This window comes from Cupriavidus sp. IK-TO18, from assembly GCF_015549295.1.
GTDB classification, from domain to species: domain Bacteria; phylum Pseudomonadota; class Gammaproteobacteria; order Burkholderiales; family Burkholderiaceae; genus Cupriavidus; species Cupriavidus oxalaticus_A.
The window spans coordinates 1-103840 of record NZ_JADGMP010000031.1; the positions used below are offsets into that span (position 1 = coordinate 1).

Sequence of the window (103840 nt, forward strand, 5' to 3'; positions counted from 1 at the left end):
AAGCCGAAAGCGCTCACCGAAACTGCCGCCCCGGAAGCTGCGCCGGAAGAGACGCGGGCTCGGAAGCGCGGTCGGAAGCCGAAAGCGCTCACCGAAACCGCCGCTCCGAAAGCTGCGCGGGAAGAGACGCGGGCCCCGAAGCGCGGTCGGAAGCCGAAAGCGCTCGCCGAAACTGCCGCTGCGGAAGCTGCGCCGGAAGAGACGCGGGCCCCGAAGCGCGGTCGGAAGCCGAACGCGCTCACCAAAACTGCCGCTGCGGAAGCTGCGCCGGAAGAGACGCGGGCCCCGAGGCGCGGTCGGAAGCCGAACGCGCTCACCGAAACTGCCGCTGCGGAAGCAGCGCCGGAAGAGACGCGGGCCCCGAAGCGCGGTCGGAAGCCGAAAATCCTAGCTGAAGTTGCCGCTCCGGAAGTCACGACTCAAGAGACCCCAACCCGGAAGCGCGGGCCGAAGCAGATAACACTGCCTGGAGTGGAGGCTGCCCCGGAAGCACCGACTCAGAAGACGCAAACCCGGAAGCCGCGACAGGAGCAAAAAGCGCCTACCGCAACCCAAAGCCCGTCCCAATCCTCACTGCTCGCCCAACTGGCATCTGTCAATGCGCAACTTGAGCAGTTGCGAGCCACGGAAGTGCCAATGGTCGTGGAGGAGATTCAGCAGTTGATGCAAGAGTACGACCTCAGCATTGAGGACATTGCGGGCAAGCCCGGTGTTGAGCCCGCTGCCCGCGCTGTTCGGACCAAGACGAAGGCCGCGCCGCCTCCGAGGTACCGCAACCCCAAGACGGGCCAGACCTGGTCAGGGCGCGGTCGGGCTCCCGCGTGGATTGGCAAGAAGCCCGAGCGTTTCCTAATCGATCTCTTGTACTGAACGACAGGTTGGCGGGCGCGGCCGGTCCGCCCCTATTCTGACTAGCAAACTCACCAGGCCGGAAGTTCGGCGGCCATTGCGTAGGAAGCCCAAGGGGAAGAGCCGGGCAACGAGCCGGGGGCGGCGGCGCTGCCTAACAATCAGGACGAAGGCAACGACAGCAGTGACGGCAGCGATGACAGCAAAAACTGAGCGGGCGGACGCGATCCGCTGGATCCAGACGCAGATGGACGACTACGGGCTGACCATGGAGGAACTGGAGGCGACCGGGTGCTTCGATCCGCCGCCTCCTCCGCCACCAGCACCCGCGCCACCGCCAGTGGTCTACTACCGCAACGCCGCAGGGCAGAGTTGGGACGGGCAGGGCGACATGCCCGACTGGCTGCGGCGGGCGGTCAATGCGGGGCAGTCGGTGGAGTTTTTCCGGGTTGGATAGCACCGTAGACTATCTGGCTTCAATAGGGGGCATCGTCCTTTTCATGAAAAAAATGGCGGTACCAGGCCGCAGACCAGCCCGGAGCAAGGCTTTGCGGCGCAATGCATCACGCGCTGCCGGAGTATTATTAACCTATTGATTGATAAGCTCTTTCCGCTGCATACCGCCAGAAAATGCACGGAAAGTACGATGACCCCAGCAAGCGCTCTGCATGGCCGCTCCCTGCAATAATCTGTAATGTCAATGAACTCCGATAGCCTTGAGCCGTCTGACGATCCATCGCGGAGTCCCGCAGTTCAGACTATGCAACTGCCTCAGTACCGAGACTCGGCTTTCGCGATGGAGCTATTTCTTGATGCCATTCACGATCAGGATCAACCGCTTCAGCGTTCGACCAATGTACCTGGCTCAGTGAAATGGGCAGACGGTTCTGAGATCGCTGCTGAGAAACTTTCTTACTTCCAAGACCAAAAAGGGCAACTCGAGCACGAGTTCTTGGTCGAGCTGAGCGATCGCATCGGCGAGGCAAAGGCCTTCGAGTTTTGCCACACAGTCGCTGTCGACTGGTTCTCTGGCGCAAAGGGCCGACGCGGTCCCCGAGTGAGTGGACTAAAGGCTGCGGTCCGCGAATACGTTGTGGCACTAATCAAACCATCCGAACTCAAGGACGTCGTGATCCTCGACCAGCAGGACCTACCTGCAGCGATGCTCAGCGCGCTAGACGTTGCTCGGATTCTCCAACTAAATCACGAGTTGCTTTACAAACATCTCGAGGCCTGGAAGGCTGTGCATCCGAATGCAGACTGCCTTTCTTCGGATGACATCTTTCTTCGCCGTGGACTCGGCCTCGACCAAGCGTTCGAGGAACATGACGTTTATCGTGAATTGGACTTCATCAACTCTTACTCATTAGCGTTTTCATCGCCAGAGAAGTTTGCGCAGATGCAGAAGAACAAGGTCGCAGCGATTGTCAATGGTGATCTGGCGCTGTTCGACCACCGCGTGCTCTTCTTTTCTCCGTTCGTTCCCGGCATGATGGTGGGGCAACTTGAATTAGGCATCATCCCTGCTTTAAAGGCGCTTCCGTTGAAGAGCCAAGGCGAGCATGCCGGTATTCAGGAGTACCTGCTCGATCCGAGACCCTTCGATCATTGGGAGGCTGCTGGGGGCTTGGATTTCGAGTGATTGCAATTGTGGCTTCTGGTTGTAAGTGTCAACTTTCGGTCCGTGAAAGCCTACCGTCGACCTTAACGCCCCGGCCGAGCTGGACGAACCGCAAGACGACAAGCAGGGCGCGCCAGCCGCAGGCCTTGAACCCGGAAGACGGCAGCGACAGCAGTGACGACAGCAACGACAGCACCAATGACAGAAATCAATGAGCGGGCGGCGGATCCGCTGGATCCAGGCGGAGATGGCCGACTACGGGCTGACCATGGAGGAACTGGCCGCGGCGGGGTGCTTCGATCCGCCACCGCCGCCACCGGCTCCGGCTCCGGCTCCGGCGCCAGTGGTGTGCTACCGCAACGCCGCGGGGCAGAGTTGGGACGGGCAGGGCGAGATGCCGGACTGGCTGCGGCGGGCGGTCAATGCGGGGCAGTCGGTTGAGTTTTTCCGGGTCGGATAGACGAAGCTCGGTGGTTGCTGCAAGCGTGAAATTTTCCTTTTAATCATAGGCTTGCGGCGGATATGGCGGATTTTTTGGGAATCCCGGGCGTCCCTCAATTCTGGGCTGTTCGGTTCAAATAGCCAGCACTAATGCACATGGATCCTTTAGTAACGTCGATTGCTTCGCGGGCTGTCGGACCTGTCAAGGCTGCGGTCCTGTACTTTTGGCGGCAGTGGTTTCCTCGGCGTCTCGGGTATCAGATGGCCCCCAAAAATATCCTTGAACTTATTGGGCCATATGTTCACCGGCGCAAAGTGATCGAGTTATTGGGGCACCCACATGAATATGAGAGCGGCCGGGCGGCATATCGTTTTGCAAACGCTCTTCTTCAGATCAACTACGATGGTGCTTCTGTAGCGAATGTTGTCTTGGTGTCGCTACGCATGGCATGGCCGAATCGCTTCGAGATTTTCCCGTTCGATTTTCGTCTGGGGGCATCGACTTTCTCGGATGTGTGCGAGTTGCAACCAAACGGGAATCTCGAAATGAAGGTGGACTCAAGCACAAAGTTTTACACGCTGTGGAAAGAGGAGTATTTCGGCCATTCTGGTCGCTATCACTCGTACTACTTTGCGCTCCTATCTGCCGCCGTTTTCCCGGGCGTAGAGATGCCGCCTGCTGATTACGATAGGTGCGACACAGAACCCTGGGATCAGGCAATCCTTCGCAATCCCGGTCGAGCGAAGTTCAATGCTGTGATGATTTCGAAAGACAATGATGAACTCTTCGCCTTCGATTTCACGATGTTCAACTAGAGTGCGCCTGCATCGTTGCGCGTTCCACAACAGGCGCGGCGGCAGACGCGCCCAACACCAGGGGTGCCGGCCGGCGCAAGTTGAGGCAGCGCAGCAGCCGTGTTGCGGTGGCATATCTCAGGATTCAACAACGGAGGCGAAAGTGTTCGGCATTTCTCAGGAGGTTTGGTTTCCGGTCCTTACGCTCATTCTCGGCGCGCTGCTAAAGGGGGCGGGGGATTGGGCAACGGACAGTCGCAAGGACAAGCGCGAAGCCGGCGCACGGAACGCTGAGCGCCGTATCAAGCGAAACGAATTGCAGCGCGCCACGTTGCTGGAACTGCAGGAGATGGCAGCCAGGCTGGGACGTTTTGCAGGCAGAGCACACCACGAGGACGCGATGGCCGTAAGGCGGGGCGGTACGTGGGGGAAGAGCCTGCTCGGGAACGAGGTTAGCGAGGGCCTTCGCAGCGCTAGCGCAGACGTGATAAAGCTTTCCGTGCGCGTGCGTGATGGCGATATACGGGAGCTAGCGTCACGGTTTGTCGGGCAGTGCGCCGCTGCTTCGATGGCTAAGTCCGAATCTGAGTCCGAGCGTAAGCTGAATGAAGCCATCGACACAGACAATGTGCTGAACGAACGCATCGGTAAAGTACTGCGCGCGTTAGACGATGACGAGACGTGACACGCATTGCGTATAGCTTCAATCCGCCACCGCCTCCCCCCCCAGTTGTCTGCTACCGCAACGCCGCGGGGCAGAGTTGCAGGCTTTCAACGATGTCACCTCTGAGTCTTCCTCTAATCTGGGGTGAGAAGGAAAAATATTTCAATAACTCAACGACTTACGCGTGCCACGCGTGTTGTTTCTTCCTGTGCCGTAAGTCATTGATGGCATTGAAACTTCCGGATCTCAGCGTATCATTCTGCGCCCAAAGCACGATCACCCCAGGAGGCCTGGATGCCAAGGAACTCTCGCACGGCCGTGTAGTGTCGGAACAAGGTCGGCGACACCTTTCTACTTCAGGAGCACCAGCAGACCAAGTCGCGATTCTTGTCCGCGTGTGGACCGGGGTCGCCCAGTCCAACTCGTCCGCGCTTGGTGTGTAGCAGGCCCGCAATTCCTTGAGGGAAAAGACCTTTGGGAAACGCGGGTAGGCGGTACGCTCGACGGTGGCCATACAGGATCTCGACAATCGCTGAAAGGCCGGCCAGCCTAGCTGGGGAGGTGACAGTTCCGTGCTTATTTCCACAAGTAATCAACGTTTCCATCTATATAACCAGAGGGCTTATGATAGCGGTTTGGGCGTATCTTGGTCAGGGGCGCTCCCCGGAAGTCCATGATCTATGCTTCCGCGTTCGTTTGCCTACCCAGTTAGCGGTCGATGAACCAGCTACAGTCGGCTATGATCCCGAACCCATGGAATTGTTAGCGTTGAACTCCCCGGAGTAACTGCATGCCTACCCAAGTCACGCTGCATGATCGCATTGCCGCCGAAAATGTATTGCAATGGCCAGACGCGGGCGAAACTCCCCTTAGCCTTGTAATAGGCAAAACCGCGGAATTCGAAGCTGGCGCGGAAGGGTTGGCCTTGGGGTACCTCAGTGCGGCCATCAAGAGATGCTCTTCGTTACACATTCATTGCGAATTCGCTTTTCCTCGGGATGACAACGACTTCTGTGGAACGCTCCTGTCCACGATGTTCGGCTATGCACTCTTACGAGCATGTGCGACCGCAGTGTTTCGCGACAGCCCTGAGATCGGCGCGACTGAGCTTCGGAAGTTTGCAGGCCGCAGCTACGATGCGAAGCGCGGCGTAATTGGACTTGGAGACCGCGTCGGGATCTTGGCATTTGATCCCAAACGCTCTATTCCTCGCGTATTTGATACCCACTCGAACGTCATTGCTACCGACTTACCTTTGCCTTCGCAGTTCGCTTCCGGATTGCACAGAATCTTGTCAGGCATGGGCTTGGGGCGCATTGCTAGCCAAAGCACTCTTCCAACACTGACGGATTTCATATACGAGACCTTTGCGAACACGCTACAGCACGGACGCCCACACGACGCTCGTGTGGCAAGGCATAGCACACGAGGCATCTCGGTTACCAAGATTGTCTTTAACGCTGCCCAGTTAGGCAGACGAGACATTTCTGTAGAGATGCGGGAATTTCTAACACGCATCGCGGAGATGGAAAAGACCGACAAAGACCGACTGTTGGCTTGCATATCCGTTATGGACATGGGAGAAGGCATTCAGAACACACTCCCTGCCGAGTCCGCTGAGGAGCGTCCTGAAGATCGGTTGCGCAGGGCGTTTCAGTTGAGGCAGACCCGCAAGAGCGTGAGTTCCGTCGAGAAAGGGATGGGCTTGCTTAAGGTCGTGGAAGCGGCTTTTCGCCTACGGACGCGCCTTCAGGTTACTTCTGCTGGCTATCGGCTTGTCAAAGACTTTTCGCTCGGAGAAGACAAGATGCCGACAATGGATGGCGCCGTTCTCTCCACGCTACCTCAGCAATTCATAGCAGGAACTTGTGTAGACTTGTTTGTTCCTGTGCTCTTTACCGACGTCGATCAGCGCGTACTCGCTCTTTAAGGCGGCCATGACAGATACCCGCTGGACGTTTATTCGCGGCGAAGTTGAGTCCATCGCCGATATCGACGCTGCTCTTTCTTCCACTACGCTTGATCATGCAAGGACAGGGGCATACGTCGCTCGTGTTGCCTTGCCTCTGTTCCGAAATTTGCTGACGGCGATTGGGACCTTCAATCAAGCGGTTATTGCCGAGACAGTAGAGACTGACTCCGACCGGCTGAAACACGCTTTGGCGGATGTTTCGAAGCGCTTGAAAGGTGGACGCTTGGCGATCCTGCCCCGCTTGCCTCAGTTGAACGAGATCGTCGCGGATGCGTCTCCTGAAGACATGCTAAAGACTCCATTGATAGTGACCGTCGACGGAAACGGTGGCCCGGCCCTCGCTGTGATGATGCCGGAGGAGCTTACCGATATCCGCAGCCAGGAACTGGCAGACATCGTAAATGTGCATCGAAGCCGAGCAGTGCTGGCGGTAGACGGCGGCCATTTTGAACTGCCATCAAGGGCGCACACGTCTCATTTCTTCCGCCTTGCCGAGTGCCTTGCAAGTACTGACGATCTGGACAAGCTCGTATATTGGGTCGCTCGAGACATCTGCGGACAGCACGCCATTGGTACCACGTCAAACCAGACTTTTGGCTTAGTTGTGCTCGTTGACAATCCCAGCACACTTGTTCTTGCGCTTCGTCTTAGTCACGTCTTCCCAAAACTGGCGATGACTTATGACTGCGTGCGCGCATACCCCGAGAATCCAGACAGTTCGGCAGATCTTCGTCATTGGTTGCAGCCACGCCTTACGGCCGACTCTCGGATTCACTTCATTGTCAGCGTGTCATCTACCGGCGGGCTCATCGAGACGTTGCGGAAAGTCGCCGAGTCGCTCGATGTGCCTGTAGGCACCTCAGTGCTGTACGCAACCACACCAGACCCAGCGCCCAAAGCATTTTGCGCATTACAGATCGATGACTATTGGCACAAGAGCTCGTCTGAAAATTGCGAGGCTTGCCAGCAGGGCAACAGTCCTGTATTCCGCATCGATCGCGCTCGATACTTCCTTGCGGCGAGAAATGTCGACACGCGAGCATTGCCTCCCCCACTTTTCGAGGCGCAGCGTACCTTCATCGAGTCTTACGGCCATATTGACGGGGTTTTGCGTACACACGTCAATGATACGAGCTGGCAAAGCGGGAAACATCGCGCATTTAGCATCAACGTGGAGAAATTGCTCGAGATTCCTGAGTTTCGTGAGGAACTCCTCGGTAAGATCCGAGGTATGGACCCCGCCCCTGACCTCATTATCACCCCTATGCATCCAGGCGCGGCAGCAATCGGACGACTGCTCGCACTCGAACTGCCGATTCCCGTAATCTCTCACGGGTCGTTGCGCCTCAATCTTGCCATCGAGACGGATCGCAGTCTTGCGGACGCAATTTCGCGGTCCCAATCCATATTGATAGTCGATGACATGGCGTATGGCCCCGAAAGGATGCAAACATACGTCAAAGCCATTCGTGGATCGAACGACCACTTCGTGGCGCCGAGGCTAATCACTCTCATGCCACTGCTTGTTCTTCCGGCCAAAGAAAGCGAGATGGACACAGCTATTCGAGGTATCGCCTCTGATCACGATGAGAGGGCATTCCGTGTTGATTGGCTTTATCGATTTGCACTCCCCGACTCCGGCGAGCGCGCTTGCCCGTGGTGCCGAGAAGCCCGCAACATTTCTCAGCTTCCCTTGGAGTTTGACGAGGAAGAGCAAGGTGGGACGGACGAGCGAGGCGCGCTTTTGGGGCAGATGGAGATTGGCCTAGTCCGCACGGAATGGGTATGTCTCGATCAAGGCCAGTCCGCCCCCATTTTTGGAAATGACTCGCCCTTGCTGGTCGCCGGCGCCGCGCCTATCCAATTGCTCTTCCATTGTGCGAGTGCCGTGCAACAAGCACGAACGCGGAAACCTCCTTACATAAATCCCGATGGATTCCCAAAGTCTCTTGTGCTGGGTGCAAGGGTAATTCGAGACTTCCAAAATGAAACTCTTTTTGTGATCTGCCTGTTAAGGTGTCTCACCAGTTCCGAGATAGATGATGAAACAAAGACCTACGTTCGAAAGTTGATTGAAGACATAGGCAATGCCGGTGCTGATTCACCCGACCTATGGGCGTTGAGGGAACTGTTGCTCGCTCAGATGCGAGGCTTGGCGCGCCGCATAGCGGATGAAGCTGCGCGAAGCAGCATCTATCACCGCGCGGGTTTCGCGGCTTTCCTGGTAGGCTGAGGTCTTGTATTAAGTCATGTGGGGGGGTAGGGCATCAAGCATTGGATTCCCGATTGGATGGGAACGTCAAGGCCGGTAGCCGACTGGTCCCGACCCGAACTTGCGGCGGAATCCGCCAGTTGGAGCGGACGACGTGCCCATGGCGTCATGTCGAGGCTGCATCACAGCCAAGAAGGCGAAGTCCATGGCAATCGTTACCGTCGGAATTGATCGTCTTGCCATTCAGGGCGTCGACGAGGTCGGCAAGACTGTGCTAATGGGGCGGTTGTTGCTTTGCCTGATCCGCATGTAAACACTGGACGCTGGTGTTTCGCCAGCACGGAGACACCGACAAGCTTAATGTCGCCAAAATTGATTGCGGCATTACGGGATGTTCAGAACCTAGCTAGACTAGGGCGCCAGGTAGAGCTAGCTGCGCCCCAGCTTGGGGCCATCCTGAGCGCCGTAGTCTATCCTGCCTGGGCTAGTGCTAGGTCCTGGAAAGCAAAAGATCTTGCCGCCGGACTGGGCACTATCCGAAGACTACCGAAAGCATAATCTTTTTGTCCGTAAGGAACTCATCGCAAGAATATTTGCGCTCTTAGTTACATAACGGACATCTCGTCAATGGCCCCTTCGCTTGGACCATATCGTTCCTTGTACGCGGCTATCAATGCCGAGGTCACGCAAGAATTCACGTGCGTGACAAACGTTCGCACATCATCAATTGTCGCCGTAACGAGCGCCGTGGGCAGGCCCACCTCCGCCCCGTCCTTGTCCTTCCCATTTCGATGAACAATGTCATGCCGAGTCAGCACTGCCTTCATAAGGCGTTTCCGAAGTTCTGGATCGGGAAGTATTTCGACACCGTTGAGGACGACCTTGTACAAGTTTCCGATCTTAGCGAGGTTGTGATAGATCAGCGAAGCCAGATGCGTCTGGGTCCGTTGCATCACCACAAAAGGGTTTCCACTGATTTCGCTAAGTGAAACGCTAATCTTACTCAATTCGTTGTCGCCCTTGAGTAAGCGATCCAGAAAGACATTGTCCTTTCTGACAGTATTTACAAGGGTGTCGCTCAAGAACGCTTCCATCGCACCAATGGCGCTCGCATATACCATGCGATTTATAACGTCCGCAGAATGCGGAAGCGTGCCGCGACCTCCGACCCCATACTCGGCAATGATGTCACCTAAACGACGGAAAGCATCCTCAAACACATTGAAGGGATTTTGCGGAACGTCATCGTTGAGCCAATACTCATCCTCAGGTGAGGAGGCTGGCCAAGGGGCGTCATCTGCCTCCACTTCAACGTCAGGATGCTTAGTCAGCTGCACAGCGCAATGCGATGGAGAATTCTGAACGTGCGCCTCGAATGTTGCTTTGCAATGCACACACTCGAGCTCAATGTAGTCCTCTGATAAAGAGTCGCTCAGCCTATCATAGGAATAGTCAACCGCCGGTACTTCAGCGTCGACACTTACGGGTGCGCTGCATTCTGGACATTGGAACCGGATATTTGTTGTGACCTCGTGGCTCATTTTCACTACTATTTGGTTTGCCGAGTTGATGACTTTACCAGAATGAAGAGCGCGAGCGCGCGAATTAAACTGGCCTGCGATCAAGATACGCCCTTATGCGCTGTAGAGCATAAGGGCGTATCTTGGTCAGGGCCGATTACGGCTGGCGCAGCGTGAGCGGGACGGCGGCCCGGCGCCTTCAGCAAGCGACACATCACGCGAACCGCCAGCCGAAGAACATGGGGCGAGCGCCCCGAGCCCGGAAGATGGCAGCGACACCAGCGACAGCCACGATGACAGCAAACACTGAGCGGGCGGCGGCAATCCGCTGGATCCCGGCCGAGATGGCCGACTACTGGCTGACCATGGAGGAGCTGGAAGCGGCGGGGTGCTTCGATCCGCCGCGCTCTCCGCCACCGCCGCCACTCGCACCAGCGCCCTTGGTCTGCTATCGCAACGCCGCGGGGCAGAGTTGGGACGGGTAGGGGCGACATGCGGAATCTCCAATCGTGGCTTGGCACATACTTCAGCAGCCTGCTAGTCGATGCAGCACTTCTTATACTTCTCACCACTGCCACAGGGGCAAGGGTCATTACGACCGACTTTTGCCACCCGTTTGCGGCCAGACATGACAGCAGAGATCGCCTGGTCGATCGGCAACGGTGCGAGCATGTCTTTCGTGTCTTCCGCCATATCGGGATCATCGGCCCAAGGATAGGTCAGCGAGACTCCGAATCTCACATCAGGCCCGTTTGACGCCATACAAAGGCCGAACCATCTTTCGGCATGTTGCTTAAACTTACGACGCCGGCAGTAGAAATCCAAACGCGGTCCGGCGATGTGCGCCGGCTCATCGGTGCAGTGAAATGTAATTCCGGCGCCGTCCGTGTATGCGAAGGTAACATCGTGCGTCTTTCCGTCGGCGCGAGTGCGCGCAGCCAGTCTGTCCACAACCCGACTCATTTGGGTTACGGCCTTCTCGCTCATTGCGAGCAAGAAAAAACCAAGATCGATCGTCGCTGCTTCTGGCCGGGCTTCGATCTCTCGGACAATCTTTCCGAAAATTGTCTTTTGAAAGCGTGTTAGAACCCCATCGGGTGTCGCCGCTCCCGTGACACCCGCCCGTCGGACCGCCATTGCTACATCGAGTCCAGCAGAAAAATCATCCCCAAGGTGCATGAGACCCACGTCAGCATCTACCCACAAATTCTTCGTTAAATGATAACTGAGAATCGTTAGCTCCTGCGATGCCATAACTTGCTCGGCGTAGTTCGCTCTGCGATTAATATAGCTGAGGAACTGCAACGGGGACTGCAGCATCTCTGTCATCGCATCCAAGGCAAACACGTCCAACACTAGGGGCGCCTGCACTCGGTCGATGACTTCGGTTTTCAGGAACTGCCGAGCTTGAAAGCTGAGAGCTTGGTAATGGTCGCTAACTACACAGAGTAGATAGACCTCCTTGATATCGCGGGGCAACTCGACATCACGCCCATCTGCCATAACAAATCTGTATCTCTTGTCAAAGAGGCATCTAGCACAAGTAGCACCTTGCTCATACGCGGCCTGCACTGCTTTCTTGAAATCGTCGCGAATAACCTGATCGTTTCCCTTTCTTGCTTCCAAAGTGAGCCGCTTGGATTTCGCTTGTACAATGATGGCTCGATCTCCCCAAACGACTAGCACATCAACATCCGACACTCGGGTCGACTTTTTCGCGAAAATATCGACATTCGAGTAGACATGCTCCGGCCCGAAAACTAGGCCCAGGCGCTCGGCGACGAAGTTTTCCGTGAAATCACCTCGGTTCTTTGTCAACGTCGGCAAGTAGGCTTTGTCTTGCGCCATCCAGTAGAAGGGGGCGTCATAGATGGCTTCGGCTAATGTGTATGCCTGGAGCGACAGATATTCCCCCGTCGGCATGCGCAATAGCGGTGTGGCTGCAAGAATATTAAAATCGTGCAGTTCATTGAACCCGGGGTTGCGCTCCAAAGGTGACGCAGTGAAAGCATCCAGGACTCGCTCTACTAGATCAAACTCAAGGTTGGTCTTTGCCGCCACTTCCTCGACAGTGCACGCGAAGACAGGAAGCATGGTCCACTCGTCAGGGCGTTGCTTCTTAAGTCGCTCCCGTATGGCATACATTCGGTCGGCATGGACTGCTTCCATTGCTTTCGATATACGCGCAGCCTGTTCCATTGTGAACCCGCGATTTTCTAACAGCCATTTCGCGTCCGGTGCGTACTTTCTGGTCGCCAAGTCGAGGTACTGGAAGTTATAGGCCGCCTCGCCGCTGTAGAAGATCGGCTCTCGTAAGACGGCTCCTCGATCAAATGGATCGAACGAGCCGCTTTGCAACGTCTCGGGCGTAATTCCTGAGAAGAACTCGCGAGTCAGGCAATCGTGCAACTCGCTCAACAGGCGTTCACTCTCTTCTACGTATGATTGCAGCGTCGCTGGCTTTGGCAGAGTCCAAGTGATTTCTGCTTTGATCATCAAGCCAAGCAGTGTGTTGATCTCGGGGCGGATCAGTCGCGTGGGCGAGTACATGGTCTTCAAATCGTCCGCCTTCATCTCCCCCGAGTAGAAGATGACATTGTCCCGGAAGCATAGGTGTGCCACAGCATAGATATAGCCTGGACGTTGGCAAAGTGCAGTCAAGTCTGCGAAGACTTCTGCCTCGGTACGCAAGGATTTATTCATGGTTATTCTAATAGCGCATTCGCTCGAACTTTAGTCTGTGATCAGCTTAGTGAAGCGCTGCCCGTCGATCAGCTCATAGCCGAGCGCAACGGCCGCTTCTACTGCACCAGGCGTAAAGCTGCTAGTGGTGATGAGGATACCTTTCGCGGTGGTACTCGATCCATTGCCGGTGAGTTGGATGGCGCCAGCAAGTTCGCGCACCACGTCCGGCCCGACCTTGCGATGCGCCGCCCAGCACTTACACTGCACCACGCAGGGACTGCCATCGGCATCCACCGCGTAAAGGTCCACGCCGCCGTCACCGTCGCGGTTGGCCGCCTGATGAATGACCTTCATGCCGCGCTTCTCGAGCGCCACCAGGCAGTCTTTCTCGAAGTCGAACCACGCAGGCCGGCTGCCTGACGGGGCGGCTGCAATCTCGGTGAAGATCATCCGCGATGCCGAACGGCTACGGTAGATGTGCACACGCGCGGCATCCGCGACACCACCGCGATCATGACCGCGCACGAACGTAAAGCCCTCGGGTACGTTGATGCCATATCGCTTGGCAAGGAACAGTTGCTCAGTGGTCGGGTTGTCCGACTTGCGAAAGTGCGCCACCACGTGATGCTTCACCCGGCCCTTTGCCTGGCCTTCGCCAGTAATCTGCGCAAATCCCTCGGTGGTCAGCCGATCGTAGCGAACGCGCGGGAGGTAGATGAGAGTCCGAACGTCGCGTCCTCGAATTCGCTTGCGGAAGTTGCGCGCCGAGAATACCGCTGTGCGATCCTCGACCACCACGAAATCCCGAACCACCGCCGCGGCGATCAGCTTCAGGGTCATTTCCGCGTGTTCGTTCGTAAGAGGATCGCCTGCGCCCAGCATGCTGAACACCTGTTTAGTGTTGATGGTCGGCTCGCTCCCTGTAAGCCCGATCGAGGTCAGATAGTAGCGGTCCTCCGGATCCAGAAAGTGACAGGCGAACTCGCCGTCTTTCTCGAAGATTCGCATGGCTACGAAGGGTCCAAAGGAGATTTCGACCCGGGCGCCCCACGGAATCGACCACTGGCGGGCCGCCTGGGCTTCAACCAGTAAGCGGGAGATGGTGGCTTCGGCTTCGTCAACCGTTCCGTCGAGCTTTACCGTTTGGAGTGCCTCGCAAATACCTCGGAGAGGGGCGGGAAAATCATGCGGCGCGAGCCGGGGACCGGAGTCGAGCAACTCCCCAATGTCAAGTCCGCTTCGCCAATACTCGCGGATGTCATCCAGGGGCGCGGTCAGCTCGATAGGCTCGCTACGCAGGCGGAGTCCGTGTCCGACGTTCTCGAGCCATGGACGGCGCGCGCCCCAGTCAGTCACGCGCTCGTCGAGCAGCACCGCTTCTATCGTGTGCGATGCGGCGTAGACGAGCTGGTAGTCTTCGGATTCATTCAGGAGGAAAATGAGCCGAGACACGACGAGGTACATTGCCGGCGCGTCGTTCAATATCTCGTAGCACGCATCGTATGCCGCCTTCGCGCACGGGTTCGGCCCAGCCATGGCGGTGAGCCAGCGGCGCACTGCCGGTGCGCTTTCGAGAATTCCCGTGATCTCCGCTTTATGGAGTTTGGGCAACCAGGTGCCATCTGCGCCAATAACCGGCGCAATGCCATCCAGAGTCTGACGTTCAAAGATGGTCTGGATCATGCCGGCCGCGCGTCCACGGATGTGGTGGTGCTGGTGGGCCCACGCTCCCCGTGCGCGGTCTCTCGCCTGCAGGCAGTTATCCCAAGGACGCCTGCCATAGGCGAGTTCGACCCAGGCGTCAGAAGGTGCTGGCCATAAAGGGATAGGCTCAGTGCCTTCGGGATAGCGATCGCGTCGCAGGATGTCGAAGCGTTCGCCAAGCTTCGAGCATGGAATGCCCGGCACTTCAAACGTCCAAAGGTAGTCCCAGGCTGTCGTGTCCGGCTTCTGGTGGTCGGATCCAGAGTAGAGATGAGCCTCCATCCAGCCGGAGTGAGACCCATCCAGGCTGGCTACGGTAAGGTAGAAACGCCCCTCGCGGCGCAGGGCGGCGACAACGGGCGACGTGGCATTGTCAATCCAACGGCCGTAGGGGCGTTCATGTCCCTTGGCCACAACGGTCATCATCAAGGCTGCCGCGGGCGTCCCGTTCCAGCGCCACGCCGCCAAGGTACATTCGCGCTCGCGACGAATCTGCGCCGGCAGGGCACGGTCATGAGCTACGAGCACTATGCACGCGACGCCGAGGTCGTTGACCCATGACGGTCCGAAAGTGCGTTCGCCAACTGACGCGGCCTTGAATTCCTTGAGGCGACTCAGAAGGATTTCCTCCGAAACAGGGGCGACGACCATGGGGGTGCCGTGAGCCATGGGCGTGGCGGAGGATTTCCTTTCCCGTGACGGTGCGGCTAGGGTGAATTGCTGAGTGTTCACGGCGCGCTCGTTGTTGGTATAGGACCCGGCGATTCTGCCAGACAGATCGATTCACGCAAGGGTTTGACGGCCCACCTCGCCGATCGGGCTCGACGCCAGCGCGCTCTAGGGCTTGTTCGGGCTGGCAGCGGGGGAGGGCATGGCCGTCGCTATCCCGGCGGGCGACAGCAAAGCCAGCGCGTTACGAGGCACACCCTCCGCATGGATATCTTTAAGTCTATCTCACCAACTCGAACCTGATTTGCCATGCCCGCGGCGGGCAGGCGAACAAGCATGTCCAACCCAATATTGAACATAACGCCCGATCTAGCTCTCTTCGCTGCCCCAGACGGACTTCGGCTGTCCCTTCCTCACGCCGCCATGACGGATTGCCAAAGCACCATGGCGCCAACGTTCACGCTGACCGTGCCCCAGAACACCTGAAACGCCCGTTTCCGGTTCTTGTGTCGGAGCAGGTGCTGGGCGGCAAGCGCGCCCGGCCAGCCGCCGCAGAGCGCGAGGAGGTGCAGGGTGGTCTCAGGCGTGCGCCACGTATTTCGGCTGGCCCGCGTCTTGTCGTCGGCATAAGCGAAGAACGTGGTGAGGCTGACAATGCCGGCCTGGCGCGGGAAATAACCCACCAGGGCGCCGCCGGCGATGAGCCCCAAGGCCGCCAGACCGGCGATCACCGGCCAAGAGCTCGCGTCGGACCGCCCGTAGCTACGCCTTTTTGCAGTGTTGTATGAACGCACTTGGCTACCCGCCTCAAAGAACTCCTTGGTACATTAAGCGCGCATTTTAAAACATGAATAAGAAGGGAGAATCATGACGGGTATGTTGAAGTATCAACGAATCGGCGCGGCAGTTTCGGTGGCACTTGCGTTGACGGCCATGCCAGCAGCTCATGCTCAGGTCGCCGCGGCAGTGGGAGGCCTTACAACGAGCGCCACCATTTCGCAGATTTTCAGTGGGCTGGATGATCTCATCGTTTCCGCTCAGGACGCCGGCGACTACCTATCCATGCGCGCCGCCATTGAAGCGAAGGGTGTCATTGAAACCTGGAAGGAGGCGAACAAAGAGCTGTTGGACAAGGCATTCTCGGACCTTAGCGAGACCCAGAGGCAGACCTTCAATAATGCCCGACAACTGACGGAGCGGGCCAACCAAGACATCGCGAACCGCCTGGAAGCGACCCAGTTGCTGGTCAATCAGGCTAACCAACTGGTCGAGAGCATTCCGTTCAGCACCAGTACGTATGTCACTCGATATTCCCCGCGTGTAAAGCCGGCGCAAATCAAAAATGCAGTGACCTTGCGAGTCAACGGCGTTAACCTGGACAAGGGAGACCCGGTTCTGACGCTTAATCAGGGGCCCGCAGCCCGCATGGTGGTGGGGCCGATGGAGGTTCTGTACACCGTTCCTGTCACTGCGTTGCAGGGGGAAGCGGACAAGCTGGCTATTGTGCCACTGAAACTTACCTATTCCGCGCCCAAGGAAGGATTCTGGAATCAACTCTCCGGCACGCGAGAGACAGTCGAGCGAGAGCTGCCAATCGTCACCTTACCCTCCAATTTGGGGCACTTCTCCTATGTGGTGGAAACCGAGGGCCAACAGAAGGTGGTCGAGGAATGGACTTCTCAAAAGCAGAAATTTAAAGGTAAGAACAAGGACGTCAAGAAAGTCGTCAAGCCCAAGGCTGGCTGGCGCTGGGATTGGGAGCAGGGTGTCAATGCGTTCAAACAGGCTGGCGCAGGCGGTGAGGCTGGCAAATGCAATGGGATTAGCGAGAGCGAGTCCACTGCGGATGGAATTGTTCACTCAGCCCACCTCGACGAAATCAAACAGGGTAATCCGCTGAATATCAAGTATGGCCCGGGTTGGCAAAACTGCGTCGTAAAGGGGCCGATCTATCAGATGGTAACCGTCAAGGCTAAGCTGCCTGCGCAGGCCGGCGCGCTAAACTGGACGGAAGACCTGCGATTGCCCATTCCTCAGAACTTCAAGTCGGTCCAGTTGGAGGTCACGACTTTCGACGGCCGCAAGCGCATCTTCACTGACTCAGGCGCCGACAAGTTCTTTGATGTCATCCGCGGCGGCAGCGAGCTTATCATCCGCCCACGGCAGCCTGCGGACCTGTAAGTAGCAAGGAGGGGCGAATTCCCTCCTTGGGGTGAACTGTTCGAGTTCCTGTGCAGTTCGCGTCTGTGTGGTGGCGGCCCGCTGTCCGGCAACGGCACTCTCCACCCGGGCACTGGCACCGCAGTGCGAGTATGGCGTTGAGCCGGAAGTAACCCAGCCGGGAGTTGCTCATGCTTTGTGGCTCACTAGCTAGGACCTACTAGGTCACCGGCGCTGCCCAGAATGGCCGGCTTGTCGCCTGCGCATGCGAAGTTGCGCCGCAGAAATGGATGATTGTCGGGAAAGTGTCGGCTGTGTACGAGGTGCGGTCGTTCGCGAGCTGTGGCGAGCGCCAGAAGGTGACCGACGGCTACTGCTGCGCTCTCTCAGACTCGAAAGCGCGTGGACAGGATTACCGGCGTTGCCAGGACATAGCAATAAGGTACGATAACGCGCAGTTATCTGCGGAGGCGCCGCTGGAATCCAAGGGGAGGGGATGAAGGCGAGTGACAGCGGTGAATGAAAGTCTCCATAAATAGTTTCACGATCTCGAAATAACACCTGCTGTCTCTAGACGACCCATCTTCGTGGCATGTTCTGAAGCAATCGCTAATCCTTGAGGGGACGCCATAGGGTGAGCGAGCAATACCTGAGCGTTTTGCGGCCAAGGTACGGTTTCCTCCACTCTCCTTGAAAACCTCCTTTATCTTGGCAACGGTCATACCTGAAAGCGTGGTGTCAGGCGCCTTTGGAGTGTCGGCTGGTTGGCCGTTGGGATCGTGACCACAATCGAGAAGCGCCGCAAGCTGCCTTGCCGGCAGGGCAGCACCTCTTTCGAGGCAGGCCAGAGCAATTCAGCAGTCTTCAGTGTGTTGCATCGACCAATTGAATCCGCAGCCGGCTACCGCCATTGCGCTTACGCTATCTCTCTGACGAGTGACAAGTCGCGGCGCGCAGGCGGGGGATGCACCCAGAGGCGATGGCATCGCCGGGATGGAGGAGAAAAGGACGATAACGTTGTGCTTATCGCGGGGTGCTGGCTGCGCTGCACGAACGTCTACAGCACCGGCAAAGATCGGCTGAGGAGAACGTGTGGCCACGTCCCCATTGCCAGGGTCCTGATTTCGACAAGGCTCTCTCAGCTTCCGCAGGGCGGCCTCGGCTGCTGGCGTGGCAGGCGGCAGCAGCTTTCCAAGTACGTCGCGGAGTTTCACTTGAGGACAGTCCCGCAGTAACTATCTACTAGTATCGCTTGTCGTTGGTCAATGCAATGTGCGAGTCAAACCTAGACAGCAAAGCTCGCGGTCACGACCGCTGCCGCAAGGACACGGCACATAAAACCTTTCGCTTTGCAGCAGGGAGGTGGAGACCGGACTGGCCAGCGCTTTTCGATACGGCTCGAAATAGCGGTAGATCAGCGGGACGGAATGGATCATTAGTCCTAGCAGCTCTTCGCGCTTTTCCGGAGGAATGCGTGGAGGTCGCATCCCTGGATCCGGGTCGTGTTCATAATGGAGGATCATGATCGCGGCAATCAGGCCGCAGTGATCCTCGTCATTAAACAGGCGATTCCAGCTTTCCAGGGATATTTGTACGCCCTGAATGAACCCATGTGCCCAGTCATTGCCACGCGCCCCACCGTGATCACGATCGAGCAGTATTGGCAGATACGCGTTGGGAGAATTAAGCCCGCTTTGTAAACGCATTGCGATCGCATTCCAGTGACGCATCAGTAGCCTGAGGATGGCCGTGGCCAACTCGTCGGTGTAAGCCGAATACTTGTTCCCCCACACTTCCGGCAAGTAATCGCTCGGCGTCACCTTGTCCGGGCCGCAGATCAACGCGGTGAAGTAGCCGTCGAGCATTTCCAGATTCATGGCGCCTATGGCATCGAGACCTGTGGCAAGCTGGGAAAGTTCTTCAAGCGTGGGCGGTTGGCTGAATATCTGGCTCATCGAATCGGACTTTACGGTATCGTGCGATCCCTGGATGCGGACGCTACTGGAGCGGATGATGCCAAGGGATGACGTTGTTATTCATTCGGATCAATGCTGTCAAGGTAGCAAGCGTGACGCCGAAGGATTCATAGACGGCCTCTTCAAGTAGATACTGGTAGTGGAAACCATAAGCTGCGGCGAGCCGATTGTTGACTTTCGGCAGCTGGGGAAGGTCGACAAGAAACTTGGAAAGGCGGCTTGACCGGACCGTATCTCGCATGCACTCCCCTTCGGCAAACAGCTGACGTGACAGCTCGCTTGTGGACAGGTGAAGCAGCGCTGCACACTCATGCCTCGTCCAGTTCCGACCTGGCTGGAGGAAGACGCAACGGGCAAGCGCGTGAGTCATTGGTTTCCTTGCCTGGCGCGAGAAATTTTCCATGTCCTCGGGCTGAACCTGGACCTGTACGCTGGCGTTTGCCGAGAGATGCAAGTCGAATCGGGTGAGCGATGGTATGGTCGTACGTCGGCCAGGCCGCAGTGTCCTTGAGGCCGAGCGGTCGTTGCACCACGCTGTTTGCCGCTCCAGGTCGACTGAGACCGCATAGGGAAAGGAAAGCTGGCGCAAGACGACTTCCCGATGCGTGTAGGCAGAGATCACCAGGTAGTGATTGGGGACGCCGGCGGCCATGCTGCTCACCGCATCATCCTGGCGACTGCAGGCATTGCCTGGCAGACCCAAGCCCGCATGATCAAGCCAGTTCATGGCTTCAGCCGGTGTTGTCGCACAAGTTCGCGCGCTTGGCCAGCAAGGCGTTGCCGACACGCGATGCCCCTTGCCGTCCCAATGCCCCCGATATGAATGCTCCCGCGTCTACGACATCGTCGAGGTTGACGCCGGTTTCGATACCCAGACCGTGCAAGAGAAAGAGCAAGTCCTCGGTGGCGACGTTGCCTGTGGCGCCGGCGGCATACGGGCAGCCACCAAGCCCAGCGACGGAGGAATGGAACGTACTGACGCCGACCTCCAGACTGGCGAGAATGTTTGCCAGTGCCTGGCCATAAGTGTCATGGAAATGGCCCGCGAGGCCATCCAACCGGAATGCGCTGGCAGCGGCGTCCATGACTTCCTGGACTCGCCCCGCCGTACCCACGCCGATGGTGTCGGCAATGTCAATTTCATCACAGCCCAGATCCGCGAAGCGAGCCACAACGTCCCGGACGGCGTCGATGCTAACCTCGCCCTGGTATGGGCAACCCAATGCGCAAGAGACACTCGCACGCAGTCGTAGGCCGGCTGCCTTCGCCGCGCTGGCCACAGGCTCAAAGCGCTGGGTGGACTCCGCAATCGAACAGTTGATGTTCCGGTGCGAAAAGGCCTCACTGGCAGCGCCAAAAATGACGACTTCATCGGCCCCGGCGCGCATCGCGGCTTCGAAGCCCTTCATGTTTGGCGTGAGCGCGGAGTAAGTTGTGCCGCGTACGCGATTGATGCTCTGCATGACCTCGTGCCCGTCTGCCATTTGGGGAACCCATTTTGGCGAGACGAAGGACGCGCTTTCAATCGCGGTCAGTCCGCTACGTCCAAGGCGGTTGATGAGATCAACCTTGATGCTGGCCGGTACATACTGACGTTCATTCTGCAGGCCATCCCGCGGACCGACCTCGACGACTTTGACGCGCGTGGGAAGGCCTTCTGGGAGGCGTGGGGAAGGGGGGCGTTGCATGGATACGCTCCGTGGTTGAGGCAGTGGTCCGCCAGACGGCGGTTGCGCTTGCCGATCCGGGCAATGATTCAGGCGAGTGCAAGCCAGGATGGTTTGCGCTTTTCGAGGAAGGCGCGCACACCTTCGCGTCCCTCTGGGCTGGAGCGGACCGTGGCGATCATGTCCGCGGTTTCGTTGATGAGATTGAGGCTAACCGGGCGGCCCGAGATGTTCTGGACCAGACGCTTGCTTTCGCGCACCGCGGCGGGGCTGTTAGTAGCCAGCATCGTGGCGATCTCGGCAACCTTCGCTTCCAGCGCATCAGGTGCGACGACTTCGTGCACGAAACCGAGCCGCAGCGCATGCAGCGCATCGAACCGTTCGGCGGTGACGAAGTAGCGGCGCGCCGCCTGCTCGCCCATGGCACGGACCACGTACGGCCCGATGGTGGCGGGTATCAGGCCGATGCGCGCTTCAGATAGGCAGAAGTTTGCGTGATTCGCCGCAACAGCGATGTCGCAGGCGGCGACCAGCCCCATGCCGCCCGCGTACGTGTCACCTTGGACCGCGGCGATCACCGGCTTCTGGCAACTCCAGATGGCATGGAGCATTCGCGCAAGCTGCCTGGCATCGTCGAAGTTCTCTTCGCGCGAGTAGCTTGCCATCTGCTTCATCCAGTTCAGGTCGGCGCCCGCGCAGAACGCGGTGCCATTGGCTGCCAGGACAACGACGCGAATGTCCTCGGCTTCCGACAGGGCGTTGAACGCGCTGGTCAGCTCGGCGATCAGGATATCGTTGAAGGCGTTGCGGACATCGGGACGATTCAAGGTGACGCGTGCGAGATGGCCTTCGCGGGCGAGGGAGAGTGTCGTATAGCTCATCGTAATTTCGAGGGCACGGCGGAGCGTCAGGGCTGAGTTCCGTGACAGGCAAAACTCAGCCATCGATCGCTCTAGGCAGGACTAGGGGTCAGTGCAATGGCTGGTCCGCTCAATTCGCGCGGATCTTGGCCTGCTCCACCAGCTTGCCGAAGCGCACGTATTCGCTGCGCATCTGCTGCATGGTGGCATCGCCGTCCAGATAGCTGGCTTGCACCCCCAGATTGGCGAACTGGCGCTTGACTTCCGGATCATTCATCAACTTGCGCAACGCGTTGCTCAGCACGGTGCGCGCGGCTGGCGGCGTGGCGGCCGGCGCGAACAGGCCCACCCAGGCAGTCACGTCGGCCGACGGATAGCCCGCTTCAGTGATACCGGGCACCTGCGGCAGGTCGGGCAGGCGGCTTGACGACGTGACAGCTAGCGCGCGCACCTGGCCCGACTTCACGCGCTGCACCGAGCCAATGGCGGTGTCGAAGGCAAACGTCACTTCGCCGGACAGCAGCGCCTGCACGCACTGTGCACCGCTCTTGTAGGGCACTTCGACGATGTCAGTGCCGGAGGCGACCTTGATCGCCTCGCCGGACAGCTGTGCGGTGCTGCCGACGCCGAACGATGCGTAGCTGATCTTGCTGGGCGACTTGCGCGCGGCCTGCACCACATCGGCCACCGTCTTGTACGGCGACTGCGGGGCGACGAGGATCAGGTTCGGAAACGACGCCAGCGTTCCGATTGCGGCGAAGCTGCGCAGCGGGTCGTACTGCACGTTTGACATCACCTGCGGGCTGATGGTGAAAGCCGCATTGGAGCCGAGGAACAGGGTATAGCCGTCAGGCTCAGCCCGCGCCACGGAGGCGGCGCCGATGGTGGTGCCGCCGCCGGGACGGTTTTCCACCACCACCGGCTGGCCCAGTGCGGCGTGCAGCTTCGGTCCAAGCATGCGCGCCATCAGGTCGATGGTGCCGCCAGCGGCGTAGGGCACTACCAGCCGGATCGGCCGGCTCGGGTAGTCCGCGGCAAGGGCTGAGCCGGCGGCGCCGGCGAAAGTGGCTGCAACAAGGGCAGTGGCGAGCGTCTTTATGGGTTGCATGATTGTCTCCTTTCAATGTTCCGTACGGTCAGAACTGTTCACCGCGTGCTGCCTTGTCTTTCAGCAGTTGCGGGGGTGCGAAGCGCTCGCCATAGTGTTCAGCCAGGTACGTGGCGCGTGCCACGGCCTTGTCCAGGCCGTACTGGTTGAGGAACTGGAACACGCCTCCAGTCCAGCGCGGAAAGCCGATGCCAAGCACTGAGCCGATGTCGCCGTCGCCCGCGCTGTCGAGCACGCCTTCCTCCAGGATGCGCACCGATTCCAGCGCCATGGAGAACAGCAGCCGGTCCTGCTTGTCCTGCTGCGGGAACTGCTCGTCGGGGCGCAAGAAATGGTGCTCCAGTCCGCTCCAGAACACCTTGCCGCCCTCTGCCGGGTAGTCGTAGAAGCCCCCGCCGGCGGCGCGGCCCTTTCGGCCGAATTCGTCGAGCATGCGCGCCATCACGGCGTCTGCCGGATGCGCAGAAAGAGGGCGGCCCTCGGCGGCATACGCAGCGAGCGTCTCAAGGCGGTTGTTGTAGGAGAGACTCAGACTGACTTCGTCCAGCACCGCGAGCGGTCCCACGGGAAACCCGGCAAACGCAGCCGCCGCCTCGATCGCGGCGGGATCCTGGCCTTCGCCCAGCATCGCCACGCCCTCGCGTGTGAAGGTGCTGAACACGCGGCTGGTGAAGAAGCCCCGGCTGTCGTTGACGACGATCGGGGTCTTGCCCAGCTGCATGACGAAGTCCAGCGCTTGGGCCAGCGTCTCCTTTGACGTGCGCTCGCCCTTGATCACCTCCACCAGCTGCATGCGGTGCACCGGCGAGAAGAAGTGCATGCCGATGAAGCGGTCGGCGCGCCCGGACGCCTCGGCCAGGCCCGTGATCGGCAGCGTGGACGTGTTCGACGCCCAGAATGCCCGGTCGGCCAGCAGCGGCTCCGCAGACCGCGTGATCTCGGCCTTCAGCGCAGGGTTCTCGGGCACGGCTTCGATCACCAGATCGACGTGGGACAGGTCTTCATAGCGCTCCACCGGGCGGATGCGCTCCACGATCTCGCGGCGGCGGGCGGCATCGATCTCGCCCTTCTCTTCGCGCTTGGCGAGTAGCTTGTCGGCGGCATCGCGCGCGCCGGCGGCTTGCGCCACGGTCGCGTCCTTGACCCACACGTCGATGCCGCGTGTTGCGGCTACGTAGGCAATGCCCTTGCCCATCATGCCCGCGCCTAGCACGGCCAGCGTGCCGACCTTGCCCTTGGGGACGCCCTGCGGGCGTTGCGCGCCCGACTTGATCTCGTTGGCACGGAACCAGAAGGTGCGCAGGATGTTCTTGGATACCTTGCCGGTAACGAGCTGCACGAAGTAGCGCGATTCGATGCGGCTGGCGGTGTCGAAGTCCACCTGCATGCCTTCGACCGAGGCGCACAGGATTGCTTCCGGCGCCGGGTAACAGCCCTTGGTCCTGGCGCGTACCGCGGCAGCGGCGGTGGAGATCCAGCGCTTGGGGCCGTCCGCATCGTTCCAGCCGCCCGGCGGCACGTAGCCCTTGACGTCCCAGGGCTGGGTGCTCGCGGGGTGGCCGATGATCCAGGCGCACGCGGCGTCAAGCAGCGCCTGCTTCGACTCGGCCAGCGCGTGAACCAGCCCGCTCTTGACGGCCTCGGCAGGGGACATCAGCTTGCTGTCCTGCAGATACGGCTGGCTAGCAGCCAGGCCGACCAGGCGGGTCATGCGTACCACGCCCCCGGCGCCGGGCATCAGGCCCAGCGTGGCTTCGGGCAGGCCGAACTGGACCTTGGGCTTGTCCAGCGCGATGCGATGGTGGCAGGCCAGCGCGATCTCGAAGCCACCGCCCAGCGCGGTACCATTGAGCGCGGCCACCACTGGCTTGCCCAGCGTTTCGAGCCGGCGCAGGGTGTTCTTGCCGAGCTCGGTGGCGTCGAACAGCCGCTGCGCATCGGCGGGCTGCATCTTGTAGAGGCGGTTCAGGTCGCCGCCGGCGAAGAAGGTTTCCTTGGCGGACGTCAGGATGATGCCGGCGATGTCGGTTTTCTCGGCTTCGAGGCGGGTCACCATGTCGGCAAAGCACTGCCGCATGGCATCGGACATGGTGTTGACGCTTTGTTCCGGCGCATCGAAGGTGAGGGTGACGATACCGTCGGCGGACTTGTGGTACTGAATCGGGGCTTGCATCTCGGGGTCTCCGGCAGGGCGGGCTGATAGGCTGCGTGCGTGGTTCTGGATGTCTCGGGGCTCAGAGGCGTTCGATGACCGTGGCCACGCCCATGCCACCGGCCACGCACAGTGTGGCCACGCCGTAGCGCTGCTGCCGGCGTTCCAGTTCATCGAGCAGGGTGCCGACGATGATCGCGCCCGTGGCGCCGATCGGATGGCCCATCGCAATGGAGCCGCCATTGACGTTGACCTTCTGCAGCGGCACTTCGAGCGTCTTGGCAAAATGCAGCGGCACCGCGGCAAAGGCTTCGTTGACTTCGAACAGGTCGATCTGGTCGGCACGCAGGCCGGCCTTGGCCAGCGCCTTCTGCGTGGCTGGCACCGGGCCAGTGAGCATCAGCGTGGCTTCCACCGACGCCAGGCCCGTGCCCAGGATGCGCGCACGCGGACGCAGGCCAAGCTCCTGCCCGATGCGCTCGCTGCCGATCAGCACCAGGCCGGCCCCATCGACGATCCCTGAGGAGTTGCCGGCGGTGTGCACGGCATCAATGCGATCGAGTTCCGGATAGCGCTGGCGGGCTACCACGGCGTTGGCCGCGCCAGGCGCGCCGCCAAAGGCCGGCTTGAGCGACGCCAGCGACGCCGCGGTGGTTTCTTCGCGAATGTATTCGTCATGGTCCAGCATCACCAGCCCGCTGGCATCGCGCACCGGCACCAGCGAGCGCGCAAAATGCCCCTCGCGCCGGGCCGCGGCGGCGAGCGCCTGCGAGCGCAGCGCGTACTCGTCGAGCTGTTCGCGGCAAAAGCCATGCAGCGCGGCGACCATGTCGGCGCTGAACCCCTGCGGCACATAAGCGATCTTCAGGCTGGTGGCCGGGTCATAGATCCAGGCCCCGCCGGAGGCGCCGAGGCCCAGGCGCGACATCGACTCCACGCCGCCGGCGGCGATCAGGTCGTGCCAGCCAGAGCGGACTTTCTCCGCGGCGATATTGAGCGCTTCCAGGCCGGCGCCGCAGAAACGCTGCAGTGCCATACCGGGCACCTGCGTCCAGCCGCCCGGCGCGCACAGAGCAGCGATGCGGGGCAGGCAGGAGCCCTGATCGCCGACCGCGGAGCTGATGCCCATGATGAGATCATCCACGCGCGCTGGATCCAGGTCGTGGCGCTGGCGCAGCGCCTCCAGCAATGTGACGACAAGATCAATCGGCTTAACCTCATACAGCGCGCCGGCGCCGGGCTTGCCCTTGCCGCGCGGGGTGCGTACAGCGTCATAGATGAATGCTTCAGTCATCGCGTCTCCTCCAAAAGTGAGATTAGTGTCTCGAAAATAGTTGCGCAAGTCAAATCATGTGTCCATAATTTGTGAAACGGAGATACAAAATGAAACGTGAATCTCAAATTCAAGAGCTTCCATCCGAGTTGCAAGCCGAAAGTGGCGCAACTGCCGCAGGCAGTGCGCTGGCGCGCGGCATCCAGATCCTCCAGGCCTTCACCACCGCGACGCCGGAGTTGAACGCCCGGGACCTGATGGCCGCTACCGGCCTGCCGAGGCCGACGCTGTTCCGCCTGGCCTCGACGCTGTGCGAGGCCGGCCTGCTGCGCTACGACGAACTGACCGGCCGTTTTCAGCCGGCACCCGGGCTGGCGCGCCTGGCTTCGCCGCTGCTGGCGCGGGTGCGTATCCGCCAGCTGGCTTTCGGCCCAATGCAGGCCCTGGCCGATCGCGTGCGGGGCCAGGTTTCGCTGGGACTGGGCGCGGGCCTGGACCTGGTCTTTATCGAACTGGCCCAGGCCAAGGAATGCGAGACCGTGCGGCCGGCGATGGGCAGCCATATCTCGCTGTCGCGCACGGCAAAGGGACGGGCCTACCTTGCGGCACTGCCCCCCGAACAACGGGAGCGCTATGTCGAGGCGATGCGCGCAAGCGATCCCGAGCACGGCGCCTGGCTGGCCGATCGCATGTCGGAAGCGCGTAAGAACCTGGCCGAACGCGGCTTTTGCATCAGCCACGGTGACCTGCATCACCAACTCGATGCCGTCGCCGTGCCGGTGCGGTCCAACGTGCCGGACGAGATTTACGTGTTCGCCTGCACCGTGCCGAGCTTCGAATTGCGGCCGGGCCAGTTGGAGGAGGACGTGGGTCCGCGCCTGGCCACGATGGTGCGCAGCATTGAGGCCGCGCTGGGCATTCCCCCAGCCAGCTATGGCTGATCTGGCTGTGACGGGTTGACGTAACGGAGATCCGGGTCCGCGCAAACGAGCAGGGCCGGACCAGAGGAGAGAGGAGACAATGGAGACACTACAGACCGTGGACCGGCTTGCCCATTGGGCGCAGGTTCAACCCGACAAAGCCGCCGTACGGCTGACCGATGGGCAGGCGACATTGAACCTGACCTACGGTGAACTCGATGCGCACGCCAACCTGGTCGCGCAATGGCTGATCGGTGCTGGCTTGAAGGAGGGCGAGGGGATCGCGCTGCTGATGGAAAACCACCCGGCCATGTTCGCCCTGGCCTGGGGCGCACGGCGTGCGGGACTCTACTACACGCCTGTAAGCGTGCACCTGAATCCTTCGGAAGTGGAATATATCTTGCGCGATTGCGGTGCCAGGCTGCTGGTCGCGACGCGCAAGACGGCGGAACTGGCTGCAGGACTGGCGACGGCAGCCGCCGCAGGCTGGACCGGCGACAAATACCTGCTCGACGGGGAAGCGCCCGGCTTCCTGTCCTTTGCGCAAGCCCTTGCGGACTATGACACCGGCGCGCCCCTGCCCGAGCGGGCGGTGGGACGCGACTTCCTTTACTCCTCCGGCACCACCGGCAAGCCCAAGGGCATCCGGCGCCCGCTGGTGCCGTTCGCCGACCGCTTCCGCGACGCCTATGACGCCGTGGTTTGGCGCGAGTTCTTCCAGTTTGGCCGCGACACCGTCTACCTGACCATGGCACCGCTATATCACGCGGCGCCCATGCGCAGCGTGATGCGCAATATCGACTGGGGTGGCGAGAATATCGTGTCAAGCCGCTTCGACGCCGAACAGGCCTTGCAGCTGATCGCGCAATACCGCGTCACGCACAGCCAGTGGGTGCCGACCATGATGATCCGCCTGCTGGCGCTGCCCGACGCAGTGCGTGCGCAGGCCGACCTGTCGAGCATGCGGGTGGCGATCCATGCCGCCGCACCGTGCCCGCCCGACGTCAAGCAGCGCATGATCGACTGGTGGGGCAAGGTCTGGTACGAGTACTACGGCGGCTCCGAGGGCATTGGCCTGACCGGCGTCGACAGCGAGCAGTGGCTGCGCAGGCCAGGTACGGTCGGGCCCGCGCTGCTGGGCAAGATCCACATCAAGGACGAGGCGGGCCAGCAGGTGCCGGTGGGGCAGCAGGGCCGCATCTGGTTCTCGGGCGCGCCGCGCTTTGCCTACCACAACGATCCGCAGAAAACCGCCGACGCCTACGATGCACAGGGCTGCGCGACCTTTGGCGATATCGGCCACGTCGATGAAGACGGCTATCTCTATCTGTCCGGGCGCCGCACTGACCTGATCCTGTCCGGTGGCGTCAACATCTACCCGCAGGAAATCGAAAACCTGCTTGCGACCTACCCCGGCGTGGCGGATGTCGCGGTCATCGGCGTGCCGCATCCGGAGTTCGGCGAAGCCGTCAAGGCGGTGGTCGAACTGCAGTCAGCACAGCAGCCCACGCCGGAGCTGGCCGCGGCGATCCTGGACTTCTGCCGCCAGCACATCTCGCACGTGAAATGCCCGCGCAGCGTGGATTTCGTCACGGCGCTGCCGCGACTCGAGAACGGAAAGCTCTACAAGCGGCTGCTCATCAACCAGTACGCGGCCGCTGCCGCAGCGGCGGCCGAAAGCCCGGCGGCGGCCAGCTGAGCCGCCCGCCTGCCAACCCAGACAAGCACCATCCAAAGGAGACATCCCCATGCGAACAGCCCTCCGTGAAGATCACGAACAGTTCCGCGACCAGGTTCGCAAATTCGTCCAGCGCGAAATCGCACCCTACCACCACGAATGGGAAAAGGTCGGCTGCGTGCCGCGCGAAACCTGGCTCAAGGCTGGCCGCGAAGGCCTGCTGCTGTGCGCCATCCCCGAGCAGTACGGTGGCGGTGGCGGCGACTTCGGGCATTCCATTGTCGTGATCGAAGAACTGATGCGCGTGCTGGCCACCGGCCCGGGCTTTCCGCTGCACTCTGACATTGTGGCGCCGTACATCCTCGCTTACGGCACCGAGGCGCAGAAGGAGCGCTGGCTGCCGCCGATGGCGCGCGGCGAGAAGATCGGCGCCATCGCCATGACCGAGCCGGGCATCGGCAGCGACCTGAAGTCGCTGCGCACGACCGCGCGGCGCGACGGCGACAGCTACGTCATCAACGGACAGAAGACCTTTATCACCAACGGCGCCAATTCGGATCTGGTGATCGTGGCGTGCAAGACCGATCCCGCCGCCGGCACGCGCGGCATCAGCCTGATCGTGGTGGAAGCCGGCACGGCCGGCTTCACCAAGGGCCCGCTGCTGGAGAAGATCGGCCTCAAGGCACAGGACACGTCCGAGCTCTTCTTTGACGAGGTCCGCGTGCCTGCCGCGAACCTGCTGGGCGAAGAGGGCAAAGGTTTCGGCTACCTGATGCACCAACTGGCGCAGGAGCGACTGATGGTCTCGGTGCGCAGCCCGGTGGTCATGGAAACCATGCTGGAAGACACCATTGCCTACACCAAGAGTCGCAAGGCCTTCGGCCAGCCGGTGTTCGACCTGCAGAACACGCGCTTCAAGCTGGCAGAGATCAAGGCGAAGACTGTCGCCTGCCGTGTCTTCATCGATCACTGCATCGCGCTGCATTTCGAGCAGAAGCTCACCAGCGAAATGGCGGCCATGGCCAAGCTCTATGCCACGGAAGCGCAGGGGCAGGCAGTCGACGAACTGCTGCAGCTGCATGGCGGCTACGGTTTCATGCGCGAGTATGGCATCGCACGGGCATTCGTGGACAGCCGCGTGCAGCGGATCTATGGCGGCACGTCGGAGATCATGAAGGAGATCATCGGCCGCAGCCTGTGAGCCGGGAGAACCGGTCGCCGGTCAAAGGAATCAGCGGCGTCCGGCTCGGCTAATGGCAAAGGGCGGACCGCGCCGGGGCTTGTTGGGGAGGAGAAGGAATGCTGTCGGGATTGAGAATTGTGGAGATCAGCGGGATCGGGCCAGGGCCGTTCTGTGCCATGCACCTTGCCGATCTGGGCGCAGATGTCATTGCGGTGGAGCGTCCGGCGCCGGGCCAAACGGCAGCTGATCGCCAGCTGTTGAACCGGGGCAAGCGCTCGATCGTTGCAGACCTGAAGTCCCCGGAGGGCCGCGAACTGGTCTTGCGCCTGATCGAGGACGCCGATGTGCTGATCGAGGGCATGCGGCCTGGCGTCATGGAGCGTCTGGGCCTGGGCCCGGATGTGTGCATGGCGCGCAATCCGCGCCTGGTCTTCGGCCGCATGACCGGCTGGGGTCAGACCGGGCCCCTGGCCCAGGCTGCGGGGCATGACAACAACTACATTTCGCTGTCCGGGGCGCTGTATTACGCCGGCAGCGCAGCAGAGCCGCCGTCGTCGCCTTTCACCGTCATTGGCGATGTCGGAGGCGGCGCGCTCTATCTCGCGGTGGGGATTCTGTCGGGCGTGTTGAATGCACGCAGCACTGGCAAGGGCACCGTAGTTGACGCGGCCATCGTCGACGGTTCCGCCCATATGCTCCAGTTGCTATTGGGCGCGAGGCGCAAGGGTTTCATCGGCGGTGAGCGTGGCGCCAGCATGCATGACAGCTCGCACTTTTATTCAACCTATCGTTGCGCTGACGGTGGACATATCACAGTTGGCGCGCTCGAACCCCAGTTTTATGCATTGCTGCTTGAGCATCTCGGCCTCGCCGCCGATCCGCGCTACAGCTCCCAATGGGAGCGTCAGCAATGGCCTGAATTGCGTAAGCACCTTACCGAGATCTTCGCCAGCAAGAGCCGCGCCGAATGGTGTGCGTTGCTGGAAGGTACCGATGTCTGCTTCGCTCCTGTGCTCAGCCCGGATGAAGCGGCCAGACATCCGCACAACGTCGCACGCGGCATTTACGTTGAGGAGGATGGCGAGCTGCAGGCAAGGCCAGCCCCGCGTTTCGATGGAAAAGCTGCGGCACCAGGTCCGATTCCAACGCGCGGGCAGCATACCGTGGAGATAGAGCGTGCACTCGATGACCGGGCACAAGGTCGACTCTGGCGCTCCTGAAACTGGCCCATTTTACATTCCGGCACCCGAACCAGCGGTGCAGCCATCCTGATCGAATCCCAGGGGCGTGCACAGCGTCGTTCACGATCTCAAACCTCAATCTGAGCAAGGATCAGAAATGAATTTCCAATTTTCCGAAGAGCAAAAGTCCATCGTCGAGGCAGTCCAGGCGGTCTGCTCGCAGTTCGACATGGAGTACTGGGACCGGCTCGACAAGTCCGGCACCTATCCGCATGAGTTCTACAAGGCACTGTGCGAAGGCGGGTGGCTGGGCGTGGCGATGCCGGAAGCGTTTGGCGGCGCCGGCCTGGGCATTCTGGAGGCCGCGCTGGTGACGCAGACCATCTCGCAGTCGGGCGCCGGGATGACTGGTGCCTCGGCTGTGCACATGAACGTGTTTGGTCTGAATCCCGTGGTGGTGTTCGCGACCGACGAACAAAAACGTCGTTATCTGCCGCCTCTGATCGCCGGCCAGGAAAAAGCTTGTTTTGGCGTGACTGAACCCGACGCCGGACTCGATACGAGCAAGCTCAAGACTTTTGCCAGGAAGGTGCCGGGCGGCTATTCGGTGAGCGGCCGAAAAATCTGGATCTCCACCGCACAGGTGGCCGACCGCATGCTGCTGCTGGCGCGCACGCAGACCCTGGAATCGGTGAAGAAGCCCACCGACGGGCTGTCGCTGTTCTACACCAGGATTGACCGCAGCAAGATCGAGATCCGCGAGATCGACAAGATGGGCCGCGCCGCTGTCGACACCAACATGCTGTTCATCGACGACCTGTTCATTCCCGAGGAAGACCGCATCGGGGAAGAAGGGCGCGGCTTCGAGTACATCCTGCACGGGCTTAACCCGGAGCGCATCCTGATCGCTTCCGAGGCCGTCGGCCTGGGCCGCGCGGCGCTGGCCATCGCCACGCAATATGCCAAGGAGCGCGTCGTGTTCGGCCGTCCGATCGGCATGAACCAGGGGGTGCAGCATCCGCTGGCGCAGGCATGGATGCAGCTCGAGGCGGCCAACCTCATGATGCTCAAGGCTGCCGCGCTGTACGACGCCGGCGAGCCTTGCGGCGCCGAGGCCAACACCGCCAAATACCTTGCTGCGGAAGCAGGGCACAACGCTTGCCAGACCGCCATCCTGACGCTGGGCGGCATGGGCTACTCACGCGAGTACCGGGTCGAGCGATTGCTGCGCGAGTCGTATATCCCGCGTATCGCGCCGGTCAGCCCGCAGCTGATCATGTGCTTTATCGCCGAGCGCGTGCTGGGGCTGCCGAAATCGTACTGAATCGACGCGCAAACGCCGACCGCTGGCCGCCGCTGCTGGCGTCCGCTACGCGCGCCTGGGCGCATGACGAACGCCGCAATCGTTGCGCGGCGTTGACCCGGATCGCGAAAGTCGATCCAGGGTGAATGACACCAAGAAGGATAGGAGAACCAAGATGAAGCTGGAAAACATGTCTGCCGTGGTTACCGGGGGCGCCTCTGGCCTGGGACTGGCCACCGCCCGCCGCTTGCTCGAACGAGGCGTCGCCGTGGTCATCGCCGACCTGTCGGCAGAGCGGGGTGCCGCCGCCATGCAGGTACTTGGCGACAAGGCGCGATTCGTGCAGGCGGATGTCTGCGATACGGAGCAGATGGGCCGCGTCTACGACACGGCCGAATCGCTTGGCCCGTTGCGCGCGCTGGTCCACTGCGCGGGACTGGGCGGCACCGTGCGGCTGGTCGAGAAGGACGGAACACCGGGATCGATCGAAAAATACGAATCGATTGTACGGATCAACCTGATCGGCACCTTCAACTCGCTGCGGCTGGCGGCGGCACGCATGGCAAAGAACGAGCCCGTCGACGGTGAGCGCGGTGCCTGCGTGCTCACCGCCTCGGTGGCTGCCTACGAGGGGCAGATTGGCCAGATTCCCTACGCTTCCGCCAAGGCCGGCGTGGTTGGCATGACGCTGGTGGCCGCGCGCGACCTGGCCCAGCGCCTGATCCGCGTCAGCACCATCGCGCCGGGCGTGTTCGATACCCCCATCCTGGACCGCTTGCCGGAGACTGTGCGAGCCGCGCTCAGCGCTTCCGTTCCGCATCCGGCACGCCTGGGCAAGCCGGACGAGTTTGCTTCGACGGCGCTGCACATCCTTGAAAATCCGATGATCAATGGGGAAACCATTCGCCTTGACGGTGCCATCCGGATGGCCGCGCGCTAAAGACCGCGCTCGGCGCACACAGTCGCGCAGTGAGGCTGCAAGAGCCGGAATGATCCGGCCGGCCCACTGACGGCAATACCACTACGTGGAGGAGAACAAATATGCGTTTCAAGCTATTGATCAAGGCGGCGCTTGGGTTGGCGCTGGTGGCGACGTTCTCGGCCGCCGTCACGACGCCGGCGGCCGCAGCCTGGCCGGAGCGGCCGATCACCATCATCGTTCCGGGCGCGCCAGGGGGCACTATCGACATTCCGGCCCGCGTCATGGCACAGAAGCTCGCGGGCCTGCTGGGCCAGCCTGTCATCATCGACAATCGCCCCGGAAGCGGCGGCATTATCGGCGTGCAGGCACTGCTTCGGGCGCCGGCAGACGGTTACACCCTGGTGGCGGGTAATACCGGTTCCCACGCCATCAACTACAGCGCCTACAAGCAACTGCCCTATCGCCCCGCGGATTTTATCCCGCTCACCGATCTGATCGTGTTCCCAAACGTACTGGTGGTCAACGCGCAGTCCTCGATCAGGACGGTCGCGGACCTGGTCGAGGAGCTGAAGAGGCGGCCGGGCCAGCTTAGCTTCCCCTCCGCCGGCATCGGGCAGACCACGCACCTGAGCGGTGAGATGTTTGGGATGCGCACCGGCACTAAGGCCATTCATGTGCCTTACCGCGGTTCGGTTCCGGCGACCACCTCGCTGGTGTCCGGTGAAACCACCTTCATGTTCGACAACCTCACGCAAGCGCTGCCGCAGATACGCGCAGGGAAACTGCGTGCCCTGGCAGTCACCAGCGCCGAACGCGTCGCCAGCCTGCCGGAGGTGCCAACCATGGCGCAAGCAGGCGTCAATGATTTCGTGGTGACGGGCTGGGCCGGATTCTTCGTCTCGGCCAAGACCTCGCCGGCCATTGTCGCCAAGCTGCAGGACAGCCTGATCAAGGCCATGCACGATCCGGAAGTCGTGGCCAAGATCAGGGAGATGGGAAGCCTCCCGGGGGGACAGCCGCAGGCAAAGTTCGCAGCCTTCGTCGACAGCGAGCAGCGGCTTTGGGGCCAGATCGTCCGCCACTCAAATCTGAGTCTTGACTAGGGGCTGGAGTAGGTACTGTCCCGTGCCACGAGCCGATATTGTCCGGATGCGGCAGCCGCTCCAACGTTAGCCATATTGGGCGGTTGGCCTGCAGCATCTCTGCGGGCGTTGCACAACGTCAACCCGGCCGGCTTGTGGCACTCGCGCAGAGGCGAGATACCGGCCTACGTATGGTCGCAAGGTGCCGCGCGCAGCTTCGCGGATTCTCGATGCTTTGGATGACACCATGACCGAATGTGAGATCACTACCACCGACGCCCCGAGCAAAAAAACGGCGGGGACGGATGCTGGCGTGCCGGAAGGCTTTGTAGCCTTGGACAAGCTCGGCGGGTACATGGCCAACTTTGGACGACTCTACATTCACGCCGAGCGCCGCACGCTGGCGGTGCGCATCGGCGAATGCCACCTGAATAACCTCGGCATTCCCCATGGCGGCATGCTCGCAACGCTCGCGGATATGGCGATCGGCAAGATGATGTCCCTGGAAACTGGGCAATCGAAGCAAGCCGTCACAGTGAACCTGAGCCTGGATTATCTGGATTCAGGCCGCCTTGGCGACTGGCTGGAAGCGCGGGTTGATTTCGAAAAGCTCGGCTCGCGTCTGCGCTATGGCACGTGTCGGGTGTTCAGCGGCGAACGTTGTCTGCTGCGGGCCACCGCGATTTTTGCCGTGCTGGCGCCGCGGACATAGTCAGTGACGATGGAGCGAAGCAATTCTGTCAATTTAGGCAGAAAGAGGTGGCTGCGCCTTGAAGCTGTTCCGAGATTGGAGCCCAAGGGGTTCAAAAATGGCGTTGCTGCATCAAGTGAGCGCACCGACCTGACGTTTACGCACAACGGTGATGAGACACAGCCTCTGGCGGCTTTTTCAGGTTAGTTGCGTCGGGACGGATGGCGGCGCCCGCCATCCGCACGCGCGTAACCGAAACCGGCTACGTCCTCACCGGTGGCACGCCCACTACATTCGCCAGCACCGTGAGGACCAACGCAAAGTTCTGGAGGGATGTCATTTCGGCGTCGAATATCCATCTGGACTGACGCTTTATCGCCAACACTGCGCCAGTACAGCAGTACTAGGCAGTACGTACTCCTAAGCAATATTCAGGCAGAAACAGCATGTTCTACCAATTGCATGAGTTCCAGCGCTCGATCCTGCACCCGCTCACCGCATGGGCGCAGGCGACCGCCAAGACATTCACCAATCCCCTCAGCCCAATGTCACTGGTGCCCGGCGCTCCCCGCCTGGCTGCCGGCTATGAGCTGCTGTACCGGCTCGGCAAGGAATACGAAAAACCCTCGTTCGACATCAGGTCGGTGCGCTCCAACGGGCGCGACATCCCCATCGTCGAGCAGTCCGTGCTGGAAAAGCCGTTCTGCAAGCTGCTGCGCTTCAAGCGCTATGCGGACGATCCGGAAACCATCAAGCTGCTGAAGGACGAGCCGGTGGTACTGGTGTGCGCGCCGCTGTCGGGCCACCATGCCACGCTGCTGCGCGACACCGTGCGCACGCTGCTGCAGGACCACAAGGTCTACGTGACCGACTGGATCGACGCGCGCATGGTGCCGATCGAAGACGGCGCCTTCCACCTTTCGGACTACATCTACTACATCCAGGAGTTCATCCGCCATATCGGCGCCGAGAACCTGCATGTGGTTTCGGTCTGCCAGCCGACCGTGCCGGTGCTGGCCGCGATCTCGCTGATGGCCTCGGCCGGCGAGACCACGCCGCGCACCATGACCATGATGGGTGGCCCGATCGATGCCCGCAAGAGCCCGACCGCCGTCAATTCGCTGGCCACCAACAAGTCGTTCGAGTGGTTCGAGAACAACGTGATCTACACCGTGCCGGCTAACTACCCCGGCCACGGCCGCCGCGTGTACCCGGGCTTCCTGCAGCATGCCGGCTTCATGGCGATGAACCCGGACCGGCACCTGTCCTCGCACTATGACTATTACCTGAGCCTGGTCGAGGGCGACGCCGACGACGCCGAGGCGCATGTGCGCTTCTACGACGAGTACAACGCGGTGCTGGACATGGCCGCCGAATATTATCTCGATACCATCCGCGAAGTGTTCCAGGAATTCCGCCTGGCCAACGGCACGTGGGCCATCGATGGCAAGCCGGTGTGGCCGCAGGATATCAAGAGCACCGCGCTGATGACGGTCGAAGGCGAACTGGACGATATCTCGGGCGCGGGCCAGACCGCCGCCGCGCACGACCTGTGCAGCGGCATCCCGGAAAACCGCAAGCAGCACATCACCGCGCCGCGTTGCGGCCACTACGGGATTTTCTCGGGCCGGCGCTGGCGCGAGGACATCTATCCGGACCTGCGCGATTTCATCCGCAAGTACCACCAGCTTTCAGCCAAATAGCACAAGCATTGGCATAGGCGGCAGCCACCTGGCCACTGACTGCGTTTCATTTCCGCGAACACGAAGGCTTCTTCTATGTGTATGACTTCAACGCGTGGTGACGCCACGAGATACGGGTGGAGCGGCGTACGCTGCGGCGACGTCCTGGGCGGCTGCGACGTTGCGTGGCGGGTTGTGGGCCTTGTCCGCCAAAGGACATGGGCGGGATCGCGAGGTATCTGGAGGCCCAGGGACTCACGCTGTGAGTATGAGTTCCTCGATCGGCTCGAGTCGTTGCGCGAGGGGCAGATCGTGCTGGAAGACTTACGCGAATGAGGTCGGCGGTCGGCTAACTTGGCTGGATCGTCGCTTTGACCGGCAGATCGTCAATGATTGGTTGCGACAACTGCAAGCGTAGACTGGTCGCCGAAAGTGTTCACGGGAGGAGGGCGGCCATGTAGATCACTTGGTCAGGGGCCAGGATCGGCCAGCGACCGCCGTTGCGCTTCCGTCATCTCTGGCACCTCGTGGTTTGACCACAACGGGCCGGGTACACGTAAGGAGTTGGCGTTGCTGGGTGCGGCGAAAGGCACGATAACGTTGCGCTTATAGCATCGTCAGCGAAGCCGCGGTCTTTCGTTGAGCGATGATATCGCTCCATCGCCGGAGAAGAAGACCACCGCATTGTCGCCTAGTTAGCCCCGGTTTAACGCGGTCGGCGCCGCGCAATGTCCAGTCGCAGGCGGGCCCCCTGCTCGGGGAGCTTTTGGCGGATTCCGGCCCGCCTCCATGACGGCGTATCGGGTGCTTCGCCTGGTTATTTTCCAGATGCCACAGGCTGTCGGTACCACTGCGGATAATGCTTCAAGACCATCGGGCCATCCTCTCTCCACGCATGGCATCCGCCGATCTTCAGCGGGCGAGCGCTCGGCAGCGTATCGCCTTCGGCGACAATCTTACCCTGCAGCATCGACTGCACGGCAAGGGTAGGCAGTAACGAGGCCAGCTCCGACAGATGTGAGCAGCGGTCATGCGCGGGTATGCGCTTGGAGATTTCCTGGCGAAATCCCTTGAGCAGGTTTGCACCAACCAGTCGCTCGAGGCGTACCTGTGCCTCCGGGCAGATCGAAGGGAATGGCATCCGCTGCATGCTGCCTTCGGCCGCCAGGACATCCAGGGCATCATTGACCGTGACCCGCATGACCATCAGGTGAATGGGCACCCCGCACGCAAAATGCGTTGTCTGCGTCGTAAACTCTTCAGGCTTTACGTCCTCGATCAACGCCTCCAGATCCCACAGGCCATCCTGACGCTCGTAGGCCTGAAGTTGAATCGTGCGCGAGTGACTCGCCTTCCTGACGCAAGCAGGTCGAGAAAGAAAGTGTGAAGGCGCTACCATGTACAGTCTCCGGGAATCAACGGGTTGTTCTGGCCACGGCCCATCCGGTGCGCCGGTGATCATGGGCGTGCATGGCCGATGTATCGGTAGAGAAGGGCGAGGGCCTTCTCGCGGTGGTTAGCAGGTTGCACCGGCTGCCGCCAGTGCCGCGATTTCGCTATCCGACATGCCTGCCGCAGCAAGCACTTCGCGACTGTGCTCGCCCAGGCGGGGAGCAAGTCGGCGCACTTCGCTAGGCGTCTTAGCGAAGTTGACCGGAGGCCTGACTTGCGTTAGCACACCTTCGCTCGGATGGGTCTTCTGGAAAAACATGCCGACAGCTGCCAGATGCGGATCGCTGAACAAGTCCTCAAGACTGTTTACCGGCGCTACCGGAATGCTGAGCGGCCGCAACTGGCTAAGCCACTCTCCCGACGTACGCTCCGCCATGATGTCACCCAGCACCTTGTACAGGGTTTCATAGTTCCGGCTGCGGTTATTTGCCGTGGAGTAACGCGGATCGGCCGCGAGATCTGCGCGGTCGGCCAGCGTAAAGAAGTCTTGCCAGTTCTTGTCGGTGTAAGGCAGCACGCACAGATAGCCGTCCTTTGTACGGTGCGGCTTGCGGAGTTGACTGAGGACGCGCGGGTAGCCCACCGAACCATGCTCCGGGTCAAAGGCGCGCTCCCACAGGTGCTCGATCAGCATGAACGAGGCGAGAGACTCGAACATGGGAACTTCAATACTTTGCCCTTCGCCGCTGCGCACCTTGTGGAACAATGCACCCAGGATGCTATATGCAATAGTCAAGCCGGCCACCTTGTCGCCAATGATCGTTGGCGTGAAGCGTGGCTCGCCTGCCAGGTGCGCGTTCAGGGCGCACAGGCCGGACACGCCCTGGATCATGTCGTCGTAGGCGGGATCTTCGGCATACGGGCCACCCTTCCCAAAACCATAGGCGCCGCAGTAGACGATGCCAGGATTGACCTCCTTGATCTGCGGATAATCCAACCCAAGCCGTTCGATAGCCGCCGGCCGCATGGCGTGGACAAAGACATCGGCATCCGTAAGCACGCGCAGGAGCGCCTCCCGAGCTGCAGGCATTCGCAGGTCAAGCATTAGGCTTCTTTTGTTCCGGTTCACGGACAGGTGAATCGGCCCCATGGTCTCGCTGCGGCCTACGCCCATATGTCGCATGATGTCGCCTTCCGGACTTTCCACCTTGATGACATCCGCACCCATGTCTCCGAAGATCTGGGTGGCATATGGCCCCATCACCACCGATGTTAAGTCGACAATCTTGATTCCAGACAGCGGACCTGGCATGACATTCCTATAGGTTGCTTGATTCAGTTGATCATCCGGCACATGTGTGCGGCTATGGCGCTAGTACCTTTGCGACGCGCGGCAGGGCCATCTGTCGGCCCGCGCTGCAGAACTGAGCGAAGGTGTGGTCGCCAATAACCTCTTCAAAGCAGCTTCCATGCCATTTCAAGGCGGCTGCTCCTTCCTTGTATATGCGGTTGGCACAAACTGCCTTGTTAATGCCATAAGGCGGCGCACGACGTGGCGTCGGGGCCATGACGAAGTTTGGAGCGAAGCCCCCATCGGCCACGCTGTCGCCAGGGAATACACCGCTCGCAACCAACATGCTCTTGCGGAGAACATCCCACGGCGTTAGTCAGCGTTTCCAGCGCGCTTGGTCTCCATGCCACTCTGCCGCTGCGATGCTGCAGGAAGGCCGGCCAGGCAAGGCTGACTTTTCTCGTATGCACGATGACAAGCTGAACAGGAGCCAGCGTTGGGCATTGGCTCCAGCGGAACCGTTGTCCCACCGGCACCTGTCTGCGAAGCATTCGCACTCATAGCCCGGTCCGCGTGCCCCAGGGGCGGCCAACTATCAGTACGAGCTCGCGGTTCAGCGCACCGGCTTCTGTCATGCGGGGTTGCGAACTCGCTTGAGCCAACTTGCGCGCGTGCATCACTGCACGTCGGTCCCGCAATTGCGGGACCAGGAGGTCGCCTCGCGTGGCCTGATGGTCGATCCTCAGGCTCATCAAGGAAGCCGAGCAAGCGAACTTGGCACCGCGTCAGCTTCGTGGAGGGGGCTGGCGAAAGCTCGGCTCACGAAAGATCCGCTGGTTCATCAAGAGACCCTCCTCCGTCCAAGCACCGTTGACGCACAGTGTGGATGTGTCTTTCCCGGATGCGACGCTGTTTGTGACAAAGACAGACTTCAGCCCATTTCGCCTGAAAATCCGGCCTGAGGATGGTCTTTGCCTGATCTGGCGCACTGGCATCTCATTTGCTTTAGTGACCCGGCCTTTTCAATTTCTGAAGCAATCATCAAGGAGCCACACCATGTCAGCCAGCTACCAGGAGGACGCATGAGCAGCGAACCAACAGTCTTGCTCGAAAAGGAAAATGGCGTGGCGGTTCTGACGTTGAACCGTCCTGACAAGCTGAATGCCATGTCGGGGGCCATGCGCGCCGAGCTTGGCATCCATTTGCAGAGCATTGCCACTGACCCGGCTATCCGGATCGTGCTGCTCCAGGGGCTTGGCCGCTCCTTCTGCGGTGGCGCCGACACCGACGACTTTCCCGAAACGCCGCTGGCCTGGCGCGACCGCATCCTGACTGCGCAGCTTCATCACATTGCTCTTATCAAGATGAGCAAGATCGTGATCGCTTCGGTTCAGGGTGCCGCGGCGGGGGGTGGCGCGTCGCTGGCAATGGCGGCCGACATTCTCATCATGGCGGACGACGCGACGCTGCGCTTCCCGTTTGTCCGCCTTGGGTTGATCCCCGATGGCGGCTGCTCGTTCCTGCTGCAGTCCAAGCTCGGGGTCCCTGCCGCACTCGACCTGATGCTGACCGCCGGAACCATGGATGCCGAAGAGGCCCGCCGTCTTGGCCTGACGCGCCGTGTCGTGCCGCGCGCGTCCCTGGAGGAAGCGAGCCGCACATTGGTGGCGGAACTGCTGGCGCTGCCCCACGAGTCGCTGATGCTGACCAAATCGGTCAGCCGCCAGACCTGGACACAAACGATGGAAGCTGCGCTGGGTCACGAGGCCGACGCCTTCGCGCTGGCGACTGCCATGCCCGGGCATCAACGTGCGCTCGCGGCGCGACGCAAAGACAAGGGGGAAAACTGATGTATGCATTGAATACACTCGCCGGCCGCGTGGCGTTTATCACCGGCGGCGCGACTGGAATCGGGCTGGAGATCGCGACGCAGTACACCAGGCTCGGCGCCTCCGTCGTGCTGGCCAGCCGCAATCAGGAGAAGCTGGATGCTGCAGTGGAAATGTTGTCGAAAGCAGGTGGGAAAGCCGCGGCATACCGGATGGACGTGCGCGATCCGGATGAAGTGGCAGCCGCGATTGCATTCACCACTGAGCGGTTTGGCTCGCTGGACATCCTCGTCAACAACGCAGCCGGCAACTTCCCGTGCGCGACAGCCACGCTGTCTCCCAATGGCTGGCGTACGGTGATCGATATCGATCTGAACGGCACGTTCTATTGCTGCCGCGCTGCCTACGAGGCGCTCAAGGCCTCTAGGTTCGGTGGCTCCATCATCAGCATCATCACCATGAATGGCGTCACGGGTTGGCCGAATGCGGCCCATGCCGGGGCGGCAAAGGCGGGCATTCTCTCGCTGAGCCGCGCCCTCGCGGTGGAGTGGGGTGGAGATGGCATCCGCGTCAACACCATTTCGCCCGGTCCCATTGGCGATACCGAAGGCGTGCAGCGCATGTACCAGGACACAGGCAAGGCCGAGCTTGAACGCAAGCGCGTTGCCCTCGGCCGCTTCGGGCAGCGTGCCGACATTGCCAACGCCGCGATCTTCCTGGGTTCCGACCTCAGCAACTATGTCACCGGCGACAACCTCATCGTTGATGGGGGCCGCTGGCTTAAGTACGTTGCAGCCTGACCTGTTATCAACCTCATGCAACGAGGGAATACATGAAGCAAGTGATCGTAAAAACCGAACGCCTCGGCGCGGTTCTGAGCATACGGCTCGCGAATTCCGCGAGCCGAAATTCGCTGACTGATGACCTGCGCGACCAGCTCGGCGACGCTATTGCACAGGCATCGGCGGATCGCGGTGTGCGCGCGGTGCTGCTCAGCGCCGAAGGGCCGACCTTCTGCTCCGGTGGTGACCTGGGCATGCTCAAGGATGCCTGTGATCCCTGGCCCGTGCTGCGACGGTTCCGTCGACTGAACCAATGGCTGTTGCCCCTGCTTACGCTGGAAAAGCCGGTCGTGGTCGCCATCAACGGCGCCGCCGTTGGCGGCGGGATGGCGATTGCCCTGGCCGGCGATGTGGCCATTGCGGGAGAAAGCGCAAAGCTGATGGCGGGCTTTTTCCGGCTTGGTGTGGTGCCGGATCTGGGGATGATGCACTTGTTGCCGCGCCTGATCGGTATGGCGCAGGCCAAGAATTTTCTCTTCAGCGGCGGCACATATACCGCGCAACAGGCGCAGCAGCTTGGGCTGGTATCGCGAGTGGTACCGGATGACCGGATCTATGAGGAGGGGCTGGCAGAGGCGCAGCGGCTGGCAGCTGGCCCCGCCGAGGTGATGGGGCTGGCCAAGTCACTGATGGCGCGCACGTTCGAGACGAGCATGCACGATATGTTTGCCTTTGAAGGCTTCGGGCAGGCGCTGGCGATGTCCAACCCCGAATTCCGGGAGGGGCTGTCCGCAATGCTGGAGAAGCGTCCGGCGGACTTTGCGGGCGCGGCACTGCACGCACAGGAGGCGGGAAAATGAGTAAAGCTCCGCTTCCGGCCCCGATTGTCAACGCCGATTCCGCGCCGTACTGGAATGCGGCCAGGGAGGGCAAGCTTGTCCTCCCCCGCTGTCGCAACTGTGGTCACACCTTCTTCATGCCGCGTCATCAATGCCCGGCCTGCTGGTCCGATGATCTGGCCTGGGAGGAGGCAAGCGGGCGCGGCAAGGTGCACAGCTTCAGTATTGTGCGGCGCGCTTCCCTGGCAGCGTTCGCCGCGCGCACGCCCTATGTGTTGGCCCTGATCGACCTGGAAGAGGGGCCGCGCATGATGTCCAACATCTTGGGTGAGGACGCCTTGGAAACCCGCGTCGGTGACGCCGTCGAAGTCTGCTTCGAAGAATGCGAAGGCGGCGCCAAGCTCCCCCAGTTTCAACGCAAGGCCTGACACGACATGAACTTTGAGCCCACTACTGAACAGAAGATCCTGCGCGAGTCCGTTGCGCGCTTTGTCGCCAAGAATTGCCCGCTGAGCGACGTGCGGCGCTGGGATCGGGACGGCGAGTTGCCGGAATCCGTGCATCGGGCGATGGCCGAGGCTGGCTATCCCGCCATGATGGTCCCGGAAGCCTATGGCGGTCTGGGCAGCCCCATGTCGGACTGCGCCATCGTCTATGAAGAGCTGGCACGGCCGAGCGTCGATTTTGCGACGCGACTTGCATTGATCTCCTGGGGCAGCATGATCCTAGCGGATTTCGCCAGTGAAGAACTGAAGCAAGAGATCTTGCCGCGCGTGGTCTCTGGCGACGTGAAGTTGTCCTTCAGCCTGACCGAGCCCAGCTCGGGCTCGGACGCGGCTTCGCTGCAGACGCGCGCCAGGAAGGATGGCGATGACTGGGTGCTGACCGGTCAGAAACTGTTCTCCAGCGGTTCAGACGCGAAAGACAACATGATTATCGTCGCGACGCGCACGGATCCTTCCGCCCCCAAGCATCGGGGCATTTCACTGTTCCTCGTGCCGAACGATGCACCGAACCTCACGATCCGTCGTCTCGACACGGTGGGCCGGAAGATTGTCGGGTTGAACGAGATCTTCTTCGATGAAGTGCGCGTGCCGCAGCGCTATCTCATTGGCGAAGTCAACCAGGGATGGAAGTACGTCACGCGCCATCTGGAGCGGGAGCGGATCACCCTCGCCGCGAACTATCTGGGCAGCGCCACCAGCGCAGTGAACGACGCCGTGGCCTATGCGCGCGAACGAGAGCAGTTTGGGCAACCGATCGGCAGCTTCCAGTCGATCGCGCACATGCTGGCCGATATGGCGACCGAGCTGGAGGCCGCGCGGTGGATGACTGCCATGGCAGCCTGGCGCTATGACCAGAAACTGCCCTGTGCCAAGGAAGCCAGCATGGCCAAGCTGTTCGTTTCGGAGATGCTGGGACGTGTCACGACGATGGGCATGCAGATTCTTGGCGGCCATGCCTATACCACCGACCACGACATGCAGCGCCATTGGCGCGATGCGCGCAACGCGACCGTTGGCGGTGGCACGTCGCAGGTCCAGCGTTCACTGATTGCACGGGAGATCGGGCTATGACGGGAACCCTCCGCAACAAGGTTGCGATTGTCGGTGTGGGCGAGTCTGAGATCGGCAAGGTGCCGCACATGACCGGGCTCGGTCTCAATGCCCAGGCGGCACGGCGTGCGCTGGATGATGCCGGCCTGAGAGTCTCGGACATCGACGGCCTGCTGACCGCGTATTCCTTCACGGAGCCCTACTTCATGCTGGGCTCGGTGCTGACTGAGTATCTCGGCCTGAAGCCACGCTACTGCGCGTCGCTGATCACCGGTGGTGCTTCGCCTGCCGTGATGCTGAAGCACGCGGCCGAGGCAATTGCCGCGGGCCAGTGCAACACGGTGCTGGTCTGCGCGGGTGAGAACCGCGCCACAGGTCAGTCGCGGGATAGCGCGGTAGCCGCCCTGACGGCGGTCGGACATCCGTACTTTGAGGTTCCGTACGGCGCCTCCATCCCGGCCATGTACGCGATGATTGCGCGGCGCCATATGGCGGAGTACGGCACGACACGCGAGCAGATGGCAATGGTGCCCGTCACCAGCCGCAGGCATGCATTGCTGCATCCGAACGCGCATATGAAGGCGCCGCTCACGATGGCCGATGTGCTGGAGTCCAAGGCGATCGCGGATCCGCTCAACATGCTCGATTGCTGCCTGATCTCGGACGCCGGCGGCGCGTTCATTGTCACCTCGGCGGAGCATGCCAAGGACCTCAGGAGCAAGCCCGCATACCTTGCCGGGATCGGGGAATTCCATACGCATGAACACCTGATCTGCGCCGACAGCCTCACGGAATTCGGCGCAAAGCGCAGCGGTGAAACGGCCTATCAGATGGCCGGCATGACCCCGGCTGATATCGACGTGGCTGAGCTGTACGACTGCTTCTCGATTGTGCCGATCCTGGAACTCGAAGAACTCGGCTTCTGCGGGCGTGGCGAAGGTGGGGCGTTCTATGCCGATGGGCACGCGGCGCTCGGTGGCCGGCTGCCGGTGAACACCCACGGCGGAATGCTGTCGCACGCCCACGCCGGGGCCGCCGGCGGACTGTTCGGCATTGTTGAGGCCGTACGCCAGCTCCGCGGCGGGCTTGGTCCCAGGCAGGTGGAAGGCGCGGAAGTGGCGCTGGTCCACAGCGAGGGCGGGATCCTGTCTTCACATTGCACGGCAATCCTGACCAAAGACCTTACCTAACCCAAGAATCCGGGAGAGTGCTAGACATGCAAAACACTAACGAACAGCCCAGCGTACGGGGCCGCTATTTCGATGACTTCGAGGTCGGGCAGGAATTCCGTACCGGCGCCCGCACGGTCACCAGTACGGATATTGTCAACTTCGCTTGCCTGTCCGGCGATTTCAACGAAGTCCATACCAATTTCGAGTACTGCAAGACTACCCCTTTCGGAGAGCCGGTCGCGCACGGGCCCCTGATCTACTCGATCATGGGCGGGCTGCAGTACGCCAGCGGTATCAATGACGGCACCCTGCTTGCACTGCTGGAGATCAATGCCTGGAGGATGCTGGGTCCGGTCAAACATGGGGACACCATTCATATGGTATCCAAGGTGATCAAGAAGACGCCATCGAGCAAGGCAGACCGCGGGGTCATTTCCTTCGAGCGCCGTTGCGTGAAGCAGGATGGGACAGTCGTGCAGCAGATGGAGGCGACGTTGCTGTACCGGAGGCGCGCGGTATGAGCCTGCCGAACGACTATCAACTGACGGAAGCGCAGCGCCTCATACGCGACAGCGTCCTGGAGTTGCTGGCGAGCGTTCTGCCACGCGAGAAGATCCAGGCGCTCGACGAGGCCAGTGAGTTCCCGTTGGAGGCATATGAAGCGCTCGCACGCGCCGGCTGGATGGGGTTGCTTTACGATACCCGGTTTGGCGGCGCCGGAGGCTCCTTCAAGGACCTCGCGATCTTCGTGGAGGCCGTGGCTTACCACAATGCGCAGATGGCGTCTGCCTATCTCGCCACCGTGGTGTACGGCGGGATGCAGATCAGTCACGGCGCGTCGGATGCCGTCAAGGAGGAGATCCTTCCCGCGATCATCAGCGGCAAGACGCGCATGGCGCTATGCCTCACCGAGCCTGAAGCTGGATCGGATGTGAGTGCCATCCGGACCTCTGCCATTGCGGACGGCGATGACTACATCATCAACGGCCAGAAAGTCTTCATTACGTGCGCGCATGTTGCCCACCAGCTGGTGGTGGCAACCAAGACAGACCGGGATGCGGGTCGGCATGGCATCTCCCTGTTCGTCGTGGATGCACGCTCCGCCGGCTTGACGATTCGCCCGCTCAAGGCCTTGGGTCGCCGCATGATCCACACGAACGAAGTGTTCTTCGACAACGTCCGGGTGTCTGCATCGCGCATGCTGGGCGCCAGGAACGGTGGCTGGAACAGCCTGATGCGTGGGCTGAACCTGGAGCGACTTTGCCTGTCTGCGGCCGCCAGCGGGAATATCCAGAAGATCATCGACTACGCCAAGGACTACGCCAGCGAGCGTCGGCAGTTTGGCCGCCCGATTACCGATTACCAGGCCATCTCCCAGAAGTTTGCGGACCTGCAGATCATGGCGGAGACAACGCGAGTGCTGACGTATCGCGTTGCGGACATGCTTGATGCGGGATTGCAGCCGACTGCCGAGACCGCCATTGCCAAAGTGGTTGCCACGGAGAACAACTGCAAGTGCGCGGACATGGGCATCCAGATCATGGGCGGTGCCGGCTACATGATGGAACACGAGATGCAGATGTACTTCCGCGATGCCCGCGTCGGGCCGATCGGCGGCGGTACGAGCGAGATCATGCGCACCATCATCGCCAAGCAGATGGGTCTGTAGCCTGCAGGAGCAACATGCTGGAGTCAGCCAAAACATAGATGGGTGAGAGGAGCATTACAATGAAAAAAGATGTTTTTCATGCACTGGGCTTGATGGCTGGGGTGGTTGCGTGCACCGCCGGTGTGGCGCACGCCGAGACCTATCCGTCGAAGCCGATCCGCGTGATCGTGCCGTTTTCGGCGGGCGGGCCGACAGATGCCATGGCGCGCGATCTGGCCTTGCGCATGTCGAAGGTACTTGGCCAGCCTGTGGTGGTCGAGAACCGGGCCGGGGCGGGGGGTAATATTGGCGCGGAGATTGCTGCGAAATCGGCGCCGGATGGGTACACGCTGCTATTCGCGACGAACGGGCCGCTGGCGGGCAACTCGAGCTTGTACAAGAAGCTTGCGTATGACCCTGTAAAGAGCTTCGCGCCGATCACCAACTACGCAATCTTCGCGAATATCCTAGCCGTCAACCCGAACTTCCCGGCGCACAGCTTTCCGGAGTTGATGAAGCTGCTCAAGGCGAATCCCGGAAAGTACAGCTTTGCATCAGGCGGCAGCGGAACCACCCAGCACCTGTCGGGGGAGCTTCTCAAGGTGATGGCTGGCATTCAGATGACGCACGTTCCCTATAAGGGAGAGGGTCCTGCCGTGCTCGACACAATCGGCAACCAGGTGCCCATTGTGTTCTGCAATCCTTTGTCATGCCTGTCGCAGGTTCAGTCAGGCAAGCTGGTTGCGCTGGCGGTTACGTCGCCGAAGCGAAATCCGGCGTTGCCGAATGCTCCCGCCATTGCCGAGACGCTACCCGGCTTCGACCTGCGGGCGTGGTCCGGGCTGGTTGCACCGGCGAACACACCTGCCCCCATCATCCATCGCCTGAATGAGGTCGTGGTCAAGATCATCAATTCGCCGGAGACAATGGCGAAGATTCGCGACTATGGCGGCGAGCCGCGCCCGAGTTCTCCGGAGGAATATGGCCAGTTTATCCGCTCGGAAGTGCAGAAGTGGGAGGATCTGGTCAAGGCGAGCGGCGCAACCGTCGATTGATGTCCGGTCGGCCAGGTCACTGGCCGTTCAGGTCATCGGACGCCCCCCTGTGGGGGCGAAGGCAGCAGGCTCCAGATGAGTCGTTGATGCATGTCTTGCGCAGGTCGGGCAGAAAACCACCTTGTCCGCCTGCGTTGTCCCCGCCCGGGGGCGCCCAGGCGGGCATCCCCGGCGAATCCCGACGGGTCAGTCGAGACGAATGTTCGCGGTCTTGATGACCTTATCCCACTTTTCGTACTGATTGCGGATGTAGTCGCCGAACTGGGCCGGAGTCGAAGGGAAGGCGACTGCCCCCTGTTTGCTAAGTCTCTCGCGGAAGGCAGGATCCTTCAGGGCTGCGGCGAGTTCCGTGTTCAGGCGGTCGATCACGTGCTTCGGCGTGGCGGCCGGCGCGGCAATGCCGAACCAGGCGGTCAACTCATAGCCACGAATGGTTGTCGCAACCGTCGGCACATTGGGAAGCTGGTCGGAGCGGAACTCGGTCGTGACAGCGAGCGCACGAGCGCGGCCATCGCGCACCATAGGCAGCGCGGTGGGGATGCTGTCAAATATCATGGTCAGGCGCCCGCCAAGCAGGTCGGTCATTGCGGGGGCGCTTCCCTTGTAGGGCACATGCGTGATTTCGATGCCGGCCATATGCGCCAGCAGTTCGCCGGCGAGGTGGGCCGACGAGCCATTGCCGAACGACCCGTAGGTGAGACGCGCGGGCGATTTTTTGGCCAGCGCAACCAGTTCCGCGACGTTGTTGGCCGGCACCCCGGGGTGTACCAGCAGCACGTTGGGCAGATAGGCTACGCCGCCCACCGGAGTCAGATCTTTCAGCGGGTCGTAGCCAGGCTTGTCATAGAGGCTCTTATTCACGGCCAGTGTACCGAAGGTGCCGAACAACAGGGTGTAGCCATCTGCCGGCGCGCGTGCCACTGCGGCCGCGCCAATATTGCCGCCCGCCCCGGGCCGGTTATCCACTACCACTGTCTGGCGAAGCCGGGTCCCCAGCGCGTTGCCGATATCGCGCGCCAGTTGGTCGGTAATGCCACCAGGTGTAAACGGCACCACCAGGCGAATGGGCTTGTCCGGATAGTCCGATCCTGCAGCGGCTTTGCCAGCGGCACTCATGCCAAGCACAAGCATTGCAGCCCATGCCATTCCCCGAAGTCGGTGTTTCATTTGCCATCTCCTGTTAGGTCATACGGTGCCCCTGATATGCAATCGCTATGCCATGCCGGCATGCGGTCCTCATGGTGCGCGACAGAGCGCTGCGATCCGGCGACTATGCGGGGCTCTCCCGCCTGGTGTCCCCATGTCGGCGCCGCCACCGGCCGGCAGCGTGCCACCTGATGGGCACGGGCAGTGGCGTTGCTGCGCACACAGCCGTGTCATCGCGACAGACAATCCGTGCCCCTGCGGCAGTCGTGGGTTCCTGGTCCAGAGCAACGGAATCCCAGGGAGGCAGAGCTTCCTCGACGTGATGGATTACCAAATGGGCAGGCGCGTTCCCGATTACGCACCTGCCTCCGGCGGCCGGCATTGGGGCCGTGTTGAATGGCATGCAGGTTGCTTGTTGCAGAGGGAGCGCGTGCGCGTGTGCCGCGCCTATGGCACTGCGCCACGGCCCGGTCCCGAAGTGCGCGGCTCACTGCACGATGGCCCTGTTCAGGAATAAAAGGAGTGGAAGGTGGCAGCCGTAAGACAATCCGTACGGTCGATGCGGTCCGAGATGGGGGTTGCAGAGATGCTCCATTACATCCGGGCTGCAGGACGCGGTCTTCGGTCGCAAGCCAGGCGGCACAGTCCGGGCGATCCCAATGCGGTGATACGGCGCCTTAGCCGTCTGCTGGCACTGGCTATCCAGCAGGAGTCGCCCCTCGATATCGCCGTGATCCTCGGTAGCGCGGCAGAACTCCTCTACTTCCCCGACGACGTGGCTTTCGAGCGCTGTACGCGGACGGTCCAGCGGCACGGTGACAAGGCAATGCGTGCCGTGGTCTGGGCCGTGCGGCATCGCTGCGCCCGTGCTGGCGCCGGGACCCAGCGCTTCGTCGTCAAGGGCTTCGGAGGCGCAGCACAACTTCTTCCAGACCCGAAGGACAGCAAGTCGCCCGCATGATCTCTGCGCCGCCGCAGGGCGTATGAACCCGGGCGTTTCACAGCATGTTGAACTGACGTTGCCGGGGCACCGATGGCTGCATCGAGCCCTGGCATGTACAGGCGTCTGGCGTCTTGTGCCGCGATTCCGGGGCGCTCATGGGCTGGCACCCTTCTTGCGGATTGCAAGGGCGACGCCGGGCGCGATCAGCCAGGCAGTCGGCGACGACAAGCCATGAACGGAGACATTCAATGAACACTATGTTGCGGCGCGCGTGCGCGCTTGCTTGCCTGGCCACGCTCTCCCAACCCGCCCCCGCGGCTGAGGAGCCCTTCCGTATTGGCACGCTGGTAGACATGACCGGCGTGTACTCTGGCGTCGGCGGGCCCGGCGGAGTCGCGGCAGTCAGGATGGCGGTACAGGACTTCGGCGGGAAGCTTCTGGGCAGGCCCATCGAGGTGCTTGCCGCCGACTACCAGAACAAGGTAGATGTAGCCGCGACGCGGGCGCGTGAGTGGTATGACCGCAGCAATGTAGAGATGATCATCGAGTCTACTGACTCGGCGTCCGCGCTGGCACTGCAGAAACTCGGGGCCAGCAAGAAGAAGATCACCATCTTCGCGGGCTCCGCCACGACTGAGCTCACTGGAAAGCAGTGCTCTCCCTACGGTGTTCATTACGTCTACAACACGTATGCGCTGGCAAACGGTACGGCTCGCGCCATCGTCGAGGAAGGCAAGAAGGACTGGTTCTTCATCACGGCTGACTATGCCTTTGGCCACTCACTGGAAGCGAACGCGGCCACCGTTGTCGAGCAAGGGGGCGGAAAGGTGAGCGGGAAAGTCCGGCACCCGCTGTCCGCAGCGGATTTCGCTTCATTCCTGCTGCAGGCCCAGGCGTCGAAGGCTCAGGTCATTGCGCTTGCCAATGCCGGCCGGGATACCCAGAACGCAGTGCGCCAGGCCTCGGAGTTCGGTCTCGGGTCCGAGAAGCAGGTCGTTGCCCCCCTGCTGATTTTCGATAGCGACCTGAAAGGGATGGGCCTGAAGGCCGCCCAAGGCCTGCAGTTCACCACGGCCTTCTACTGGGATTACAACAACGAGACGCGGGCATTCGGCCGGAAGTACTTTGCCCAGACCAAGTCGATGCCGACCATGGTACAGGCTGGCATGTACTCCGCTGTCATGCATTACCTGAAGGCTGTACAGGCCGTCGGCAGCGCGGATCCAGACAAGGTCATGGCGCAGATGCGCGAGACACCGGTCAATGACTTCTTTGCGAAGGGCGGCCGAATCCTGACCAATGGGCAGATGGTGCACGACATGTATCTCGCGGAGGCAAAAGGGCCCGCGGAGTCGAAAGGCGAATGGGACTTGATGAAAATCCGGAAGGTGATCCCGAAGAACAAGGCCTTCGAGCCCTTGGCGCAAAGCGCCTGCCCGCTGAAGGACTGAGGCGCCCGTATGCCCCGGCGCCCGATGGCGGGCGCCAGTGGCTGGCGCCACCGCATGACCGGGATATCGCCGCCGGGCGCGGCGTTGCGATGCCGCCCAACCGCGCGTACCCCGCTTCGCCGCGCCCGGCAGACTGCTCAGCCTGGCCAGGGCAGGCGTCACGCGCCGTCGGACAGCAGCGACAGGCCCAGGCCGGCACGGCGCCACAGCCACGGGCTCGGGCGGTAGCGCATGTCGCCGGTCAGGGCTTCCATGTTGCGCAGCGTCTCCAGCACCAGCTGCGGGCCGACCGCGTCGCCCAGCGCCAGCGGGCCCTTCGGGTAGCCGAGGCCGAGGTTCACGGCGAGGTCGATGTCTGCCGGCGAGGCGATGCGCTGCTGCGCGATATCGCTGGCGATGTTGATGATGCAGCAAAGGATGCGCTGGGCGACGAAGCCGGCCGAGTCGCGGATCACCGTGACCGGCACGCCGTCGCTGGCAAAGAGGCCATGCGCGGCATCACGCGCGGCGGCAGTGGTGGCCGGCGTGGTCATCAGCGTGCGGCGCTTGGTGGCCTCGAACGGCAGCAGCGTGTCGATGGCGACGGTGCGGGCCGGGTCCAGGCCCTGTTGCAGCGCGCTGGTGGTGGCGTCCAGGCCCAGCGGCGTGACGATGATCAGCGCATCGGCCGAGGGCTTGTTGCCGCCTTCCGGGGTCACGCCCAGTGCGCCCAGCAGCCTGGTCACCATGGCGTGGCCGCGCTCGCTGTCATGGCTGACCCACACGCTCGACGGGCGTGCGTCCGGCACCGCGGCGGCGGCCGGCACCTGCTTCTGGCCATCGGCGTAGCGGTAGAAACCGGCGCCGGCCTTGCGGCCGATCAGCCCGCCGACCGCGCGGATCGCCGTGATCGGCGACGGACGGTAGCGCGGCTCCTGGTAGAACTGGTTGTAGATCGACTCCATCACCGGGTGCGACACATCCAGCCCGGTCAGGTCCATCAGCTCGAACGGGCCCATGCGGAAACCGGCCTGCTCGCGCATGATGTTGTCGATGTCGGCGAACTCGGCCACGCCTTCCTGCACGGCCTTCAGGCCTTCGATGTTCATGCCGCGGCCGGCATGGTTGACGATAAAGCCCGGCATGTCCTTGCAGCGCACCGGGGTATGGCCCATGCGGCGCGACAGCGCCATGAGCGCGTCGCCCACCGCGGGGTTGCCCGACAGGCCGTCGATGACCTCGACCACCTTCATCAGCGGCACCGGGTTGAAGAAGTGGTAGCCGGCGATGCGGCCCGGGTGCTTGGCCCCGACGGCGATCGCGGTGATCGACAGCGAGGAAGTGTTCGAGGCGATGATAGCGTCCTTGCGCAGGATCGCTTCCAGTTTTGCGACCAGGTCGCGCTTGACTTCCAGCTTCTCGACGATGGCTTCAACAACCATGTCGCTGTTGGCCAGGTCCTCCAGCGCAGCGCACGGCTTGACGCGGGCCAGCGTGGCTTCGGCGTCGGCGGCGCTGATCTTGCCCTTGTCGGCGAGCTTGGCCAGCGTGTCTTGCAGGTACTGGCGGGCGGCGGCCACAGCTTGCGGGTTGGCGTCGTACAGGTTGACGGTCAGGCCAGCCTGGGCGGCAATCTGCGCGATGCCGCGACCCATGGCGCCGGTGCCGACGATGCCGACGATGCCGACGATGCCGAGATTATCTTGTGCCATGTCTGGAATGGAGGTGGAGTTCACGGGGTAGGCTTGCTTCAGGTAAGTTGGGGCCTTGCCGGGTTCATTCCCGCGGCAAGGCGTGCAGGCGGGTTGGCGACAACGATGGCTTTCACTTCCGGCCCGTCCTATGGCCTGAGCAGGGCGCGGTCAGCGCCGAGGGCGGGCGAAGCGAGTTCCTGGCTGGTGCTGCGGAACACCGGGGCGATGGGAACTGGTAGTGCCGGCATGGTCGTGCCGGCTGCAGTGCGGACCGTTCTGTCAAACAGATGCCGTGCCGCAAAGTGCGGATCGGCGGCAGCGTCTTCCAGGCTGACGACGCGGCTGGTGCATACGTCGTGACCGGCGAAGCGGTCCATCCAGTAGTCAGCCGTGTGCATTGCCACGGCGGTGGCCACTGCTGCGGTCGCGTCAGCCGGCGAGAGCCGGGCGAGTGCCGCAGCGTCCAGTCCGATCAGCGTCGTAAAGTTGGCCCAGAACTTGTCTTCGATCGGTGCGGCGGCGAGGAAAGCACCGTCTGCGGTCCGGTAGACCTGATATCGGGGCGAACCCCCGGTCACCAGGTCTGAGGCCGGGCGGGGCCACTGGCCCCGGGAGCCGGCGCCGAGCCCCCAGTACTGGAAGGCAAACAGGTTGTCGGCCATGGCGATGTCGAGATGGACGCCGGTGCCGCTCTGCTCGCGCTGCCGCAGGGCCAACAGGATATTGATCATGGCCGGATACGCGCCGCCGGCAATATCCGCAATCAGCGCCGGCGGGAGGCCGGGCTTGCCGTCAGTGCCGGCGGTCAGCGCTAGCATGCCGGCAGCGGCTACATAGTTCAGGTCATGCGCGGCCTGATTCGCCTTCGGGCCATGTTGGCCAAAGCCCGTGATCGAGCAATACACCAGGCGCGGATTGATCTTGGCAACATTGGCATAGCCAAGCCCCAGTCGGTCCATCACGCCCGGCCGGAATTGCTCGAGCAGGACGTCGGCCTCCTCGATCAGCGGCACAAGGCTGTCGATCGCGGCCGGCGATTTCAGGTCGATGGCGACAGATTTCTTGCCGCGATTGAGCAGCACAAAGTTGGTACTGTCCACATCGGCCCTAGGCTCGTAGGACCGCATCTCGTCGCCGTGGCTGGGCCGCTCGAACTTGACGACATCGGCCCCCGCCTCGGCCAGCAACAGGGAGCACAATGGCCCGGGCAGCAGGGTGCTGAAATCCAGCACCTTCACCCCAGTCAGCGGTTGTGTCATGATATTTCCTGCCAACTGCGCTCGGCGGCTACGAGGGCCCGGCGTGCTGGGGCATAGGGCTCCTGGCCCAGCGCCTCGTAAAGTGCTTGCGTGACGGCGTAGTGCTTTGCCAGACCGGTGCGTTCCAGCAGCGAGATCGGGCCTTCCGGATAACCGAGGCCCAGGCACAGGGTCTTGTCCAGGTCCGCGGCGCTGGCGAGCTTCTCGTCCAGACGTCGTAGTGCCGCATTGAAGTAAGGGCGGATCAGCCGGTCGACGATGCGTCCCGGAAAATCGTTGCAGACTGCCACCACCAGGCCACTGGCCTGGAATGCCGCCTTGGCAGCCTCAATGGCAGCTGGGTCCGTTGCCGGTTGCCGCACCAGTTCGACCAGCGGGCTGGGGTCGGCATCGCCCAGGCGGAAGCGGGCAAAGCCTACGACATTCGAACCTTCCAGGCCGCGGCTCTCGCCGGTATGGACGCCCAGGCACTCCGTATCGAGCTCAATGGCCACGAAGGCCCGGGCCTCGTGGCCATTGCCCCTGGCGAAGGCTGCGTCGGCCTGGGCGCCGAGGTAGACCAGGCCCGCGCCGTCCGCGGTGGCTTGCTCCAGGAACGGGTGCGGGGCAGGGAAGGAGCGGCTCTCGCCGGCACGTACGATCTCGTATTGCATATCAGGCTCCGAACATCTTGGTATCGCCATAAACATGAAAACCCCTGCCAGTCTTCTTCCCCAGGTGGTTGGCTGCAATCATTCGCCGTACCAGGGGCGGACAGGCGGCGCGTGGCTCGTGGGTCAGGCCATGCATGGCCTCGCAAAGCAGCTTCTGCGTATCCATGCCCACCAGGTCCAGCAATTCGAGCGGTCCCATGGGATAGCCGAGCGCCGTCTTGATGGCGAGATCGATGTCTGCCGGTTCTGCTACGCCTTGCTCAACCAGCCTGATGGCATCGTTGTTGAACGGGATGAGGAAGTAGTTAAGGATGAATCCGGGGGTATCCTGCGTGGTCACAGGTTTCTGCCCCATCGCCTCGGCGAACGCCCATGCGCGCTGGAACGTCTCCTCTGACGTGGCGAGGCCCGGCGACATCTCGATCAGCTTCATCAGCTGTGCCGGCAGGCAGAAGTGCATCCCGACAAAGCGATCCGGCCGTCCCGAGCCTCCGGCAATCTCGGTGATGGAGATGGTGGATGTATTCGATGCGAAGACGGTAGCTGCCGGGCAGACCTTGTCAAGGGCCTGAAACAGCTGATGCTTGACCGTGAGGTCTTCGAACACGGCCTCGATGATGATGTCGCACTGCGCCAGGCCGGCGAGCTCGGTCGTGCCTTGCCACCGGTCGAGTGCGGCGGCAGCGGCGCCGGGCGGCAGCTTGCCGCGCTCTTCGGATTTCTTCAGGAAGGCCTCGGTCTGGCCCCTGGCACGGTCAAGGGATTCTTGCCTGGTATCGAACACAATGGTCCGGAACCCTGCGCGGGCCGCCACGATGGCAATTCCCGCACCCATGGTGCCAGCGCCGGCCACGCCAACGGTTTGAATGGTTGTCACGTCTGCTCTCCTACTTCTTCAAGAAACTGCGCCCGATCAGCTGGCGATGTACCTGGTTGGTTCCTTCCCAGATCTGCGTGATCTTGGCGTCGCGCATCAGCCGTTCGACGCGATAGTCATTGCAGTACCCGTAGCCACCCAGAAGCTGAACGGCATCCGTCGTGATCCGCATGGCCGCATCCGATGCGCGCTGCTTCAGCATCGAGGCTTCCACGCCGAAGTCCTGCTCGCCAGCGTCGACCATCTCGCCGACGCGCCACAGCCAGGATTCGCACAACGCCAGCTCAGAGGCGAGGTCGGCCAGCATGAACTGGATGCCCTGGAATTCCAGGATCCGCTTTCCCGATTGCCGCCGTTCGTTGATATACGCGACGGCGTCCTCGAAGGCGGCGCGGGCGATGCCAAGCGCATGCGCGGCGACGCTGGGCCGGGAGCGGTTCAGCGAGCCGAACAGGATGCGCAGGCCATCCCCGGGATTGCCGATGAGGTTGGCGCGCGGCACGCGGCAGCCATCGAATGCCAGGGTGGCGGTGCTGGAGGCGCGGGTGCCCATCTTGTGCTCCGTGCCCAGCACGCGCAGCCCCTCGGTGCCTTTCTCCAGGATCAGCACCGAAATCGCCGCCTTCGGATCGCTGATCTCCGACCATTTGCCGAACAGCAGGTACTGGTCGGCGACGTCGCCATTGGTAATAAAGGTCTTGCCCCCGTCGATGACGATCTCATTGCCATCAGGGGTAAAGCCAGTGCGCATGCCGGTCGCGTCCGAACCCGCGGACGGCTCGGTGATCGCCAGCGAAGCGAGACCGCCCTCGGCAATCCGCGGAAGCAGGCGGGCCTTCTGTTCCTCGCTGCCGAACTCGATCAGCGGCTTGATGGCATGAAAATTCGTCGCCCAGATGATGCCGGTCGATGCGCAAGCCTTTGAGATCTCGCGCACGCAAGCGAGATAGCAGAGATAGGAGAGTTGGGCACCGCCATAGGCGTCGGGGATGAACATCGCGTTCAGTCCCAGCGCGTTGATCGCCTGTATGTTCTCCCACGGGAAGGCGCCGGTGCCGTCGCATTCGGCAGCGCGCGGCGCGATCTGCGTTTCACAGAGATCCTTGACGCTGTCGAGGATCATCCGCTCTTCGTCGGAGAGGGTCAGGCGGGCATCCAGTCGTTCCAGAATATTCATGAGTACATCCTTGATCAAAGGGCCATGCCCTGGCCACCGTCGACATAGAGCGTTTCGCCGGTCAGGAAGCGGCCAGGGAGCTGGAACAACATGGAGACGAGCTTGCCAATTTCGGCGGCTTGCCCCGGACCGCCTGCCGGAATGCGCCTTTTCAGGAATGTTTTCAGCGCCTCGCCATTCAACTCCTCGCGATTCAGGTCCGTCTCGATATAGCCCGGCGCAATATTGAGCACGCGGATGCCGTTGCGGGCCCATTCGACGGCAAGGCAGCGCGAGATTGCGCCTACTGCGGCTTTGGATGCGCAGTAGGCAACGTTCCCCTTGACCCCCAGCTTGTCGTAGAACGAGCCGATATTGACGATGAGGGACGAACCGCTGTCGCACAGGTAGGGGTAGGCGGCCTGGCTGGCGAGCAGCACCGAGGTGGTATTAGTCGCCATCACCCGCTCGAAGTCCGCAACCGGGAACGTCGCAGACGCGCCCTGCAAATGGATGCCCGCGTTGTTGACCAGCCCTACCACCGGCCGCCCGAACGTCCCGGGCACCGCAGCGAACGCAGCCTGGATCGAGTCCGGATCCGTGATATCGCAGCGCATGGCGCGCACCCGGGCTTGCGCAGTTTCGTCCAGTCCCTGCAGGTCGGGAAGCTCGCCGGAGCGGGACAGGCACGCCACGTGCAAGCCGACGCCGGCAAGTGCGATGGAAATGGATGCACCGATACCGCGGCTGCCGCCCGTCACGATGACCGTACCGTTGATCTCAGGCATCTTTGAACTCCGGAGTGCGCTTTTGCAGGAATGCGCGCATACCTTCCGCGGCATCCTCAGTCTGGTAGGCGAGAGTCGAAAGGTCTGCCTCGATGTCCAGGCCTTCGCTGACGGTGGTGGCCATCCCGCGCGACACGGCTTCTCGGGCGAACAGGGATGCGCACCGGCTGTAGCCGACAAACTCGGACATGAAGGTCGTGCCGAGCTCGACCGGATCGCCTTCCGCCACGATGCGATTGACCAGGCCCCAGCGCTCGGCCTCGGTGGCGTCGACTGTCCGGCCCGACATCACCATCTCGGTCGCGCGCGCCTCGCCTACCAGGCGCGGCAGTCGCTGGGTGCCACCGTAGCCCGGAATCAGGCCAAGCTTGATCTCCGGCAGGCCCATGCGCGCCTTGGCAGTGGCGATGCGGAAGGTGCAGGCCATGGCCAGCTCGAGCCCGCCGCCGAAGGCGTAACCGTGCAGAACGGCAACGGAAGGAATGCGCAGCTTGGCCAGCTTCTCAAACGTGCGCTGGCCAAGCTGAGCGCCAAGGCGTTGCTGCATCAGGCTGCGCTTCATCAGTTCCGTGATATCGGCACCGGCGCAGAACGCCTTGGGACCGGCTCCGGTGACGATCAGCGCACGGGCATCAGATGCCGCCACCTGATCCAGGGTGTACGACATCGCCTCGATCATGGTGAACTGCAGCGCATTCAGGGCTTCTGGCCGGTTCAGGGTCAGGATGGCATAGGGGCCGGAGTATCTGATATCAATAGCCATAAGTCATGCTCCCGCGGTGGTCTGCGCCCGATAACGGACGGCTGTCGGTGCCAGCTGTCCGCGCTGGGTCATCTCGACCAGTTCGCGTTTGAGGATCTTCCCGCTTGCGGTCATCGGAAAGCTGTCTAGTCCGAGGAAGTACTCCGGCATGTCGTACTTGGACAGGCCCGAGCTCGCAAGGTGTTCCAGGATGTCGTCCGGGAGGAGTTCCTGGCCGGCACGGACGATGATTGCCAGGCAGACCTTCTCGCCGAGGCGTTCGTCCCGGACCGGGTAGGCCGCAGCGCGTTCTACCTTGGGATGGCGCATGGCGAGTTCCTCGATCCGCGCCGGGTGGATGTTGTGGCCGCCGCGGATGATCAGGTCCTTCTTGCGGCCCACGATCATCAGGCAACCGTCTTCGTTAATGACGCCGAGGTCGCCGCTCATGAACCAGCCGTGGGTGTTGAACGACCCTTCGGTAGCGACTTGGTTGCCGAAGTACCCCAGCATCAGCAAGCCGCCGCGCCCGCCGATCTCACCCACTTCGCCAGCCTTGGCTTCTTCGTCGATGCTGTCCTGCTTCCAGAGTCGCACCTCATAGCCACGGCAGGCACGCCCGCAGGTGGACACGATGGTCTCCTGGGAGTCGGCCGGAACGGTGTAATTGTGCGAACCGTTCTCGGTCATGCCATATACGTTCTGTGGGGTGACGCCCAGGATAGTGAAGTTCTGCGCGACCTCCCGAGGGATGGCGGCACCGGCCATATAGAAAACGCGGACCTTGCCCAGCGACGTCATGTCACGGTCGCGCACGGCCTGGAGGATATCCATGGCATGGGTGGGCACGCCCATCACGTAGGTCGCACCGGTCTCAAGGATCCAGTCGAGCGCGTGCTTGCCGGCGCGGTTGGTCATCACCAGCTCCAGCCCGGTCACCAGCATCTGCTCCATGGCGACCGTCGCAATGTGATGGCTCATGGGACTAAGGGTCAGCAGCGTGGTGCCGGCCGTGTGCCCCCAGTCCTCAACCATGGCACGTCCGTTCGCCAGCAGGGTGTTGTCGCTGTGCATGACACCCTTGGGCAGGCCGGTGGTGCCCGAGGTGAAGGCCAGGTAGACAATCTTGTCCGGGTTCAGGTCCGGGGCAGACTGGGCCGGCGGCGCCTGCCTGTCGGGGAACGGTAGGGCGCCTTCAGGCAGCGCGGCATCGCCCGATGCCGGATTTGGCAGGGCGAAGACGCACGCCAGCGGCGGAATATCCGCGGTCCGGGCGAAAATGGAGTTACGGTCGGCATCTGCGCCATGGCCCGGCATCGCGAACAACGCGCGGCATTGTATGCGGTCCAGCAGCGTGCAGATCTCGTCGACGGTGTAGTTCTGGTGCAGCGACGGGCAACAGACGTAGCCATTGCGCGAGCACGCGAGGAAGATGATGGTCGCCTGCACGACGTTGGGCAGCCAGATGCCGACGCGGTCGCCAGGCTTCATGCCCTGGCGATGGAGCGCTTCGGCGACGCTGTCGACCCAGTCGACCACCTCGCGCCAGGTCAGCCTGACGTCGGCATCGCGCAGTGCGCAAGATGTGGGACGCTCGCGGGCATGGCGCCGGGCCAGCGTGTACAACGTCTCCTGCTGCCAGATGCCAGAGAGGTAGTAGTCCCTTGCATGCTGCGGGTTGTGAAGGGTCAGGATGTTCTGCATGATGGTGACCCGTACTTCAATGTCCGAACTTCGAGGCGTCGGGCTTGCGGCGTTCGGCGAAGGCGGCCGCCAGTTCGTCGTGCTCGGAAGTGTCGAGGTAACCGCGCAGCAGCAGGTCATGTGCCATCCGCGACAGGCCGCTCACGCCGCCATGGCGCGCATTGAAGGCGCTCTTCAGGGAAGCCAGTGCGAACGCACCACGCTCGGCGACCTCCAGTGCATACTCGCGCGTTGCCGCCTGCAACTGATCGTCAGGCACGACGCGGTTGATCAGGCCGATCTCGAGCGCTTCCCGTGCGCTCATCTTTGGATTGCGATACCAGATGTCCTTGGCGCGCTTCTTGCCGACCAGATCCTCCAGGTACCATGTGCCATAGCCGGCGTCGAAGCTGCCCACCATGGGGCCGACCTGGCGAAAGACGGCAGACTCCTTGGCGATGGTGAGATCGCAGACGACCTGGAGCACATTGCCGCCGCCGACGGCGAACCCATTGACCGAGGCAATGACAGGTTTCTGCAATCTGTCGATGCTTTCGTACATTTCAAGCGTAGGCAGCACGCCGGCATAGAGCGTGGTGTCCTGCATGCCGTCCTTGCGGCCGCCAGTGCAGAAGAACTTGTCGCCAGCACCGGTGATCACGATCACGCGCGTACGCGTCTCGCGTCGGATCGCGTTGATGCAGTCTCGGATCTCGTGGCACATGGTCTCGGTGAACATGTTGCCGTCATGCGGCCGGTTCAGCGTGATCGTGCCGATGGGGCCATCTTCTTCGTAGAGGATTTCCGAATAGTTCATTTGTGTCTCCTGATTAGACGATTTCTGCATCGACAAGGCCCGCAATGCACGTCGCGGACATGGAAAGGCGTTCAGCAAGGATGCGCTCGGTGTCCTGTCCCAGGGACGGCGGCGGACTCCGATACACTGCACTTTCGCCGTCGAAATGAATGCCAAGGCCCACCTGCGGCACCAGTCCTGCGCTGCCCTGGCCCGCAAAGAACATTCCTTCATTGAGCAATGGCGCGTCGCTGACCAACTGGTCGATGGTGTTGATCGGGCCGGCGGGGATGCGGTGCTGCGCGAATAGCGCGAGCCAGTGGTCGCGAGGCTTGCCGGCGAGCAGGCCGGCAATCGCCTGCACGATCTCTGCGCGCGATTCGCGTCGCTTTGCATTGGTTGCGAAGCACGCCTGCTTGCCATGGCTTGGGTTCCCGACTGCCTCCCAGAAGCGATGCCAGATGGCGTCGTTGCCGAGACCGAGCGTGATGGGGAAGTCTGCTGTCTCGAATACCTGGTAGATGGCAATGACTGAATCTGTTCCGCCGGAGCGGATCGGCGAATCGCCGGATCCCAGATAGGGAACGATTCGTGGCGCCATGAATCTCGCTGATGTGGCCACCATGGAGACGTCGATCTGCTTTCCGGTACCGGTCCGTTGCTGTTCGAACAATGCGGCGAGGGTTGCCATGGCGACATCCTGGCCGGCAAGCAAATCGGCCGCAGGTGTGCCCACCTTCTGTGGGGGGCGGTCGGCTTCGCCGGTGAGATGCATGACGCCCGAGTAGCCTTCGGCGATCAGGTCATAGCACGGGAGATCGGCGCGCTCGCCTTGCAGCCCGAATCCGGTCACTGACACGTGGATCAGTTTGGGCTGGATCAGCTTGAGCGTGGCATAGCCCAGCCCCAGCTTTTGCTGGATCCGCTGGGTGGTATTGAGCACCACCACGTCGGCCTGGCGGACCAGATCGTGCGCAATGCGCCGTCCCTCCTCACGGGTCAGATCGAGCGTCATGCTCATCTTGTTCCGGTTCATGCTCAGGAACCAGAGCGACTCGCCGTCGAGAAAGGGAGGGCCCCAACTGCGCGTGTCATCGCCGCCGTGGCGCTTTTCGATCTTGATGACCTCTGCGCCAAGATCGGCCAGCAGCAATGTGCCATAGGGGCCAGCTACGGAGGTGGTGAAGTCCAGCACGCGAACGCCGTCGAGGCATCGCATGCCGGGGCTTGGGGCCAGTAGCGGGAGGGTATGAAGGGCGTCCATTTCAGGTCCGGTGAACAAAGTCGCACCTGAAACTGCAAAGGGCGTGCCAGTACCTTGGTAAGTGGCTTGCCGGGGCCTTGTGAATCTCCGGAGCCTAGTTCCCGCTTGGCCTGGAAGACAGAAGCAGACCGCAGGTTTGCATCAGTCCTGCGGACTGGACTGTATTCGCGCCGCACTCGCCGCCGTATGGGAAGTCAATGTGTCGTTGCCAAAGACACTAATCGTGGGGCAGACTTAAGCCACTGAAAATGGGAATCAGAGCAAGTCGACATTCGCACGCTGGCTTGGCCGTGGACCACCTGTGTCGGATTGAGAAAGCGCCCGCCGTCCGCCGTCACGGGCCGAGGCAACCGTCTCCGGCAGTTGAATTCCCTGAAGACGGCAGAACCCGGGCTCGGGGTCTCGTGCTGGTCTCCCAACCGGGTTTTCGGGAATTTCCGAAGAGCGGCCCTAGACTTGGCAATCGCGCAGCCCGCCGCTGGCTTCGGCGGGCTTATTCACCAGGATCGGATAACTGGAAGGGGCGAATCGCGCCACCTGGGACGGGGCGGCAGGCCGCCAAGATAGGGTTCGCTGCGCGTGACCCGGCCGGGACGCGTGGCTCAGCCTTCGCGGTTGCGCGACGGGCATTGGCGCCTTATCAGGTTCAGGAATGAGGGGCGATATCGGGTTGCCGGCCTGACGCCGGCTCACGCCAAATGGCAATGATGCGTTGGTGGGCTACTGGCCCTGAGCCCGTTGCTTCAACTCCGCATCGGCCTCATAGAGGCACATCAACTCGTAGCGGGTGAGAGAGCCCAGAAGCAGGCCGTCCCGCTGGCTGTCGCACCGAAGCACTTCCTGATGCAATGCCAAAGACAGGCGGACCGGATCATAGCCCTCCACGAGGATGACCCAATCGGCATAGTGATTCGGCATTCCTCTTCGTACAATGTCGGAATTGGACGATGACGTGATCTCGGCATCAGACTCACATAGGGACATGGTAACCATGCCTCCGGAGCGGACGAGGCTCTCGGCAAGCTTACCCTTTATAAAGTTGCGCGCAATTTCCTCCTTGCCCTCTATAGCCTTGCACTGAACCACGATCATGCAACCGCCGATTGCGTTGCTGCTGCGCCAGGTCTCGCGGCAGGTGGCGCGTACCACGTTCTGGAATCGCATAAGGATATTCTTGGTCCGAGGCGTCGGATTCTCGAGCACGTGGCGGTACGCAGGCGACAAAAAACCCATGATGGAATCACAGCGGTAGATCACCATGTAGGTCGGTTGACCCCCGACTGCACGATAGCGTCGCACCGACTGGAACCCAGGCAACGCGAGACGCTCGGCAAAGTGTTCGTCCGGGTACCAGCGGTTGAACTCCTCGTCGATTTCAGCGGGAACGTCATGCATCAAAAGCAGCATGCCCGGCGGCGTATCAAGGTCAATGTTCATCGATGAGTCTCTATCCATTTTGCGGCTGTTTGCACGAGGGGTTGTCAAGTGCCTTGCCGCAAGATTCGTTCCAAGCGTTTCAGGCGCTTGGGAGGCAGCCAAAACCCGTTCGCGCAGGCACATGGTGTACTGGCCACATCCAATACTGCTTGCGCCGCGGACGATGCATTTGCAACAAGTCCAAAACTTGGCGTTGCGTTGCAGTCACCTACGCTGCGTGAAGGGACGAGCGAAAACGAACTTCAGCACCAGCAGCCGGACCCGATCCCCATTTTTTCGCAGGGACTGGCAAGTACATCGGCATGAAGTTGTCTACGTTGCAGTCAAGTGATATTGTCTGCGGTGCATACAATTCTAGTTCGATATGGGGAGTTTGTGCTGATTTGGCCTTCCGGGAGCACTAAAAAGTAATGGCACGCACCTTGCTGTCTACAGAACAGCCGTTCACCGTTACTTGGAGTTGGCCGCCATCCTCGCGGATCAAGTTTGGTGATTTGAGAATGTATTTGACGTTGACAGAGAAGCAGGCGCTGGCGATCTAACATGAATTCAAACGATACACATGGCTTCGGCGTTCTTCTGGTGGACGGGAGCGATGCCGTTGTTTTTGCTTCCGGCGCTGCAGCCCATCCCGAAATGCAGGCGAGGCTGCTGGCGGATTTGGGAGAAGTGCGAGGGCAGGGAGCCGGCATGTTTGCCATAGAGGCGGAGGTTTCCGCCGTTGCCACCTATCGCGTATTAGGCGAGACGGTTCTCTTCCTGCTCCAACGCTCGGATGCCCGGTCCCCACTTCTTGAGTTTGTCGCAAGTGTTGATTTTGCCGACGCCATCTTCAACCAGTTGCTGGAGAACCCTTACACAGCGATGATTGTCGTCGACCGGGACGGGATCATCCGATTCCTGCCTGAGGCCCACGAGCAAACCTTGGGGGTGGGCATCGGGGGAGCCGTCGGCCGTTACGCCGCCGAGGTGATTCCGAACTCTCGGCTGCACGAGGTCGCCCGTAGTGGAAAGGCGGAGGTGGGTAAGCTCTGGGAGTTCAACGGCACCACGCGCGTCGTGTCCCGCATCCCCATCAGGAAGGGGAATGTCACAGTCGGCGCCATAAGCCAGATCATGTTCAAAGAGCCGGAAACCGTGCATGATCTCTCGCGCGAGGTAGCGCGGCTGCGCACGGAGGTGGAGTTCTATCGGAAAGAACTCTCTGCTGAGGATGACGGTAGGCGTGAATTCGAGCAGATGGTAGGAACCAGCGACGCCATGCGTCAGCTGAAATCCGACCTGCTGAAAGTTGCGCCACTCGAGGTCCCGGTGTTGATCGTCGGCGAGAGCGGGACCGGTAAAGAATTGGCCGCTCAGGCTATTCATGCGCTCAGTCCGCGGCGGGAGAACCGGATGGTGGTCGTGAACGCGGCGGCGATTCCGGGAAGCCTGGTTGAAGCGGAGTTGTTTGGCTATGAATCGGGATCCTTTACTGGCGCAGAAAAGGGCGGTCGCCGGGGGAAATTTGAGCTGGCTCGCGACAGTAGCCTGTTTTTCGATGAAATGGGCGACATGCCGTCCGAGATCCAGGTCAAGTTGCTGCGCGTTCTTCAGGACGGCATGTTTGAGCGAGTCGGAGGGCAACGTATCTGTCATTCCGATTTCCGGCTGATCTGTGCAAGCAACCGCAATTTTCAGGAGATGATTGCCAACGGCCAGTTCCGGCTGGATTTGTATTACCGCATCAGCGGCGTGACGATTCGCATGCCAAGCCTGCGAGAGCGGCTGGAGGATATCCCTTTGCTCGTTGAGCGCTTCTTGATCGCATTTGCCAAGCGGCACCGCACTGCCGTAAAGAGCGTGGGTCCGGGAGTCTACGATTTCCTGCGGGAGCATTCCTGGCCGGGAAACGTACGGCAGCTGGCTCATGAGGTTGAAAAGGCTGCGATCTTCTGCGATGGCCCGGAGATTACGATTGACAGCTTCCGCCTGATGGCGGAAATGCCAGCGGCATACGCGGGTTACAGACCCACTGAGGATCGGCAAGGCGACGCGGCGCCTGCAGGGCCTGGAATCCGGCATGGCGGCGCGGGGACGCCGCAGGAGATTGTGTCATCCGTGTCTGCTGGGGGTCCGCGCAAGATACAAGAGGCTGTGGAGGTACTGGAGAAATCAATGATTCACGACGCGATGACTCGCCATCGCGGCAACAAGTCGAAGGTCGCCGAGGAACTCGGAATCTCGCGCGCATACCTCTACAAGAAGCTTCCGGCCGAGTGATTCGGCCAGTTCCGTACAGGCAAGACGGTCCTCTTTACGACTGGATGTTCATGCCGTGAATGCCCGTCGTGCGAGCGCACGGCAGCGCTCCTTTTCAGCTGGTGCCTTCCTAGCAGCGAGCCCGGAACAAGCTCATGTGAGCAGGCGACGGCTTTTTTCGTCGAAAAGGTGGTCGAGCACATTTCAACATAACGCCCGATCTAGCTCACTTCGCTGTAGCGGCAAAGTTGTAATGTCCGGTTCTAGCAAAGTTGAAATGTCCGCCTGAGGCGCCTGTCCGTGGTATTCAGCCTGCCCGGTTGAATGCATAAAAGGACGCCCGGCGATGGCTGGAACCGAGGTCATTACAGTAAGCATGCGTGAGTTAGACAGGCTCAAGACCGTCCAGGCAGTCGTGGACGGCCAATTGCGGCCCGGGGTAGCTGCCGAACGGTTGGAGATCACGGATAGGCAATTCCGGCGTCTGCTGGAGCGCTACAGGCAGGAAGGGCCATCCGGACTTATTTCTCGCCGACGCGGTCGACCCAGCAACAACCGCATGCCGGCGGACCGCGAAGCCGTAGCGCTCGGCCTGATTCGGGAACACTACAGCGACTTTGGCCCAACGCTGGCGGCCGAGAAGCTGCGCGAGCGCCATGGGCTGACGCTGTCCAAAGAATCGATCCGCCGACTGATGACAGCAGCCGGCCTGTGGGTGCCGCGCAAACAACGGCCGCCGAAGGTCAACCAGCCTCGTAACCGGCGCGCCTGCTATGGCGAACTGATTCAGATCGACGGTTGCGATCACCGCTGGTTCGAGGAGCGTGCGCCGGCGTGCACGCTGCTGGTCTACGTGGATGACGCGACCAGCCGGATCATGGAGCTGCGCTTTACCCACACGGAGTCTACGTTCAGCTATTTCGCCGCGACGCGGACCTATCTGGAGCGCCACGGCAAGCCGGTGGCGTTCTACAGCGACAAGGCCAGCGTCTTCCGCGTCAACCATCCCAACGCCACCAGTGGCGACGGCCACACCCAGTTTGGCCGGGCCTTATTTGAACTCAACATTGAAAGCATCTGCGCCAACAGCAGCCAGGCCAAAGGCCGCGTTGAGCGGGCGCACCTGACGCTGCAAGACCGGCTGGTAAAGGAGCTACGTCTGCGAGGCATCAGCACCATGGAGGCTGCCAACGCGTTTGCGCATGAATTCATCGCCGATTACAACGCGCGCTTTGCCAAAGTGCCGCGCAACAGCCACAACGCTCATCGGCCGCTGCGATCGGATGAGAACCTGGATCTGATCTTTGCGTGCCGCGCACCCCGTCGGGTGTCCAAGAGCCTGACGATCCAGTTCGACAGAATGCTCTATCTGTTGGCGGACACGCCGGAACATCGCAAGCTTGCTGGTCGCTACATTGAGGTCTATCACTTCCCGGATGGGCGGATAGAACCGCGGGCGAACGGCATTTCGCTAACCTTCACCACCTATGACAAGGTGTCGGAGGTGAACCAGGGCGCGATCGTCGATAACAAGCGCCTCGGACATGTGCTGCAGTTGGCCCAATATGTTCAGGAAAAGCGCGACAACACACGATCTCACTCTTTGCATACCATTGAAGGACCTCCCCGCAAGCGTGGACGGCCACCTGGCAAAAAGTCCCAGCGCTCGCTGGATCAGACCGATATGTTGGAAGGGCTAGAGCGTTTGCAGAAGCAATCGTGGCCGCTTAACGGAACGGAGAACTGACTCACTACTACTGAATCCGCTGGCATGATAGAGCTCACCCTGAGCTGGACTCATGCGTGTCAGGCCAGCACCACCGCCCTACAGCAGACCCCAAAAACTGACCAAGCAAGCTGAAGACTCACCGGACATTTTAACTTTGCCGCCGACCGGACATTTCAACTTTGCCTGGACATTCGCTGCCGCGGACTTCGGCTGTCCCTTCCTCACGCCGCCATGACGGATTGCCAAAGCACCATGGCGCCAATGTTCACGCTGACGGTGCCCCAGAACGTCACCTGAAACGTCGGCTTCCGGTTCTTGTGTCGCAGCAACTGCTGGGCGGCAAGCGCCCCCGGCCAACCGCCGCAGAGCGCGAGTAGGTGTAGGGTGGTCTCCGGCGTGCGCCACGTATTCCGGCTGGCCCGCGTCTTGTCGTCGGCATAAGCGAAGAACGTGATGAGGCTGGCCAAGAGGCTGACCAAGCCGGCCTGGCGCGGGAAATAACCCGCCAGGGCGCCGCCGGCGATGAGCCCCAAGGCCGCGAGACCCGCGAATAGCGGCCAGGGCCTTGCGTCGGACCGCGCCTTCGGCGCCCCGACGATGGCGACGTTCAGGGCTTGCATCCGGCCGTCCCGGCCTTTACCGAGCTCGAAGCTCACGCGGTCGCCAGGCGTTGGCGTCACGGCCCGTGTCTGTAGCGCGGTGATGTGAAAGAACACATCTTTCGTATCCGCGTGGACATCGATAAAGCCAAAGCCCTTGTCTGCATGCCACGTCTTGACCCGACCGGCTTTTTTCATGGTTTTCGTCTGTGTCGCGAAGGATCCAGTTTAAGGGATGCCGTCAAGCGAAACTATGGTGGAATCGGTAAAGTCATCAGTCAGCGGCTCTGCCACCCGTAGTCGGTGGGGTGTTGGCTTGTTGCAACCCGCCGTGTATATCAGATCGTGTAGATTTGCCGATGGCGGGATGCCGCTGCATGAGATGAAGAACAACAACAGGTAGAGAAATGGGTCGCAGGAGAAAGGAGCCCTCGCTTAGCGAGGTGTTGATGGATGCGCCGTGGTGGGTATCCGCCGCGCTGGCCGTGGGTGCCTACATTGTGTTTCGCGCGGTCGTGCCAGCGATATTCGCGTCGAGTCCATTGTTGACGGGCATTTCCGTGTTAAGCCAGTCGTTAGCCTGGGTTCCCGCCGCCATGTTCGGCTTCCTGGGCGTGCTGTCATACATCCGTGCGCGAGGTAGAGCAGGGACCAGCAAGCAAGAAGTCCCGATCAAGGCTCGGCGCTTCCGCACGAGCCGACCGTCCTCGCCGCCCAAGTCACCCCGGTCCTCCAGTGAATCCGCCAAGTCAAAGGAGGCCGTTGGCCCGCCAGCGCGGACAGTACCCGTACCGGAGAAGCCAGAAATTAATAGCTGGACGTTGGATGCCCTCAAGCAGTTAGAGTGGAAGCGATTTGAGCTGCTTTGTGTTGGGTATTACGAGGCGATGGGGTTCACGGTCAAGACCGTCCCCCATGGGCCCGATGGCGGCATCGATGCTACTTTGTACAAGGCTGGCCTGGATGTTCCCGTGGCGGTGGTCCAATGCAAAGCATGGAGTAAGCCGGTGAAGGTGGAACAGGTCCGCGCACTTGCCGGCGTCATGCACGAACACAAGGTGCGTCGAGGCGTTTTTTGGTCGTTGTCTGGCTATGTCGGGCGGCCGGTGCAGGAGTCTGCAGAGCGGGCCGGCATTCAATTACTTGATGGTGCCGGAATCGTCGAACGAATTCGCGCACTCGATCAGTATAAGCAATCGACGTTACTAAAGCAGGCGTTTCGGGGCGACTACCTGACGCCGACATGCGCTGCCTGCGGAATCAAGATGGTGGAGAGGAAAGGGCCCGCCGGGCCATTCTGGGGTTGCCAAAACTATCCCGGTTGCAAGGTTAGACTGGCCCGCAACGTCTAGGAACCGGCTCGATCAATCATCGCCGCCACGCTCTCAGGCAACAAGGCCTTTCGGGTCGGGAAGAGCCGACCGGATAGGGGCGGCAGGTCTTTGCCGGCGTCCACGCTGCTCTGCCTCTCCAGTGATGCAGAGTAGGTTTGGCGATGCCGCAGACCGTTCATGAGGCATACCTGGCAACCTAGTATCAAGGCAGAAAATCGGCGCTCGAGCCTGCCGAAGAACCAGCCTTTCCCGAGAGTAACTGAAGCGAAGTGGGCGTGTGCTCCCTATAGTCACCTATAGTCCTGCCGGTAAAAACTTGGCAATGGCGCTCTGAATAACCTTGATGATGTGGGTCTGCCGCTGACGCTGCATGCGCGCCAGCGGCGCAGCCACGCTGACGGCTGCCAGAGGCACCCCGCCCACCGCCGGAATTGCGAACCCGACGCCGAGCGTGTCCGTCGCTACGTGGTTACCGATAACGGACCATCCGCGCTCTCGCGTGGCTTTCAACAAGAGGTGCATGCGATCAGGTGTCATCCCGCCATAACTGCCCAGCGTAGAAGCGTTCGCATCAACGATTGCTGCGGCCTCGTGTTTGGGCAGCGCAGCGAGGAGCGCTAATCCGGCGGCGCCCACGCCCAGAGGCTGACGGCGGCCAACCTGCACGATCAGCACCTGAACGGGAAACGTGCCGATCTGCCGAGCGATGCAGAGAGATTGCGGGCCTTCGCGCACCACAGCAAATGCCGAGTCTTCGGTAATATCGCTGATGTGCCGCAGCACCGGTTGCAGCCGCATCGCGAGATCGTCCACTGGCGTCGCCCCGCTGGATGCTTCTTGCAAGCGCGGCCCCGGCACGTACCAGTATCTGTCTCGCCTTGTCACGTAGCCAGCGTTGATCAGCGTGCTTAACAGCCTATATACGGTTGCCCGTTCGAGCGCGCAAATCCGCATGATCTCCATGACGCGGATGCCCTGGTGAGCATGTTGCCTCACGCAGTCGAGCAGGTCTAATCCCCGTTGGAGCGATCGGTTGCCCTCATCGTTGGGCGCTTTCGTCACTTTCCTTCACCTTTTCGTTTGTCCGGCTGGCGGACATTTTAGCCTTCTCAGCGAGGCAAATAAGCGGAAAACTTCATGGCAGCCGAGCCCGCAGTGGTCACCCGACCAGCAGAGCCCGCCGGCACATAACCAGATTGGAGACGAGCATGACCATGGGAATGTCGCGCCTACGGCGCAGGCAAACACTAGGCGCCTTGATGCTGGCGACGACGCTGGCGCTGGGTCCCACCTTCGCTACGGCGCAGGGCACCGCGGCGGGTAATTATCCAAACCGCCCGGTGACGATCATCGTCCCGTTCGCTGCCGGCGGCGGCACCGACATCGTGGCCCGCATGCTTGGCAATGAACTGAGCAAGCGCTGGAAGACCAGCGTCGTCATGGAAAACAAGCCCGGCGCGAGTGGCCAGATCGGCAATGCGATGGTGGCGCGTGCGAAACCGGACGGCTACACGCTTCTGGTGTCGACGACTGCGATCATCCAGGAACCGAGCTTGTACAAGCATGTGCCTTACGCGGTGTTCAAGGATTTCACGCCGCTTGCGCGGATTGCGACATCGACCAGCTACCTCGTCGTTCCCGCCTCCACGCCGGTGCAAAACGTGGACGAGTTCGTCGCCTACGCGAAATCCCAAAAGGGGCATATCAGCTACGGGTCAAATGGAAATGGCGGTTCCGCGCATCTGCAAGGCTCGCTGTTCAATGTGAGCAACCAGCTTGATATGGTCCACGTGCCCTATGCCGGGTCGGCCCCGCTGATCACGGCACTGCTGGGCAAGCAGGTGGATGCCGCAATTGTCGATATCTCCTCCCTGCGCGCGCACCTGCAGAGCGACAAGCTGAAGATCCTCGCCGGTACCGGCCAGAAGCGCAACCCCCTGCTGCCGCAAGTGCCCACTCTGAAGGAAAAGGGGTTCTCCGGGTTCGAACCCATCGGCTGGTACGCCATATTGGGTCCGGCGGGGCTGCCCGAGCCGCTCAAGCAAACCATCTCGGATGCCCTGCAGGAGGCACTGAAGCAACCCGCGGTCATCAAGCGGATCGAGGAACTTGGCCTGACGCCGGCCCCGCTTCCGGCGGATGCCTTCGCCCAGCAGATGAAGGCCGACAGCCCGCAGTGGGAACGGATGATCAAGGCCGGCAACGTCACCATTGAATAGGAACGTACATGTCTCACGAAGCCCAACAGGGGTCCACCGTAGCGGACCTCATCATCACCGCGATCGAACGCTTCCCGGATCGCATTGCCTTCCGGAACGACGAGGCCACCGTCAGCTACCGGGCACTGGGCGAGAAGATCAGCCAGATCGCACAGTACTTCGATAGCATCGGGCTGCAACCTGGCGACACGGTCGCGCAGCTCGCCGTCAATCGGTTCGAAGTCTTCGCGATCATCGCCGCCGTATATATGCGCGGCTTGCGCTCAGTCACGCTTCACGCCATGGGCAGCGAGGCCGACCACGAGTATGTGCTCGATGATTGCGGAGCCAGCGTGCTGATAGTGGATGCCTATCACAAGGCGCGCGGCATGGCGCTGCGCGAACGCTGCGGCAAGGTGCGGACTTGGCTGTCGCTGGGTGAGATTCCAGGCTTCGATGACCTGGGAGATGCCATCAAGGGCTATCAGCCGGCGCCGCTCATCGCCTATGGCGATTCAGAGGTCATCGTTCGCCTGGCCTATACCGGGGGAACGACTGGCCGCCCCAAGGGGGTGATGCTGTCCAACCGCGCGCTCGCGACCAATGTGGTAATCGATCTGGCTGTCAAGGAATGGCCGGAGGAGATCAAATACCTGTGCGTGGCGCCAATCTCGCACGGGGCCGGATCGCTGGTGGTTCCCACGCTGATGCGCGGTGGCTGCGTAACGCTCATGCGTAGCTTCTCCGCCGGCGGCGTGATTGACACGATCAACAGGTACGGCTGCAACGTGACCTGGTTGGTGCCGACCATGCTGTACGCGCTGCTGGATAGCGAGCGCGTGTATGAGGTCGATTGGTCCAAGTTCCATTCGCTGATCTACAGTGCAGCGCCCACCTCGCCTTCGCGCATCCGGCAGGCGCTGAATCTTCTGGGCCCGATCCTGATCCAAAGCTACGGGCAGACGGAGTCGCCCAACTCGATTCTGATCATGGGCAAACAGGATCATTCGGGTCTGAGCGACGCTCAACTTGCGTCTGCGGGGCGCCCGTCGCCTCTGATGCGCGTTTGCCTGCTTGATGCAGAGGGCGTCGAGGTGCCGGCTGGCGAGCGTGGCGAGGTGTGCGTGCGCGGACCGCTGCTGATGTCTGGGTATCTCAACAATCCGACGGAAACGGCATCGGCATTGAAGGGCGGCTGGCTTCACACTGGCGATATTGCCTACAAGGACGTTGACGGTCTCTACTACATCGTCGACCGCAAGAAGGACATGATCATTTCAGGCGGGTTCAACGTGTATCCGAAGGAAATCGAGGACGCGATCTGCGCGCATCCATCGGTGGCTTCGGCAGCCGTGATAGGCGTTCCCGATGAAAAGTGGGGCGAGCTGGTCATGGCCTATGTGCAACTGAAGGATGGCTGCCAGTTGTCGGAAGAAGAGATTGCCGCAACGGTGCGCGAGGCCAAGGGTGCCGTGGCTACCCCCAAGCGCGTGCAATTCATTGACGCGTTGCCGCTTACAGCTCTCGGCAAGATCGACAAGAAGGCGTTGCGGTCGCTCCACTGGAACGCAGGCCAGCGTTCTGTCCATTGAAGAGTCTTGCCATGAACGAAACCCAAGCCTATATCTGTGGCGCCTACGAGCATCCGACTCGGCACGCGCCGGACAAGTCCGTCGCCCAGCTCCACGCCGAATGCGCCAAGGGTGCCCTCGCCGACGCGGGGCTCACGCTTGCCGATGTCGACGGCTATTTCTGCGCGGGCGATGTGCCGGGCGGCACTCCATTGCTGATGGCCGACTACCTGAACCTACGGTTGCGCTGGCTCGACAGCACGGAGCTTGGCGGATGCTCTTACATCTCGCTGGTGTCGCACGCCGCCGCCGCCATCGCGGCGGGAAAATGTTCGGTAGCACTGATCACCATGGCGGGGCGCCCTCGCAGCACCGGCCAGTCGGTAGGCATCAAGCCACGCCCATTGAGCCCGGACCGGCCTGAAGCTGTCTGGGACAGCGGGAGCCAATGGACGATCGCTACGATTTATGGGATGGCAGCGCAGCGCCATATGCACGAGTTCGGCACTACGGCGGAGCAGATGGCGTGGGTCAAGGTGGCCGCATCGACCCATGCGCAGCACAACCCCCAGGCCTTCCTGCCGAAGCTTGTGACGGTAGAAGACGTATTGGCGTCAGGCATCATAGCCGATCCGCTACATAAGATGGATTGCTGCGTGGTCACCGACGGCGGCGGGGCACTCGTAGTCACGAGCGCGGCGGTGGCGCGTTCGCTGAAGCGGCCCCTGGTCAAGGTACTCGGCACCGGGGAAACGGTGAACACCAATCAGGGGGGCATGGTAGACCTGACCGTCACTGGCGCCACGAAGGCCGGCAAGGAAGCCTTTGCGCAGGCAGGCGTCCAGCCGAAGGACATCCAGTATGCGTCGATTTACGACAATTTCACCATCATGGTGATCATGCAACTGGAAGACCTCGGCTTCTGCAAGAAAGGGCAGGGCGGTGCGTTCGTGGCCGACGGCAATCTGATTTCCGGCAAGGGTGCACTGCCTTGGAACACCGATGGCGGCGGTCTGTGCAATAACCATCCGCAGAATCGCGGCGGCGTCACCAAAGTCATTGAGGCCGTCAGGCAATTGCGAGGTGAAGCCCATCCGAAGGTCCAGGTACCGGACTGCTCCATCGCGATGGCAAGTGGGCCTGGCCTCGTGCTCGGCGGTGGGCATGCGTACTCCGCGTTGATCCTCGAAAGGGAGTGACATGATGACACTGAAATCGTTTCAAGAAGATCCGTACGTTACCGCTAACCCTGAGAGCCTGCCATTCTGGCGCGCAGCCGAGGAGGGCGTCTTGCTGGGAAAATCCTGTGGTGATTGCGGCAAGGTGCATTGGTACCCACGTGAGATCTGCCCGTTCTGCGGCAGCGATCATACAGAGTGGAAGCCGCTCAGCGGGCGCGGTACCGTCTACGCGTTCTCCACCTTGAGGCGCGCCGCTCAGCCCTATACGGTGGCGTACGTTCAACTGGAGGAAGGCCCCACGATGCTGACCAACCTAGTCGAGATCGATGATAACGACATGCGGATCGGCATGCCGGTCCGAGTGGCCTTCCGGCGCACCGACGAAGGTCGTAACGCCCCAACCTTTACTGCGGAGACCGCACGATGAATCAACCGTTCCTGAATACTTCTGCGCTCATCACAGGCGGTGCATCGGGCCTGGGCCTGGCTACGGCCTCCGCATTGGTCAAGGGCGGCGCGAATGTCGTTATCCTGGACCTGCCGTCATCGCGCGGCGCCGAGGTGTGCGAGCACCTCGGGCCAACGGCCTCCTTTGTCCCAGGGAATGTCCTGGAAGAAGACGACGTGCGCCGCGCTCTAGCGCAAGCGAGCGAAGCCGCGCCGTTTCGCTGGCTGGTGCATTGTGCCGGACGTGGCGCACCGGTCCGTCTGGTTGAGAAGGATGGCTCGCCAGGCTCCCTGTCCAGCTTTGCCGAAGTGATCCAGCTTAACGTCATTGGTACGTTCAATGTCTTGCGCCTGGCTGCTGCTGAGATTGCCAAGACCGCACCGCACAAGGAGAGCGGCGAACGCGGTGCTTGCGTGCTGACAGCCTCCGTTGCGGCCTTCGAAGGCCAGATTGGCCAGATCCCGTACAGCGCCGGTAAGGCCGCCATCGTGGGCATGACGCTTGTGGCGGCGCGCGATCTTGCGCAGCGCGGCATTCGCGTCAATACGATTGCGCCGGGGCTCTTCGACACGCCGCTGCTCGCAAGGGTGCCGGAGAAGGTGAAGGCGGGTCTCGCTGCCTCCGTGCCGTTTCCTGCGAGGCTGGGGCAGCCCGAGGAGTTTGCAAAGCTGGTGGTCCAGTTGCTCGAGAACGAAATGCTGAACGGTGAAACCATCCGGTTGGATGGGGCGATCCGCATGCAGCCTCGTTAAGTGAGGGGGAAAGTCATGGAAACAGATCTTGCGATGCCGCTGCGCCTCGATGGTCGGCATGTGTTCGTTGCAGGTGGCGGTTCGGCCGGACCCGGTTGGAGCATCGGACGCGCCGCGTCGGTGTTGTATGCCCGCCTGGGCGCGAGCGTATCGGTTGTTGACCTCGACGAAGCCTCTGCCCGCGAGACATTGCGGCTGATCGAAGCGGAGGGCGGCCGTGCGATTGCCCTTTTCGGAGACGTGGCGCTTGAGCAGGATGTCGTGCGACTCTTTGGCGAGGCGCGCGATGCATTTGGCGCTGTGGATGTGCTGCACTACAACGTTGGCATCGGCAAGGTAGGTGGCGCGATGGAAACAAGCGCGGCCGACATGGCGCGTATCAATGGAATCAACGTTGGCGGCCTGCTGCTGTGCGCGCAAGCGGTGCTGCCAGACATGAAAGAACGGCGTCGCGGGGCCATCGTCGCCATCTCATCCATCGCAGGGCATCGTTATCTCGGGTATCCGCACCTGGCGTATGGCGTGACGAAGGCGGCCACGGAGCAATACATCCGACTGGTAGCCCACGAATACGCGGCCGACGGTATCCGTGCCAACACGGTAGCTCCCGGATTGATCGACACCCCGCGGATTGCCAGCACAGTGGCAAAGATGTACGACGCGGAGGATTTCGATCGAGCCAGGCAGGAGCGCGCCCGACAGGTACCAGTGGGTCGCATGGGCACCGCATGGGACGTGGCTCATGCGTGCGCCTTCCTCGTATCGGACGCCGCTGCCTACATCACCGGTACCGAGTTGATGGTCGACGGTGGGATCACCGGAAAGTTCATCTGACTATGGCAAATCGACACCAAGAGGGTTCGGTGCTGGTCACTGGCGGCTCGAACGGCATCGGGCGAGCTACCATCGAGCGGCTCCTTGAGGATGACTATGATGTCATCAACCTGGACATCGCGCGCCCCACCCAAGTGCTGCCAGGCGAGGCCTATGTGGAGGCGGATCTCGCAAATCCGGATTCACTTCGCGAGGCGCTTCTCAAGGCGACTTCCGGCCGGCACATTACGCGTCTGGTGAACAACGCGGGAATCGTTCGCCCTGCCGCCATTGATGTGGTCACCGCCTCTGACCTTCAGGCGGTGGTGGCAGTAAATCTAACCGCGGTTATCACCTGCGTGCAGGCGGTGCTGCCTGCCATGCGCGAGGCGAAATTTGGCCGCATCGTCAACATATCGAGCCGCGCTGCGCTGGGGAAGAGCGAACGCATTGCCTATTCGGCCACGAAGGCCGGCTTGCACGGACTGACGAGGACGCTGGCGCTCGAACTTGCTGCAGACGGCGTCACGGTGAACGCTATTGGGCCAGGGCCGATCGCTACCGAGTTGTTTCAGCGCGTCAATCCCCCGGGCGCGCCCGCGACGACGCGCATCGTCGACGCGATTCCCGTGCGCCGCATGGGTGAGCCGGCAGAGGTAGCGCATATGGTCAGCGGACTGCTTGATGCGCGCGCCGGCTTCACGACCGGTCAGGTGATTTACGTATGCGGTGGAATGACCGTAGGACTGGCCACATGACGACGGAATCGCTCGACGGTGAGGTGGCGTTGATCACCGGTTCCGGTCATGGCGTGGGGTAAGCGGTGGCGCTCTAGCTCGCCAGCGAAGTGGCGAGGCTGGCTAACAACGACCTGGGCGCCGAACCTGCACGCGAACGGTGGCAGTGATAGAAGCTTGGCGACCACGCCGTCGTTTGCGTGGGTAGTGTCACGGCGCCAGACTTCGCTGAACTGAACGACGATGTAATCGTGGAATGGCTTAGAGGGCAATGATTAAAAGCGCGGGCGAGCTTGACCCTCTCTCGCCCGTTTGGTTCAGTTGAGGCGCAACCTACGGAGAAACTCTGATGTATTCGAATGACACTCTGAAGGGCCGCACTGCCCTTATCACCGGCGGCGGTACCGGCATCGGACTGGAAATCGCCACGACGTATGCGCGGCTGGGTGCGAACGTAATGCTGGTCGGCCGCAACCAGGAGCGCGTCGAGGCCGCCGCGAAGGCTATCGTTGATGAAGGCGGAAAAGCCGCAGCGTTCAAGGTGGACGTGCGCAGCTACGAAGAGGTCAAGGCAGCCGTCGAGACCACCGTGGAGAGGTTCGGGACGCTGGATATCCTGGTGAACAATGCGGCGGGCAATTTTGTCTGCCCGACGGCGGAACTCTCGCCCAACGGATGGCGCACGGTGATCGATATCGATCTGAACGGGACTTTTCACGGCTGTCATGCCGCCTACGCGTATCTGAAGGCGTCACCGCACGGCGGCTCCATCATCAGCATCATCACGATGCTGGGCGTCACGGGTTGGCCGGGTTCAGCCCATGCCTCCGCAGCAAAGGGCGGCATCCTCTCGCTGTCCCGCACGCTCGCGGTGGAATGGGGTGGCGACAACATCCGCGTCAACACAATCTCTCCCGGCCCCATCGGCGATACGGAGGGTGTGCAGCGGATGTATATCGACGCAGGCAATGGCGACCTCGAAGCCAGGAAGACTGCGTTGGGCCGCTTCGGCCGCAAGCAGGACATCGCCAACGCCGCAGTCTTCCTCGCTTCCGATCTGGGCGGATACGTCACCGGTGAGAACCTCATCGTGGATGGCGGGCGCTGGCTCAAATATGTGGCCGCCTGATCCGAACGGGACATTTTGAACCATAACGATCAAAAAAAGGACTGACAGAATTGAGAGATGTCGACCCTTTCATCTTGGTTTGCAAGATCAATCAGGCGCTTGCCACCGCGTCTTAGAGGATCCAGTCTCGCGGGGCGCTATCCATATGATCGACAGGCTCTGCCATAAACGGCGTCGCCGTAGGGCATAGGCTCCTACATTTTGACTCTGGCGGATAGGGAGTCCCCACTCCTTGCGTCGCGAGGCTCTAAGTAGCAATAAAGACGTACGGGGGGTGCTCTCTTAGTCGTCGCCGCCGCGTCACTTCTAAACTTATGTCACAGTTCTGCCGCGCATGCAACGGCAAGACTACTTCACGTATGGGAGACAAGATGAAAGCCGTATTGTGCAAAGCCTGGGGCCCCCCCGATTCCCTCTCGCTGGAGACATTGCCCGACCTGGTGCCGGGCGAAGGTGAAGTCGTCATCGACGTTAAGGCCGCCGGCGTGAATTTCCCCGACGTGCTCGTAATCCAGAACAAGTACCAGGTCAAGCCAGAACTGCCGTTCTCGCCGGGCTCCGAGCTGGCCGGCGTGGTCAACGCCGTGGGCGCCGGTGTCACACATGTGAAAGCGGGCGACAAGGTCATCGCCTACCTGAGCAATGGCGCATTCGCGACGCAAGCCAAGGCGCCTGCCAAGGGCGTGGTGCCGATGCCACCCGGCATCGACTTCGACGTGGCTGCCGCCTTCACACTGACCTACGGTACCTCCCACCATGCGGTGGTGGACCGCGGCGAGCTCACGGCCGGCGAAACCATGCTGGTGCTTGGCGCGGCCGGCGGTGTGGGGTTGGCAGCTATAGAAATCGGCAAGGCGATCGGCGCGCGCGTGATTGCCGCGGCATCCACCGATGAAAAGCTCGCGGTGTGCAAGGAACACGGTGCGGACGCCGTGATTAACTACACCACCGAAGACCTGCGCGAGCGTATCAAGGCCCTGACCAACGGCAAGGGTCCGGACGTGATCTACGACCCGGTGGGCGGCGTCTATGCCGAACCGGCATTCCGGTCCATCGCCTGGCGCGGCCGCTACCTTGTGGTAGGTTTTGCCAATGGCGAGATTCCGAAGATGCCGCTGAATCTGGCGTTGCTCAAGGGGGCGTCCCTGGTGGGCGTGTTCTATGGCGAGTTCGCGCGCCGCGAGCCGAAGACCAACCAGGGCAGTATGGCGCAGATGTTGGGCTGGATGGAGGAAGGCAAGATCCGCCCGCATATCTCGATGCGTTATCCACTGGAACAGGCACCGCAGGCGTTGAAGGATATGGAAGCGCGCAAGGTGACGGGGAAGATCGTCATCACGCCGTGATGCCACTGTGCTCCCTGTTCCCGCGACGAGGGGAGGGGGAGACACCCTCGCCGGGAAATGACGGCGTCTGTGTGTCGCCGGACGTCGTCAGCCACTTCTCGCGGTCACATCGAGCAGCGCCGTCAGCACGACGATGCTGGCGAACATCGTGTAGATATCGAACGTGTCCTCTGCTTGCAGTACGAGGTAGCCGATGCCCCGCGCCGAACCCGGTTACGTGCTCACCCCCCCGTCCACCATCGCGCATATGGTCGTCGCGTACGGAGTTTCTATTTGGTTCGTACGGCTAATGCCACGTCCCAAGGCGGGTGTGAATGGCGCCTTATCGCAATGGTCCGGTGTCGAAGCCACTGCGGCCACTCGCCTAGGTGGGTGCGAAACCTCCGTCAGCCGCTCGGGCCCTTGCCGACCGGACCAAGGCGCCGCGATAAGGTGCGATAACGCGCCTTGTCGTCCGTGATCGTTTTAGGTGGCCAGGGAATTCGAAACCACGCTGACCGGCGAGTTGACGCAAGCCTTCGCGCACAACGTCATGTTGCAGTTCGTCGGAGCAATTCGAAAAAAGCTGGATTGTCAGCGAAGGCTCACCCGTGCTACAAGATTGAAGCCGCACATTTGGCGCAGGCCGGTGTCGTCATCGACAACTAGTCTTCCTTGGAACATTCAGAACATGGCAACAGGTACCGTCAAGTGGTTTAACGATGCGAAGGGTTTTGGGTTCATCACGCCGGACGACGGCGGCGATGACCTGTTCGCGCACTTCTCCGAGGTTCAGGGAAACGGCTTCAAATCACTTCAGGAGGGCCAGAAGGTCAGTTTTGAAGTCAAGCAAGGTCCCAAGGGGAAACAGGCGGCGAACATCAAACCGCTGTAAGTTTTCCGCACCGCAAACGCGTCCTGTCAGGGCAGGGGCCAATGCGTGATCGCTGTGGGTCTGGAGCAGGGCGTGGAAAGGGGGCGCGTTCTCCTCGCCTTTGCTCACTGCTCAAGAAAGGGCCTCAACTTGTCAGCGCGACTGGGATGCATCAGTTTGCGCATCGCCTTGATCTCAATCTGACGAATCCGCTCGCGGGTCACGTCGAACTGCTTGCTGACCTCTTCAAGCGTCCGATCAGAGGTCGTATCGAGCCCGAATCGCATCCGCAGGACCTTGGCCTCGCGCGGCGATAACCCGTCGAGCGCTTCATCGATCGCGGCGCGCATGTTCGCGTGAATCGCGGCCTCAGCCGGTGAACTCGCAGAGACATCCTCAATCATGTCACCGAGCGTCGCGTCGGCGTCGTCGCCCACAGGGGTCTCGAGCGAGACAGGTTGCCTTGCGCTCCTGAGGATATTGCGCACTTTTTCCTCGGACATCTCCATGCGCTCGGCGAGGACGGAAGGATGCGCTTCCTGTCCCGTCTGTTGCAGGAATTCGCGCGAAATCCGATTCAGCTTGTTGATCATCTCGATCATGTGGACCGGCACACGAATGGTCCGCGCCTGATCGGCAAGCGCACGCGAGACAGCCTGCCGGACCCACCAAGTGGCGTACGTCGAAAACTTCCAGCCGCGCCGGTATTCGAACTTGTCCACCGCCTTCATCAGGCCGATATTGCCTTCCTGGATTAGATCCAGGAACTGCATGCCGCGGTTCATGTATTTCTTGGCAATGGAAATGACAAGACGAAGATTCGCTTCGATCAGCTCTCGCTTGGCCTGCCGCATTTTTAACTCTGCGGCACTCATCTGGCGGTTGATCCGCTTGAGCTGCTGGAGCGACAGCGAGACCCTGGCCTCGATGTCGATGAGTTTCTGCTGGCCGGCCCGAATGGCCGGCAGATGTCGCTCGAGCGCCGCGCCAAACTGCCGCGAAGTCGCCGCCATGTGGCTGGCCCATTCAAGGTCGGTCTCGTGGCCCGGGAACGACTCGACAAACGCCTCGCGCGGCATGCCGCAACGGTCGACGGCGATCTCCAGGATGCTGCGCTCGATCGCACGAACCTCGGTAACCTGTTCGTGCACAGTGGCACACAGGCGGTCGATAGTCTTGGCCGTAAAGCGGATCAGTCCTAGTTCGCGCTGGATCTCCGAGCGCAGTTGCGCAACGGCTGCGAAACGGGCTTTCCCAGTAACGGGTGCATCCGGCAACTGCTCGAACAGTACACGCACGCGCGCGAAAATCGCAAGACTGTCGATTGTGAGTTGTTCGAGGCGGGCTGCGTTCGCTTTCTCCGGATCCACGGTGTCCGTTTCAGCGTCATCACCGTCCGGGTCATCGTCGGGGGCGTCTGCTTCCACTTGAACGTCATCGGACTTTAGCGCCATTTCGCTTTCGTTCACGGCGTCGCTGATGCCATCGACCAGTTCGTCGATACGCAGTTCGCCGGCAACGATGCGGTCCACATCGGCAAGAATCGTGGCCACGACTGACGGACACGCGGCGATCGCCTGAATCATGTCCTGCAGGCCGCCTTCGATGCGTTTTGCGATCTCGATTTCGCCGGCGCGAGTCAGCAGTTCACTGGCGCCCATTTCGCGCATGTACATCCGAACCGGATCAGTAGTGCGGCCGAATTCGGAATCGACGGTCGACAGTGCAGCTTCCGCTTCCTCGTCCGCCTGATCGTCGGATGCCGCGGCAGGCGCGGCGTCGCTTAACAGGAGCGTCTCCGCGTCCGGCGTCTGCTCGTACACGGCCACCCCCATGTCGCTGAACGTGCTGACGATCGTCTCCATCGCCGCAGTTTGCGTAAAGTTGTCGGGCAGGTGGTCGTTGATGTCCGAGTGGGTGAGATAGCCGCGCTCACGGCCAAGCGCGATCAGCGCGCGCATCTGGCGTTGACGCTCCTCATCCTGGCGCGCCATGGACGCGATGTCCAGCGGTGTTGCGACCGCCTGGATCTTTCCTTTTGGAGAGCGGCGGCCGGTCTTTGACGTGACCGCGATTGTGCGGGATGCTGAATCGTCGCGAACTGGATTAGCCAATACACTCTCCTCGACAAGTTGGCCGACGATCGTCGCGGGCATGACGGCTGGTCAAGCCTGTCGGGGTGCGAACGAAATCGTGGAATGACGCACGGACAGTCGAGGCCTGAATGCCTCTCGCGAAATCCGGTGTGCGCACAATGGGGGGATGCTAGATAATACCAGCCGACGTTGTGCAGCGCAACATGCGGTGGCTACGGCGTCGCTGGTACTTCTTTCTGCACTTTTCATCTGGAATTTGATAACTATTATCAAGGGCGGTACACTTCATGACACCGGTGTACGCCCTGCGCCGGCCCCGTCTGAAGAGGACCAATATGATCAGTGCCGACCTTGGACAGCAACTTGAGCGCTACGTGACTGAACTTGTCGCCTCGGGCCGCTATGGCTCTAAGAGCGAAGTACTTCGCGAAGGCGTACGTCTGATTCAGGACCGTGAAGCGCAACTGATGGCGCTGGACGCGGCGCTCGCGCAAAGCCTGGCTGAGGCGGACGCGGGCCGCGGCACCGACGCAGCCACCGTGTTCGACCGCCTCGAAGCCAAGTATCGCGCCGCGGCAGGCAGAACACCCGGGCACGGCGCATGATCGTCGTTCGCCTGACGCCGCTGGCCGAGGCCGAACTCGAAGCCATCGCCGACTACATTGCCCGCGACAACCCGCGCCGCGCGCTCTCCTTCGTACAGGAGTTGCGCGACCGGTGCCTGTCGCTCGCAGACATGCCGCTTGCCTTCCCGCTGGTCCCTCGCTATGAGGACCGAGGCGTCCGGCACCGAGTACACGGCAACTACCAGATCTTCTACCGCGTGGTGGGCGATCCGCCTGAGCGAATCGACGTGCTGCACGTGCTGCACAGCGCCCGCAACTATGCCGCGCTGCTGTTCAACTAAGGCGGCCCGCCAGAGTACGGCGGTAGACATTCGAGGTCGCGTCGCTTTGGCAGCCCGACGACTTAGGTATCAAAGTGGAGGGCGGTGCGCCTGATTGATTCTGCCTCGATCACGAAGCGCTCCGCGTGAACGCAGCCAAATTTGAACGTGACGCCCATACTGAGGAATTTTGCCGGTAGCAGGGCGGTTATGTGGAAGGGGGGAGGGTGAGACGTCGGTCGGCGCCACCGGCATCTCAGTCGGCCGTCGAAGCGCAGACGCTCGAAACGGCAGCAAAGTCGAAATGCGCGGCGGGCCCCTTACGGCCGGACATTGCGGCATGTCTATGCCGCGCTATGACTCCAGAATCTCCAGGCCGCTTTCGACACACCATTGCCTCAGCGCTCTTTCGGTCGAGTCGGCTTCAAACGAATACCAGAGCTCGAGAATGCCATTGCGCTCCAGCAAGTCCTTGAAGCGCGCGTAAGCGCCTTGTCGTCGGAAGAATTCTTCCACCTGCTCGCAACACTCAGGTAACTCCTGTGCAACAAATTGGAGGACGAGACTTCGCCCAAGACCGAGCTCGTTCTTATGCGGTATCGCAAGGTAGCGGTCCGAGGTTTCAAGGTCGTCAGGAACCTCCTCGTCGAAGGTGTCGTTGAACTCAGAAGTCCAATAGACTTTGCCCGTATCGAGTGAGACATACGCGTTGTGCTCCATCGGCGCCGCGTAGCTCACGAAGTCGAACGCCATGGAAAGATCGTCGTATTTGACTGCGACCATGCCTGTACTCCCATGGGTTGCGAGTTGAACGGCCCAGCGATATTCGGTGACAGCCGGACATCGGTCTTCGTCAAGGGCCGATGCATGATGATGGTACCGCAGCGCTCATCGCGGCCCGAAGACCCAGCTCCATGGTCATCCACCGACCGTTGACGACTGCTTCCATGCGAGATGGAATCGGCGTTTAGCGGGACGTCCCCTTTACCGGTCGAGTACTGGCGCGCTTTCTTGTTGCAGCCTCTTTCGGGGTTGCAGGCGATGTCGCCAAGTTTGCTTTACCGGCAACAACGGTGCCTGATGCTGATCTACGTGGCCCAGCAGATGCCTTGACTGATGACTTCCTTGTTTCCGATTGATTGTCCTCCGCAATCTTCGCGTTCGCAGGTGGCTTGCGCGTTGTCGAGACGGCCGACTTGACCGACTTGGTCGCCTTCTTCGCTGTCACCTTAGCTGCCGGTGGCTTGTCACGTCCGACAGCAGGCTTCGGCGGTGGGCTAGCGTCGGCCATCTCGAGGCCAAACACATCGGCCACCAGGGCGTCGTCGAGTACCCTGCTGGTGGCGGGTCGCTTTGTGGATTTGGGCAGGCCAGCGCCTGCCTGCCTGACGAGATCATTGGCATCGACGCGGCGCAGGGCGAAGAGCAATTCCGGCTGTTGGTCGAGCCGCGCGCCGATACCGTAGAGTACGGCAGAAATGTGCTTGCACATTGACGCCCAGTCCGGACAACTGCAACTGAACCTGATTTCTTCCGGTACCGGGAAAAGACCGCTGCGAGGTTTGCAGATGCGCTCCATCACGGCTGACGAGAGCTTGCCCTGCAAGAGTTCCACGATCGAATCGATCGACCCCGCGCAATCGGCGCCGATCGCTCGCCATTGCTTTGCAGGACACGCCGTCACGGACACAGCGACCGTGTACAGACTCGAACCCATTACCTGCGCGCGGACTTCGCCTGCCGTAATCTGAAGGTCGATTACTGAACCGTTGCGCACATAGGTACGGCCGCGCGGCAGGCGGTTGGCATAGTCGCTGTAGCTTTCCAGGTTGTCGCACCAGGCCTTGCCCCAGAAGGTCTTGGCGATGGCACCGCGGTATGACGCGATTGGCGACAGCACCGAACCAGCCTTCTTCGCCTTCTCGGCGGCCCGTTCAGCCTTTTTCCTGCGCTCGGCGACTGAGACATAGGGCTTCCATCCCCCGTAACCGTAACCCATTCCGATCCCTCTTGACGATCAGTTTTCTTGCGCGGCATGAACGTCGAGCTTCACGAGATCGAGCAATTCACGGTCGCTCATCTCGGTAAGCAGGAGTTCTGCGCCACCTTCCAACACATCCTTCACCAATTGCTGCTTCGCTTCAATCAACTGATCGATACGGTCCTCGATCGTGCCACGGCAGATAAACTTATGCACCAGGACGTTCCGCCGCTGGCCGATACGAAATGCACGATCAGTCGCCTGGTTTTCCACGGCCGGGTTCCACCAGCGGTCGTAATGGATTACATGCGACGCGGCGGTAAGGTTCAGACCTGCCCCACCGGCCTTGAGCGAGAGCACGAAGAACGGTGTCAGCTCATCTTCCTGGAATCGCTTGACCAGTTCGCGGCGCTTGGCTACCGGGGTGCCGCCATGAAGCACCAGCCCTTCGCGGCCAAAGACCGAACCCAGAAATGCCGCCAGCGGCTCAGTGGTCTCGCGGAACTGGGTGAATACCAGCACCTTTTCCTGCTTCGCGGCAATGACTTCGGCCAGTTGGCGCAGGCGGGCGAACTTGCCGCTGTCTTCCGCCTTCCAGGCGGCGTCGCCCAACCATTGCGACGGATGGTTGCAGATCTGTTTGAAGCGCATCAGGAAGCTCAGCACTACCCCCTTGCGACCGATGCCTTCGGCATCTTCAAGCGCAACAGCCAGATCCTTCACCGCACGCTGATACAGTGCCGCCTGGCTCGGGCTCAGGTGGCACCAGGCCTTGAGCTCGGTCTTGTCCGGAAGGTCGTCGATTATCCGCTTGTCGGTCTTCAGGCGGCGCAGGATGTAGGGCCGCACGAGCGTTCGCAGCGGACCGAAGTGCTCGGCCTTCGCCAGCCGCCTGGTAAAGTTGGCAAAGACCTTGTCTGAGCCCAGCAAACCGGGGTGGGTGAAATCGAAGATGGACCACAGATCGGACAGGCGGTTTTCCACAGGAGTTCCGGTCAGCGCGATGCGCGATTGCGCCTGCAGCTGCTTGACCTGTCGCGTTTGCTTGGCGCCCGGATTCTTGATCGCCTGTGCTTCGTCGACAATGGCAACGCGCCATCGGAAGGCCCCCAGGATCGGCTGGCGAAGAAGCGAGCCAAAGCTGGTGATGACGAGATCGATGTCCGCAAGTCGCGCGGGGTCCAGCGCACGCAATTCGGCCGCCGGCATGACCGACGGATGGGCGATCAGTAGGCGCAAGCCGGGGGCAAAGCGCTCGGCCTCGGCCGCCCAGTTGGCCAGCAGCGATGCTGGGGCGACCAGCAGGCTGGGCCGCGCCTCGGCACTTTCGCGCTTCAGCACGAGCAGAAGCGAGAGCACCTGCATGGTCTTGCCCAGGCCCATGTCGTCCGCCAGGCAAGCGCCCAGGCCGAGCCGGGTGAGCAGGTACAACCACCGCACGCCGGCCTGTTGGTAGGGCCGCAGGGTGGCCTTGAGTTCCGGTCCCGGGCTGATCTGCGCCAACCCCTCCGGCTGACGCAACTCCTGCAGGATGTCGGCCAGCCACGGCCCTGCAACAAGCTGCGACCAGTCGCGGTCAGCGGGGTCGGCGCTATCGTCAAGCGAAACACCCGCCAGAAGGCGTAAGGCCTCATTGAAAGGCAGGCCGCTTTGCGCCGCCTTTTCCATGGCCTCGAATCGCTTCATGAGGCGACTGAGCTTTTTCTTATCCACCTCGACCCAGCGACCACGGATGAGTTGCAAGCCGTCGGCGCCTTTGAGCAGGTCCCTGACCTCGGAGGCGCTGAGACGCTCGCCGTCGAGGGAGACCTCCATGCTAAAGTCCAGCAGCGCGTCTTTGCCCAAGAGCGAGGGCGGGCGTGCTCCGACGCTAGCTTTCACAACGGGACGAGCAGGGCGGCCCGCCTGCCAGACGCCCGGCATGCGTACGACAATCCCGGCGGCTTCGAGTTTGGACAGGTCCGAGAGAAGGCGATGGGCATCGAGCGGCGTCCAGCGCAGCGGATGGTATATCTCGCCGGTATCCACCATTTCGCGAAGCCAATCGCAATGTTCCGCGGCGCGCTGCACCGGCAGCAGTAATGACAGGAGCTGCGCCTTGCTCCTGACTCCGGAGAATTCCGCCAGGGCCTGTGACAGTGGCTGATGTTGCGCTTTACCATGGGCCGACAGACGCGAGGTGTAAGTCGCAAGGAAGGCGAACGGTGACTCCGGGTCCTTGCGGTTCTCAGCAAGGTTGAAATGCACGCGGCCGACGAGATTCCAGGCCGGGTGACGCAGCTTGAGGAAATCCTGAAGCGAGACGTTTGCAGTTGCCAGTTCCTGGTGCAAGGCAGTATCGATCTCGCCCCACAACGTGCCCAGCACCTCTGGCGTCAGATACTCGCCGCCCGTCATCGGCGGTGCATCGCCAATCATGGCATCGAAATCCTTGGCAGCAGGCGTTGCGACCGCGATCTCGCCGCCTTCGGGCGTGGCGCACAAGGCGGTGACATAGCGCGCCGCAAAATCACGCCACCAGGCCCATGCAGGGGGCAAAATGCGACCGATTTCGGCCGTTCCCAGGTGCAGCAGGCCATGCCCCGCGCCAAGCGCAAACGAACTCCCAAGCCGCTGTCGCGTTTCATCTGCCAAGATTGGCGCGGCGTCCTCCGGTACTGCAAGTAGGTGCCCGCCGGGCGTCAGGTGTGGCACGAGAATGTCGGGAGCAGTCACAGGCGCCCGTTCCAATCGCACTGTTGCAGCCAGCGCTGAAGCTGCAGGTTGTCAAGGGAAGCGGCTGAGAAATCAATCAGCAGGCCCTCCGGCCTAGGTTGAACAGGGCGAATCTTCGATTGCCTCTGGACCGACCGAATCCTCGGCTCGACCAACCGTCCGGGGTAGGCCTGTCCGCTGCGTTGCACATGTCTTGTGAACTGTCTTTTCATCTGACTGTAGGACAACCTGATTAAATTCGCTCCCGGCTTCGCTGCCAGCTGACCAACCTTCAACTTTGTGACGGTCTCCCGCGAACTGCCGAATTTTGCCAAGAGAAATATGACTTTCCGTGAAAGGGTACCAAAACCTCAGTCCCACGAGGTGGGATGTCGATGGCGACCGCGCGGCGAAAATCAGCTGGCGCGCTTGTCACAAAAGACGAAATAGTGAGGGTGTCCCGAATGGCCGAATCGCTTCGAAGGCGACTGACGGGGCGAATGGCAACCGCCTCAGCGGAGCCGACCGTTCGAGCGTCTGGAGATGGGCAGCGGCTGCCGTTGAACGCGGCGGAGTAGGGCAACTCGGCTGCCCTTGGCTGCGCCGGCCGAGTCCGTCGCAAGGCAATGAAGAGATAGGCCTCTATTAGGCAGGCACACGTACGGTTATACTCCGCGCTTCACAACCAACGGGTAATCCATAATGGTCGCTGCAACGAAAACAACGAAGGTCAGTGCAGTCTCGAAGAACAAGTCTGCCGCCAAGAAGGTGGCCGTGCCAACGAAAAAGGCCAGCGTGCTCGCGCGTGAGGCTCTGGCAGCGAAAAAGCGCCTGCTGAAGCTGCGCGCCGACACCAAGAAGGCCATTGAGGCAGCAAAGCGCGAAGTTGCGCAGGCAGTGGAAGCCGCAAGGTCCGCGCTTCGCTTCGAGAAGCAAGCCGCAAAGGACAAGCTGGCGGCGAAGAAGGCAAAGACTGCGGGCGCCAAGAAGGCCACTGGCAAAGCAGCCGCCACGAAGGCGGCCCCGAAAAAGGCTGTGACCGGTAGCAAAGCCTCTGCAAAAGCTGCGCCGAAAAAGGCCGCAGTGAAAGCCGTGACGAAGAAGCGGACTCCCGCAAAGAAAGTGGATCCGACCGTAGCGACACCCGAAGTTTCGGCGTGATCTTGGCCTCGGCCGGTACGGCACGTCGCCGACCGGTCGATGACCGAAGCTGGACGCACAGCTTGCGCCCAGCCTGCTCGGCTGAACCGTGCATCGAGCCCTGAGCTCAGCCAATCGCAGCCGACATCGATCGATCAACCGTTTTTTTCCGCCTGGGTCATAGTGGATGAGGCATGGAATATTGCTTCCTTGACCTGTGCGACGAGGTTTATGCACCACACCGACGACTCCCTTTTGGAGCACGAAGCCTCTGCAATCCACGAGCCCCGACTTTGGCGAGACAAGGGCTGGACTGCCCGGGTTATCAAGAACGAGGATGGCGACGGCTGGGCCGTCGAGATGATCCGGGATGGCAGCGCCGAGCCGGCGCTTGTTAGTCCCTGGACCATGGGTCGAAACAAGGTCGATCCGAAGCCGCTCGATGCCACGGCCCACCAGACGCTGGTCAAGACTGCCGCGGAAGTCATCCGGCGGCATGAGCAGCAACTGCACGCTCAACTCAACAAGCAGTGCAATCTCGAGACCGATTCTGGGACCGTGACCGTCAAGCTCGTCGTCACGCCAGATGAATTCGAGCCCTTCGGTACGCTCACGGCCGCGGATCCCTTCGGTGAAGTGATTGCAAGCGTCAAAGTACCGCCCGACTTTCGCCTGACGCGCGACAGCGTCGCCCGGTGGGCGGCTGCTGGATTTGACAAGATCCGCTGATTCCGCACAAGGCAGAGGCAACTGCCTATCCCCGCAGTTTGCTATCGTAGCGAGGGTGCCTGCATCGATCAACGACAGGTGCGGTTTGAATCTGGCACACAATTCTGTTTCGATGCCTATCCGGCCGAAGCCGCCGCACGGGTTCCTTTGATTGCTCTGCATTTGAACGTAATGCACGTTCACTGCCAACACGCGAGAAGCGGCAATGGCACGTTGTGCGAACATCAGGGTAGAATCTCGCGCGTCGTTACAGGGCCGGACGCCGTGTTGGTTGCAGGCAGCGGACTCATAATCCGCCGGACATATCCCACCGTGGGTTCGAATCCCACCCGGCCCACCAGGTTTGCGCGTACGGTTACTGCTCATTGAGGATGAACTGAGCAGCCGATGCATGTGCCGGGCTGGCTCTGGACAAGCGCCAGCCTCTAGAGCTCGCTGCTTACCTGTCGTCTCATATCATATCGAAAATCCTGGGGAAGACTTCAGTACGCCAGGCAGGTCCACGGAACAAGTCGTAGTGAGTACAGTCGTCAATCGTGACGAGCCGCTTGTCGCGCGAAGATAGGCCTCGGCACAGGTCATGTGCGGCATGAGTCTGCCCGCGGCCGGATATGTCGTCGAGCTCGCCTTCGAAGGGGTGTGCCGAAGTGCGCGTTGCCACATCAGAAAGGTAGGTTAGAATGCGAGGCGTGGAACGATGTCCGCGCAATGGGGCCGAAGCGAAGGCAAACGCCAGCCGCCCCTGTTGTTGAAAGGTCTAAAAGCCCGACGTCAGGCAATATCGTTTCTTCCCAGCCGACGTGGTGAAATTGGTAGACACGCTATCTTGAGGGGGTAGTGGCGAAAGCTGTGCGAGTTCGAGTTTCGCCGTCGGCACCAAAAAACTTAGAAGCAAGATGCAGACGGTTGCGGTTCTGGATTTTGAAACGACGGGATTGTCGCCAAGTCTTGGTGACCGTGCCACGGAAATTGCTGTCATCCTGCTGTGCGACGGCCAGATCGTCGATCGTTATCAAAGCTTGATGAATGCTGGAAGGCATATCCCCTCCCAGGTCGTAAGCCTGACCGGAATAACCAATGACATGATTGCTGATGCGCCTGCTGCATCAACGGTCATGCGTGAAGCGGCCCGGTTTGTCGGCCGACATCCGGTGGTAGCCCACAATGCTGGTTTTGACCGAAGGTTTTGGCAAGCCGAGCTTGGCCTTCTGGACATCGCAGCCAATCAGCACTTCGCGTGTACGATGCTCACTTCCAGGCGTATCTACCCACACGCTCAAAATCACAGGTTGTCGACACTCGTCGATATGCTGGAATTGCCCAAGCCGGGGCGTGCGCACCGAGCGATGGCCGACGCTGAAATGACCTGTCATCTGTGGCATCGACTACAACACGATATCGCTCAAACGTACGGAGTGCGCCAAGTCGATTACGCCCTCATCGCCCGTGTTCAGGCCACCAGCCGCGCTAAGGTTCCAGCGTTTCTTCGTTCGCTAGGCGAGTAGGGCGCCGCGTAGCTGATCCAGACGTAAGCAGACCTGAGTCTGAGCTACCTCTAATAACTGGGTGCCTGCCTAATAGCGACCAAGCGTACCCATTTCTGCGTAGTGAACCAATATAGGAGTCAAGGATGGCAACGTATGAAGAACTGCTGGCGCAGAAGCAAGCATTGGAGGCTCAGATTGAAGAGGCGCGCGCCAATGAGGTCCCGAGCGTCATTGGAAAGATTAGGGAACTGATGCTTCGATATGAGCTCTCTCCGGAAGACATTGCCCCACGGCGCCATCGGGACCGTCCGGCCGGAAGTTCGGATGCTGCTGTGGAAAAGGCACCCCTGCTGCCGAAGTACAGGGATCCCAAGAGCGGAAAAACCTGGTCGGGTCGCGGGCGGATGCCGGCGTGGCTGGGCAAGCGGCCCGAGCGTTTCCTGATCCAGTAGGCTTAAGCGATACACGCGCCTGAGCCGTTGACGGACTAGGGCTCGTCCGTCACGAAGCCTGCACATGTCTGGCCGGTCTTTGGCGGCCGCGTCGACTTAGCTCCACGGCGCTAATATCGCTCGACCAATGCTCCCCGGTAATTGGCGCGAAAAAAGAAAAACCCTCGGCCATTGGTCGAGGGCTATGAGTGTTGACGGGTTGTTCGCAGACCTGTCACGGACATCATCACATTTACGCTCCATGCTGGCCTCCCCCTATTGGTGGGTGACCGAAACCTGCGCATAACGACACCGCAGCATCCTTTCGTCCCGGCGTGGCCAGCTCGGCTGGTGCCGACTGGACAATGTCTACCATCAAGATATTGATGTCCTTCGACGACTGCCGCGCGGGTTACTGCCGTTGCCCTTCCGCCAGCATACAGGCGAGGGCGTACGTAGGCACGGCGTTGCCGACGTGCGGAGATAGACCAAGCTTAGAACAAAGACTTACCGAATGCTTCGGACGGCCTCGAGCATCGAATGTCCTTGGCTTGTCAGGCGGGGATAAGCGTTGCCGCTATCATGCCCATGTTCCATCGTGACCAGTTTGTGAGCCAGCAAGCCGTCCAGTTGGTCAGGTTCTAGATCATCGATATCCGGTGCATCGCCGAGCAGTAGTAATGCAGCGATTTCGTGCGGACTTAGCATAGTGGCCTCCTTTGCCGGGGTCGGAAAATCGGAACCTACGACAGCTGGTCCGTGGATCGAATTCCACGAAGAGTGATGAGAACGGCGATGAACGCCTCGGTGCAAGAGACGCGCGGAGGATGCGCACACCGATCCGCTACCGTAAACTGCTTTGCCAGGCAGGGCAAGCCGAGTCTATGCTGCGTTGCACCAGTGCCAGGCAACGGCCCGCGCGCGTCGAACGCAATGGAAGCAAGTCCTACTAAGTCGCCCGAATCGTCTCAAACTTGCTGATGCGGCGTCGGAGGCAATAGCCATGTGCGACCGCATTCTCAGATGAAAAAATCCAGTAACGCACTTTGCCAGGGCTACAAGGGCTTAGTCGCTGGTCTTCGGATTACTTCGAAGAACACTGCAAGGGCGGGCTTAAACGCTTGAGCCAGCCACGCAGTTCGGCAGCATGAAAGGATTGGAATTTCCCGGAGACCGCCAACAGAAGGTCCGTCTGGGATGTACCAAGGAGGGTAGCGGCCTGCGAAACCGTCAGCCCAGCACCTCGAATCCGGTCGGAGATGTCTTTCACAATGCCCGCCTTGAGCGGGATTTCATCGGCGTCCGCGAAGCCAAGCTGCGCATAAACATTGCTCGTTCCATACTCGAAGCGAAACATGTGGACTCCTCTGTTCGTGGACAACAACGTCTCCCTGCGCCGGTGTGATGGTGGCTGAGGGCGCGATTATTCAGGGAAGGCAATGTGAAGACAACTTCGGGGAAATACCGAGGATCCCCAAGTGCCCCAGTGGCTATTGCTGTCATGACGTCGACACAGAAGGCGCGCCCGTGACTTGCCACCGCAAGATCAAACGGCCGGTCTAGCTGACACGGATCAATCGTGAAGGCATAACAAGCCACTGTCGATCTCGCTTGGCATGCAGTGAAGCGCCCTTGGCCTCCTGATCAAGGCAATTCGACCGCCCGATCCGAATGCGACTGTTCAAACGTGACGATGGACCTTCGATTTTCTGAATGCCTTGCACTTCTGACTTGAGCCGGCCCCTCTCCGCGACATTGTCCTGGTGCCGTGTTCAACTCACGGGAGGCCCGCCACGAGACCCTTGGGGTTCCAGCCGTCAAATCGCCATGTGTTAAACAGGGGTAGGTGCGGTCTGAGGCAAAAAAGCCTTTGGCTATATTCATGGCTCTCCGCCCGATGCCCGTCGGCTTAGCACGAATGCTGCATCCCTGCGATCGACGTCTTGTACCGAGCGTACCCGTTTCTGCGAGTCGGAGGGCAGAGCAAATCGGTACAAGTAGCGACCGCTTTTACTTCAGAACGCCATCCCTATCACTATGTTCTTCGCCTTGACGCGCGCAAAGAGACCACGTTCGAATACAACGCGCCAAATTGCATTCGGGGCCGCTTTAGACAGCGAATACCTTGCACGCCTTCCTTGAAATGCGTATAAGTCAATAGTAATTGGAAAATTGGAGGCAAAAAATGGCAACGTATCAGGAATTGCTGGCGCAGAAACAAGCGTTGGAAGCTCGGATTGAGGAAGCGCGTTCGACTGAGGTCGCAGGCGTCATCGAACAGATTCGCGAGTTGATGGACAGGTATGGCCTGTCGCCGGAAGACGTGGCGCCGCGCCGTCGTCGGGGCCGGCCTGCCGGTGCAGCATCTGCTGGTACGGAGAAAACCCCGCTGCCGCCGAAGTACATGGATCCCAAAACCGGAAAAACCTGGTCGGGTCGGGGCCGGACGCCGGCGTGGCTGGGCAAGCGGCCCGAGCGTTTTCTTATCGAGCAGGCTTGAGTGATGACACGCGCCCGAGCCGTTGACGACAACGGCGGGGCCGTCATGGGGTCTGCCCATGTCTGCTCTCCGGCGATCGGCGCGCAAAAAAGGCGGCTCTCGAGCCAGCAGAGAGCCGCGGAACGTCCATGAAGAAATCGGGTAATGGTTGCTTTACCCGCCCTCAGTATGACCCCGTCGCACCTTGCGAGGCAATCGACCTGCGCAACGGTTGGCCTACGTTCGGCCTTACCAAAAAAGAGCCCGCATACCGAGGGACGGTGAATGCGGGCGGTAGCAGGCTGCCGAGACATCATAGGATTTGCTAAGCAAGTTCTAAATCTGAATTAAACGCCGTTTTACCTCTGATTTCGTCCGAATCCGGCCGCGCACCGAATGAATCACTTTCAAGCTTGAAAGTCACGGCACTATCGGATTGGGGTTCCATAATAATGGCACCTGAAGTGGCTATTACGCCATCTCAATATTGAGATACTCGCGGGCATCCCGAATGGTCCACTGGTCGCCGCTTTTCAACTTGAGAAGCTGGCCCCAAGAAAACGGGCATTGACACCCCGAGCGCAGAGAAGGCGGCTGCGGTCGTCTGCGAGAAGCCGTTACGTAAGTTGTAGTCGACCAGCTTTCGTACCAACGAGGGCTGACTTAGCGCTATGCCTCCGCCAGAGCTGGCAAGCAGCCAAGCCCCTGCGTCAGTGGGAGCGCAGCCCGCGACAGCGCTGAAGCCCATTGATCTGACAGTCGCCAGCATTCGCTGCCGCAGTTTGTGCGCACCGCCGAAGAGTCGCAGCGTGGTGCTGACATCGACAAGGACCGCCGCCGCCTCCTCGAACGCAGCGACATCGGGCGAGAACTGCAGTAGCGCCATGGTGACACGCTCAAGCGCAGCCCGTTCCGCGCAAGTATCTCGATCAAAGAGAATGGTCTGCGGTGCGATCGTCTGCACGCCGCCGCGGCGCATGCCTAGCTTCACGCCGGCCGCCATGGCCATCGGCGACGCCAAGTGCATGCGCTCCTTGACTTGTATGTCAGAAAAAGATACTGTATTTTATGACATATGAACACCAACCTGCCTTCCGTCCCTGACCGTATCATGAGCCGCGCGCGCGCAACCGGGCGTGGCGGCGTTTTCACGCCTACTGATTTTCTGGACGTCGCTGCGCGCGCTGCGGTCGACCAAGCCCTTTCCCGGCTGGTCAAAAGCGGAAATCTCCGCCGGTTGGCGCGGGGCTTGTACGACTTTCCCAAGGTTCACCCCAAGCTTGGTCCGCTTTCTCCCGCGCCCGATGATGTGGCAGCGGCACTAGCCAGGGAAACGGGCTCTCAGGTGCAAATCGACGGTGCACGAGCAGCCAATGCGCTTGGCTTGACAACCCAGGTGCCGGCGAAGAACTCCTATCTAACCAACGGCCCCGCACGCCGTGTCGTGCTGGGCAAGCGTGTGGTCGACTTGCGTCACGCATCGCCAAAGCATCTGATCGCTCCGGGGAGCGCGGTGGGAACCGTCATTCAGGCCCTTCGTCATGTCGGCCCGCTGCGTGCTGCCGAGGTAGTACAGGTCGCCGCCAGCCGCCTGTCGGCCAACGACAAGAGAACACTCGCATCTGCTGCATGCCGGGCACCGGCCTGGATGCAGTCGACGCTGGCCTCGATCGCCGATACGACGTCGGGTGACCTTGATGGATAAGGTCGCCCGACTTCCAGCAGATGACCGGGCGGCCCTCTTTGGCGAGAGCGGTGCCACCCGCGGCGTCGCGAATACCATCATCGAGAAGGACTTTTGGGTCTGTTGGACCTTGAAGCGTCTTTTCGGTTTAAAGCAAGGAGACGCTGCTTCGCTCGTCTTCAAGGGCGGCACGTCTCTTTCCAAAGCGTTCAGCGCCATCCGACGGTTTTCTGAAGACATCGACCTGTCCTTCGATCGGGCAGATCTTGGCTACACCGGCGATCGGGATCCGGAGCAGGACGGAATTAGCAGAAAAAAGTCCAGTCAGCTGATTGAAGACTTGGTGCGGGATGTCGAGCAGCACATCGCCGACAAGCTCCTTCCCGCTCTTCGCGCCGCCATTGCCCAGCAACTGGGCACGCCGACCAAAGGCGAGTGGTCGCTGGTGATCGATACCAACGACGCGCAGACGGTAAACTTCCATTATCCGCCTGCACTGCCTGCGGCCGAATATACGGACATGGCCTACATCACGCCGCGAGTGAAGCTCGAACTCGGAGCGCGCGGCGATCCTTGGCCCACCGAAGAAAAGGTCATTCGCCCTTACGCGGCTGAGGACTATCCCGACTTCTTCGAAAATCCCGACTGCACCGTAACCGTTCTGTCAGCACAGCGTACGTTTTGGGAAAAGGCCACTGCCTTGCATGCGGAGGCACATCGCCCGGCCGACTCGGCGACGCCGCAGTATTTTTCCCGGCATTATTACGACCTCGCGATGCTTCTCTGCACCGAAGAAGGGAACGCGGCCGCTACGGACTTCGACCTTCTGGCACAGGTGGCGAAGCATAAGTTAATCTTCTTCCGATCGAGCTGGTCCAACTATGGGACCGCACGGCCAGGAACACTCCGCCTGATGCCGAGCGCAGCCCGGATCAAAGACCTGCGAACCGATTACAGGGAGATGGCGCCCATGATGTTCGACGAGCAACCGACGGATTTCGACGATATCCTTGCCAGAATTGAAAAATTCGAAAAAGCTACCAATGAATAGTTCAACGTAATCCGCTCCAACCGGGTCGAGTCAAAGAGGTTGGTCTCGGGAAGCCGCTAAGTACTTGCTTCGATTTACCGATGGCAGCCAAGGCGATATTGCTGGTCGCGCAAGCTCCGGTGGCTCTGCTTGAGTTGGTCCATCTGTTGCCACGCATTGATCTGGCGCTGCTGGTTTTCGTTCGCACGGATCTGTGCCTCGATGGTTACGCATTGCCCGTGTATCTGGCGTTGCTCTTGCCCATACTGCGCTTGTAGTTGCGCCTGCTGATTCTGGAATTGCCTCTCGTCTGCGGCACGCATGGCTAAGTATTCTTGCTCCGCCTTGCGAACGTTTTCTGACTTACCGACAGTGGACACGGTGCCGCCCATGGGCGAGGTGATATCTGTGTAGCCGCTGGGACAATACCGTTCCTGAGTGTAGAGAATGCTCTTACCGCTGCGGCATTTCGCAGCGTGAGCAAGGGGCGCGCAGGCAATAGCCAGGGCGATCGCGATGGTTTTGTGCATAGGTTTCGAGCTTGTAGCCATGCCCGTTACCATCTGTTGGCGCGCCTGCAGCGTCAACCCCTCGGAAGGCTTGCCAAGATCGCCGTTAGTTTGCACGATTTTGTTCCTGCCGCTGGACCGCCGGCACGCCGATTGAGCGACGACGGTAACAAAATTGCTTCAAGAATCGCTGCAGCAAATTGTTCCTACGGCCGACGTTTGAAGCCATTTTGTGTCTTGCCCGAACGCGTCGCCAGCCTGGGCTTTGTTGACAGCGAGCGACGACACCGTACAGGATTCGGGTGAGCGAAAGCGAGGACTGCCGTTGTCCGCTGGGCTGTGCCAGTCGGTGTAGCTTGGCACGTTTCCGCCCGTGCGCGTGCTACAGCGAGTCAAACAGGCTTGCCCGCTGGGGCGGGTACAAAATGCTGCAAAGACCGGCAACAAATTTATGCAAACCGACGGCCGTGTTTGCGCGTCCAGGACGACGACGCCAGGCAGCGCTAGTGCTTGGAGGTCCCAGGCGGTCTGTCACGCAAAAGGCTGCCGTGATCGCCGAGGGCAAAGCCGAAGGCGCGTCGCGGCAGGGCGGCGCACCCATTTTTTGGTCAGTTCTCGCCTGGCTCAACCGGGCGACGGCCATTGCTGCGCGGCATGGAGTACCCGCAGGATCCGGATGGTGGTGGCATCCACGGCGTACACGACCAGGTAGTTGGCCGCCACGACCATCTCGCGCGTGCCCGCGACGCGGCCGGATCGGTAGAGCTCGGGGTGTTCCGGCAGCCGTGCCGCTTTCGCTTCGAGGTCGTCCTTCAGGCTCTGGGCCGCATCCGGATTCTCATCCGAGATGTAGTCAACGATGGCGAGAAGATCGGCCCTGGCCCACCGCGTCCATTCAACCGCGCGCACGGCGTTTGCGGTCGATCAGCGCCTGAACGTCATCCATGACCTGGTCATGTGGGAGCGGCGGGGCCGGGTCGGTCAGCGCTTGCTGGACCTTGGCGCGGAACCAAGCATCATAGGTCTCGGGATCCGTCGTCAGACCGGGCGGCAGCCCGCCCTCCTTGGCGATCCGTGTCAACAGGATGCGAACTGCGTCGGACACGGTTAGCCCGACGCTGGCGAGGTTTTGCGTGGCCCGGGCTTTCAGGTCGTCGTCCACGCGGATGTGCAGCATTGAAGTATGCGCCATGGAAATCTCCTATGCTTTGACCTACATTATGCATCTCAATTGAGATACAACCAAGGTGGTAAGCGCAGGACCGTGGTATCCGCATGCGCCACGCCACGTTCAGCGAGTCGTTGTCCGGGTCGTTGGCGTACAATGCCTAAATGTGATGCATACTTAACATAATGCCTATTATGCGAACAGTTGGTGTAGCGGCAAAGTTGTAATGTCCGGTTCTAGCAAAGTTGAAATGTCCGCCTGAGGCGCTGCCCATGGTATTCAGCCTGCCCGGTTGAATGCAATGGAGGATGTCCGGGGATGGCGGGAACCGAGGTCATTACAGTAAGCATGCGTGAGTTAGACAGGCTCAAGACCGTCCAGGCGGTCGTGGATGGTCAGTTGCGGCCCGGGGTGGCTGCCGAACGGTTGGAGATCACGGACCGGCAATTCCGGCGGCTGCTGGAGCGCTATAGGCAAGAAGGCTCATCCGGGCTGGTTTCTCGCCGGCGCGGTCGCCCCAGCAACAATCGCCTGCCGGCAGACCGCGAATCCGTGGCCCTTAGCCTGATTCGGGAACACTACGCCGACTTTGGTCCAACGCTCGCGGCTGAGAAGCTGCGAGAGCGCCATGGGCTCACGTTGTCCAAGGAAACGATCCGCCGACTAATGACGGTGGCCGGCCTGTGGGTGCCGCGCAATCAGCGCCCGCCGAAGGTCTACCAGCCTCGTAACCGGCGCGCCTGCTATGGCGAACTGATCCAGATCGACGGCAGCGATCACCGCTGGTTCGAGGAGCGCGCCCCAGCCTGGACGCTGCTGGTTTACGTCGACGACGCCACCAGCCGGATCATGGAACTGCGCTTCACTCATTCGGAATCCACGTTCACATACTTTGCGGCGACGCGCGCCTATCTGGAGCGCCACGGCAAGCCGGTGGCGTTTTACAGCGACAAGGCCAGCGTTTTTCGGGTCAACAAGAAAGGAGCAACCAGTGGCGACGGCCACACCCAGTTTGCGCGGGCCTTGTTCGAGCTGAACATCGAAGGTATCTGCGCCAACAGCAGCCAGGCTAAGGGCCGCGTGGAACGGACTCACCTGACCCTGCAGGACCGATTGGTCAAGGAGCTGCGCCTGCGTGGCATCAGCACGATGGAGGCAGCCAATGCCTTCATGGCGGAATTCATCGTCGACTATAACGCGCGCTTTGCCAAGGCGCCGCGCAATGACCACAACGCCCATCGGCCGCTGCGACCAGACGAGAACCTGGATCTCATCTTCGCGTGGCGCGAGCCGCGGTGTGTGTCCAAGAGCCTGACGATTCAGTACGACAAGATGCTCTACCTGCTGGCGGATACGCCAGAGCATCGGAAACTGGCCGGTCGCTATATCGATGTCTATCACTATCCGGACGGCAGAATCGAGCCACGCGCAAATGGCGCCGCCCTGCCCTACACGATTTACGATCGGCTCTCGGAAGTGGATCAAGGCGCGATCGTTGATAACAAGCGCCTGGGGCACGTATTGCAATTAGCGCAATACGTTCAGGAGAAGCGCGACAACACGCGGTCACTCTCTGTGCCTGGCACGGAGGGGGCTCCCCGCAAGCGTGGACGACCGCCCGGCAAGAAGTCGCAGCGCTCGCTGGGCCAGAACGATATGTTGGAAGCGCTGCAACGGTTGCAGCAGCAGCCGTGGCCGCTTAACGGAACTGAGAATTGATTTCAGCTTGACACCTGGAAATTCAAATCCGCCCTGCTGGCATGACGGCCTCACCCTGATCACAACTCTGCCGCTTCAGGCCAGCACCACCGCCCTACGGGAACCCCAAAAAAGACAGAACAAACAAGCTGGACAGACACCGGACAACCGGACATTTCAACTTTGCTGGTACCCGGACATTTCAACTTTGCCTAGACATTGTAACAAGCACAAGAAAATGCGCGCATGCCTCAGAACACCTTACCCGGCAAAACACAGTCGAGCCGTGCGCGCCGGCCGCGCGGGACGGTTGAAATGGGTGTTGAACACCGAACCGAGAACCGCTTGCCTCACGTGGAGAGCGCGCCAAAACGGGGGCTGACGGCCGGACCGCTACTGAGAGGCCAGTGAGGCACCTACAATGCGCGCATGGCTTCCGATCCTGGGCCGGCGATCTCCGTCCTCCAACTTCGAATTGCTCTGCGCGGCCTGAGCCCGCCGGTTTGGCGGCGCGTCCTCGTTCCCGAGCACTTGACGCTCGGGCGATTGCACCATGTCATCCAGGTCGTCATGGGCTGGGCCGACGAACATCTGCACACGTTCAGTATTCGTGGCAGGCGTTACGGCGAAGCTCAGGAGGGCGTCTTGCAGTTCTGCACAGTCGCCAGCGAACTGCCGCTGACCGCGTTTCATCTCCGAGAACACGAAGGCTTCGTCTATGTGTATGACTTCAACGCGTGGTGGCGCCACGAGATACGCATCGAGCGGCGTATGCTGCGGCAACAGCCTGGCCAGTTGCCCCGTTGCGTGGCGGGTTGCGGGCCATGCCCGCCCGAGGACATGGGCGGAATCGAGAGGTATCTGGAGGCCAGGGACGAACACAGTGAATATGAGTTCGTCGATTGGCTTGAGTCGCTGCGCGAAGGGCCAATCGTGCTGGAAGACCTGCGCGACGAGGTCGATAGGTGGCTGATTTGGCTGGATCGTCGCTTTGATCGTCGGATCGTCAATGATCGGTTGCGAGCTCGAGGGGTAGACTGGTCGCCGCAGCTTCCAAGGGAGGAGGGCGGCCATGCGTATCAGCTTGCAACTCGTCGTGCAGGGCGATGGAGGCGCGCCAGCCACCGTCACCGAAATAGCCCAGTTCGAGAGAGATGGCCTGGATGTGGGCTCGGTGGGGCTGCATCTGGAGGAGGCGAAATCATTGCTGGGTCGGCTGCAGCGCACGATGGTCACGGCACAGGTTGCCGAGGTAGTTGCCCGGACCAGCGTTTGTCCCACATGCGGGGCGCAGCTGGCGTGCAAGGGCCACCATCACTTGGTTTTCCGTAGCGCGTTCGGACGGCTGTCGATTGACAGTCCGAGGCTGTACCCCTGCCGGCAGTGCCAGGGCGACGCACCTAGCTTCAGTCCGGTCGCTAACTGCTTGCCTGAGCGGGTCAGTCCAGAACTGCAGTATCTCGAGGTGAAGTTTGCAGCATTGATGTCATATGGTCTGACCGTCAACGTCCTGCAGGAAGTATTGCCGCTCGATCATGTACTGGCAGCCAGCTCAATCCGGCGCCAGGTCACCAAGCTCGGTCGCCGGCTGGAAGCGGAGCAGGCCACCGACGCGCGGCAGCAGGCGGAGGTGGAGGCGAGCGTCCGGCCGCCCGAGATCCCCGAGCCCAGTCCCGTCCGCGCGGTTGGCATTGACGGCGGCTTCCTTCGGCGGGCCGGACACCGGCGCCGCCAGGACGGCTGGTTTGAAGTGATTGTCGGGAAGTCCCTGCGAGATCAGGATGGCGGGCATAGTTTTGCCTACGTGCACAAGTTGGAGCGCCGACCGGCCGATCGTATGTGGAACTTCCTGCTACGAGAAGGTGTGCAACCCAGTCAGCCGGTCACCTTTCTGTCGGACGGCGGGGATACCGTACGGTTTGCCCAACTCGGCTTTGGTGACCGCGGTGAGTACGTTCTCGATTGGTTCCACATCGCCATGCGGGTACAGAACCTCGAACAGATGATCAAGGGCCGGCCGGCCCATAGCGATGGCCCCAGCAACGCGGAATTGATCAAGGCGCTGCATGGCTCCAAGTGGCACCTGTGGCACGGCTGCCCATATCCGGCGTTGCGCCGACTGGAAAGCCTGGGCTGGGATCTGGACGCTGAGGCCAGCCCCGAGGAGGCCAAACTCCTTGGCAAGCTCGAGGAGTTCATTGTCTACTTGGACAACAACCGGCATTTCATCGTGAACTACGGTGACCGCTATCGGCATGGCGAGCCCATTGCCTCAGGTTTTGTCGAGTCGGCCGTCAACCAGGTGGTCAGCAAGCGGTTCGTCAAACGGCAGCAGATGGCCTGGCGGCCTCGGCACGCGCACAACCTGCTGCAAATCCGGACGGCCGTGCTCAATAACCAGCTCCGGTCTTACGTTGAGCGATGGTATCCGTCCATCGCAGGAGAAGAAGGCCACCGCCTTGCCGCTTAGTCAGCCCCCGGTTTGGCGCGGTCTC

At 61.1% G+C, this 103840-nt stretch carries 89 protein-coding genes, 2 tRNA genes and 5 pseudogenes; 57 read left to right on the forward strand and 39 right to left on the reverse strand.

From position 1 onward, the window contains the following. From IPF36_RS34820 to IPF36_RS24075, 6 genes are all read left to right on the forward strand, one after another. A partial coding sequence (locus IPF36_RS34820) for an H-NS family nucleoid-associated regulatory protein (protein WP_255519887.1) occupies nucleotides 1-870 on the forward strand: 870 nt, incomplete at its 5' end. Nucleotides 871-1045: 175 nt separating this feature from the next. Then, the gene (locus IPF36_RS24055; protein WP_195430705.1) at nucleotides 1046-1306 is read left to right on the forward strand and encodes an H-NS family nucleoid-associated regulatory protein; all 261 of its coding nucleotides are present in this window, start codon (nucleotides 1046-1048) and stop codon (nucleotides 1304-1306) included. Between the two features lie 303 nt (nucleotides 1307-1609). Then, entirely contained in the window at nucleotides 1610-2491 is an 882-nt protein-coding gene (locus IPF36_RS24060) for a hypothetical protein (RefSeq protein WP_195430708.1), read from the forward strand. Nucleotides 2492-2681: 190 nt separating this feature from the next. Then, nucleotides 2682-2930, forward strand: coding sequence for an H-NS family nucleoid-associated regulatory protein (locus IPF36_RS24065; RefSeq protein ID WP_195430718.1), 249 nt, complete (start codon nucleotides 2682-2684; stop codon nucleotides 2928-2930). A gap of 137 nt (nucleotides 2931-3067) precedes the next feature. Beyond that, the gene (locus IPF36_RS24070; protein ID WP_195430721.1) at nucleotides 3068-3727 is read left to right on the forward strand and encodes a hypothetical protein; all 660 of its coding nucleotides are present in this window, start codon (nucleotides 3068-3070) and stop codon (nucleotides 3725-3727) included. 142 nt (nucleotides 3728-3869) lie between these two features. Then, complete coding sequence (locus IPF36_RS24075; RefSeq protein WP_195430725.1) at nucleotides 3870-4391, forward strand: hypothetical protein; 522 nt, start codon at nucleotides 3870-3872, stop codon at nucleotides 4389-4391. Nucleotides 4392-4648: 257 nt separating this feature from the next. Here IPF36_RS24075 and IPF36_RS35135 read toward each other — a convergent pair. Beyond that, a pseudogene (locus IPF36_RS35135) lies at nucleotides 4649-4884 on the reverse strand (DUF4158 domain-containing protein); the annotation flags it as partial. Nucleotides 4885-5160: 276 nt separating this feature from the next. Here IPF36_RS35135 and IPF36_RS24080 point away from each other — a divergent pair. Together IPF36_RS24080 and IPF36_RS24085 are read left to right on the forward strand one after the other, a co-directional pair. Next, the gene (locus IPF36_RS24080; protein WP_195430729.1) at nucleotides 5161-6300 is read left to right on the forward strand and encodes a hypothetical protein; all 1140 of its coding nucleotides are present in this window, start codon (nucleotides 5161-5163) and stop codon (nucleotides 6298-6300) included. 7 nt (nucleotides 6301-6307) lie between these two features. After that, nucleotides 6308-8575: a hypothetical protein gene (locus tag IPF36_RS24085; protein ID WP_195430732.1), complete on the forward strand. Its 2268-nt coding sequence runs from the start codon at nucleotides 6308-6310 to the stop codon at nucleotides 8573-8575. A 584-nt stretch (nucleotides 8576-9159) separates the two neighbouring features. Here the strand turns inward: IPF36_RS24085 and IPF36_RS24090 are convergent. Beyond that, on the reverse strand, nucleotides 9160-9891 hold the full coding sequence (locus IPF36_RS24090) for a hypothetical protein (RefSeq protein ID WP_195430735.1): 732 nt from the start codon (nucleotides 9889-9891) through the stop codon (nucleotides 9160-9162). A 476-nt stretch (nucleotides 9892-10367) separates the two neighbouring features. Between IPF36_RS24090 and IPF36_RS24095 the strand changes: the two are divergent. Next, nucleotides 10368-10556 (forward strand): annotated as a pseudogene (locus tag IPF36_RS24095) (H-NS histone family protein); the annotation flags it as partial. 55 nt (nucleotides 10557-10611) lie between these two features. On the opposite strand, the gene IPF36_RS24100 reads toward IPF36_RS24095, so the two are convergent. The 3 genes from IPF36_RS24100 to IPF36_RS24110 form a co-directional block, all read right to left on the reverse strand. Continuing rightward, nucleotides 10612-12777 carry an SEC-C metal-binding domain-containing protein gene (locus IPF36_RS24100; RefSeq protein ID WP_195430740.1) on the reverse strand — a complete coding sequence of 722 codons (2166 nt, stop codon included), beginning with the start codon at nucleotides 12775-12777 and terminating at the stop codon, nucleotides 10612-10614. 30 nt (nucleotides 12778-12807) lie between these two features. After that, nucleotides 12808-15195 carry a restriction endonuclease gene (locus IPF36_RS35140; RefSeq protein WP_195430742.1) on the reverse strand — a complete coding sequence of 796 codons (2388 nt, stop codon included), beginning with the start codon at nucleotides 15193-15195 and terminating at the stop codon, nucleotides 12808-12810. A gap of 350 nt (nucleotides 15196-15545) precedes the next feature. Continuing rightward, nucleotides 15546-15863, reverse strand: a complete 318-nt coding sequence (locus tag IPF36_RS24110; protein ID WP_368671188.1) for a DUF1294 domain-containing protein — start codon at nucleotides 15861-15863, stop codon at nucleotides 15546-15548. A 136-nt stretch (nucleotides 15864-15999) separates the two neighbouring features. On the opposite strand from IPF36_RS24110, the gene IPF36_RS24115 reads away from it, so the two are divergent. Further along, nucleotides 16000-17313, forward strand: coding sequence for a hypothetical protein (locus IPF36_RS24115; protein ID WP_195430745.1), 1314 nt, complete (start codon nucleotides 16000-16002; stop codon nucleotides 17311-17313). Nucleotides 17314-18554: 1241 nt separating this feature from the next. On the opposite strand, the gene IPF36_RS24120 is transcribed toward IPF36_RS24115, so the two are convergent. The 7 genes from IPF36_RS24120 to IPF36_RS24150 all read right to left on the reverse strand — a co-directional run bounded on the left by IPF36_RS24120 (nucleotide 18555) and on the right by IPF36_RS24150 (nucleotide 26349). Next, nucleotides 18555-19247 (reverse strand): UPF0149 family protein, encoded by a 693-nt coding sequence (locus tag IPF36_RS24120; RefSeq protein WP_195430748.1) that lies wholly within the window; start codon nucleotides 19245-19247, stop codon nucleotides 18555-18557. A 43-nt stretch (nucleotides 19248-19290) separates the two neighbouring features. Next, nucleotides 19291-19995 carry a hypothetical protein gene (locus tag IPF36_RS24125; protein ID WP_195430750.1) on the reverse strand — a complete coding sequence of 235 codons (705 nt, stop codon included), beginning with the start codon at nucleotides 19993-19995 and terminating at the stop codon, nucleotides 19291-19293. 4 nt (nucleotides 19996-19999) lie between these two features. Further along, on the reverse strand, nucleotides 20000-20956 hold the full coding sequence (locus tag IPF36_RS24130) for a hydroxymethylglutaryl-CoA lyase (RefSeq protein ID WP_195430752.1): 957 nt from the start codon (nucleotides 20954-20956) through the stop codon (nucleotides 20000-20002). A gap of 68 nt (nucleotides 20957-21024) precedes the next feature. Then, nucleotides 21025-21816: an enoyl-CoA hydratase/isomerase family protein gene (locus tag IPF36_RS24135; RefSeq protein ID WP_195430755.1), complete on the reverse strand. Its 792-nt coding sequence runs from the start codon at nucleotides 21814-21816 to the stop codon at nucleotides 21025-21027. 109 nt (nucleotides 21817-21925) lie between these two features. Next, nucleotides 21926-22903 carry a tripartite tricarboxylate transporter substrate binding protein gene (locus IPF36_RS24140; RefSeq protein WP_195430757.1) on the reverse strand — a complete coding sequence of 326 codons (978 nt, stop codon included), beginning with the start codon at nucleotides 22901-22903 and terminating at the stop codon, nucleotides 21926-21928. A gap of 28 nt (nucleotides 22904-22931) precedes the next feature. Next, nucleotides 22932-25076, reverse strand: coding sequence for a 3-hydroxyacyl-CoA dehydrogenase NAD-binding domain-containing protein (locus IPF36_RS24145; protein WP_195430759.1), 2145 nt, complete (start codon nucleotides 25074-25076; stop codon nucleotides 22932-22934). 61 nt (nucleotides 25077-25137) lie between these two features. After that, nucleotides 25138-26349, reverse strand: a complete 1212-nt coding sequence (locus IPF36_RS24150) for an acetyl-CoA C-acetyltransferase (protein ID WP_195430761.1) — start codon at nucleotides 26347-26349, stop codon at nucleotides 25138-25140. An 89-nt stretch (nucleotides 26350-26438) separates the two neighbouring features. Between IPF36_RS24150 and IPF36_RS24155 the strand changes: the two genes are divergently transcribed. The 9 genes from IPF36_RS24155 (at nucleotide 26439) to IPF36_RS24195 (ending at nucleotide 36991) form a co-directional block, all read left to right on the forward strand. Beyond that, nucleotides 26439-27269 carry an IclR family transcriptional regulator gene (locus IPF36_RS24155; protein WP_116323811.1) on the forward strand — a complete coding sequence of 277 codons (831 nt, stop codon included), beginning with the start codon at nucleotides 26439-26441 and terminating at the stop codon, nucleotides 27267-27269. 79 nt (nucleotides 27270-27348) lie between these two features. Beyond that, nucleotides 27349-28947 (forward strand): AMP-binding protein, encoded by a 1599-nt coding sequence (locus IPF36_RS24160; protein ID WP_195430763.1) that lies wholly within the window; start codon nucleotides 27349-27351, stop codon nucleotides 28945-28947. A gap of 49 nt (nucleotides 28948-28996) precedes the next feature. Next, entirely contained in the window at nucleotides 28997-30127 is a 1131-nt protein-coding gene (locus IPF36_RS24165; protein ID WP_195430779.1) for an acyl-CoA dehydrogenase family protein, read from the forward strand. A 98-nt stretch (nucleotides 30128-30225) separates the two neighbouring features. Then, nucleotides 30226-31329 carry a CaiB/BaiF CoA-transferase family protein gene (locus IPF36_RS24170; protein WP_195430782.1) on the forward strand — a complete coding sequence of 368 codons (1104 nt, stop codon included), beginning with the start codon at nucleotides 30226-30228 and terminating at the stop codon, nucleotides 31327-31329. Nucleotides 31330-31447: 118 nt separating this feature from the next. Then, nucleotides 31448-32614, forward strand: a complete 1167-nt coding sequence (locus IPF36_RS24175; protein ID WP_022540125.1) for an acyl-CoA dehydrogenase family protein — start codon at nucleotides 31448-31450, stop codon at nucleotides 32612-32614. Nucleotides 32615-32768: 154 nt separating this feature from the next. Continuing rightward, entirely contained in the window at nucleotides 32769-33533 is a 765-nt protein-coding gene (locus tag IPF36_RS24180; protein WP_022540126.1) for an SDR family NAD(P)-dependent oxidoreductase, read from the forward strand. Nucleotides 33534-33634: 101 nt separating this feature from the next. Then, nucleotides 33635-34618: a tripartite tricarboxylate transporter substrate binding protein gene (locus tag IPF36_RS24185; RefSeq protein WP_195430784.1), complete on the forward strand. Its 984-nt coding sequence runs from the start codon at nucleotides 33635-33637 to the stop codon at nucleotides 34616-34618. A gap of 226 nt (nucleotides 34619-34844) precedes the next feature. Next, nucleotides 34845-35309, forward strand: coding sequence for a PaaI family thioesterase (locus tag IPF36_RS24190; protein WP_195430787.1), 465 nt, complete (start codon nucleotides 34845-34847; stop codon nucleotides 35307-35309). Nucleotides 35310-35734: 425 nt separating this feature from the next. Beyond that, a complete protein-coding gene (locus IPF36_RS24195; RefSeq protein ID WP_195430790.1) occupies nucleotides 35735-36991 on the forward strand; it encodes a polyhydroxyalkanoate depolymerase in 1257 nt (418 codons plus the stop codon). A 796-nt stretch (nucleotides 36992-37787) separates the two neighbouring features. On the opposite strand, the gene IPF36_RS24200 is transcribed toward IPF36_RS24195, so the two are convergent. Both IPF36_RS24200 and IPF36_RS24205 read right to left on the reverse strand, forming a co-directional pair. Next, nucleotides 37788-38369, reverse strand: a complete 582-nt coding sequence (locus IPF36_RS24200; RefSeq protein ID WP_195430793.1) for a DUF2889 domain-containing protein — start codon at nucleotides 38367-38369, stop codon at nucleotides 37788-37790. 117 nt (nucleotides 38370-38486) lie between these two features. Continuing rightward, a complete protein-coding gene (locus IPF36_RS24205) occupies nucleotides 38487-39674 on the reverse strand; it encodes a CaiB/BaiF CoA-transferase family protein (RefSeq protein WP_195430797.1) in 1188 nt (395 codons plus the stop codon). A gap of 1061 nt (nucleotides 39675-40735) precedes the next feature. On the opposite strand from IPF36_RS24205, the gene IPF36_RS24210 reads away from it, so the two are divergent. The 9 genes from IPF36_RS24210 to IPF36_RS24250 are packed head-to-tail and all read left to right on the forward strand — an operon-like array spanning nucleotide 40736 to nucleotide 48534. Beyond that, complete coding sequence (locus IPF36_RS24210) at nucleotides 40736-41503, forward strand: enoyl-CoA hydratase/isomerase family protein (RefSeq protein ID WP_195430800.1); 768 nt, start codon at nucleotides 40736-40738, stop codon at nucleotides 41501-41503. Continuing rightward, a complete protein-coding gene (locus IPF36_RS24215) occupies nucleotides 41503-42282 on the forward strand; it encodes an SDR family oxidoreductase (protein ID WP_195430803.1) in 780 nt (259 codons plus the stop codon). The genes IPF36_RS24210 and IPF36_RS24215 overlap by 1 nt, the downstream gene beginning before the upstream one ends. Before the next feature lie 32 nt (nucleotides 42283-42314). Next, nucleotides 42315-43124, forward strand: coding sequence for an enoyl-CoA hydratase/isomerase family protein (locus IPF36_RS24220; RefSeq protein ID WP_195430806.1), 810 nt, complete (start codon nucleotides 42315-42317; stop codon nucleotides 43122-43124). Then, complete coding sequence (locus IPF36_RS24225) at nucleotides 43121-43531, forward strand: Zn-ribbon domain-containing OB-fold protein (RefSeq protein ID WP_195430809.1); 411 nt, start codon at nucleotides 43121-43123, stop codon at nucleotides 43529-43531. Before IPF36_RS24220 ends, IPF36_RS24225 begins: the two co-directional genes overlap by 4 nt. 6 nt (nucleotides 43532-43537) lie before the next feature. Further along, nucleotides 43538-44680, forward strand: a complete 1143-nt coding sequence (locus IPF36_RS24230; protein WP_195430828.1) for an acyl-CoA dehydrogenase family protein — start codon at nucleotides 43538-43540, stop codon at nucleotides 44678-44680. Further along, nucleotides 44677-45849 carry a thiolase family protein gene (locus tag IPF36_RS24235; protein ID WP_195430832.1) on the forward strand — a complete coding sequence of 391 codons (1173 nt, stop codon included), beginning with the start codon at nucleotides 44677-44679 and terminating at the stop codon, nucleotides 45847-45849. Before IPF36_RS24230 ends, IPF36_RS24235 begins: the two co-directional genes overlap by 4 nt. 26 nt (nucleotides 45850-45875) lie before the next feature. Beyond that, on the forward strand, nucleotides 45876-46352 hold the full coding sequence (locus IPF36_RS24240) for a MaoC/PaaZ C-terminal domain-containing protein (protein ID WP_195430835.1): 477 nt from the start codon (nucleotides 45876-45878) through the stop codon (nucleotides 46350-46352). Beyond that, nucleotides 46349-47500: an acyl-CoA dehydrogenase family protein gene (locus IPF36_RS24245; RefSeq protein WP_195430839.1), complete on the forward strand. Its 1152-nt coding sequence runs from the start codon at nucleotides 46349-46351 to the stop codon at nucleotides 47498-47500. The genes IPF36_RS24240 and IPF36_RS24245 overlap by 4 nt, the downstream gene beginning before the upstream one ends. A gap of 59 nt (nucleotides 47501-47559) precedes the next feature. Then, on the forward strand, nucleotides 47560-48534 hold the full coding sequence (locus IPF36_RS24250; RefSeq protein ID WP_255519888.1) for a tripartite tricarboxylate transporter substrate binding protein: 975 nt from the start codon (nucleotides 47560-47562) through the stop codon (nucleotides 48532-48534). Between the two features lie 186 nt (nucleotides 48535-48720). On the opposite strand, the gene IPF36_RS24255 is transcribed toward IPF36_RS24250, so the two are convergent. Beyond that, a complete protein-coding gene (locus tag IPF36_RS24255) occupies nucleotides 48721-49701 on the reverse strand; it encodes a tripartite tricarboxylate transporter substrate binding protein (protein ID WP_195430845.1) in 981 nt (326 codons plus the stop codon). A gap of 565 nt (nucleotides 49702-50266) precedes the next feature. Here IPF36_RS24255 and IPF36_RS24260 point away from each other — a divergent pair. Both IPF36_RS24260 and IPF36_RS24265 read left to right on the forward strand, forming a co-directional pair. Continuing rightward, nucleotides 50267-50641 (forward strand): hypothetical protein, encoded by a 375-nt coding sequence (locus IPF36_RS24260; RefSeq protein WP_195430848.1) that lies wholly within the window; start codon nucleotides 50267-50269, stop codon nucleotides 50639-50641. Between the two features lie 230 nt (nucleotides 50642-50871). Beyond that, nucleotides 50872-52074 carry an ABC transporter substrate-binding protein gene (locus IPF36_RS24265; RefSeq protein WP_368671189.1) on the forward strand — a complete coding sequence of 401 codons (1203 nt, stop codon included), beginning with the start codon at nucleotides 50872-50874 and terminating at the stop codon, nucleotides 52072-52074. A 158-nt stretch (nucleotides 52075-52232) separates the two neighbouring features. Here IPF36_RS24265 and IPF36_RS24270 read toward each other — a convergent pair whose 3' ends face one another. The 11 genes from IPF36_RS24270 to IPF36_RS24320 form a co-directional block, all read right to left on the reverse strand. Continuing rightward, nucleotides 52233-53765, reverse strand: coding sequence for a 3-hydroxyacyl-CoA dehydrogenase (locus tag IPF36_RS24270; protein WP_195430851.1), 1533 nt, complete (start codon nucleotides 53763-53765; stop codon nucleotides 52233-52235). Nucleotides 53766-53893: 128 nt separating this feature from the next. Further along, the gene (locus IPF36_RS24275; protein WP_195430854.1) at nucleotides 53894-55006 is read right to left on the reverse strand and encodes a CaiB/BaiF CoA-transferase family protein; all 1113 of its coding nucleotides are present in this window, start codon (nucleotides 55004-55006) and stop codon (nucleotides 53894-53896) included. Beyond that, nucleotides 55003-55659, reverse strand: a complete 657-nt coding sequence (locus IPF36_RS24280; protein ID WP_195430857.1) for a 3-hydroxyacyl-CoA dehydrogenase family protein — start codon at nucleotides 55657-55659, stop codon at nucleotides 55003-55005. The genes IPF36_RS24275 and IPF36_RS24280 overlap by 4 nt, the downstream gene beginning before the upstream one ends. Before the next feature lies 1 nt (nucleotide 55660). Then, complete coding sequence (locus IPF36_RS35145; protein ID WP_195430860.1) at nucleotides 55661-56536, reverse strand: 3-hydroxyacyl-CoA dehydrogenase family protein; 876 nt, start codon at nucleotides 56534-56536, stop codon at nucleotides 55661-55663. 10 nt (nucleotides 56537-56546) lie between these two features. Next, nucleotides 56547-57713, reverse strand: coding sequence for an acyl-CoA dehydrogenase family protein (locus tag IPF36_RS24290; RefSeq protein ID WP_195430879.1), 1167 nt, complete (start codon nucleotides 57711-57713; stop codon nucleotides 56547-56549). A gap of 14 nt (nucleotides 57714-57727) precedes the next feature. Then, entirely contained in the window at nucleotides 57728-58480 is a 753-nt protein-coding gene (locus IPF36_RS24295) for an SDR family NAD(P)-dependent oxidoreductase (RefSeq protein ID WP_195430882.1), read from the reverse strand. Further along, nucleotides 58473-59243 (reverse strand): enoyl-CoA hydratase/isomerase family protein, encoded by a 771-nt coding sequence (locus tag IPF36_RS24300; RefSeq protein ID WP_195430885.1) that lies wholly within the window; start codon nucleotides 59241-59243, stop codon nucleotides 58473-58475. The genes IPF36_RS24295 and IPF36_RS24300 overlap by 8 nt, the downstream gene beginning before the upstream one ends. 3 nt (nucleotides 59244-59246) lie before the next feature. Then, a complete protein-coding gene (locus IPF36_RS24305; RefSeq protein ID WP_195430887.1) occupies nucleotides 59247-60926 on the reverse strand; it encodes a class I adenylate-forming enzyme family protein in 1680 nt (559 codons plus the stop codon). Between the two features lie 16 nt (nucleotides 60927-60942). Then, complete coding sequence (locus IPF36_RS24310; RefSeq protein ID WP_195430987.1) at nucleotides 60943-61722, reverse strand: enoyl-CoA hydratase-related protein; 780 nt, start codon at nucleotides 61720-61722, stop codon at nucleotides 60943-60945. A gap of 13 nt (nucleotides 61723-61735) precedes the next feature. Continuing rightward, a complete protein-coding gene (locus IPF36_RS24315; RefSeq protein WP_195430889.1) occupies nucleotides 61736-62965 on the reverse strand; it encodes a CaiB/BaiF CoA-transferase family protein in 1230 nt (409 codons plus the stop codon). Nucleotides 62966-63685: 720 nt separating this feature from the next. Then, nucleotides 63686-64402, reverse strand: coding sequence for a DUF4286 family protein (locus IPF36_RS24320; protein WP_195430891.1), 717 nt, complete (start codon nucleotides 64400-64402; stop codon nucleotides 63686-63688). Between the two features lie 543 nt (nucleotides 64403-64945). Here IPF36_RS24320 and IPF36_RS24325 point away from each other — a divergent pair. Together IPF36_RS24325 and IPF36_RS24330 are read left to right on the forward strand one after the other, a co-directional pair. Beyond that, entirely contained in the window at nucleotides 64946-66664 is a 1719-nt protein-coding gene (locus tag IPF36_RS24325; RefSeq protein WP_195430908.1) for a sigma-54-dependent Fis family transcriptional regulator, read from the forward strand. A gap of 325 nt (nucleotides 66665-66989) precedes the next feature. Continuing rightward, nucleotides 66990-68390, forward strand: a complete 1401-nt coding sequence (locus tag IPF36_RS24330; protein WP_195430910.1) for an ISNCY family transposase — start codon at nucleotides 66990-66992, stop codon at nucleotides 68388-68390. A 203-nt stretch (nucleotides 68391-68593) separates the two neighbouring features. Here the strand turns inward: IPF36_RS24330 and IPF36_RS24335 are convergent, their stop codons facing one another. Beyond that, the gene (locus IPF36_RS24335; RefSeq protein WP_195430913.1) at nucleotides 68594-69169 is read right to left on the reverse strand and encodes a cold shock and DUF1294 domain-containing protein; all 576 of its coding nucleotides are present in this window, start codon (nucleotides 69167-69169) and stop codon (nucleotides 68594-68596) included. A gap of 251 nt (nucleotides 69170-69420) precedes the next feature. Here IPF36_RS24335 and IPF36_RS24340 point away from each other — a divergent pair, with 251 nt between their 5' ends. Beyond that, the gene (locus IPF36_RS24340; protein WP_368671190.1) at nucleotides 69421-70323 is read left to right on the forward strand and encodes a restriction endonuclease; all 903 of its coding nucleotides are present in this window, start codon (nucleotides 69421-69423) and stop codon (nucleotides 70321-70323) included. Nucleotides 70324-70599: 276 nt separating this feature from the next. Here the strand turns inward: IPF36_RS24340 and IPF36_RS24345 are convergent, their stop codons facing one another. Continuing rightward, a complete protein-coding gene (locus IPF36_RS24345; RefSeq protein ID WP_195430919.1) occupies nucleotides 70600-71367 on the reverse strand; it encodes an IclR family transcriptional regulator C-terminal domain-containing protein in 768 nt (255 codons plus the stop codon). 146 nt (nucleotides 71368-71513) lie between these two features. Here IPF36_RS24345 and IPF36_RS24350 point away from each other — a divergent pair, with 146 nt between their 5' ends. The 9 genes from IPF36_RS24350 (at nucleotide 71514) to IPF36_RS24390 (ending at nucleotide 80480) form a co-directional block, all read left to right on the forward strand. Beyond that, nucleotides 71514-72524, forward strand: a complete 1011-nt coding sequence (locus IPF36_RS24350; protein WP_195430921.1) for a tripartite tricarboxylate transporter substrate binding protein — start codon at nucleotides 71514-71516, stop codon at nucleotides 72522-72524. Between the two features lie 8 nt (nucleotides 72525-72532). Then, nucleotides 72533-74095, forward strand: a complete 1563-nt coding sequence (locus IPF36_RS24355; RefSeq protein WP_195430923.1) for an AMP-binding protein — start codon at nucleotides 72533-72535, stop codon at nucleotides 74093-74095. A gap of 11 nt (nucleotides 74096-74106) precedes the next feature. Further along, nucleotides 74107-75273 carry a thiolase domain-containing protein gene (locus IPF36_RS24360; protein WP_195430925.1) on the forward strand — a complete coding sequence of 389 codons (1167 nt, stop codon included), beginning with the start codon at nucleotides 74107-74109 and terminating at the stop codon, nucleotides 75271-75273. A 1-nt stretch (nucleotide 75274) separates the two neighbouring features. Continuing rightward, on the forward strand, nucleotides 75275-75682 hold the full coding sequence (locus tag IPF36_RS24365; RefSeq protein WP_255519889.1) for a Zn-ribbon domain-containing OB-fold protein: 408 nt from the start codon (nucleotides 75275-75277) through the stop codon (nucleotides 75680-75682). After that, a complete protein-coding gene (locus IPF36_RS24370; RefSeq protein ID WP_195430927.1) occupies nucleotides 75679-76455 on the forward strand; it encodes an SDR family NAD(P)-dependent oxidoreductase in 777 nt (258 codons plus the stop codon). The genes IPF36_RS24365 and IPF36_RS24370 overlap by 4 nt, the downstream gene beginning before the upstream one ends. Before the next feature lie 15 nt (nucleotides 76456-76470). Further along, nucleotides 76471-77289, forward strand: a complete 819-nt coding sequence (locus IPF36_RS24375; protein WP_195430929.1) for an SDR family NAD(P)-dependent oxidoreductase — start codon at nucleotides 76471-76473, stop codon at nucleotides 77287-77289. Nucleotides 77290-77291: 2 nt separating this feature from the next. Beyond that, on the forward strand, nucleotides 77292-78026 hold the full coding sequence (locus IPF36_RS24380; protein WP_195430931.1) for an SDR family NAD(P)-dependent oxidoreductase: 735 nt from the start codon (nucleotides 77292-77294) through the stop codon (nucleotides 78024-78026). 328 nt (nucleotides 78027-78354) lie between these two features. After that, nucleotides 78355-79134: an SDR family oxidoreductase gene (locus tag IPF36_RS24385; RefSeq protein WP_195430934.1), complete on the forward strand. Its 780-nt coding sequence runs from the start codon at nucleotides 78355-78357 to the stop codon at nucleotides 79132-79134. A gap of 371 nt (nucleotides 79135-79505) precedes the next feature. Further along, complete coding sequence (locus IPF36_RS24390) at nucleotides 79506-80480, forward strand: NADPH:quinone oxidoreductase family protein (RefSeq protein WP_195430937.1); 975 nt, start codon at nucleotides 79506-79508, stop codon at nucleotides 80478-80480. 117 nt (nucleotides 80481-80597) lie between these two features. On the opposite strand, the pseudogene IPF36_RS34840 reads toward IPF36_RS24390, so the two are convergent. Beyond that, nucleotides 80598-80690, reverse strand: a pseudogene (locus IPF36_RS34840) (ABC transporter permease); the annotation flags it as partial. 460 nt (nucleotides 80691-81150) lie between these two features. Here IPF36_RS34840 and IPF36_RS24395 point away from each other — a divergent pair. Then, nucleotides 81151-81354 (forward strand): cold-shock protein, encoded by a 204-nt coding sequence (locus IPF36_RS24395; RefSeq protein WP_013954359.1) that lies wholly within the window; start codon nucleotides 81151-81153, stop codon nucleotides 81352-81354. A gap of 104 nt (nucleotides 81355-81458) precedes the next feature. Here IPF36_RS24395 and rpoD read toward each other — a convergent pair whose 3' ends face one another. Then, nucleotides 81459-83489, reverse strand: coding sequence for an RNA polymerase sigma factor RpoD (rpoD, locus tag IPF36_RS24400; protein ID WP_195430940.1), 2031 nt, complete (start codon nucleotides 83487-83489; stop codon nucleotides 81459-81461). A gap of 275 nt (nucleotides 83490-83764) precedes the next feature. Here rpoD and IPF36_RS24405 point away from each other — a divergent pair, with 275 nt between their 5' ends. Continuing rightward, nucleotides 83765-84034, forward strand: coding sequence for a type II toxin-antitoxin system ParD family antitoxin (locus IPF36_RS24405; RefSeq protein ID WP_011154086.1), 270 nt, complete (start codon nucleotides 83765-83767; stop codon nucleotides 84032-84034). Next, nucleotides 84031-84336, forward strand: coding sequence for a type II toxin-antitoxin system RelE/ParE family toxin (locus IPF36_RS24410; protein ID WP_218959696.1), 306 nt, complete (start codon nucleotides 84031-84033; stop codon nucleotides 84334-84336). The genes IPF36_RS24405 and IPF36_RS24410 overlap by 4 nt, the downstream gene beginning before the upstream one ends. A 333-nt stretch (nucleotides 84337-84669) precedes the next feature. Here the strand turns inward: IPF36_RS24410 and IPF36_RS24415 are convergent, their stop codons facing one another. The 3 genes from IPF36_RS24415 to IPF36_RS24425 form a co-directional block, all read right to left on the reverse strand. Further along, nucleotides 84670-85098, reverse strand: coding sequence for a hypothetical protein (locus IPF36_RS24415; RefSeq protein WP_195430943.1), 429 nt, complete (start codon nucleotides 85096-85098; stop codon nucleotides 84670-84672). A 184-nt stretch (nucleotides 85099-85282) separates the two neighbouring features. Continuing rightward, nucleotides 85283-86314, reverse strand: coding sequence for a hypothetical protein (locus IPF36_RS24420; protein WP_195430946.1), 1032 nt, complete (start codon nucleotides 86312-86314; stop codon nucleotides 85283-85285). Between the two features lie 18 nt (nucleotides 86315-86332). After that, nucleotides 86333-89011, reverse strand: coding sequence for a DEAD/DEAH box helicase (locus IPF36_RS24425; RefSeq protein WP_195430950.1), 2679 nt, complete (start codon nucleotides 89009-89011; stop codon nucleotides 86333-86335). A 681-nt stretch (nucleotides 89012-89692) separates the two neighbouring features. On the opposite strand from IPF36_RS24425, the gene IPF36_RS24430 reads away from it, so the two are divergent. The 3 genes from IPF36_RS24430 (at nucleotide 89693) to IPF36_RS24440 (ending at nucleotide 91199) form a co-directional block, all read left to right on the forward strand. After that, a complete protein-coding gene (locus IPF36_RS24430; RefSeq protein ID WP_195430953.1) occupies nucleotides 89693-90151 on the forward strand; it encodes a fumarate hydratase in 459 nt (152 codons plus the stop codon). Nucleotides 90152-90361: 210 nt separating this feature from the next. After that, the gene (locus IPF36_RS24435) at nucleotides 90362-90859 is read left to right on the forward strand and encodes a hypothetical protein (protein WP_195430996.1); all 498 of its coding nucleotides are present in this window, start codon (nucleotides 90362-90364) and stop codon (nucleotides 90857-90859) included. 252 nt (nucleotides 90860-91111) lie between these two features. Continuing rightward, a tRNA-Ile gene (locus IPF36_RS24440) sits at nucleotides 91112-91199 on the forward strand. Between the two features lie 111 nt (nucleotides 91200-91310). On the opposite strand, the gene IPF36_RS24445 is transcribed toward IPF36_RS24440, so the two are convergent. Continuing rightward, nucleotides 91311-91520, reverse strand: a complete 210-nt coding sequence (locus IPF36_RS24445) for a hypothetical protein (protein ID WP_368671191.1) — start codon at nucleotides 91518-91520, stop codon at nucleotides 91311-91313. 133 nt (nucleotides 91521-91653) lie between these two features. Between IPF36_RS24445 and IPF36_RS24450 the strand changes: the two genes are divergently transcribed. The 3 genes from IPF36_RS24450 to IPF36_RS24460 all read left to right on the forward strand — a co-directional run bounded on the left by IPF36_RS24450 (nucleotide 91654) and on the right by IPF36_RS24460 (nucleotide 92798). Then, nucleotides 91654-91738: transfer RNA gene (locus tag IPF36_RS24450), tRNA-Leu, on the forward strand. 17 nt (nucleotides 91739-91755) lie between these two features. Then, a complete protein-coding gene (locus tag IPF36_RS24455; RefSeq protein ID WP_195430956.1) occupies nucleotides 91756-92364 on the forward strand; it encodes a PolC-type DNA polymerase III in 609 nt (202 codons plus the stop codon). Nucleotides 92365-92489: 125 nt separating this feature from the next. Next, nucleotides 92490-92798 (forward strand): H-NS family nucleoid-associated regulatory protein, encoded by a 309-nt coding sequence (locus tag IPF36_RS24460; protein WP_195430959.1) that lies wholly within the window; start codon nucleotides 92490-92492, stop codon nucleotides 92796-92798. Between the two features lie 1063 nt (nucleotides 92799-93861). Here IPF36_RS24460 and IPF36_RS24465 read toward each other — a convergent pair. Then, entirely contained in the window at nucleotides 93862-94134 is a 273-nt protein-coding gene (locus IPF36_RS24465) for an XRE family transcriptional regulator (RefSeq protein WP_195430962.1), read from the reverse strand. 828 nt (nucleotides 94135-94962) lie between these two features. Between IPF36_RS24465 and IPF36_RS24470 the strand changes: the two genes are divergently transcribed. Continuing rightward, nucleotides 94963-95277: an H-NS family nucleoid-associated regulatory protein gene (locus tag IPF36_RS24470; RefSeq protein WP_195430964.1), complete on the forward strand. Its 315-nt coding sequence runs from the start codon at nucleotides 94963-94965 to the stop codon at nucleotides 95275-95277. Nucleotides 95278-95959: 682 nt separating this feature from the next. Here IPF36_RS24470 and IPF36_RS24475 read toward each other — a convergent pair. Then, nucleotides 95960-96283: pseudogene (locus IPF36_RS24475) on the reverse strand (DNA polymerase Y family protein); the annotation flags it as partial. 48 nt (nucleotides 96284-96331) lie between these two features. Between IPF36_RS24475 and IPF36_RS24480 the strand changes: the two are divergent. Further along, on the forward strand, nucleotides 96332-96961 hold the full coding sequence (locus IPF36_RS24480; protein WP_255519891.1) for a DUF6088 family protein: 630 nt from the start codon (nucleotides 96332-96334) through the stop codon (nucleotides 96959-96961). Then, on the forward strand, nucleotides 96954-97991 hold the full coding sequence (locus IPF36_RS24485) for a nucleotidyl transferase AbiEii/AbiGii toxin family protein (protein ID WP_195430967.1): 1038 nt from the start codon (nucleotides 96954-96956) through the stop codon (nucleotides 97989-97991). Before IPF36_RS24480 ends, IPF36_RS24485 begins: the two co-directional genes overlap by 8 nt. 74 nt (nucleotides 97992-98065) lie before the next feature. On the opposite strand, the gene IPF36_RS24490 is transcribed toward IPF36_RS24485, so the two are convergent. The 3 genes from IPF36_RS24490 to IPF36_RS24500 all read right to left on the reverse strand — a co-directional run bounded on the left by IPF36_RS24490 (nucleotide 98066) and on the right by IPF36_RS24500 (nucleotide 99671). Continuing rightward, complete coding sequence (locus IPF36_RS24490) at nucleotides 98066-98596, reverse strand: hypothetical protein (protein WP_195430970.1); 531 nt, start codon at nucleotides 98594-98596, stop codon at nucleotides 98066-98068. Between the two features lie 507 nt (nucleotides 98597-99103). Then, the gene (locus tag IPF36_RS24495) at nucleotides 99104-99388 is read right to left on the reverse strand and encodes a type II toxin-antitoxin system RelE/ParE family toxin (protein WP_195430972.1); all 285 of its coding nucleotides are present in this window, start codon (nucleotides 99386-99388) and stop codon (nucleotides 99104-99106) included. Beyond that, complete coding sequence (locus IPF36_RS24500) at nucleotides 99375-99671, reverse strand: type II toxin-antitoxin system RelB/DinJ family antitoxin (RefSeq protein ID WP_022540171.1); 297 nt, start codon at nucleotides 99669-99671, stop codon at nucleotides 99375-99377. Before IPF36_RS24500 ends, IPF36_RS24495 begins: the two co-directional genes overlap by 14 nt. A gap of 294 nt (nucleotides 99672-99965) precedes the next feature. Between IPF36_RS24500 and IPF36_RS24505 the strand changes: the two genes are divergently transcribed. The 3 genes and pseudogenes from IPF36_RS24505 (at nucleotide 99966) to IPF36_RS24515 (ending at nucleotide 103815) form a co-directional block, all read left to right on the forward strand. Continuing rightward, nucleotides 99966-101366, forward strand: a complete 1401-nt coding sequence (locus IPF36_RS24505; RefSeq protein ID WP_195430975.1) for an ISNCY family transposase — start codon at nucleotides 99966-99968, stop codon at nucleotides 101364-101366. A 408-nt stretch (nucleotides 101367-101774) separates the two neighbouring features. Beyond that, a pseudogene (locus IPF36_RS35150) lies at nucleotides 101775-102194 on the forward strand (plasmid pRiA4b ORF-3 family protein); the annotation flags it as partial. 223 nt (nucleotides 102195-102417) lie between these two features. After that, nucleotides 102418-103815, forward strand: coding sequence for an ISKra4 family transposase (locus IPF36_RS24515; protein ID WP_195430978.1), 1398 nt, complete (start codon nucleotides 102418-102420; stop codon nucleotides 103813-103815). Nucleotides 103816-103840: the final 25 nt, after the last annotated feature.

Bases quoted from the DNA above. Each gene is read 5' to 3' on its own strand.
- IPF36_RS24230 (WP_195430828.1), top strand. From the start codon at position 43,538: ATGAACTTTGAGCCCACTACTGAACAGAAGATCCTGCGCGAGTCCGTT.
- IPF36_RS24130 (WP_195430752.1), bottom strand. From the start codon at position 20,956: ATGCAACGCCCCCCTTCCCCACGCCTCCCAGAAGGCCTTCCCACGCGC.
- IPF36_RS24225 (WP_195430809.1), top strand. From the start codon at position 43,121: ATGAGTAAAGCTCCGCTTCCGGCCCCGATTGTCAACGCCGATTCCGCG.
- IPF36_RS24330 (WP_195430910.1), top strand. From the start codon at position 66,990: ATGGCTGGAACCGAGGTCATTACAGTAAGCATGCGTGAGTTAGACAGG.
- IPF36_RS24240 (WP_195430835.1), top strand. From the start codon at position 45,876: ATGCAAAACACTAACGAACAGCCCAGCGTACGGGGCCGCTATTTCGAT.
- rpoD (WP_195430940.1), bottom strand. From the start codon at position 83,489: ATGCCCGCGACGATCGTCGGCCAACTTGTCGAGGAGAGTGTATTGGCT.
- IPF36_RS24135 (WP_195430755.1), bottom strand. From the start codon at position 21,816: ATGAGCTATACGACACTCTCCCTCGCCCGCGAAGGCCATCTCGCACGC.
- IPF36_RS24195 (WP_195430790.1), top strand. From the start codon at position 35,735: ATGTTCTACCAATTGCATGAGTTCCAGCGCTCGATCCTGCACCCGCTC.
- IPF36_RS24380 (WP_195430931.1), top strand. From the start codon at position 77,292: ATGGCAAATCGACACCAAGAGGGTTCGGTGCTGGTCACTGGCGGCTCG.
- IPF36_RS24200 (WP_195430793.1), bottom strand. From the start codon at position 38,369: ATGGTAGCGCCTTCACACTTTCTTTCTCGACCTGCTTGCGTCAGGAAG.
- IPF36_RS24480 (WP_255519891.1), top strand. From the start codon at position 96,332: ATGAACACCAACCTGCCTTCCGTCCCTGACCGTATCATGAGCCGCGCG.
- IPF36_RS24355 (WP_195430923.1), top strand. From the start codon at position 72,533: ATGTCTCACGAAGCCCAACAGGGGTCCACCGTAGCGGACCTCATCATC.
- IPF36_RS24080 (WP_195430729.1), top strand. From the start codon at position 5,161: ATGCCTACCCAAGTCACGCTGCATGATCGCATTGCCGCCGAAAATGTA.
- IPF36_RS24250 (WP_255519888.1), top strand. From the start codon at position 47,560: ATGAAAAAAGATGTTTTTCATGCACTGGGCTTGATGGCTGGGGTGGTT.
- IPF36_RS24340 (WP_368671190.1), top strand. From the start codon at position 69,421: ATGGATGCGCCGTGGTGGGTATCCGCCGCGCTGGCCGTGGGTGCCTAC.
- IPF36_RS24175 (WP_022540125.1), top strand. From the start codon at position 31,448: ATGAATTTCCAATTTTCCGAAGAGCAAAAGTCCATCGTCGAGGCAGTC.
- IPF36_RS24235 (WP_195430832.1), top strand. From the start codon at position 44,677: ATGACGGGAACCCTCCGCAACAAGGTTGCGATTGTCGGTGTGGGCGAG.
- IPF36_RS24350 (WP_195430921.1), top strand. From the start codon at position 71,514: ATGACCATGGGAATGTCGCGCCTACGGCGCAGGCAAACACTAGGCGCC.
- IPF36_RS24070 (WP_195430721.1), top strand. From the start codon at position 3,068: ATGGATCCTTTAGTAACGTCGATTGCTTCGCGGGCTGTCGGACCTGTC.
- IPF36_RS24270 (WP_195430851.1), bottom strand. From the start codon at position 53,765: ATGGCACAAGATAATCTCGGCATCGTCGGCATCGTCGGCATCGTCGGC.
- IPF36_RS24170 (WP_195430782.1), top strand. From the start codon at position 30,226: ATGCTGTCGGGATTGAGAATTGTGGAGATCAGCGGGATCGGGCCAGGG.
- IPF36_RS24180 (WP_022540126.1), top strand. From the start codon at position 32,769: ATGAAGCTGGAAAACATGTCTGCCGTGGTTACCGGGGGCGCCTCTGGC.
- IPF36_RS24370 (WP_195430927.1), top strand. From the start codon at position 75,679: ATGAATCAACCGTTCCTGAATACTTCTGCGCTCATCACAGGCGGTGCA.
- IPF36_RS24215 (WP_195430803.1), top strand. From the start codon at position 41,503: ATGTATGCATTGAATACACTCGCCGGCCGCGTGGCGTTTATCACCGGC.
- IPF36_RS24470 (WP_195430964.1), top strand. From the start codon at position 94,963: ATGGCAACGTATCAGGAATTGCTGGCGCAGAAACAAGCGTTGGAAGCT.
- IPF36_RS24185 (WP_195430784.1), top strand. From the start codon at position 33,635: ATGCGTTTCAAGCTATTGATCAAGGCGGCGCTTGGGTTGGCGCTGGTG.
- IPF36_RS24260 (WP_195430848.1), top strand. From the start codon at position 50,267: ATGCTCCATTACATCCGGGCTGCAGGACGCGGTCTTCGGTCGCAAGCC.
- IPF36_RS24505 (WP_195430975.1), top strand. From the start codon at position 99,966: ATGGCGGGAACCGAGGTCATTACAGTAAGCATGCGTGAGTTAGACAGG.
- IPF36_RS24455 (WP_195430956.1), top strand. From the start codon at position 91,756: ATGCAGACGGTTGCGGTTCTGGATTTTGAAACGACGGGATTGTCGCCA.
- IPF36_RS24125 (WP_195430750.1), bottom strand. From the start codon at position 19,995: ATGAACTGGCTTGATCATGCGGGCTTGGGTCTGCCAGGCAATGCCTGC.
- IPF36_RS24310 (WP_195430987.1), bottom strand. From the start codon at position 61,722: ATGAACTATTCGGAAATCCTCTACGAAGAAGATGGCCCCATCGGCACG.
- IPF36_RS24390 (WP_195430937.1), top strand. From the start codon at position 79,506: ATGAAAGCCGTATTGTGCAAAGCCTGGGGCCCCCCCGATTCCCTCTCG.
- IPF36_RS24290 (WP_195430879.1), bottom strand. From the start codon at position 57,713: ATGAATATTCTGGAACGACTGGATGCCCGCCTGACCCTCTCCGACGAA.
- IPF36_RS24265 (WP_368671189.1), top strand. From the start codon at position 50,872: ATGAACACTATGTTGCGGCGCGCGTGCGCGCTTGCTTGCCTGGCCACG.
- IPF36_RS24395 (WP_013954359.1), top strand. From the start codon at position 81,151: ATGGCAACAGGTACCGTCAAGTGGTTTAACGATGCGAAGGGTTTTGGG.
- IPF36_RS24160 (WP_195430763.1), top strand. From the start codon at position 27,349: ATGGAGACACTACAGACCGTGGACCGGCTTGCCCATTGGGCGCAGGTT.
- IPF36_RS24295 (WP_195430882.1), bottom strand. From the start codon at position 58,480: ATGCCTGAGATCAACGGTACGGTCATCGTGACGGGCGGCAGCCGCGGT.
- IPF36_RS24255 (WP_195430845.1), bottom strand. From the start codon at position 49,701: ATGAAACACCGACTTCGGGGAATGGCATGGGCTGCAATGCTTGTGCTT.
- IPF36_RS24245 (WP_195430839.1), top strand. From the start codon at position 46,349: ATGAGCCTGCCGAACGACTATCAACTGACGGAAGCGCAGCGCCTCATA.
- IPF36_RS24500 (WP_022540171.1), bottom strand. From the start codon at position 99,671: ATGGCGCATACTTCAATGCTGCACATCCGCGTGGACGACGACCTGAAA.
- IPF36_RS24210 (WP_195430800.1), top strand. From the start codon at position 40,736: ATGAGCAGCGAACCAACAGTCTTGCTCGAAAAGGAAAATGGCGTGGCG.
- IPF36_RS24320 (WP_195430891.1), bottom strand. From the start codon at position 64,402: ATGAACATTGACCTTGATACGCCGCCGGGCATGCTGCTTTTGATGCAT.
- IPF36_RS24065 (WP_195430718.1), top strand. From the start codon at position 2,682: ATGAGCGGGCGGCGGATCCGCTGGATCCAGGCGGAGATGGCCGACTAC.
- IPF36_RS24275 (WP_195430854.1), bottom strand. From the start codon at position 55,006: ATGACACAACCGCTGACTGGGGTGAAGGTGCTGGATTTCAGCACCCTG.
- IPF36_RS24485 (WP_195430967.1), top strand. From the start codon at position 96,954: ATGGATAAGGTCGCCCGACTTCCAGCAGATGACCGGGCGGCCCTCTTT.
- IPF36_RS24145 (WP_195430759.1), bottom strand. From the start codon at position 25,076: ATGCAAGCCCCGATTCAGTACCACAAGTCCGCCGACGGTATCGTCACC.
- IPF36_RS24460 (WP_195430959.1), top strand. From the start codon at position 92,490: ATGGCAACGTATGAAGAACTGCTGGCGCAGAAGCAAGCATTGGAGGCT.
- IPF36_RS24280 (WP_195430857.1), bottom strand. From the start codon at position 55,659: ATGCAATACGAGATCGTACGTGCCGGCGAGAGCCGCTCCTTCCCTGCC.
- IPF36_RS24165 (WP_195430779.1), top strand. From the start codon at position 28,997: ATGCGAACAGCCCTCCGTGAAGATCACGAACAGTTCCGCGACCAGGTT.
- IPF36_RS24220 (WP_195430806.1), top strand. From the start codon at position 42,315: ATGAAGCAAGTGATCGTAAAAACCGAACGCCTCGGCGCGGTTCTGAGC.
- IPF36_RS24410 (WP_218959696.1), top strand. From the start codon at position 84,031: ATGATCGTCGTTCGCCTGACGCCGCTGGCCGAGGCCGAACTCGAAGCC.
- IPF36_RS24190 (WP_195430787.1), top strand. From the start codon at position 34,845: ATGACCGAATGTGAGATCACTACCACCGACGCCCCGAGCAAAAAAACG.
- IPF36_RS24360 (WP_195430925.1), top strand. From the start codon at position 74,107: ATGAACGAAACCCAAGCCTATATCTGTGGCGCCTACGAGCATCCGACT.
- IPF36_RS24325 (WP_195430908.1), top strand. From the start codon at position 64,946: ATGAATTCAAACGATACACATGGCTTCGGCGTTCTTCTGGTGGACGGG.
- IPF36_RS24430 (WP_195430953.1), top strand. From the start codon at position 89,693: ATGGTCGCTGCAACGAAAACAACGAAGGTCAGTGCAGTCTCGAAGAAC.
- IPF36_RS24420 (WP_195430946.1), bottom strand. From the start codon at position 86,314: ATGGGTTACGGTTACGGGGGATGGAAGCCCTATGTCTCAGTCGCCGAG.
- IPF36_RS24100 (WP_195430740.1), bottom strand. From the start codon at position 12,777: ATGAATAAATCCTTGCGTACCGAGGCAGAAGTCTTCGCAGACTTGACT.
- IPF36_RS24120 (WP_195430748.1), bottom strand. From the start codon at position 19,247: ATGAGCCAGATATTCAGCCAACCGCCCACGCTTGAAGAACTTTCCCAG.
- IPF36_RS24465 (WP_195430962.1), bottom strand. From the start codon at position 94,134: ATGTTTCGCTTCGAGTATGGAACGAGCAATGTTTATGCGCAGCTTGGC.
- IPF36_RS24375 (WP_195430929.1), top strand. From the start codon at position 76,471: ATGGAAACAGATCTTGCGATGCCGCTGCGCCTCGATGGTCGGCATGTG.
- IPF36_RS24205 (WP_195430797.1), bottom strand. From the start codon at position 39,674: ATGCCAGGTCCGCTGTCTGGAATCAAGATTGTCGACTTAACATCGGTG.
- IPF36_RS24405 (WP_011154086.1), top strand. From the start codon at position 83,765: ATGATCAGTGCCGACCTTGGACAGCAACTTGAGCGCTACGTGACTGAA.
- IPF36_RS24515 (WP_195430978.1), top strand. From the start codon at position 102,418: ATGCGTATCAGCTTGCAACTCGTCGTGCAGGGCGATGGAGGCGCGCCA.
- IPF36_RS24365 (WP_255519889.1), top strand. From the start codon at position 75,275: ATGATGACACTGAAATCGTTTCAAGAAGATCCGTACGTTACCGCTAAC.
- IPF36_RS24060 (WP_195430708.1), top strand. From the start codon at position 1,610: ATGCAACTGCCTCAGTACCGAGACTCGGCTTTCGCGATGGAGCTATTT.
- IPF36_RS24115 (WP_195430745.1), top strand. From the start codon at position 16,000: ATGACGGGTATGTTGAAGTATCAACGAATCGGCGCGGCAGTTTCGGTG.
- IPF36_RS24155 (WP_116323811.1), top strand. From the start codon at position 26,439: ATGAAACGTGAATCTCAAATTCAAGAGCTTCCATCCGAGTTGCAAGCC.
- IPF36_RS24300 (WP_195430885.1), bottom strand. From the start codon at position 59,243: ATGGCTATTGATATCAGATACTCCGGCCCCTATGCCATCCTGACCCTG.
- IPF36_RS24385 (WP_195430934.1), top strand. From the start codon at position 78,355: ATGTATTCGAATGACACTCTGAAGGGCCGCACTGCCCTTATCACCGGC.
- IPF36_RS24315 (WP_195430889.1), bottom strand. From the start codon at position 62,965: ATGGACGCCCTTCATACCCTCCCGCTACTGGCCCCAAGCCCCGGCATG.
- IPF36_RS24335 (WP_195430913.1), bottom strand. From the start codon at position 69,169: ATGAAAAAAGCCGGTCGGGTCAAGACGTGGCATGCAGACAAGGGCTTT.
- IPF36_RS24085 (WP_195430732.1), top strand. From the start codon at position 6,308: ATGACAGATACCCGCTGGACGTTTATTCGCGGCGAAGTTGAGTCCATC.
- IPF36_RS24415 (WP_195430943.1), bottom strand. From the start codon at position 85,098: ATGGTCGCAGTCAAATACGACGATCTTTCCATGGCGTTCGACTTCGTG.
- IPF36_RS24140 (WP_195430757.1), bottom strand. From the start codon at position 22,903: ATGCAACCCATAAAGACGCTCGCCACTGCCCTTGTTGCAGCCACTTTC.
- IPF36_RS24435 (WP_195430996.1), top strand. From the start codon at position 90,362: ATGCACCACACCGACGACTCCCTTTTGGAGCACGAAGCCTCTGCAATC.
- IPF36_RS24055 (WP_195430705.1), top strand. From the start codon at position 1,046: ATGACAGCAAAAACTGAGCGGGCGGACGCGATCCGCTGGATCCAGACG.
- IPF36_RS24305 (WP_195430887.1), bottom strand. From the start codon at position 60,926: ATGCAGAACATCCTGACCCTTCACAACCCGCAGCATGCAAGGGACTAC.
- IPF36_RS24150 (WP_195430761.1), bottom strand. From the start codon at position 26,349: ATGACTGAAGCATTCATCTATGACGCTGTACGCACCCCGCGCGGCAAG.